Raw genomic sequence first — 115,343 nt, forward strand, 5'->3', positions numbered from 1 at the left:
TTATTTGCAGTAAAAGAAACATTAAAGCCAACAAAGGAACAAATGGTCAGATTCCTGTTTACTTCTGGTGCATTTGGTTTTGTTGTGGCGAATAACGCCAGCATTTCTGGTGCAGCAGGCGGCTGTCAGGCAGAGGTAGGTTCTGCATCAGGTATGGCAGCAGCAGCAATTGTCGAAATGGCAGGCGGTACACCGCAGCAATCTGCAGAAGCGATGGCGATTACACTGAAAAATATGCTTGGACTTGTTTGCGATCCAGTAGCAGGACTTGTCGAAGTGCCGTGCGTGAAACGAAATGCAATGGGTGCATCTAACGCTATGATCGCAGCAGACATGGCACTTGCCGGCATCACTAGCCGCATTCCTTGTGATGAAGTCATTGATGCGATGTACAAAATCGGTCAAACGATGCCAACAGCTCTTCGTGAAACAGCCCAAGGCGGACTCGCTGCGACACCGACAGCAAGAGAGCTTGAAAAGAAGATTTTCGGAGGTGTGACCTCATCTCGTGATACAGAAACTGCAAGATAATGTCTCTGTCCTGAAGGGGATTGGAGAGGAAACCGAAAAAACACTCAATGAACTTGGAATCTACACAGTAGCCGATTTACTCGGCTACTTTCCTTATCGATATGACGACTATGAGCTTCGTAACTTAGAAGAAGTAAGGCATGACGAACGTGTCACAGTTGAAGGGAAAGTACATAGTGAGCCCGTTCTCACCTATTATGGAAAAAAACGAAGCAGGCTGACATTCAGGCTGCTTGTCGGGCGTTTTCTCATTACAGCGATTTGTTTCAATCGTCCATATTTAAAACGAAGCCTTGTGTTAGGTGATACAGTTTCCGTCACAGGAAAATGGGATAAAAACCGCCAATCTATCATGGTACAGGAATTTAAAAAAGGGACGCACGAGCAAGATGGCAGTATAGAACCCGTTTATTCAGTAAAAGAAAATGTGACCGTGAAAATGATGAGACGCTTTGTGAAACAAACTTTGTCACTTTATGTAGACAAAGCTGAAGATCCATTGCCAAAGCAGCTTGTCTCTGCTTATAAGCTCATGTCCTATCAGGAAGCATTAAAAACCATTCATCTCCCAGAAACAAGAGACTCGCTCAAGCAAGCAAGACGACGTTTTGTGTACGAGGAATTTCTCATCTTTCAGCTGAAGATGCAGGCGATTAGAAAGAAAGAACGAGAGAGAACATCGGGCATCCAGCATCCGTTTTCCAAAGAAGCTGTTTTTGAGTTTGTTCACAGCCTGCCATTTCCACTGACAAAGGCACAATCAAGAGTGCTTGATGAAATCATGTCGGACATGGCGTCTCCATATCGAATGAACCGGCTGCTCCAAGGAGATGTAGGTTCAGGCAAAACAGCTGTTGCAGCCATTGCGCTTTATGCCGCTCATTTATCAGGTTTTCAAGGTGCATTAATGGTCCCAACAGAAATTTTGGCAGAGCAGCATGCCGATTCACTTTACCAGCTGTTTGAAAAATGGGGGCTGAATATTGCCCTTTTGACAAGCTCTGTGAAAGGAAAGCGACGCAGAGAATTGCTTGAACGTTTAAAAGAAGGCGAGATTGACATATTAGTCGGCACGCACGCACTCATTCAAGACGAAGTCGAATTTCAGCAGCTCGGTCTCGTCATCACAGATGAGCAGCACCGGTTTGGCGTCGAGCAGCGAAAAAAACTGCGAAGTAAAGGACAGGACCCAGATGTCTTGTTTATGACGGCCACACCTATTCCGCGAACACTTGCGATCACTGTCTTTGGAGAAATGGACGTATCCGTCATTGATGAATTGCCAGCTGGCAGAAAACAAATCGAAACGTATTGGGTGAAGCATGACATGCTTGAGAGAATTCTTGCTTTTGTGGATAAAGAGCTGAGAAAAGGCAGACAGGCATATATTATTTGTCCGCTCATTGAAGAATCAGACAAGCTGGATGTGCAAAATGCGCTTGATGTCCATAGCATGCTCACCGAGGCATACCGCGGCAAGTGGTCAATCGGCTTAATGCATGGGAAGCTGGCGAGTGATGAAAAAGATCAGGTCATGAGAGCCTTTACCGCAAATGAAGTACAAATTCTTGTTTCAACCACAGTCGTTGAAGTCGGGGTCAACGTGCCGAATGCAACCATCATGGTCATTTATGATGCAGACCGTTTCGGACTGTCTCAGCTTCATCAGCTAAGAGGCCGGGTCGGACGAGGAGAGCATCAATCATTTTGTATTTTAATGGCTGATCCGAAGTCAGAAACGGGGAAAGAGCGGATGCGGATCATGTCCGAAACAACCGATGGCTTTGAGCTGTCTGAAAAGGACTTAGAACTAAGAGGACCCGGCGATTTCTTCGGTAAAAAACAAAGCGGGATGCCAGAATTTAAGGTAGCAGATATGGTTCACGACTATAGAGCGCTGGAAACGGCTAGAAAAGATGCAGCAGATCTTGTCCAATCGGACGCCTTTTGGACTGATCCCGAATACAAAGAACTTCGGCAAACGCTGATAGACAGCGGTGTGCTGGGAGGAGATAAATTAAGCTGATCAAACGCTGGAGAAATTTTCTTGTCTTTTTGAAACAAGGATTGATTTATCATCTATGAGATTATATACTACTATTAGTACCTAGTCATAAATGTACGGATGGTGTCTGCATATGAAACTAAATAAAAAAGAACGTCAAAAGCTTCTCCAGCAAACGATCAGCTCGACTCCATTCATTACTGATGAAGAATTGGCAAGTAAATTCGGTGTCAGCATACAAACGGTTCGTCTTGATCGTTTAGAGCTGTCGATCCCTGAATTACGCGAAAGAATTAAGCATGTGGCCGAAAAGACATTAGAGGATGAAGTAAAGTCACTTCCACTGGATGAAGTGATTGGAGAAATGATTGATGTAGAGCTTGATGACCAAGCCATTTCCATTTTAGAAGTGAGAAAAGAGCATGTATTCAGCCGAAACCAAATTGCCAGGGGACATCATCTCTTCGCCCAGGCAAATTCGCTGGCAGTTGCCGTCATTGACGATGAACTGGCTTTGACAGCAAAAGCGAATATCAGGTTTACAAGGCAGGTGAAACAAGGCGAAAGAGTCGTCTCTAAAGCCAAAGTAGCCTCACATGATAAAGAAAAAGGAAGAACCGTAGTTGAAGTAAACAGCTATGTTGGTGAGGAAGTTGTCTTCTCAGGTGACTTCGTCATGTATCGCTCAAAACAAAAGTAAAAGGTGGCACGTAATATGAGAATTGCAGTCGATGCAATGGGGGGAGATCATGCCCCTAAAGCCATTATTGACGGTGTGCAAAAAAGCTTAACAGCATTTTCAGATATCGAGATTACACTTGTCGGCGATGAAAACAAAATCAAACCATACATAACAAACAACGATCGCATCACGATTTTAGATGCAAAAGAAGTCATCGAACCGACGGATGAACCAGTGCGTGCAGTCAGACGTAAAAAGGATTCATCTATGGTGAAAATGGCGCAGGAAGTATCCGAGGGACGAGCAGATGCCTGCATCTCAGCAGGAAATACTGGCGCCCTCATGACAGCGGGACTGTTTATCGTAGGCAGAATTGACGGTATTGACAGACCAGCCCTTGCCCCAACTTTGCCAACACTGGATGGCAGCGGCTTCTTATTACTGGATGTTGGTGCCAACGTTGATGCTAAACCAGAGCATCTCGTGCAATATGCCATGATGGGATCAATCTACGCAGAGCGTGTTTTCCCAAAGAGCAATCCGCGTGTTGGACTGTTAAATGTAGGAACTGAAGATAAAAAAGGCAACGATTTAACGAAAAAAACCTTTGAATTATTAAAAGCTTCCGACTTGAATTTCGTAGGAAATGTAGAGTCCCGTGACTTATTAGAAGGTGTTGCTGACGTTGTTGTTACAGATGGTTTCACAGGAAATATTGCGCTTAAAACAATTGAAGGCACAGCCCTTTCTGTTTTTAAAATGCTGAAAGAAACTTTAACATCAAGCTTCACAGCAAAAATTGCAGCAGGCATGATGAAGCCGAAATTGATGCAGATGAAATCTAAAATGGATTACTCCGAATATGGCGGTGCCGCTTTATTTGGTTTAAAGGCACCTGTTATTAAAGCGCACGGCTCCTCTGATGAAAATGCCATTTTCCATGCAATTCGTCAGGCGCGTGATATCGTAGAAAAAGATGTTTCAGCTATCATTCATCAAGAAGTCCAAAAAGAAACGACGAAAGAGTCTTAATTGGAGGTAAAGCAGCATGACTAAAATTGCATTTTTATTCCCTGGCCAAGGCTCTCAAAAAATTGGCATGGGAAAAGATTTATTTGACCAAGAAGCAGTATCTAAAGCTGTTTTTGAAGAAGCAGACAATACCCTCGGGTTTGACTTATCTTCTATGATTTTTGAAGGGGATGCAGAAGAACTGACGCTCACCTTTAACGCGCAGCCAGCTCTTTTAACGACAAGTATCGCCATCTTAAAGAAATTTGAAGAGAGCGGAATCAAAGCAGATTATGCAGCAGGACACAGTCTTGGTGAATACACTGCCCTCGTTGCAGCAGGCGCACTTTCGTTTAAAGATGCTGTTTATGCAGTCAGAAAGCGCGGAGAATTAATGAATGAAGCTGTTCCAGCAGGAGAAGGCGCCATGGCAGCAATTCTTGGCTTAGACAAAGCGGCACTTGAAGAAGTGACAAAAGAAGTGACAGAGAGCGGTCACCTTGTAGAGCTCGCTAACTTAAACTGTCCTGGTCAAATCGTGATATCTGGTACAGCAAAAGGAGTAGAACTTGCTTCAGAGAAAGCGAAAGAAAAAGGCGCAAAACGTGCAATTGCCCTTGAAGTAAGCGGACCTTTCCATTCTGCATTAATGAAACCAGCCGCTGAAAAATTTACAGATGTTTTGTCAAAGCTGGACATTGCAGATGCGAAAACTCCGGTCATCTCAAACGTAACAGCAGACATCGTAACTTCTCGTGATGAAATTGAGACAAAGCTCATTGAACAACTGTATTCTCCAGTTCGTTTTGAAGAAAGTGTGGAACGCCTCATTGATTTAGGTGTGACAACATTTATTGAAATTGGTCCTGGCAAAGTGCTTTCAGGTCTTGTGAAAAAAGTGAATCGCCGTCTGACGACGATTTCCGTTTCAGATCAAGAAACAATTGAAGCAGCCATTCAAACACTCAAGGGGGATTCTTGATGCTTACAAATAAAACAGCCGTTGTAACAGGAGCATCACGCGGGATTGGTCGTTCCATCGCGATCGATCTAGCGAAAAGTGGTGCAAATGTTGTCGTGAACTATTCTGGAAACGAAGCAAAAGCAAATGAAGTCGTAGATGAAATCAAAGCACTCGGCCAGCAGGCATTTGCTGTGAAAGCTGATGTCTCAAATGCTGAAGAAGTACAATCCATGATGAAACAAGCAATTGATACCTTTGGTTCAATTGACATTCTTGTGAATAATGCAGGGATCACAAAGGACAACCTGCTCATGAGAATGAAAGAGAATGAATGGGATGATGTCATTAACATAAACTTAAAAGGTGTCTTTAACTGTACAAAAGCCGTGACACGTCAAATGATGAAGCAAAGAAGCGGAAGAATCATCAATTTGGCTTCAGTCGTTGGTGTGTGTGGAAACCCTGGACAAGCAAACTATGTTGCAGCAAAAGCTGGTGTCATCGGATTAACGAAAACAACAGCAAAAGAGCTGGCAACCCGTCATATTACTGTTAATGCAGTAGCACCAGGCTTTATTTCAACAGATATGACAGACAAGCTTGATGAAAATGTACAGACGGAAATGCTCAAGCAAATTCCGCTCGCACGCTTTGGTGCACCTGAAGATATTAGCAACGTCGTTGTCTTTTTAGCTTCAGAAGGAGCAGGTTATATTACAGGCCAAACCATCCAAGTAGATGGCGGAATGGTCATGTCCTAAGAAATATCAAAATTTCATTAGGTTTTCTCTAGTTTTTTAAAAACAATTCAACTATAATACTTTGAGGGGAGGTGAAAGGCAATGGCAGACGTATTAGAGCGTGTATCAAAAATTATTGTAGACCGCCTTGGCGTTGATGAGGCTGACGTGAAAATGGAAGCTTCATTTAAAGAAGATTTAGGCGCTGATTCCCTTGATGTAGTTGAGCTAGTTATGGAACTTGAAGATGAGTTCGATATGGAAATTTCTGACGAAGATGCTGAAAAAATTGCAACAGTCGGTGACGCTGTGAACTACATAAATAGCCAGCAATAAGCGTAACAAAGTCCCGTCTACTTTCGACGGGACTTTGAAAATTTATGTTAGTTTCAACACATTCAGCTGATCAATTGTCAGCCTTTTTCAGATGCTGGGAGCACTGTTTCCCTGCATGTAGAAAGAGAGACTCCATATAATCAGTATCCTTAAAGGCGATTACGCCTACCTGGAGGTTGCTATGCCAAAACAATATAAAGACAAACAGAAACAGAGCAAAAAACTAGAGCAATTTAGAGAATTCCAGCAGCGCATTTCTGTACACTTTAAAAATGAAAAGCTTCTATATCAAGCATTTACCCATTCCTCTTATGTGAATGAACACCGGAAAAAGCCATACGAGGACAATGAAAGACTTGAATTTTTAGGAGATGCTGTTTTAGAGTTGACCATCTCTCAATTCTTATTTGCGAAATATCCAGCGATGAGCGAGGGAGATTTAACGAAACTAAGAGCGGCGATCGTATGTGAACCGTCACTTGTATCACTAGCACACGAGCTGTCCTTCGGAGACCTTGTTCTTTTAGGAAAAGGCGAAGAAATGACAGGCGGCAGAAAACGCCCAGCACTCTTAGCGGACGTATTCGAGGCGTTTATCGGTGCACTTTATTTAGATCAAGGACTTGAGCCGGTTGAACGGTTCCTAGAAGCGTACGTTTATCCGAAAATTAACGATGGAGCATTCTCGCACGTCATGGACTTTAAAAGCCAGCTGCAAGAATTTGTACAGCGCGATGGAAAAGGTGTGCTTGAATACCGTATCCTGCATGAAAAAGGGCCAGCACATAACCGGGAATTTGAAGCAAATGTATCCCTTCGAGGTGAAGTGCTCGGAATTGGAAATGGACGCTCTAAAAAAGAAGCAGAACAGCACGCTGCACAGGAAGCACTTGCTAAATTGCAGAAACATCATATGAACCAATAAAATCCCCCTCGTTATTCAGGGGGATTTCACTCTGTTTTCCATCATCTTTTTTCACTTCATATGGTAAGATGATAGTACTTTAAATACATAAGGAGGATCACTCTCATGTTCCTCAAACGTTTAGACGTGATAGGATTCAAATCATTTGCACAGCGAGTGACCGTGGACTTTGTTAAAGGGGTCACAGCTGTTGTTGGACCAAACGGAAGCGGCAAAAGTAATATTACCGATGCCATCCGCTGGGTACTTGGAGAACAATCAGCGAAAAGCCTCCGCGGAGGAAAAATGGAAGATATCATTTTTGCAGGAAGTGACTCAAGAAAAAGAGTCAATCTAGCAGAGGTGACTTTAACGTTAGATAACGAAGATCACTTTTTACCGATCGATTTTCACGAAGTCAGTGTGACAAGAAGGGTTTATCGTTCAGGCGAAAGTGAATTTCTCATAAACAATCAATCTGTCCGCTTAAAGGATATTATTGATCTTTTCATGGATTCAGGTCTTGGAAAGGAAGCTTTTTCAATCATCAGTCAAGGAAAGGTAGAGGAAATTCTATCAAGCAAGGCAGAAGAGAGAAGAAGTATTTTTGAGGAAGCGGCTGGCGTTTTAAAATATAAAACAAGAAAGAAAAAAGCCGAAAATAAACTGTTTGAAACGCAGGACAACTTAAACCGAGTAGAAGATATTCTGCATGAACTAGAAGATCAAGTAGAACCATTAAGAATGCAAGCATCCATTGCAAAGGACTATTTGCAAAAAAAAGAAGAGCTTGAAAATGTCGAAATTGCCATCACTGTCCATGACATCGAAGCACTTCATGAAAAATGGACAACACTTGGTGAAGCAGTCGAGCGCTTCAAACAAGATGAAATGAAGCAGTCTACAGATATCCAAGCAAAAGAAGCCAAAATTGAAGAATCGAGAGACCGCATTCAAGCGCTTGACGAATCAATTAATGACCTGCAAGAAGTTCTTCTTTTCACAAGTGAAGAATTAGAAAAGCTTGAAGGAAAAAAAGAAGTGCTAAAAGAACGAAAAAAAAATGCGGCCGCAAACCAAGGACAGCTTGAAGAAACGCTCGTTCGTTTAACTGAAAAGCAGACGCTGTTAACCGAAAAGATTGAGCAGCAGAAAATCACGCGGGACAGCCTGCAAAAAGAAGTGCAGCAGCTAAAAGATGAAGTGAAAACAAAGCAGCATCAACTGTCGCTTCATAGTGAAGATGTGGAAGGTCAAATTGAACAGCTGAAAAGCGATTATTTTGATCTGCTCAATGAACAGGCTTCCATCCGTAATGAACGTAAATTACTAGAAGAACAGCAGCGCCAAGCGGCGATGCAGCTAGAGCGGCTGACGCAAAATAACCAAAAACATATCGAAGAACGAGTATCTGTCAAAGAAAAGAAAACAGAAGCTGAGCAGCAGCTTTCAGCACTGGAAGAAGACATTCTGGCTCAAGTCAAACGCTTTAGAGAAGCAGAACAAAAGCTTGAGCAAATAAAACGTCAATACGAGAAAAAAGAAACGGCTCTTTACCAAGCCTATCAATACGTACAGCAGGCAAAATCCAAAAAAGAAATGCTTGAATCCATGCAAGAAGACTTCTCAGGGTTTTTCCAAGGAGTGAAAGAGGTCTTAAAGGCAAAAGAACGGTTAGGCGGTATTCATGGTGCCATTGCAGAGCTGATTCAAACGGATCAGCAGTACGAGACAGCGATTGAAATTGCGCTGGGTGCAGCCACGCAGCACGTCGTTACAGAAAATGAAGCAGCTGCGAGACAAGCGATTGGTTACTTAAAGCAGCACTCCTTTGGACGTGCAACCTTCCTGCCAATGAACGTGATCAAAGAAAGAACCATTCAGCTCAGAGATGTTCAAACAGCAGAGCAGCATGCTGCATTTATCGGCGTAGCGAGTCACCTCGTTTCCTTTGACGAAAAGTATCAAAAGGTGATTCAGAATTTGCTTGGAACTGTGCTGATCGTTAGAGACTTAAAAGGCGCCAATGAACTGGCGAAAATGCTTGGACATCGTTACCGCATCGTGACCCTTGATGGAGATGTCGTAAACCCCGGCGGTTCAATGACTGGTGGCGGCGTAAAGAAAAAGAACAACTCTCTTCTTTCAAGAAACCGGGAGATCGAAACGTTAACAAAGCAGCTCGTTGAAATGGAAGAGAAAACAACGATCCTTGAAAAAGAAACAAAAGAAACAAAGCAATTGATCGGAGTAAACGAAAGCCAATTAAACGAACTGCGTCAGCGCGGCGAAACGCTTCGTGAAAAGCAGCAAGATCTCAAAGGGAAGCTATACGAACTGCAAGTTGCAGAAAAAAATATCAATGCTCATCTTGAACTCTATGATCAAGAAAAAGAAGAATTGCAGCAGCGTTCTACTGAACTTGCGGATAAGGACAAAAAGCAGGTCGCTCTAGAAGCCTCTATAGGTGAGAAACTGACGGCTCTTGATCAAGAAATCAATACATTAACAAAGCGTAAGCAGACGCAAAGCTCAACGAAGGAAACCATTTCTGCTGAATTAACTGAGCTGAAAATCTCGCTTGCCAAAAAAGAGCAGTCCTTAGCGAATGAACAAGAAAAGCTTTCGAGCTTAATGGCTGAATTAGAAGAAGCGGAACAGACGCTGATGGAAACAAAAGAAGATCTGTCACTCTTAACAAATGAAATGTCATCTAGTTCAAGCGGAGCCGAACAGCTGGAAGAAGCGGCGAAAGAGAAGCTGGAAAACAAAAACAAAACAACCGCACTCATTTCAGAGCGTCGTAAGCAGCGTCTCGCTCTTTCTGAAACATTAGAATTCGCTGAACGTGAGCTTAAAGAACAAAAACGTTTGTATAAGCAGCTCACCACAAGCTTAAAAGATGAAGAGATTAAGCTTGGCCGTATGGAAGTCGAGCTCGACAACCTGATCGCTTATTTGAACGAAGAATATGCCCTTTCGTTTGAAGGAGCAAAAGAGATGTATCAGTTGACGTTATCGCCAGATGAAGCAAGAAAACGAGTGAAGCTGATCAAACTAGCGATTGAAGAGCTTGGAACAGTGAACTTAGGCAGCATTGACGAGTATGAACGTGTGAATGAACGCTATCTCTTCTTAACAGAACAGCGAAATGATCTGACAGAAGCGAAAAATACATTATTCCAAGTCATCGAAGAAATGGATCAAGAGATGACAAAGCGTTTCTCTGAGACATTCTCTCAAATCCGCGGGCATTTTGAATCTGTTTTCCAAGCATTATTTGGCGGTGGGAGAGCAGATCTTAAGCTGACAGATCCAAATGATTTACTCAACTCTGGCGTTGATATTGTCGCGCAGCCGCCAGGGAAAAAACTGCAAAACTTAAGCCTTCTTTCAGGCGGAGAGAGAGCCTTAACAGCGATCGCTTTACTATTCTCTATTTTAAAAGTGAGACCTGTTCCATTCTGCGTGTTAGATGAGGTAGAAGCGGCACTTGATGAAGCAAATGTTTTCCGTTTTGCGCAATATTTAAAGAAATACAGCCAGGAAACACAGTTCATTGTCATTACGCACCGCAAGGGAACAATGGAAGAAGCCGATGTGCTCTACGGCGTGACCATGCAGGAATCAGGTGTTTCTAAGCTTGTATCTGTCAAACTAGAAGAAACGAAAGAGCTTGTCCAGTAATTAAAGGAGGTTTTTGAACCAATGAGCTTTTTTAAGAAATTAAAAGAAAAATTTACGCAGCAAACCGATTCAGTATCAGAAAAGTTTAAAGATGGACTCGAAAAAACGAGAAACTCCTTCCAAGGAAAAGTAAATGAACTGATTTCCCGCTATCGCAAGGTCGACGAAGACTTTTTTGAAGAGCTGGAAGAGGTTCTGATTGGAGCTGATGTCGGTTTCACAACTGTGATGGAACTGATTGATGAGCTGAAAAAAGAAGTGAAATTAAGAAACATTCAAGACCCAAGCGAAGTACAAGCGGTCATTTCTGAAAAACTGGTTGATATCTACAATAGCGGAGAGGAACAAATCTCTGCGCTGAACATTGAAGACGGGCGTTTGAATATCATTTTATTTGTAGGTGTCAACGGTGTTGGGAAAACAACGACGATCGGCAAGCTTGCAAACAAGCTGAAAAATGAAGGGAAATCCGTCATTTTAGCAGCAGGTGATACGTTCCGTGCCGGTGCCATCGAGCAGCTTGAAGTGTGGGGAGAGCGTTCAGGTGTTCCTGTCGTCAAACAAACAGCAGGCTCTGATCCAGCAGCGGTGATCTATGATGCCGTTCAATCAGCAAAAGCGAAAAATGCGGATGTCCTCATCTGCGATACAGCAGGAAGACTTCAAAACAAAGTCAACTTGATGAAAGAGCTGGAGAAAGTCAAGAGAGTCATTGAGCGCGAGGTTCCAGATGCACCTCATGAAGTATTGCTCGCTCTTGATGCGACAACGGGTCAAAACGCCATGGCACAAGCCAAGGAATTTTCTAAAGCGACAAATGTGACAGGGATTGCTTTAACAAAGCTTGACGGTACTGCAAAAGGCGGGATCGTTCTTGCGATTCGAAATGAGCTGAACATTCCCGTGAAGCTTGTTGGTTTAGGTGAAAAGGTGGACGATCTGCAAGAGTTTGATGCAGAATCGTATGTGTATGGATTATTCTCAGACGTAATTGATCAACAAGACTAACAAAAAAATGCCGGCGAAACTGCTGGCATTTTTATTTATACGCCGCTTCATGAAGTGACAAGATAAAAACTTGACACTCAGAAGAGAACCGTGTAAACTTATTGATGTAAAGGGAATGAACTTAACAAAGGGGAGAGAGCCCATGACGCTTGAAAAAACAACGAGAATGAATTACTTGTTTGACTTCTATCAATCGTTGTTGACCGCAAAGCAAAAGAGCTACATGTCGCTTTACTACCTAGACGATTTTTCCCTCGGTGAAATTGCGGATGAATATGAAGTATCAAGGCAGGCTGTTTATGATAATATTAAACGGACTGAAGCGATGCTTGAACAATATGAAGAAAAGCTGCTCTTGTTTAAGAAATTTAAAGAGCGTAAAGAACTTCTCAAAAAAATGAGAGAGCTTGTAGCTGATTCTGCGCAAACAGAAGAAGCAGAAGCTTTAATTGAATCGCTTGAGAAATTAGATTAGGAGGCGGCACAGTATGGCATTTGAAGGATTAGCCGACCGACTGCAGCAGACGATTTCAAAAATCCGCGGCAAAGGAAAAGTGTCAGAGCAAGATGTAAAAGAAATGATGCGCGAGGTACGCCTTGCCCTTCTTGAAGCTGACGTCAATTTTAAAGTAGTCAAAGACTTTGTGAAAAAGGTAAGTGAGCGGGCAGTTGGACAAGAGGTCATGAAAAGCCTTACCCCTGGACAGCAGGTCATTAAAGTTGTAAAAGAAGAACTCACTGAATTAATGGGCGGAGAAGAGAGTAAGATCGCTGTAGCGAAAAAATCTCCGACCGTCATTATGATGGTTGGTCTTCAAGGGGCAGGTAAAACAACCACAACTGGGAAGCTTGCCAATTTACTTCGCAAAAAACATAATCGCAAGCCGATGATGGTGGCTGCTGATATTTACCGACCAGCAGCAATCCAGCAGCTTCAAACGCTCGGGAAACAGCTTGATATGCCGGTGTTTTCATTAGGTGATCAAGTCAGCCCTGTCGAAATTGCCAAACAGGCAATTGAAAAAGCGAAAGAAGAACACCATGATTATGTCATTTTAGATACAGCAGGACGTCTTCATATCGATGAAGAATTAATGGATGAACTTCAGAAAGTAAAAGAAGTAGCGAATCCAGAAGAAATTTTCCTAGTTGTTGACTCTATGACAGGTCAAGATGCTGTCAATGTCGCGAAAAGCTTTAATGAACAGCTTGGTTTAACGGGTGTCGTTCTAACAAAACTAGACGGTGATACAAGAGGCGGTGCAGCACTTTCTATTCGAGCTGTCACCAACACGCCGATTAAATTCGCTGCACTAGGAGAAAAGCTTGATGCGATTGAACCATTCCATCCGGAGCGGATGGCATCAAGAATTCTTGGCATGGGAGATGTGCTCACGCTGATTGAAAAAGCACAGGCAAACGTCGACCAAGATAAAGCGAAAGAGCTTGAGCAAAAAATGCGGACAATGAGCTTCACGCTCGATGATTTCCTCGAGCAGCTTGGCCAAGTTCGGAATATGGGTCCTCTTGATGAACTGATCCAAATGATGCCGGGAGCCGGTAAAATGAAAGGGCTCAAAAACGTCCAAGTAGACGAAAAGCAGCTCAATCACATCGAAGCGATCATTAAATCAATGACGACTCAGGAAAAAGAACAGCCAGAGGTCATCAATGCAAGCCGCAGAAAACGGATTGCAAAAGGAAGCGGAACATCTGTACAGGAAGTCAATCGCCTTTTAAAGCAATTTGATGAAATGAAAAAGATGATGAAGCAAATGACCAACATGTCCAAAGGAAAGAAAAAGGGCTTTAAATTACCATTTATGTAATTGGTTATACATGATAAAACCGTTGTTAAGAAAAAACACTTTACAAACCCTTTTATCATTGTTAATATACTATCTTGTTGAAATATTTTCGGAGGTGCTAGTAAAATGGCAGTAAAAATTCGTTTAAAACGTATGGGAGCAAAAAAATCTCCTTTCTATCGTATTGTTGTAGCAGATTCTCGTTCACCACGTGACGGTCGTTTCATCGAAACAGTTGGAACTTACAACCCAGTGGTATCACCAGCTGAGGTGAAAATCAACGAAGAATTAGCGCTTAAATGGCTTCAAAATGGTGCGAAACCATCTGATACAGTTCGCAACCTTTTCTCAAGCCAAGGAATTCTTGAAAAATTTCATAATGCGAAAAACAGCAAATAATGAATGAGCTGTCCTTGGAAGAATTGATTGTGTCCATCGTCGAGCCACTTGTTGATTTCCCTGAAGATATTCACGTATCTTCATTAGAAAAAGATGAGCAGGTGATTTACACACTGTCTGTCAATGCTGAAGATACCGGAAAAGTGATCGGAAAGCAGGGACGTACAGCAAAAGCGATACGAACAGTCATTTTTGCAGCAAGTGCAGAGTCTTCTAAGAAAGTTCAACTTGAGATTGCTGACTAAAAAGGGAGAGGGCTTAGGACCTCCCCTTTTTTTACACGTTTAAATCTATTTTTCGTTATACTGTAGAGGACAAATGCCTTCGGATAGGGGGACAAAAAGGAAGATGCAGATCATTCAACATGTCACCGTGATGCAAGTATTAACTGAAAGCAGTAAGGACAAACTGTTAACGACTTTTTTGGAGAAAAAAGAAAGACTAGAACGTGAATGCAATCAACTATATTTTCAACTAAAAAAACATGAAAAAGAACCACATCAGCAAGAAGCCATCCCTCAATTTCAAAAAGCGATCGATAAAAGGCAAGAGAAGATCCGGCAAATTGATTTTCAAGTAGAGCAGCTGCATATTTTGCCGCTTGGAAGTGAAATGAAAGAAACAGAAGTGGATGCATTGGTTGAAGTAAAAATAGGTGATAAATGGGATGACAAGATGCAAGACAATGTCATCGTCGTGAAAGACGGCACCATTGTGGAAATACGTCAGGGGTGATTGAGAACATGGAGCTAGAATGGTTGAATGTTGGAAAGATCGTCAATACACACGGAGTGCGCGGAGAAGTACGCGTCGTGTCAAAGACGGATTTCCCAGAAGAGCGCTACAAAAAGGGAAGCGTCCTCTATATTTTTAAGCAAGGTCAAAGCGAGCCGCTGAAAGTGACTGTCGCATCACATCGCCAGCACAAACAGTTTGATTTGCTCACATTTGAAGAAATCAGCTCATTAAATGAAGCAGAGCATTTGAAAGAATCAATCTTAAAGGTAGAAAAAGAACATCTTGGGTCATTAGACGAAGGAGAATTTTATTTCCACCAAATCATTGGCTGTGAAGTATACGATGAAGAGGACAAGCTGATCGGCCAAATCAAAGAAATCCTTACGCCAGGGGCAAATGATGTGTGGGTGGTTGGAAGAAAAGGCAAAAAAGATGTCCTCATTCCATATATACCATCTGTCGTCAAAAAGATCGATATCTCATCCAAAACCGTACACATTGAAGTGATGGAAGGACTTATTGACGAATGAAAATCGATTTCTTAACCCTTTTTCCTGAAATGTTCGAAGGTGTGCTTCACTCATCGATCTTAAAAAAAGCACAGGAGAAAGAAGCTGTCTCATTTCAAGTCGTCAATTTTAGAGAGTATTCGGATCATAAGCATAAAACAGTGGATGACTATCCGTATGGCGGCGGTGCTGGTATGGTACTGAAAGCGCAGCCCGTATTTGATGCGGTAGAAGATTTAACGAAAAAAGCAAGCACGAAACCCCGAATCATTCTTGTCTGTCCTCAAGGGGAAAGATATACACAAAAGAAAGCAGAAGAACTTGCAAAAGAAGAGCATCTTATGTTCATTTGCGGCCACTATGAAGGCTACGATGAGCGCATCAGGGAGCATCTTGTCACAGATGAGATCTCAATCGGAGATTTCGTCCTCACAGGCGGAGAGCTGCCAGCGATGATGATTGCAGACAGTGTGGTCAGGCTTTTGCCTCATGTGCTTGGAAAAGAAGCGTCTCACATCGAAGATTCATTCAGTACAGGTCTGCTTGAGCACCCGCACTATACAAGGCCAGCTGATTATAAAGGACTAAAAGTGCCGGACGTGCTTCTCTCTGGAAATCATGCCAAAATTGAAGAGTGGCGGCGCAAAGAATCCTTGAAGCGAACCTATACAAGAAGACCAGATTTGATCGATTCTTGCAAAACATTAACGGATGAAGAAAAAAGATGGCTTTGGCAGCTTCATAATGACTAGATTGTATTGCACACGGCATAGAGGTATGGTATGATACTACTTGTGACTTGGACGGCTTGCCGATTCAAGTTTGAAAACGATGTTCCGCTGCAATGAAGAAAGAGGACATGAGCATCTGTTGGAAGGAGTTGAAAACGATGCAACAATTGATTGAAGAAATCACAAAAGAACAATTACGCACTGATCTTCCTGCGTTCCGTCCTGGTGACACTTTACGTGTACACGTTAAAGTTGTCGAGGGTACTCGTGAGCGTATCCAGATCTTTGAAGGTGTTGTAATTAAGCGTCGTGGTGGTGGAATCAGCGAAACTTTCACAGTTCGTAAGATCTCTTACGGTGTAGGCGTTGAGCGTACATTCCCTGTACACACACCAAAAATCGCTAAGATCGAAGTTGTACGTCACGGTAAGGTACGTCGTGCGAAACTTTACTATCTACGTGAACTTCGCGGTAAAGCGGCTCGTATCAAAGAAATCAGACGATAATGATATCAAAGGAAAGAGCTTGTTACCTGTAACAGGCTCTTTTTTTGTACAATGTATAAAGATAATGGTAAAAGAAAGAAGGTGCACATATGACGATTCAATGGTTTCCAGGCCATATGGCAAAAGCAAGACGTGAAGTCACAGAAAAATTAAAGCTCATCGACATCGTATTTGAATTAACCGATGCAAGAATTCCGATGTCCTCTAGAAACCCAATGATCGAAGAAATCCTTCAAAACAAACCCAAAATCATGCTCTTAAACAAAGCAGATAAAGCAGATCCTCGTATGACAAAGGAGTGGCAGGCGCATTTTGAGCAGCAAGGCGTTCGGTCACTTGCCATTAACTCTGTCGATGGACAAGGGTTAAATCAGATCATCACGACTTCAAAAGAAATTTTAAAAGAAAAATTCGACCGCATGAAAGCAAAAGGCGTCAAACCACGTGCCATTCGAGCACTGATTATCGGGATTCCCAACGTCGGCAAATCGACCTTAATCAATCGTTTAGCAAAAAAGAACATTGCCAAAACAGGAGACCGGCCTGGGATTACGACATCACAGCAATGGGTAAAGGTAGGGAAAGAACTAGAACTGCTCGATACCCCTGGAATCCTCTGGCCGAAGTTTGAAGATGAGCAAGTAGGACTCAGACTTGCGGTGACTGGAGCGATCAAAGATTCGATCATCAATTTACAGGATGTCGCTGTGTATGCCCTTCGTTTTCTAGAAGAGAACTACCCAGAGCGATTAAAAAAACGCTATGACCTAGCGGAGATACCTGAAGATACGGTTGAGCTGTTTGATGCAATTGGTACTAAGCGCGGCTGTCTAATGAGCGGGGGATTCATAAACTATGACAAAACCACCGAAATCATTATTCGGGATATTCGAACAGAAAAATTTGGTCCCCTCACTTTTGAGAAGCCTGAAAGCTAAAAGACACGCAGCTCATGCGGGTCTTTATTTTTTGCGAAAAACTGCCGATATAAAGAAGGAGGCTGCGAAAAAGCCTATGTACACGGTGAAACAAATAAAAGAACTTATAGAAAAGCATGCAGGCGACGAGGCCTACATTCGCGAGCTTGTGAAAGATGATACGAGAAAAAGTGTCCAAAAACTGATAGAAAAGTGGCACAAAGAGAGAGAAAAGCAGCAAGCACTTCGCGCGGCATGGGATGACATGCTGCAATTTGAAAACAAAGCAAAGGCGCAGGGATACACATGTATTGCTGGAATAGATGAAGCAGGAAGAGGACCGCTTGCCGGCCCAGTTGTGGCAGCAGCCGTTATATTAAAGGAAAATACAGTCCTGCTCGGTTTAAACGACTCAAAGCAATTATCTGAGAAAAAAAGATTGGCTTATTATGATTTAATTCAAAAAGAAGCACTTGATATCGGAATCGGCATTGTTGATGCGGCTACGATTGATGAAATCAATATTTATGAAGCATCAAGACTGGCGATGGTAAGAGCTGTAGAGCAGTTAACTCATACACCTGATTATCTACTCATAGATGCCATGACACTCCCGCTTTCTACTCACCAAGAGAAGATCATCAAAGGAGATGCAAAAAGTGCATCCATTGCAGCAGGTGCATGTATTGCGAAGGTGACAAGGGATCAGATGATGGAAGAGTACGGGCGTAAGTATCCTGAGTATCAATTTGAAAAACATAAAGGGTACGGAACGAAAGAGCACCTGGCTGCGATTCAAACACATGGTGCTACCCCCATCCACCGGTTATCGTTTGCGCCAGTGAAATCTGTTATATCATAAATTTTAATCTAAGGAGGCTGCCTGTGATGACAAGAGTTGAGGACATACATACAGCACTGAATAGCCGGCTGAATACGGCCGAATCGGTTCCATTAAACACCGAAGGGAAGGATAATGTTCATCGGCTGATTCTCGGTAAAGTACTAAAAATGCTTGGAGATGATACAGCCCTTGTTCAAATAGGTTCAACGAAAATAAAAGCACAGCTGGCGGCTCAGCTTAAAGCAGACGCATTTTATTGGTTCCAATTTGAACAAGAGGGTGGAGGCAGCCTCAATAAACTAAGACCCGTTCAGCAATTTGATCAAGATCCTAAGACATTAAAGGATGCAGCAGCCAAACTATTAGAAGGTCTCTCACTGAAAAATGGGCTTGAAAACATGCTGACAGCTACAGCTTTTTTAAAGGAAAAGTCCGTCATCAACGAAGGAGAGTTAAAAACGGCAGTGAAGTGGATCGAACAGCTTCAAGGAGCTGATGTGAAGAAAGGGCTCCAGTCACTTCTTTTTGCTTTAAAGAAAGATTTACCGATCCAGCAAGGGGTGCTTCAATCTATTTTAGCCGTAAAATCACCCTCTGCCCTTCATCAGGATATAACAGCGCTATTAAATCAATTAACACAGCTTCCGAAGCACACAGATGCCACACAGACCCTTATACAAGCCGTTCGGTCAGTTGTAGATGCAGAGACAGCCGTCCATTCAGAAAAGCTCTTATCGGTCCTTCTAGCAGCGAGAGAAGGCGAGGCGAAGCAAGGTGGCAATTCACCAGTAACGACTCAGCTCAATCCTTCTCAGCAAAAAGAAAATAGCCATGCCGCAATCGTTCAAGAGCGTCAGCCGTCCCAAGTTCCTCAGACAAACGTGCAGCAGTCAACAAGTCCAAAAGAAGAGCTGCAAATCCCGCCTCAGCAAATTGAGCGGATACTGGCAAGTTTGATGAAACAAGGTGCAGACGGGCAGCAAGAACCTAACTTAAAACAGCTCACAGCATTGCTGCACGGGCTCCAGCAGGCAGGATCTCAGCCTGACGCAAAAGCAGCTGTGCTTCAAAAAGAGTTTCCCTTCCTGTCAAAAGCAGAGGCAAAAGCTATGGCCCAGGTAGTGCAGCAGACAGAACCAACATTAAGTAATAAAACCGATGTCCTCGATTTACTTATGACGATGAAAAAGGCAATAGGTGTACGTGATGAAATTGGTATGCTGAAACTGCTTGAAAAAGGCAGCCAGGATGTCAAAAGTCAGGAGCTGCACCAATTAAAGCTTACCTTAAATGATGTGAGACAGGCTGATTTACCAGAGCCCATTAAAAAAGAAGTGGATCAATTATTTCATAGATTGAATGGGCAGTTATTTGTGCAGCAGGAGAACCAAACCGTCAGTCAAATGATGATTTCCTATCCGCTTTTCTCAAAACATAGTGTTCAAGATTTAACCTTTATTCTAAAAGGACATAAGAAAAAAGATGGCTCTATTGATATTTCTCAGTGCCGCCTCATGTTTTATTTAAACATGGAAAACCTTGAAGAAACCTTGATAGACTGTACGATTCAGCAAAAGGTCATGTCCATTACAGTCGAGACAGCCCATGAACTGCAAGGCACCATTAATCCAATGATTCCGGCTGTTCGAGAGAATTTAAATGCGCTAGGATACAGTTTAACGGGAATTACAGCAAAAAAGAGACAAGAGCCAGTAGATCCGTCTCAATTTCTAGATGAACACTTTCATAAAATCAGCGAGAAAGGGCTGGACTTACGAGTATGAAGGATTCAAAACCGCTTAGAAGAGCGGTCGCACTGCATTACGATGAAGAAAAACAAAAGGCGCCAAAAGTCGTTGCAACAGGCAGCGGCTATGTGGCAGATCATATTATTGAAGAAGCAAAAAAGTCGGGAGTCCCAATCCAGGAAGACCGTAATTTAGTCGAACTCATGCGCCACTTAACATTAGATGAGGAGATCCCTGAAGCGTTATACGATACTGTAGCAGAAATTTTTTCGTTTATCTACAGGTTAGATCAAAAAATGAAAAAATAAGGTAAAATAAGTGATTTGGCTGAAAAATTTATATTTTTAATAAAATAAAAGTTTGAATGTTTAGAAGGATTTTACGATTTTACATAGAACCCTAGACATTCTCTTTTTTATTCTTTAAAATGAAAGCGCAGTCTATTTTATAATTTTTGTTTCTACATATGTTGGGAGGATGGGAAATGAATATCCATGAGTACCAAGGAAAAGAAATCCTAAGAAAATATGGGGTTTCAGTTCCAAATGGTAAAGTAGCATTTACACCTGATGAAGCAGTGAAAGCATCAGAAGAGCTAGGGAGCTCTGTATATGTCGTAAAAGCACAGATTCATGCAGGCGGCCGTGGTAAAGCAGGCGGGGTAAAAATTGCAAAAACGAAAGATGAAGTGAAAGGGTTTGCAGAGGAATTGCTCGGCAAGACACTTGTCACACATCAAACAGGGCCTGAAGGGCGCGAAATAAAACGCTTACTTATTGAAGAAGGCTGCGATATTCAAAAGGAATACTATGTTGGACTAGTTTTGGACAGAGCGACATCAAGAATTGTATTGATGGCATCTGAAGAAGGCGGTACTGAAATTGAAGAAGTAGCAGAAAAAACGCCAGAAAAAATCGTCAAAGTGGTCATCGATCCAGCGATTGGTCTGCAAGGCTATCAGGCGAGAGAAGTGGCATTTAAAATTAATATTCCAACAAAATTAGTTGGCCAAGCTGTTAAGTTTATGACAAGCCTTTACAATGCGTTTATTGAAAAAGATTGTTCAATTGCTGAGATTAATCCACTTGTTGTAACAGGCGATGGAAAAGTCATGGCACTTGATGCAAAATTAAACTTTGATAGCAATGCCTTATATAGACAAAAAGATATATTAGAATACCGTGACCTTGATGAAGAGGATCCAAAAGAAATTGAAGCATCTAAATATGACTTAAGCTACATTTCTTTAGATGGAAATATTGGCTGTATGGTCAATGGAGCAGGTCTTGCGATGTCTACAATGGATATCATCAAGCATTACGGCGGGGACCCTGCAAACTTCCTAGATGTTGGCGGCGGTGCAACAGCTGAAAAAGTAACGGAAGCATTTAAAATCATTTTATCTGATCAAAATGTCAAAGGGATTTTCGTGAACATTTTTGGCGGCATCATGAAATGTGATGTCATTGCAGAAGGTGTTGTTGAAGCGACGAAACAAGTCGGCTTAACATTACCACTTGTTGTACGTCTTGAAGGAACAAACGTTGAATTAGGGAAGAAAATCCTGAGTGATTCAGGCTTAAATATCACTTCTGCTGAGTCTATGGCTGACGGGGCAGAAAAGATTGTATCTTTAGTCAAGTAGAGCAGAAAGGCAGGGAACCTAAATGAGTGTATTTATTAATAAAAATACGAGAGTAATTGTTCAGGGGATTACCGGTTCAACCGCATTGTTCCATACAAAACAAATGATTGAGTACGGAACAAATATTGTTGGTGGTGTCACACCTGGAAAAGGTGGAACTGAAGTAGAAGGAGTTCCTGTATTTAATACTGTATCTGAAGCAGTTCAGACTACTGGAGCGAACGCTTCTGTTATCTATGTACCAGCACCATTTGCGGCAGATGCCATTTTAGAGGCTGTTGACGCAGAAGTCGATCTCGTCATTTGTATCACAGAACATATTCCAGTGCTTGACATGGTCAAAGTGAAACGGTATATGGAAGGGAAAAAGACAAGACTAGTTGGACCAAACTGCCCAGGTGTCATCACACCTGAAGAATGTAAAATTGGTATCATGCCTGGCTACATTCATAAAAAAGGTCATGTGGGTGTTGTTTCTCGTTCTGGAACGCTTACATATGAAGCGGTACATCAGCTTTCAGAAGCTGGCGTTGGTCAATCGACAGCTGTAGGAATCGGGGGGGACCCGGTAAATGGGACAAACTTTATTGATGTGTTAAAAGCATTCAATGAAGACCCTGAAACACATGCTGTAATAATGATCGGTGAAATCGGCGGTACGGCTGAAGAAGAAGCAGCTGAATGGGTAAAAGCAAATATGACTAAACCAGTCGTTGGCTTTATTGGCGGTAAAACGGCGCCTCCAGGAAAACGTATGGGACATGCTGGTGCTATTATTTCTGGTGGTAAAGGAACAGCTGATGAAAAAGTAAAAACAATGCGTGAATGTGGAATTGAAGTGGCAGAAACACCATCTGTCATGGGAGAAACGTTGATTAAAGTATTAAAAGAGAAGAATCTCTTCGAAGCTTGTAAAACGCATTAATGACACAAGAAGACTTGTTCTTTGACAAGTCTTCTTCTTTCTATCTTAAACTGGAGGAATGGTATGTACAACGTGTCCGAAAGAATGATTTTTCACCGCTTAAAAGGCCTCATCTCACCCTCATTATTAACAAAATGGTGGAAAGTCGATCCTGAACTATATATAAATGAAGAAACACATCATTTTAAACAGGATCGAGCATTACAAACGATCGACTTTACCCGCTTAAAACAAGCTGAAGAAAATGAATTCCCCATTTTTCAACACATCGTTCAAGCCTATTTAAAGCAAAACATTCACATGATTCCCATCACATCACCCTTATATCCCAGCACATTAAAAAATATTTATGATCCTCCCCCTGTGTTATTCCTAAAAGGAAACGTATCATATTTAAATGAAGAAAAAAGTTTAGGTGTAGTCGGCACGCGAGCTCCATCGTCTTATGGAGAAGCATGTGTGAAGAAAATTGTTGGTGAGCTTGTCAAGGAAGAGTGGATGATTGTCAGTGGTTTAGCTAAAGGAATCGATGGACTGGCACATAAAGAGTGCATCAGGAAAAAAGGGAAAACAATCGGCATTATAGCAGGCGGCTTTCAGCATGTATACCCAAAAGAACATGCACAAATGGCTCAATACATGGGCGAACATCATTTGCTTTTGTCAGAGCACCCGCCTTATGTCAAACCAGAAAAGTGGCATTTTCCAATGAGAAATCGTTTAATTAGTGCATTGACGAAAGGGACCATCGTGATTCAGTGCAAAGAAAAGAGCGGTTCTCTTATTACAGCCTATCAAGCGCTTGAGCAAGGCAAAGAAGTATTTGCGGTTGCTGGATCCATCTTTGATTCTAATTCCACAGGTCCGGCAAGACTCATTCAGCAGGGGGCAAAGCTTGTTCATTCCACAAAGGATATTTTAGAGGAATTCTCCTTCCACAGCGTTCAATATACTGAACTCTCATAAAAATATCGTTTGACAAAAGACATCGGAATATTTAATAATAGTGAGGATTTAAGTTTACACTTTGTTTTTCGTGTTTATAATGATGTTCATCATAAAGAATTTTTAATGATTGCCTGTTAGATAGGTGCAATTAACATAAATATGAATTGTGAAATGTATAAAGAGAGAACACCTCTTAAGGGGGATTTTGAGTATGGCTGATTATTTAGTCATCGTTGAGTCGCCAGCAAAGGCGAAAACGATTGAGCGTTATTTAGGAAAAAAGTATAAAGTAAAAGCTTCAATGGGGCACGTAAGGGATTTACCGAAAAGTCAGCTCGGTGTTGACACTGAGCATGACTTTGAACCGAGATATATTACGATTCGCGGGAAAGGCCCAGTTTTAAAAGAATTAAAAACAGCAGCGAAAAAAGCAAAGAAAGTCTATCTCGCAGCTGACCCCGATAGAGAGGGAGAAGCGATTGCTTGGCATTTAGCACACAGCCTTGACCTTGACCTCTCTTCTGACTGCCGCGTTGTTTTTAACGAGATTACAAAGGATGCGATTAAAGATTCCTTTAAGCATCCACGTATGATCAATATGGACTTAGTTGATGCGCAGCAGGCAAGACGGATCTTAGATCGTCTCGTTGGGTATAAAATCAGTCCGATTTTATGGAAGAAAGTGAAAAAGGGCTTAAGTGCCGGACGTGTTCAATCAGTTGCACTCCGCCTGATTATTGATCGCGAGAATGAAATTAATGAATTTAAACCAGAAGAATACTGGACAATTGACGGTACATTCCTAAAAGGAAAAGAAAGCTTCGAAGCGAGTTTCTTTGGCCTCAATGGCAAAAAACATCCATTGAAAACAAAAGAAGATGTAAAAGAAATCCTTTCGAAATTAAAGGGAAGCAAATTCTCTGTAGAGAAAGTAACGAAAAAAGAGCGTAAACGTAATCCAGCTGTTCCGTTTACGACTTCTACTTTACAGCAGGAGGCTGCAAGAAAATTAAACTTCCGTGCGAAAAAGACAATGATGATTGCACAGCAATTATATGAAGGAATTGATCTTGGTAAAGAAGGTACAGTCGGTCTCATTACATATATGAGAACGGACTCAACACGTATTTCCAATACAGCGATTGAAGAAGTATCTGCCTTCATTGATCAGACGTACGGCAAGAATTTCTTAAACACAACAAAACGAACAGCTAAAAAGAATGAAAATGCACAAGATGCTCACGAAGCCATCCGTCCGACTTCGACGTTAAGAAAACCGGCAGATGTCAAGCACGTGCTAAGCCGCGATCAGCTTCGTCTGTACAAATTGATTTGGGAACGATTCGTGGCCAGCCAAATGGCGCCGGCTGTTCTTGATACAATGAGTGTGGACCTTGATCATAACGGTCTTACTTTCCGTGCGAATGGCAGTAAAGTAAAATTCCCTGGGTTTATGAAGGTTTATGTGGAAGGAAAGGACGACCAGCTAGAGGAAAAGGACAAAATGCTTCCTGATCTGAAAGAAGGGGACACAGTTCTTTCAAAAGACATCGAACCTGAACAGCACTTCACACAGCCGCCTCCGCGTTACACTGAGGCAAGATTGGTCAAAACACTTGAAGAGCTCGGTATAGGCCGTCCATCTACGTATGCACCAACATTAGATACAATTCAAAAGCGCGGCTATGTCGCACTTGATAATAAACGATTTACTCCGACAGAGCTTGGAGAGATTGTACTCAACTTAATCATTGAATTCTTCCCTGAAATCATTAACGTTGAATTTACAGCGAAAATGGAAAAGGAACTTGATAGTGTTGAAGAAGGTACGATCGAATGGGTTCGTATTATCGACAGCTTCTATCAAGACTTTGCAAAACGGGTAGAAAAAGCTGAAGCAGAGATGCAAGAAGTTGAGATTGAGCCGGAATACGCAGGTGTTGATTGTGAAGAGTGCGGACATCCGATGGTGTACAAAATGGGTAGATACGGCAAGTTCATGGCGTGCTCTAACTTTCCTGACTGCCGCAACACAAAGCCAATTGTCAAAGATATCGGGGTCAAATGCCCGTCATGTCATGAAGGAAACATTGTTGAACGAAAATCGAAAAAACGCCGCATTTTTTATGGCTGTGATCGTTTTCCAGAGTGTGAATTCGTCTCTTGGGACAAACCAATTGAAAGAAAGTGTCCAAAATGCGAAAATATGCTTGTAGAGAAAAAGCTGAAAAAAGGCGTTCAAGTTCAATGTGTCAACTGTGATTATAAAGAGGAACAACAAAAATAGCGGTGAGCAGCCTTGTTCACCTGCTTTTTTATGTCATCAAACAGACCTTACGAAATAGGAGAGTTGTACAATGAGTCAATTTGTAAATGTGATCGGAGCCGGTTTAGCTGGAAGTGAAGCTGCATGGCAAATCGCTAAACGAGGGATTAAAGTCAATTTATATGAAATGAGACCTGTGAAACAAACGCCGGCTCACCACACAGATAAATTTGCGGAGCTTGTATGCAGCAACTCACTGCGTGCGAATGCTTTAACGAATGCAGTAGGTGTATTAAAGGAAGAAATGCGTCATTTAGATTCAGCTATTATCGCAGCAGCAGATGAAAGCTCAGTTCCTGCTGGCGGCGCGCTTGCAGTAGACCGTCATGAATTTGCAGCAAACGTGACAGACCGCGTGAAAAATCATCCGAATGTTACTGTCTTTCAAGAAGAAGTGCAAAGCATACCAGAAGGTCCGACAATTATCGCGACTGGCCCGCTGACATCAGAAGCACTTTCAAAAGAATTAAAATCGTTAACAGGAGAAGAATATCTCTATTTCTACGATGCAGCGGCACCTATTCTAGAGAAAGACAGCATTGATATGGATAAGGTGTACTTGAAATCACGCTATGACAAAGGAGAAGCCGCTTATTTAAACTGTCCAATGACAGAAGAAGAATTCGATCGTTTTTATGAGGCACTCATTTCTGCTGAAACCGTGCCATTAAAAGAATTTGAAAAAGAAATCTTCTTTGAAGGCTGTATGCCAATTGAAGTCATGGCGAAAAGAGGAAAGAAAACGATGCTGTTTGGTCCGATGAAGCCAGTAGGACTGGAAGATCCGAAAACAGGAAAAAGACCTTACGCTGTTGTTCAATTAAGACAGGATGATGCAGCAGGTACTTTATATAACATCGTTGGCTTCCAGACACATCTGAAGTGGGGCGATCAAAAGGAAGTATTCCGTTTGATTCCAGGCCTTGAAGAAGCAGAAATTGTTCGTTACGGCGTGATGCACCGTAATACATTTATTAACTCGCCAAGCCTTTTAAGACCGACTTATCAGTTTAAAAATAGAGATGACCTATTCTTTGCCGGACAAATGACAGGCGTTGAAGGGTATGTCGAGTCCGCAGCGTCCGGACTTGTGGCTGGCATTAACGCCGCTCGTTTTGTCAAAGGAGAAGAGCTTGTGACACTTCCTGAGGAGACGGCGATTGGCAGTATGGCTCACTACATCACATCGACAAACAAGAAAAGCTTCCAGCCGATGAATGCGAATTTTGGTTTGCTGAAAGATCTAGGTGTTCGAATTAAGAACAAACAAGAACGTTATGCAGAGTACGCTAAGCGCGCAATCGAAACTATTCAAACTATTTCGAAATCTCTGTAGTAAAACATTGCACGGAAAGCAAGATATGTGATACCATTTAAAAGCCTTAAAGAGGTGTAAAAATGACGAATAAACAGCGTCTTGTCCACTTATTCATTGAATATCTGCAAATTGAAAAAAACTATTCAGCTTTAACGATCTCAGGATATACAGAAGCCATTGAAGAGTTTGTCAGATTTATGAACATTCAAGGAATAGACGGTTTTGAAGAGGTATCCTATCAAGATACGAGAATTTATTTAACAGAAGCTTATGAAAAAGGCCTGACAAGAAGAACGATTAGTAAGAAAGTCTCTGCGCTTCGCAGCTTTTATAAATTTTTATTAAGAGAACAGCTTGTGAAAGAAAATCCTTTTTTACTCGTTAGCTTACCAAAGCAGGATAAGCGGATTCCTTCATTTTTGTATGAAGAGGAACTAAAAGAGCTTTTTACAGTTTCTGATGTCAGCACACCGCTTGGGCAAAGAAATCAAGCCATTTTAGAACTTCTTTATGCAACAGGTATGAGGGTCAGTGAGTTATGTTCATTAAAAGAATCTGATCTTGATTTATCGATGGATACAGTGCTTGTTCATGGGAAAGGCAGCAAGCAGCGGTATGTTCCTTTCGGGTCATATGCTCATGAAGCGCTCATTACTTATTTAGAGGATGGAAGGCAGAAGCTGAAATCTAAAGGGAAAGACCGCGCTGATACTCATTTGTTTTTGAATCAGCGCGGGACGCCTCTTACAGACCGAGGTGTACGATTCATTCTCACTGAATTAATGAAAAAGGCGTCAGGTACATTACATATCCATCCTCACATGTTAAGGCACACCTTTGCCACGCATCTCTTAAACGAGGGGGCGGATTTGAGAAGTGTTCAAGAACTTCTCGGTCATTCAAATTTATCATCTACACAGGTGTACACGCATGTATCAAAAGATTCTTTAAGAAACACGTACATGTCTCATCACCCAAGGGCTTTTAAACGATCCTAAAAGGAGGTTTTTTCATGTCATCATTTCATGCAACAACCATCTTTGCCGTTCAGCATAAAGGAAAAAGTGCAATGGCTGGCGACGGTCAAGTCACTTTCGGGCAGGCTGTCGTGATGAAACACACAGCAAAAAAAGTGCGCCGTCTTTTCGGAGGCAAGGTGCTTGCAGGTTTTGCAGGTTCAGTAGCCGATGCTTTTACACTCTTTGAAAAGTTTGAAACAAAGCTTGAAGAATATGGTGGTAATTTAAAGCGGGCAGCCGTAGAACTAGCGAAGGAATGGCGAAGTGACAAGATGCTAAGGCAGCTTGAGGCCATGCTCATCGTCATGAACAAAGAAAGCATCCTGCTTGTCTCTGGAACAGGAGAGGTCATCGAACCAGATGATGGGATTTTGGCCATTGGCTCAGGCGGCAACTATGCGCTTAGCGCCGGGAGAGCACTCAAAACCCATGCAGGTGATCATCTCTCAGCGAGAGAAATTGCAAAGGCCGCTCTTGAAACGGCCGGAGAAATCTGTGTCTACACGAACGATCAAATCACTTTAGAAGAGCTTGAATAGAAAGGACATGAGACGTATGGAGAAAAAGCCGTTCACCCCAAGAGAGATAGTTGAAAAGCTTGATCAATACATCATTGGTCAGCTTGATGCGAAAAAAGCAGTGGCGGTGGCTTTAAGAAACCGTTACAGAAGAAGTCTTTTGCATGATAAGCTAAAGGATGAAGTCGTTCCTAAAAACATTTTAATGATCGGTCCAACAGGTGTGGGGAAAACAGAAATTGCCCGCAGAATTGCTCGAATTTCTGGTGCGCCTTTTATTAAAGTGGAAGCGACGAAATTTACTGAAGTGGGTTATGTCGGCCGTGACGTAGAGTCCATGGTGAGAGATTTAGTTGAAACAGCGATTAGACTCGTCAAAGAAGAAAAGATGAAAGATGTTCAAGAGGAAGCAGAAAAACAAGCAAATAAACGTCTTGTTCATTTACTTGTTCCTGGCAAGAAAAAAAGCCAGTCTGTGAAAAATCCGTTTGAGATGCTGTTTGGCGGTTCTGATGAAGATGACCGTGATCGAGATCATTCAAATGAAGAAGTGGAACTCGAATCGACAAGAAAGCGAATCGCTCATCAGCTGGCGATGGGAGAACTTGAAGATCATTACGTTACGATTGAAGTAGAAGAACAGCAGCCTTCCATGTTTGATATGCTTCAAGGCTCGGGTATGGAGCAAATGGGTATGAACATGCAGGATGCGCTCGGCAATCTCATGCCTAAAAAGAAAAAACGCAGAAAGCTGACTGTCAGAGAAGCAAGAAAGGCATTAACGGCTGAGGAAGCTTCAAAACTGATTGATATGGATGAAGTCAGTCAGGAAGCGGTCTACAAAGCAGAGCAGCAAGGAATTATTTTTATCGATGAAATCGACAAAATCGCCAAAAGCGGTGGTGCATCATCTGCAGATGTTTCTCGTGAAGGGGTTCAGCGTGATATTTTACCGATTGTAGAAGGTTCAACTGTGATGACGAAATATGGTGCCGTTAAAACTGATCATGTGCTGTTTGTTGCAGCAGGTGCATTTCATATGGCAAAGCCATCAGATTTGATTCCAGAGCTTCAGGGACGCTTCCCAATCCGTGTAGAATTAGATAAATTAAGTATAGAAGACTTTGTGAAAATCTTAACGGAACCAGATAATGCATTATTAAAGCAATATAAAGCTTTACTTGAAACAGAAGGTATATCTCTTGAATTTTCTGACGATGCTATTCATAAGATTGCCGAAGTGGCTTATCATGTCAATCAGGAGACAGATAACATCGGTGCAAGAAGGCTTCATACGATACTTGAGAAGCTGCTTGAAGAGCTTTCATTTGAGGCGCCTGATATTACGATGGAGACAGTGACCATTACACCTCAGTATGTCGAAGAGAAGCTAGGAAAGATTGCAAATAACAAAGATTTAAGTCAATTTATACTTTAACAAATGAATAAAGTAATCTAGGAGGATCATTATTATGGCGTTACTACAAAAAACAAGGATTATTAACTCAATGCTGCAAGATGCAGCGGGGAAACCAGTTAATTTCAAAGAAATGGCAGAAACACTGAGAGATGTCATTGATTCAAACATTTTCGTATTAAGCAGAAGGGGAAAGCTTCTTGGCTACTCCATTAATCAACAGATCGAAAATGCACGTATGAAAAAAATGCTTGAAGATCGTCAGTTCCCTGAAGAATATACAAAGAGTCTATTCAATGTCCCTGAAACGTCTTCAAACCTTGATATTAACAGTGAATATACAGCTTTCCCGATTGAAAACCGGGACTTATTCCAATCAGGTTTAACAACAATTGTTCCAATTATCGGCGGAGGAGATCGTTTAGGTACGTTAATCCTGTCCCGCTTACAAGATACATTCACAGATGATGATTTAATTCTTGCTGAATACGGGGCAACAGTTGTTGGAATGGAGATTCTTCGCGAGAAAGCAGAGGAAATCGAAGAAGAAGCAAGAAGCAAAGCGGTTGTTCAAATGGCGATTAGCTCTCTTTCATACAGTGAGCTTGAAGCGATTGAGCACATTTTTGAAGAGCTGGATGGAAACGAAGGTCTTCTCGTTGCAAGTAAAATTGCAGACCGTGTAGGGATCACGCGCTCAGTGATCGTAAACGCCTTACGTAAGTTAGAAAGTGCAGGCGTGATTGAATCTCGTTCTCTTGGAATGAAGGGAACGTACATCAAAGTGTTAAACAACAAATTTTTAATTGAACTCGAAAATTTAAAATCTCATTAATCAAAAACCCTTTTTGGCCGAAATAAATGCTGAAAAGGGTTTTTTTATGTGAAAAAATGAGGATTTGTCCGAAAAATGTCACTCTTTTTTCCAAGAAACCCCTTACAAATCTGTAGTGCTTTGAATCTAGGCCTTTATACCTATTCGTAAAATAGATATATATTACGAGTTTTTTTTACATATACATCATAGACTTTAATCCTATTATTTCTTACAATGAACATATGGTTTTACAAATCTCGACATGATTAAATGGAATGAAATACATATGATTGGAGGTATATGGTTTTGGATATATTTTCTGGAACGATAAGCAACCTTGAGAATGCCTTGGGCAGAGCGAATGTTAAGCAAAAAGTCATAAGCAATAATATCGCAAATATAGACACACCGAACTACAAGTCGAAAAACGTCGCATTCCATGACATGCTAAATGATGCGTCAATCAAATTAGATGCTAAAAAAACATACCAAGGTCACATTGATTTTTCAAAAACAGGGTCTAATTATTCAGTTGTTTCGAGCAACCGTACTTCTTATCAAGAAAACGGAAATAATGTCGATATTGATCAAGAGATGAGTGAACTCGCTAAAAACCAAATTCAGTATAATGCGCTGGTGGAAAGAATGAGCGGGAAATTCAATTCTCTTAAAACAGTTTTGACAGGAGGTAAGTGATGTCGATTTTTTCAGGAGTGAACGCTTCGGCCTCAGCATTAACGGCACAGAGGCTCAGAATGGACGTTGTATCCTCAAACCTTGCAAATATGGATACAACAAGAGCTAAACAGGTTGATGGCAACTGGGAGCCTTATAGACGTAAGCTTGTCACATTACAGCCGTCAGGTGAATCGTTTTCATCTATATTGAACTCAAGTATGAATTCGAGCGGCAAATTAGGAAACGGCGTCAAAGTAACAAAGATTACTGAAGACGAAACTCCATTCAACCTTCAATATGATCCTACAAATCCCGATGCCAATGAAAATGGATATGTTCAAACACCAAATGTCGATCCATTAAAAGAAATGGTCGACCTCATCAGCAGCTCAAGATCATATGAAGCAAACGTGACTGCTCTAAATGCGAATAAAAGCATGCTGATGAAAGCTTTAGAAATAGGAAAGTAAGGTGAAAATAATTGGTTAATGCAATATCTCCTTTCCAGCTTCAAACTGCTCAGCAAGCAAGTGAATTGACGAATGCAACGCCCGTTCAGGCGGCTGCACCTAAAAGTCAAACGAATTTCTCTGATGTGCTGAAGAATTCCATTGAGGCATTAAATCAATCACAGCTGAAATCAGACCAGTATACAAATGCGCTTGCACAAGGAAAAGATGTCAATCTCGATGAAGTCATGATTGCCTCGCAAAAAGCGAGTGTTACACTCACAGCTGCAACAGAGTTTCGAAATAAAGCAGTCGAAGCGTACCAAGAGATTATGAGAATGCAGATGTAGGAGGTGCTGGTGGACAAAAAAAGACTGAATGGAATGACCGGGGGTTAAGATGAATCGTACTTTAATGCAATTAAGAACAAAAACAGTTGAGTTTTGGCGAAATCGATCAAAATTACAAAAAATACTTATGATTGGCGGCGTTGCTGCCCTAGCAATCATTATTACGGTTGTTAGCATCTTTGCTTCTTCTGAAAAAATGGTTCCGCTCTTTAGAGACTTGTCTGAGGCAGAAGCTGGACAAATCAAACAGGAACTAGATGGCAAAAACGTTAAATCGGAACTTGCAAACAATGGAACAACGATTCTCGTTCCAGAAAAGCAAGCAGATTCTTTAAAAGTAACACTCGCATCTGAAGGGCTCCCTAAGACAGGCAACATTGATTATTCCTTCTTTGCAAACAATTCAGGCTTCGGTTTAACAGATAATGAATTTGATGTTCTGAAAGTAGACGCAACTCAGACAGAACTATCCAATCTGATCAACACGATTGATGGGATTAAAGATTCAAAAGTGATGATTAACCTGCCAAAAGATTCCGTTTTTGTTGGAGAAGAGCAAAGTAATGCATCAGCATCCATTGTGCTGCAAGTTGAGCCAGGCTACACGCTCACACCGCAGCAAGTAAAAGGCCTTTATCATCTTATTTCAAAAAGTGTGCCGAATTTAAAAACAGAAAACATTGTTATTATGGACCAAGATTCCAACTACTACGACTTAAACACCAGCTCCGATTCCTATGCAAGTGGAATGGATGCACAGCAGCAGAAAAAAGAGGAAATCGAAAAGAATCTTCAAAGAAAAATTCAACAGCTGCTCGGAACAATGATGGGTCAAGATAAAGTGGCTGTATCGGTCACAACAGACATTGATTTTACTGAAGAAAAAAGAAAAGAAGACCTTGTAGAACCTGTTGATAAAGAAAACATGCAGGGGATTGCTGTCAGCGCTGAAAAGATTGCTGAAACATATTCAGGCAATGGAGCAGCAGCTGGAGGCACCGCTGGAACAGGTGACGATGATGTCACAAATTATCAAGGTGCCGATGGAGCGAATGGAAGCGGAGATTACGAAAAGAGTGAAGATCGTATCAATTATGAAGTCAACCGCATTCATAAAGATATCAAAGAAAGCCCTTATAAAATTAGAGATGTTGGCATTCAAGCGTTGGTCGAACCACCAACTGCAAACGATGCAAACTCTTTAACAGCTGAAAGACAAGATGATATCAAAAAGATTCTTTCAACGATCATTAGCACATCGATTGATAAAGAATACACAAATGGTCAAGCGCTCACTCAAGCAGACTTAGATAACAAAATCGTTTTATCAGTATCAAAATTAGACGGTAAACAGCAAACTGCGGCAGATAACCCTTCAAACAATATTCCAATCTGGGTTTATATTGTAGGCGGTGTGCTCCTACTTGCAATTATCGCTCTTATCATTCTTCTTGTACGTAAGCGTAGAAGAGATGAGGAAGAAGAGTTTGAGTTTGATGAACGTACACCAATCGATGTTCCTGATATCGATACTGAACCAGAAACAGAAGAAATGGTGAGAAAAAATCAGCTTGAAAAAATGGCAAAAGAAAAACCAGAAGACTTTGCTAAATTGCTACGCAGCTGGCTGTCCGAGGATTAGGAGGAATACACATGTCGAGAAAAGATCCAAATCGACTAACAGGCAGACAAAAAGCAGCAATCCTAATGATTTCCTTAGGGCTAGACGTGTCAGCATCTGTATACAAACATCTGTCTGAAGACGAAATAGAAAAATTAACATTAGAAATTTCCAATGTACGAAGTGTAGATACTGCTAAAAAAGATGAAATCATCGAAGAGTTTCACAGCATTGCCATCGCGCAGGACTACATATCGCAGGGCGGTCTTTTGTACGCAAGACAAGTGCTTGAAAAAGCGCTTGGTGAGGACAAAGCGGACAGTATCTTAAACCGATTAACATCCTCTCTTCAAGTCAAACCATTTGATTTTGCTCGAAAGGCTGAACCAGAACAAATTTTAAACTTTATCCAGCATGAGCATCCACAAACGATTGCGCTCATCCTTTCCTACCTGGATCCAGTGCAGGCTGGGCAAATTTTATCTGAGTTAGGCGAGGAAGTACAAACTGAGGTTGCAAGACGTATTGCCTTAATGGACCGCACATCTCCAGAGATCATCAATGAGGTGGAACGCATTCTTGAACAAAAGCTGTCTTCAACCTTTACGCAAGACTACACGCAAACAGGCGGAGTCGAAGCGGTTGTGGAAGTGCTAAATGGTGTAGACCGTGCTACGGAGAAGACCATATTAGACACACTTGAAATTCAAGATCCTGAACTTGCTGATGAAATTAAGAAACGTATGTTTGTCTTTGAAGATATTGTCACTCTTGACAGCAGAGCGATTCAGCGCGTCATCAGAGATGTTGAAAATGATGACTTATTGCTCGCACTCAAAGTGGCAAGCGAAGAGGTCAAAGAAATTGTCTTCCGCAACATGTCACAGCGGATGGTCGAAACATTCAAAGAAGAAATGGAGTTTATGGGGCCTGTCCGGCTTAGAGATGTCGAGGAAGCACAAACCCGTATTGTCAGCATCGTAAGACGACTTGAGGAAGCTGGAGAAATCGTCATAGCTCGAGGCGGAGGAGACGATATCATTGTCTAGGATTATCAAACATGAAACATCTGTTATTCCTGAACAAGGACGGCAAACGATTCCTTTACAGCAAGTGGAGTTTAAAAGAGAACATCACGAAGAAGAGCTTGTCAATGAAACCGAAGCATCACAGCTTGTACTTAGTGATGCAGAAGATCAGGCGAGCCGCATATTAGAACAAGCAAACAGTGAGCTGGAAAAAACAATGGCTGAAATCAATCAGCGCAGAACTGATTTTGAAGAAGAAAGAATACAGCTCATTGAAGAAGCGAAACAAGCAGGTTATCAAGACGGCTTTCAAAAGGGCGAAGCAGATGCGAATTTGCAGTACCAAGCTATTCTTGATCAAGCAAATGACATCGTCGGTCTTGCAAGGCAGGACTACGAAGAAAAAATTGAAAGCTCTGCTGAGCAAATTGTGGAACTTGCTTTTGAACTCGCTAAACGCGTTTGGAATGCAGCTGAGGAGACGAAAGATCAATTTTTGGCTCTTGTGAAGCAGGTCATTTCAGAAGTGAAAGAATATAACGATATTTCCATCTATGTTGACCCTGAACATTACGAGCATGTGATGGAATATAAAGACGAATTGATTAGAATCCTTCAAAAGGATACACATCTTGCCATTTACTCGGATGAAAAAGCGCCAAAAGGAACTTGTTACGTAGAAACAAGTTTTGGAAAAGTGGAAGCGAGTGTTGATACCCAATTGAATCAGCTGAAAGAAAAATTATTAGAAGTCATTGATTCAGGTGATCACAAATGAAAATGGATGTGTTAAAAGAAACGATTGAAACCGCTGATCCTTATAAACGATTTGGAAAAGTCAACCGAGTGGTTGGGCTGATGATTGAATCTAAGGGGCCGGAGAGTTCGATCGGTGACGTGTGCCTCATTCATAAAAAAGGGAGCAAGCACCATCCGATAAAAGCAGAGGTCGTAGGGTTTAGAGATGAAAACATTCTGCTCATGCCTTATGTAGAAGCATCCAATATTTCACCAGGAAGTCTTGTGGAAGCGACGGGTGAGTCGCTGAAGGTCAAAGTAGGGACTGGATTAATTGGTGAAGTCGTTGATGCCTTCGGTGATCCGCTTGATGGCAGTATGCTTCCGAAAGGACTTGCACCTGTTTCGACAGATCAATCACCCCCAAATCCGATGGACAGACCGCCTATTCGAGAAAAGATGGGTGTCGGCGTTAGAGTCATTGATAGTCTGCTCACAGTTGGCACTGGTCAAAGGATCGGGATTTTTGCCGGAAGTGGTGTTGGAAAAAGTACCTTAATGGGGATGATTGCAAAGCAGACAGAAGCAGACCTCAATGTGATTGCCCTTGTTGGAGAGCGTGGCCGTGAAGTTCGTGAGTTTATTGAAAAGGATTTAGGTGCTGAAGGACTGAAGCGATCAATTGTTGTCGTCGCAACTTCTGACCAGCCTGCTCTGACGAGACTGAAAGCTGCCTATACTGCAACAGCCATTGCGGAATATTTCAGAGACAGAGGCAAAAATGTCATGTTCATGATGGATTCTGTTACGAGGGTTGCCATGGCGCAAAGGGAAATAGGTCTTGCAACTGGCGAACCGCCAACAACAAAAGGATATACACCATCAGTGTTCGCTATACTGCCAAAATTGCTCGAACGAACTGGGACAAATCAGCTTGGTTCCATCACAGCGTTTTACACAGTTCTTGTTGATGGGGACGATATGAATGAACCGATTGCTGATACGGTGAGGGGGATCCTGGACGGCCACATTGTCCTTGATCGTGCTTTAGCCAACAAAGGACAATTTCCCGCTGTTAATATTTTGAAAAGTATCAGCCGTGTCATGAGCAATATCGCAAGTCATGATCACAAGGAAGCGGCTAACCGGTTCCGCCAGCTTTTATCCACTTATCAAAACGCTGAAGACCTCATTAATATTGGAGCGTATAAAAAAGGCTCCTCCAATGATATTGATGAGGCCATGCAGGCTTACCCTCATCTGATTTCATTTTTGAAGCAGGATGTAGAAGAGGCTGTATCTATTGAAGACAGTGTGAGTTTATTGCTCAGTTTGATGAATAGAGAGGATTGACAAAAACAGTGAGATATCAATACAAATTTCAAAAGCTCTTAGAACTGAAAGAAAGTGAAAAAGACAAGTCACTTGCAGCGTACCAACAATCCGTTTCGGCATTTGAGCAAGTCGCTGAAAAACTCTATGAAAATATGAGTAAAAAAGAGCTAATGGAAAAAAGCAAAGAAGAAAAGCTGAGAAGTGGAATGAGTGTTCAAGAAATGCGTCATTACCAGCAATTTGTGACCAACTTAGATAACACCATTCAGCATTATCAGCAGCTTGTGATCATGAAACGTCATCAAATGAATGAAAAACAATCTGATTTAACTGAAAAAAACATTGAGTTTAAAAAGTTTGAAAAAATGAAAGAAAAGCAATTTGAAAAGTTCTCCCTTGAACATAAGGCAATTGAAATGAAAGAAATGGATGATATCTCTATCAGCCAATTCATGTTTCAAGGACATTAGGAGTCGAGATGAATGCCTAAGAAGGAAAAAACAAAGGAATCAGGCGGCGGAAAATTTCAATGGATCTTGTTTATTGTCATCATCCCATTGATTGTGCTTGTGATTGTCACTGGCACGATCCTTTATATGGCAGGTTTTGATCTAAAGAAACCGCTCCAAAACATTCCGGTGATCAGCAGCTTAGTTGGTTCAGATGACACCTCAAAAACGTCATCTTCACCTAATGATCAAAGCGATGCAGAGTTGAAAGAACTGAAAAAGACCATTAAAGAGCAAAAAAATGAACTCGAAATTGCACAAAAAGATTTGAAAACAAGTGATGAAGAGATTAAAAGACTGAATCAAAAAATCAATTCACTTGAAAAAACATCTGAAAATGATGCAAAGAATACGTCTGCCAATGACAGTTCATCGAATAACAGCTCATCAAATAACACGTCAGATAATAACTCAGCAGGGACCTCCCCTGATGCAGCGGCATCCTCTAATCAGCAGACAAAAGGAAAGGTCGCCAGCATTTATGAAAGCATGGACCCAGGGAAATCCGCCAAAATTTTATCAGAACTAAGTGATAAAGAGGCGTTAAAAATCCTTGAAGAGCTGAGCAAAAATAAACTGACAGACATATTAGCAAAACTGACACCTCAGAAGGCAGCAACGTTTACAAAAGAGCTTGCCAAAAAAGAAGAAAGTGAAAATGGGGGTGAACAATAAGTGAAGTTATTGGATATTGGAGCCTTACAGCAATCTTCTCAAGGTCTCTCAGGGCTAAAAGGAGACAGCGCTGCATCTGCACGAGGTTTGTTTAAACAATTGCTTAGCGGAGCAGGCGCTCAAAGCGGTCCTGTTCATGCTGAGACAGCCGCTGCTGCCTCTCTTTCTATCAATGATGCGATGCAAATTGTTGAAAAATGGATGCAATCACCTGAAGAAGGAATGAACGCAGACCTACTAAGTGCGCTTCAAACACTACAGGGTCAAACGCTTGAATCATCTGATCTCAAATCACTTGAAGAATTATTTCAAAAAATGGAATCTTCCATTTACGGTGATCAAGCTGAAAAGCCAGGTTCTGAACATAGTGAACAGCTCATACAAGTCCACTTCTTCATCTATCAATTGCTCAATCAACAGCCGCCAAGCTTTGATGCGAAACTTGTGCAGGATATTGAAGGAAAAGGTCAAGACTTTATCCACTTTCTTTCGAAAAACGGGGTAGATGAAAAACTCATTCAGCAAGTAAAAGAGCAGTTCTTCTCGCAGGGATCAGCGTCCAAACTGAATTCGATGACTCAAAGTGAGCTAAAGCACTTTAATCAGTTAATCGACCATATGATGGCGAATGCGAAAGGGTCTGACAAAGAGTGGAAAATTTCACTTGGCGAGTTGAAAGAACTAATCTCTCCAAAACAAGAATCTACACTCGCTTCTCCGGCAAAAGGGAATGCATCTCTTGAGTGGCTCATCAAAAAAGAAGTCGTTAAAGGACAAAGCGCTGCTGCACCAGCTTCTGAAAAAATAATGACCCATACACTTTTGCCAGGTCATAAGCAGTTTTTCCAACTGCAGTCAGCGGCTCCTGTTCAGCAGACACAAACGACTGATGAAAAGCCGGGAACAGTTGATCAGCAAATTCTAAACACGTGGAAGCAAATGAAATTCACGCCGTTTGGCAATTCAAGCGGACGTTTTACCGTTCGATTAAATCCAGAAAATCTTGGATTCATTACCATTCAGCTAACGAAGCAAAACGGTATGTATGCGAGTAAAATTACAGCCTCGACGCAAGCAGCGAAAGAACTGTTAGAGCATCATCTGCCGCAGCTCAAGCAGGCGCTTCCGAATATGTCGGTTCAAGTGGACCGTTTCCATATACCGCTTCAATCAAATGAGCAGCCGTTATTTGGACAGTTTAGTGAAGAAAACAAGCAGCAGCAGCCAAAAGGACAGAATTTCCAGCAGACTGATGAACAGGAAGCAGAATTCCAAGATGTACTGGACGCTCTTGTTGGGTCAGATGAAGAAGAGGAGGAGATCTAATGGCAACAGTTGATGCTACGAATAGAACAGCCGCACAAGCAGACACTTCTTCAAAAGCAGAAAAGAAAACAGATACGCTTGGCAAAGATCAATTCTTGAAAATTTTGCTCACGCAGCTTCAAAACCAAGATCCGACAAACCCGCTTGATGACCGTGAGTTTGTCACGCAGCTTGCGACATTTTCATCTTTAGAACAGCAAACCAATATGAACGATTCGATCACCAAGCTGAATCAGCTCATGTCTACATTTGTTGCACACCAAGATCCGTTTACGACATATGTAGGCTGGATTGGTAAAGAAGTATCGGGCAAATTGGATGATAAAGAGATATCGGGCACTGTGAAGTCTGTTAAAAACATAGACAATGAATACTTACTTGTTTTAGAAGATGGTACGAAAATCAGCCCTTGGGATGTTACAGCAGTTGGAGAAAAAACGAAGTAATTCGAGGAGGAAAATAAATGTTACGCTCACTTTACTCAGGAATTAGCGGAATGAAAAACTTCCAAACAAAATTAGATGTGGTAGCCAATAACGTAGCCAACGTCAATACACACGGATACAAAAAAAGCCGTATCACGTTTAAAGATATGGTCAGTCAAACCATTTCAAGCTCAGGTGGACCAACGAACAATTCTGGTTCAATTAACTCAAAACAAGTTGGTTTAGGATCATCTTTAGCTTCTATTGATAAAGTCATGTCACCGGGATCTTCTCAAAATACAGATGAACCTTACGACTTCTATATCAATGGAGATGGATTTTTCCGTATTGAAAGTCAAGGAGAAGTTCTTTATACAAGAACCGGGAACTTTAGACGTGATTCGGAGGGAAATTTAACGACTACTGACGGAAATTACCTTCTCGGAATGGATGGACAAAAAATAACGATCCCAGATGGCATTTCAAGTGTAAGTGTTGGTCCAGATGGAACAATTTCAGTTGTTGAAAACAACGTATCTAGAAATGTTGGACAGATTTCACTCGTATCTTTCAGTAACGCAGGAGGATTAGACAAAGTTGGTGACAACCTTTACCGCCAAACGTTAAGTTCAGGTGCACCAAGTAACCCTATCGTACCTGGTCAAGAAGGAACTGGCGTGATCCAAACAGGGAAACTTGAAATGTCAAACGTTGATTTAACAGACGAGTTTACCGAAATGATTATCGCGCAGCGCGGATTCCAATCGAATGCAAAGACGATCACAACATCTGATGAAATTCTGCAAGAGCTTGTGAATCTGAAACGATAGGAGGTAGGGGGAGCGGATGCTCGCTTCTCTGCTTAATATGATTGAAGTAACAAGATTAAATGGCAAAGGATTTATGCTGAACGCTCTCCATATCGAGCAAATCGAAAGTTTTCCAGACACGACCATTACTTTGGCCAATGGAAAGAAATTCGTTGTGAAAGAAGATGAAGAGCAGCTTCAAGAGAAAATCATTTCTTTCTACAGAAAAATCCAAGTCATTTCATTGAATCAAGGAATAGAGGAGTTTGAATGAAGAAGAAATTAGTCGTAGTAATGCTAATCATGATTATTGCCATCGTCGGAATTGGAGCAGGCATCTTTTTTCTGCTGAATGGGTCAGACGAAGCAAAAGCCGAAAAAGAGCCAACAGCAGATGAAGTTGTAAAAGCTTCTGTTGAAATTCCTGAGATTATCACCAATTTAAAATCTGAAGGAAATGCTGTCAAACTTGTCCTGAATATTGAAACGGACTCTGAAAAAGCAAAATCAGAGCTTGAGAAAAGAAGTTTCCAGGTAAAAGATGCTGTCATCGACATTTTATCAGACACGAATGCAGATGAACTTGATGGCAAAAAAGGCAGAGAACATTTTAAAACACAAGTCAAAAACAAAGTGAATAACTATTTGCAAGATGGCAAGGTGAGAGAAGTATATATAACCTCCTTTAATCTGCAATAGAGGCGATTAATTAACGCGATGGAGGTGAAGAAATGTCAGGAGAAGTGCTTTCCCAGAATGAGATCGACGCATTATTATCCGCCATCTCAACAGGCGAAATGGATGCAGAAGAGCTGAAAAAAGAGGAAACGACGAAAAAAGTGAAGGTGTATGACTTTAAACGTGCACTGCGCTTTTCAAAAGACCAGATTCGAAGTTTAACAAGGATTCATGATAACTTCGCTAGACTGCTCACCACGCATTTTTCAGCGCAGCTAAGATCATATATTCAAATTACTGTCAGCTCGGTTGACCAAGTACCTTACGAAGAATTTATTCGTTCGATTCCTAATATGACATTATTAAACTTATTTTATGTCAGCCCGCTTGAAGGAAGAATCATGCTTGAAGTAAACCCAACAATCGGCTATGCGATGATGGACAGGCTGATGGGCGGGATTGGCATTAGTCATAATAAGACAGAATCACTTACAGAAATTGAAACAAAGATTATCTCAAACATGTTTGAGGGAGCTTTGGAAAATTACAGAGAAGCGTGGCAGTCCATAACCGACATCGAGCCTGAAATGGCAGATTTCGAGGTAAATCCCCAGTTTGTTCAAATGGTGTCACCAAACGAAACAGTTGTCGTCATTTCTCTTAATACACAGATTGGCGAGGTAAGCGGGGTTATTAACCTATGTATTCCTCACGTTGTATTAGAGCCTATTATTCCGAAGCTGTCTGTACACTACTGGATGCAGTCTGAACGAAATGAACCAAAACAGCAAGAAACAAAGGCCATTGAAAAACGGATTATGAAGGCAAAAATACCGGTAGTCGCAGAGTTGGGACAATCGGAAATGACGGTGGAAGAGTTTTTGAATTTGGAAATTGGTGATTGTATTGCCTTGGACAAACCAGTAAATGCGCCTCTTACTGTTATGGTCGGAAATAAACCGAAATTCTTGGGACAGGCCGGCCGCGTGAATCGGAAACAGGCGATTCAAATTCTAGATCACGACATAAGAGGTGAAGAAGATGGAGAATAACGGAAGTAAATTATCACAAGACGAAATCGATGCGCTCCTTAAAGGAGGCAGCAATGACGATATAGAGCCTGATACAATCCTTTCTGCAATGGAGCAAGATGCCATTGGAGAAATCGGAAATATTTCATTTGGCAGCTCTGCAACAGCACTTTCAACCCTATTAAATCAAAAAGTGGAGATTACAACTCCAACTGTTACAGTGATTCAAAAAAGTATGCTGAATGAGGAATTTCCTCATCCGTATGTCGCTATTGAAGTGAATTATACGGAAGGTTTCAGCGCAAGTAACCTGCTTGTCGTCCAGCAAACAGATGCAGCAGTTATTGCGGACTTAATGATGGGCGGAGACGGGACAAATGCTGACCCTTCTTTAAGTGAGATTCACTTAAGTGCAGTACAAGAAGCAATGAACCAAATGATGGGTTCTGCTGCGACATCCATGTCGACTGTCTTTAATAAAAAGATTGATATTTCTCCGCCGCGCGTCGAATTACTTGATGTGAAAGAAGGAGAAGGGACAGACCGCATTCCAGCTGAAGAAATGCTTGTCAAAGTATCCTTCAGATTAAAAATAGGTGAACTCATCGATTCAAATATTATGCAGCTTTATCCTATTACATTTGCGAAGGATTTAATTGCAGAATTAACAGATCCTGCGCAAGAAGAAGCGCCGGTTCAAGAAGAAGTGAGTGCACCTGAACCTCAGCCGGCAGCACCGCAAACGCAGTCTGCCCCAGCGCAGCAAGCAGCACCGCCGAAAAGACAGGCGAAGCCAAAGCCGGCAGCACCTGTAAATGTGGCGCCAGTTGAATTTGAATCGTTCAGTGAGCCTCAGCATACAACAAGCCAGCTTGGAAACCTTGATATGCTGATGGACATTCCGCTTTCCATTACGGTGGAACTTGGAAGAACTCAGCGCAGTGTGAAAGAAGTTCTTGAGCTTTCAGCTGGAAGTATCATTGAACTGGACAAACTTGCTGGTGAGCCAGTAGACATTCTAGTGAACAAACGAATCGTCGCCAAAGGGGAAGTCGTTGTCATTGATGAGAACTTTGGTGTTCGTGTGACTGATATTTTAAGTCAGTCAGAAAGACTTTCTAATTTAAAATAAACAAACATATAGGGAGAGAATAAGTAAATGGCTACTAAGGTATTAATCGTAGATGATGCAGCATTCATGAGAATGATGATCAAGGATATTCTTGTAAAAAACGGATTTGATGTAGTAGGAGAAGCAGAAAACGGCGCACAAGCAGTTGAAAAATACAAAGAAACATCTCCTGATCTTGTCACAATGGATATCACCATGCCAGAAATGGACGGAATCACTGCACTAAAAGAAATTAAACAAATCGATGCTTCAGCAAAAATCATCATGTGTTCTGCTATGGGACAGCAGTCAATGGTTATTGACGCAATCCAAGCAGGTGCAAAAGACTTTATCGTGAAGCCATTCCAGGCAGACCGCGTACTTGAAGCAATTAATAAAACGTTAGGCTAAAAAAGGGTGTAAGATTTGTTGAAAAAACGTTTGATATGTATAGCAATGATCAGTTTTATGCTTTTCTTGACGATGCAGCCTGCCTCACTGTTTGCCGAAACGAAAGATCCTGAGAATGGCACAGTGAATGACTGGCTCAAAGGTGAGAAAGAAAGCAAAAAGGATACAGAGAAGAAAACCACTGACAATCAAACGAATCCGGCAGAAGAAGTTCCCTCTTCTTCTGTCTCCATTATGGATTTTGTCAAAATGATTGGTGCCTTACTTTTTGTCATCCTGCTTATTTATGGATTGGTGAGATTTGTTGGTAAGCAAAACCGCTTACTCAAACCATTTCGCTATGTTGAAAATATTGGCGGAACGACAGTCGGACAAAACCGTTCAGTCCAGCTGATCAAAGTGGGCAAAAGAGTATTAGTTGTCGGCGTAGCAGACTCAATCCAGCTGCTAAAAGAGATTGATGATGAACAAGAATGTGAAGCAATCGTGAAACAATATGAAGAAGCGATGGAAAGCAAAACCGATTTACCAAAAATGGTTCAAAAATTCACATCGCAGGTAAAGAAACATGATCAGCCGACCACTTCTTCTTTTTCAGCCAATTTAAAGGCGCAGCTAGCCGAATTGAAAAAGACCCAATCAGAAGTCAGAAAGAAAGGCCCGAAACAAAATGAATGAGTTTATCGATTTATTTAATTCCAGCGGTGCAGGAAATATCAGCACATCTGTCCGTCTTCTATTACTTTTAACTGTATTTTCGGTTGCACCGGGCATTCTCATTTTAATGACTTGTTTTACACGGATTGTGATTGTTCTTTCATTTGTCAGAACATCACTTGCAACCAACTCAATGCCGCCAAACCAAGTGCTTGTTGGACTTGCTTTGTTTCTCACATTTTTTATCATGGCACCCACGTTCTCACAGATTAATAAAGAGGCGCTGACGCCGCTTTTAAATGATGACATCACGTTAAATCAGGCGTATGAAAAAGCCGAAGTGCCTATTAAAGAGTTTATGAGTAAACATACAAGACAGAAAGATTTGGCTTTATTTCTTAGCTACGCAAAAATGGATACACCTGAATCGATTAAAGATATTCCATTAACGGCGATGGTTCCCGCTTTTGCCATTTCAGAATTAAAGACGGCATTTCAAATTGGTTTTATGATCTTTATTCCATTTTTAATTATTGACATGGTGGTCGCAAGTGTTCTGATGTCAATGGGGATGATGATGCTTCCGCCGGTTATGATATCGCTCCCTTTCAAAATATTGTTATTTGTTTTAGTCGATGGATGGTATTTGATAGTTAAATCTTTGCTGCAAAGCTTTTAGAGTAGGTGCTTAAAACATGAGTTCAGAATTTGTCATTACGATGGCTGAAAGATCAGTGTATGTAGTATTGCTTGTGAGTGGGCCGCTTCTAGCGCTCGCACTTATTGTGGGACTGATTGTCAGTGTGTTTCAGGCGACAACCCAAATTCAAGAACAGACGCTTGCGTTTATTCCTAAGATTGTTGCTGTACTCATTGGGCTTGTTGTGTTTGGTCCATGGATGCTTTCAACAATCGTGTCCTTTACGACAGAGCTGTTCTCGAATTTAGATCGATTTGCAGGTTAACAAGCGATGTCAATCATAGAATTATTCCCTGCTTTTCTTTTAGTTTTTATTCGGATCACCGCTTTTTTTGTGACAGTACCGCTTTTAGCGCATAGAACGATCCCAGCTGTACACAGAGTTGGATTCTCACTGTTTTTAGCTGTCATTAGTTTTAGCACCATAAAGGAACCGCCAGCACTTGACATAGACGGTCTTTATATGATGCTTGCGGTGAAAGAAGCAATGGTCGGTCTGCTGCTTGGGCTGATTGCATACATCATGGTGTCCGCTGTTCAGATTGCCGGCTCATTCATTGATTTTCAAATGGGTTTTGCGATTGCCAATATTATTGATCCGCAAACAGGGGCGCAGACGCCGCTGATGGGACAGTTTTTTTATACGGTCACATTGCTGTTGATGCTGGCAACAAACGCACATCACTTGCTGCTTGATGGAATCTATTACAGCTTTCAATACATTGCAGTTGATCAATACGCGCTGAATTTCGGCAGTGAATCCTTTGCTTACTTTATCGCAAAGAGCTTCAACCAAATGTTTATCATCGCCTTTCAAATCTCGGCACCTGTCGTGGCAAGTTTGTTTTTAGTCGATTTAGCGCTGGGGATTGTGGCACGTACAGTTCCGCAAATGAACGTATTTGTGGTCGGACTTCCTATTAAAATAGGTGTGAGTTTTATCATGATCATCATCTGTATGGGCGTCATCTTCGGTGTTGTCCAAAATACATTTGAAACGATTGTACTCACCATGAGGAATTTCTTAGCATTGGTCGGTGGTTCGTCATGATGACAAGGCTTAGACTAGACTTGCAATTTTTCGCAGGTGAAAAAACAGAAAAAGCAACGCCGAAAAAAAGGCGGGATTCACGTAAAAAAGGACAGGTTGCCAAAAGTACCGACGTCAATACAGCCATCTCATTTCTATTAATCTTTTTATCATTCTTTTTTATTGGGCCTTTTATGAAAGAGCGGATTATCGCGCTCATAGAACGTTTTTATTCAACAACCATGCTAATGAAGGTTAGCACATCTAATATTCATCAACTATTCTTGGAATTGCTTCAGGAAACAGGGCTCCTCCTCATGCCAATCCTTGGTGTTGGCATGCTGGCGGGGATTATCAGTAACTATTTACAAGTCGGCTTTCTCTTTTCAGCAGAAGTGATCAAACCGAAATTAGAAAAGCTTGACCCAATCAAAGGGTTTAAACGGATATACAGTATTCGAGCCCTCGTAGAGCTATTAAAATCCATTTTGAAAATTGGCTTTGTTGGCTTTGCGACATTTATTGCTCTTTGGATGCACTTTGATGAAATTCTGCGGCTTCCTTTATTAACAGCAGAGGAAACCCTTCATTTCGTCGCAAATATGACCTTGATTATGGGATTGTATGCTGCTGGTGCTCTTCTGATCTTGGCAGGGCTTGATTATATGTATCAGAAATTTGATTATGAAAAAAACTTGCGGATGTCTAAACAAGACATCAAAGATGAGTATAAAAAATCTGAGGGTGACCCGCTCATCAAATCGAAGATTAAACAGCGTCAGCGGGAAATGGCCATGAGACGGATGATGCAGGAAGTCCCAAAAGCGGACGTCATCATTACAAACCCAACCCACTATGCCATTGCTTTAAAGTATGACGAAGAAAAAATGGACGCGCCCTATGTTGTAGCAAAGGGAACGGATATTTTGGCTTTGAAAATTAGAACGATTGCGAAAGAACATGATGTCATGACTGTAGAGAACAGGCCGCTTGCCCGCGCGCTCTATGATCAGGTCGACATCGACCAAGCGGTGCCAGAAGAATACTTTAAGGCCATCGCAGAAATTTTAGCTTACGTCTATAAAACGAAACAAAAGATTTTATGAATTTTTGGTTTTAAAAGGAGAGAACAGGCATGTCAGCAAGAGATTTATCTGTTTTATTCAGTGTTATTTTAATTGTGGCGATGCTGGTCATACCGTTTCCGCCCGTTTTATTAAGTATTTTAATCATTATTAATATTTCTCTTGCGCTTATCGTGCTTCTCACCACAATGAACATGCAAGAACCACTGCAATTTTCAATTTTTCCATCATTGCTTTTGCTCTTAACGCTGTTTCGTTTAGGGCTTAACATCTCTACAACACGTTCTATTCTTTCAACAGGAGATGCTGGGAAAGTTGTTGAAACGTTCGGTTCATTTGTTGTTGGAGGAAATATCCTCGTTGGTCTTGTTGTTTTCCTTATCCTGATCATCATTCAGTTTATTGTTATCACAAAAGGGGCAGAGCGTGTATCAGAGGTTGCGGCAAGATTTACACTCGATGCGATGCCAGGTAAACAAATGAGTATTGACGCAGATTTAAATGCAGGAATGCTGACAGAAAGTGAAGCAAGAAATCGCCGTGAAAAAGTAGCGAGAGAAGCAGACTTTTATGGAGCGATGGATGGTGCCAGTAAGTTCGTAAAAGGGGACGCCATCGCAGGTATTATCATCGTCATCATCAATATTATATTTGGAATCATTATCGGGATGCTTCAGCAAGGCATGTCGATTCAAGAATCAGCTTCCCACTTTACCTTATTAACGGTAGGAGACGGAATCGTTTCGCAAATTCCGGCACTCCTCATTTCAACGGCGACAGGGATTGTTGTTACTAGAGCAGCTTCTAATGGAAACCTTGGGTCAGACATTACAGGTCAGCTCTTCGCATTCCCAGCCATGCTTTATGTGACAGCGGGCACGATCTTCCTTCTTGGGCTGTTTACACCTATCGGCATACTTTTAACAGGGCCTATCGCAGGTTTACTTGCACTTGGCGCATACATGATGTCGAAAAACAAACAAGACCAAGAAGAAATTGAAGAGGTACTGGAGGAACAGGCAGAGGTAGAAGAGATGAAAAGTCCAGAAAGCGTTATTCATCTTCTGCAAATGGATGCCATTGAATTTGAATTTGGCTACGGCCTCATCCCGCTCGCTGATGCAAACCAGGGCGGTGACCTGTTAGACCGAATTGTGATGATCCGAAGGCAGCTTGCCCTCGAACTGGGTCTTGTCATTCCAGTCGTCCGGATCCGGGACAATATTGCACTGAACCCAAATGAATACCGATTGAAAATTAAAGGGAACGAAGTAGCAAAAGGGGAGCTGCTGCTTGATCATTACTTAGCGATGTCCCCAACGCCTGATGATGATCCAATTGAAGGGATTGAAACAATCGAACCATCCTTTGGACTGCCGGCTAAATGGATATCCGAAGCAGAAAAAGATCAGGCTGAGATGCTAGGCTATACGGTTGTGGACCCAGCATCTGTCGTGTCTACTCACATCACAGAGAAGATTAGACAAAACACACACGAACTGCTCGGACGCCAAGAAACGAAGCAATTAATCGATCATCTGAAAGAAAGTTATCCTGTCTTAGTGGATGAGGTAACGCCAAATCCGCTGGCAGTCGGTGATATTCAAAAAGTACTGGCGAAGCTGCTGAAAGAAAAGGTCTCTATCCGAAACCTTGTCACCATTTTTGAGACGCTTGCAGACTACGGAAAATTAACGACTGATACAGATTTATTAACAGAGTATGTCAGACAGGCGCTGGCAAGACAGATTACCGCACAGTATGCAAGAGAAGATGAATCACTCAAAGTCGTGACATGTTCAGGCCGAGTAGAAAAGGTGATTGCAGACAGCGTTCAGCAGACAGAGCATGGCAACTACTTATCGTTAGATCCAGAATCCTCTGAAAGTGTGATTCAATCAGTGGCGAGAGAAATTGAACAGCTTTCGCTTCGTCAGGAAACGCCGGTTCTATTATGCTCACCTCCTATAAGAATGTACGTGAAGCAGTTGTTAGAAAGATATTTCCCAGATTTACCGGTACTATCTTATAACGAACTAGAAGCGAATGTGGAAGTACAGAGCATCGGAGTGGTGGATATCTAATGAAAATGAAAAAAATCACAGCAAATTCTATGCAAGAGGCAACGATTCAAATCAGGCAGCAGCTTGGGAAAGATGCCGTTATTTTAAATTCCAAAACCGTTGTTAAACGCAAACTGTTCGGTTTGAAGAAACAGCAAATGGTCGAAGTGATTGCAGTGCTGGATCAAGATTTCGAGGAAAGAGCTGGTAAAGGGTTAAACCCTGTGCCTCCTCTTCCAGTGTTACCAAAAAAGGAGCAAGTTCAAAAGCAGCCCGAAGAGCCATCCATTGCTCCCAAGGCGGCTAAACCAGCGCCTTCTCATACTCATCCTTTAGAATATGTGAGGAATGAACGGCATGCGGGTATTCTGCCTGAACCTCTCATAGCAATCGATCAAAAGCTAAAGGATCAAGGTCTTGATGATGCCATTCGAGACGAATGCCTGAAAGGTCTTTTAACAAAGGGCGCGGTTAAAGAAGATCACATAGAAAAAGAACTTGAACAACTGCTGACAGATATGCTGCCAGCTAAAACCTCTGATGAGCCGATGATTTCTTCAAAATACATTGTACTGTTCGGTTCAACTGGAGCTGGTAAAACGACAACAATTGCAAAGCTGGCTGCTAAAACGGCCATTCAGCAGCAAAAAAAGATCGCTTTTATTACAACCGATACGTACCGGATTGCAGCGATCGAACAGCTGAAAACATATGCTGAACTGCTGAATGCACCTCTTGAGGTTTGTTATTCGAGAGAGGATTTTGTAAAAGCTCAAGAGACCTTTAAAGAGTATGATCATATTTTCATCGATACAGCAGGCCGTAACTTTAAAGAAGAAGCGTATATCAAAGAGCTGACCGACATTATTCCATTTGATGAGAGCATTCAAAGTTTTCTCGTCATGAGTGCTACATCGAAGTATCAAGACATGAAAGCCATGGTCAAGCGCTTTGAACACGTTCCAATCGATCAATTCATTTTTACAAAAGTAGATGAAACGGACACGATGGGAACCATTTTTCAAATCATTGCTGACTCTCAAATCAAACTTGGTTTTTTAACAAATGGCCAAAATGTGCCTGAAGATATTCTTGAAGGTTCTCCTCGTGAACTTACAAGGATGGTTTTACAATCATGAAGCCCGACCAAGCAGAAGGGTTAAGAAAACTAGTTCAGCAGAGTCAAATGATCACACCGGCTCCTCTTAACGTCAGCGGCCAGGCAAAAACCATTGCTGTTATGAGCGGCAAAGGCGGGGTAGGTAAATCGAATTTGACACTGAATATGGCACTGTCTATCGCAAGCACAGGCAAAAGAGTGTTAGTAATCGATCTTGATTTTGGGATGGGGAATATTGATATTTTACTAGGGAAAACATCGGCTAGCTCTATATTAGATGTTCTCGTTAGAAAAAAATCCTTCCAAGCAGCTATGACAAAAGGAACGGATAACCTATATTACATTTCTGGTGGAAGTGGACTTGAACAGCTGTTTTCTTTAGATAAAGATCAATGGTCGTTCTTTTTGGAAGAGATGGAAAGAATGATGCAGGGCTTCGATTGTATTTTCTTTGATATGGGTGCCGGCCTGTCAAAAGATCAGCTGCCATTTGTCTTATCAGCAGGGGAAGTAGTCGTTGTGACTACGCCAGAGCCGACATCCATCATGGATGCCTACAGCGCGATTAAACACTTAGCCATTCATCAGTTTGAACGGTCTGTGCAAATCATTGTCAACCGGTGTAAAACTCCGTCAGAAGGGTCTGAAACCTACCGGAAATTAGCAGGAGTGGTCACATCTTTTCTTCACAGAAAACTTGTATTTGCTGGCGCTGTGCCTGATGATCCTGCGGTTCCTAAAGCAGTATCAGAACAAATTCCATTTTATATGAAGCAGCCTCATTCAAGGCTGAGTAAAACCATTAAGATGCTGGCAGAAACACTATATCATCAGCAGATAAGAGAGGCACGGAGAGAACAGCATACGTTTATAGATAAGTTGTCCTCTTTTTTTAAAAGGAGGAAGGTGGACTCATGATTAGAGTGCTAGTAGTAGATGACTCGGCCTTTATGAGAAAACTCATTAGTGATTTTCTAAGTGCTGAGCAAGAAATTGAAGTCGTCGGAACGGCGCGAAATGGGGAAGATGCCTTAAAACGGATCAAGGAACTGAATCCAGATGTTGTCACATTAGATGTGGAAATGCCTGTTTTAAATGGAACAGAAGCATTAAAACAAATTCTGGCTGAACACGACCTTGCCGTAATTATGGTGTCAAGCCAGACAAAGCAAGGAAAAGATTTAACTATCCATTGCTTAGAACTCGGTGCTTTCGACTTTGTGACAAAACCTTCGGGAAGTATTTCGCTCGATTTGCACAAAGTGAGGGGGCAAATTGTTGAGCGGGTACTTGCGGCAGGACTGTCAAGGAAACGCACTGAAGAGAAGATGTCTCCTAAACCGGTGATAAAGCCGCCAAGTCCAGTGGCTGCACCCCGTCTGCAAACAGTAAAAGGCGCCTCACTCCGAAAGATTATTTCTATTGGAACATCTACAGGAGGGCCAAGGGCACTTCAACGAGTCGTAACGAAGCTGCCTAAGGACATAGAGGCACCTATATTGATTGTGCAGCATATGCCGGCAGGATTTACGGCATCACTTGCTGCTAGGTTAGACCATTTATCACAAATTACGATTAAAGAAGCACAAGATGGAGACATCGCGAAAAATGGAGTGGCTTACATAGCTCCTGGTGGAATGAATATGTCACTTCATGACCAAGGGGGATCACTTGTTATCAGGCTGTCCCCTGAAGACACGGAAAGCCGGCACAAACCGTCTGTTAACTATTTATTTGAATCCATCAGCAGCATAAAGGGTTACGAGAAAATCGCTGTCATTATGACAGGAATGGGCAGTGACGGTACGGAAGGTGTCAAAAAAATGGTCGCAAGCGGTCATACGAAAGTCATTGCAGAAAAAGAAGAATCATGTGTTGTTTTTGGAATGCCTAAATCAGTCATTAAAGCAGGCCTTGCACATGAGACAAGGCATGTGGATGACATCGCACATGCAATTATAAGCTCCATGAAAAAAGAGAGGGCGTGAACACGTTGGATGTAAACCAATACTTAGATATCTTTTTAGATGAAAGCAGAGAACACTTACAAACTTGTAATGAAAAACTTCTTGATTTAGAAAAGAACCCAACCGACTTGCAGCTAGTGAATGATATATTCAGAGCAGCTCATACATTGAAAGGCATGAGTGCAACGATGGGCTTTGATGATATGGCTCACTTAACGCATCATTTAGAAAACATGTTTGATGCGATCCGTAATGAACAAATGATTGTCACTCCTGAGTCAATGGATACGATGTTCGAAGCACTCGATCATCTTGAAGCAATGGTTCAATCGATTGCAGAAGGAGGAGACGGGAAACGCGATGTCACAGAGATTAGTAAAAAGCTAGATGTGACAGGAAGCCATGCTGAGGCAGCTTCTAGCGTTGAAACAGCAGATGCATCAGCTGCTGCTAATGACTTAGATTATAACGAATTTGAACGAACGGTTCTTGATGAAGCGAGAGAGCAAGGCTTCAAATGCTATGAACTCAACGTGACATTAAGTGAAGCGTGCTTACTAAAAGCCGTTCGTGTCTATATGATTTTTGAAAGATTAAATGAAGCAGGCGAGGTTGTCAAAACCGTTCCAAATGCAGAACTGTTAGAATCAGAAGATTTTGAATCTGAATTCAGCATTTCTTATCTTTCTAAACAGCCGATGGACGAAGTACAGAAAATCGTTACGGCGATCTCAGAGGTTGAGAAGGTTGAGATCTCTGAAGTCTCCGCATTTGAAGAAGCAGCTCCAGCTGAAAAACAAGAGGCGCAGCCTGAACAGAAAAAAGAAGAAGTATCCGTTCCTGCTGCGAAAGCGCCAGCAAATGATGCGCCAAAAGCAAATGGCAATAACGGTGCAGCTGCCGGCGGAACGAAAACAATTCGTGTCAACATCGACCGTCTTGATTCTCTTATGAATCTATTTGAAGAACTTGTGATTGATAGAGGCCGATTAGAACAGATTGCGAAAGAACTAGAAAATAACGAACTCACAGACACAGTCGAAAGAATGACTCGTATTTCTGGAGACCTGCAATCAATCATCCTGAACATGAGAATGGTACCTGTGGAAACTGTCTTTAACAGATTCCCGCGTATGATTCGTCAATTGACGAAAGAGCTTAATAAGAAAATTGAGCTTATTATTGAGGGTGCTGAGACGGAGCTTGATCGAACAGTGATCGACGAGATTGGTGATCCGCTCTTGCATTTACTCAGAAACAGTCTAGATCACGGGATTGAATCACCAGAAGAACGTGTGAAAAAAGGCAAGCCGGAAAAAGGTACGGTTCTATTAAAAGCGTACCATAGCGGAAACCATGTCTTCATTGAAGTAGAAGATGATGGCGGCGGAATTAACCGTAAAAAGGTGCTTGAAAAAGCATTAGAGCGCGGGGTTATCACAGAAAGAGAAGCAGAAACACTTGAAGATCATCAAATTGATTCATTGATCTTTGCAGCAGGATTCTCTACAGCTGATACGATTTCTGACATCTCAGGCCGCGGTGTAGGTCTTGACGTTGTGAAAAACAAGCTGGAATCACTTGGCGGATCTGTAAGCATTAACTCAACAGAAGGACAGGGTTCACTATTTTCGATCCAGCTTCCGCTTACATTATCGATTATTTCCGTTCTTCTTGTAAAACTAGAAGAGGAAACATTTGCGATTCCGATTTCTTCTATTATTGAAACGGCTGTCATTAAGAAAAGTGACATCCTGCAAACGCATGATCGTGAAGTGATTGATTTCCGCGGATTTATCGTACCGGTCGTGTACTTGAAGAAACAATTCCACGTACCAAATGCGAATGAATTAGAGGAAGAACTGCACATCATTGTTGTTCGTAAAGGAGACAAGCTGACAGCATTTGTGGTCGATTCATTTATTGGTCAGCAAGAGGTTGTATTGAAATCACTAGGAGATTATCTGCCAAACGTATTTGCGATATCCGGCGCAACGATCCTAGGTGACGGTCAAGTTGCACTCATCGTTGACTGTAATGCACTGATCAAGTAAAAAACAATAGAGGAGCGGTCTGAAATGAGTACAGATATCAAAACTGGCGAAAAGATGATTGTGTTTATCGTAAACAAAAAAGAATACGCCATTTCAGTATCAGAAGTAAAGTCCATTGAAAAATGGCAGCAGCCGACAAGAGTTCCTGGCGTTGCCCCTTATATATGCGGTGTTATTAATTTACGCGGTGTCGTGACACCTGTCATTGACCTGAGAGTCAGACTTGGTTCTACTGACAACGAAATTACAGATGAAACAAGAATGATCATTGTACAAGTTGGTGACATTGAGGTCGGCTGGATTGTTGATGAAGCAAATGATGTCATAACCGTTCATCAGGAAGAAGTAGAATCTTCTCCTGAATCAGCTGAAAAAGAAGGACAGTCATGGGTGACAGGTATCATTAAGCATGATCAGCGTCTTTTCAATATCATTCATGCCGGTGCTGTCCTCGACAAGAGCGTTCAAGGTGCACCTGTTCATTAAGGGGGATGTGAAATGAGCATTTTCAACGAAATTAAAGATGAACAGCTAGATATTTTAGGAGAGGTTGGGAATATCGGGGCAGGCCACGCAGCGTCTGCTCTCGCCAACCTATTGGATCGCAAAATCGATATGGCTGTTCCTTTTGTCAAGGTTCTCTCGTTTGAAGATTTAATGGATTTCTTTGGCGGTGCAGACCTTCCTGTTGCAAGTATTTTCCTGCGAATGGAAGGGGATTTAACCGGCTCAATCTTTTTCATTATGCCGTTTGAGCAAGCAGAACAATTTGTAAGAGAGCTTGTCCAGGATCCGGCATTTGATATTGATACGATTCATGAACATGAGATGGGGACGTCAGCACTTCATGAACTTGGAAATATTTTAGCGGGCTCTTATTTATCAGCCCTTGCCGATTTAACCAAATTGCAGCTTTACCCAAGTGTTCCAGATGTCACGCTCGATATGTTCGGGGCTGTCATTAGTGAAGGGTTGATGCAATTCAGTCCTCTTGGGGATCAGGCGATTGTGATTGATACATCTATTTTTGATGATCAAAATAAGCAAGAGCTGAAAGGAAATATGTTTCTATTACCAGACTTTGAATCGTTCGAAAAACTATTCAAAGCATTAGGTAACCTATAATGAACGTGCAAATTCCGGCAGTTGTAAAGGTTGGTATTGCGGATGTTCAGCTTGTTAAATCACCGGACCGCATTCGGACATCCGGTCTTGGTTCCTGCGTAGGGCTTGTCTTGTTTGATCAAGACAAAAAGCTGGCAGGCCTTGTCCATGTTATGCTTCCAGATTCCTCTCTTTCAAAAGGGGCGGTGGAGAACTTGGCTAAATATGCAGATACAGGTGTCAAGCATACAATTGATTTGCTCTTAAAAGCAGGCGCACGCAAACATGCGCTAAAGGCAAAACTTGCTGGCGGAGCGGAAATGTTTAAGTTTAAGTCAACCAATGATCTAATGAGAATTGGACCTAGAAACGTTTCAGCTGTAAAAGAACATCTGTCTCTTCATCATATCCCGATTATTAGTGAGGATACAGGCGGAAACAGTGGCCGCACGATCGAATTCGATCCGCTTACGGCAGAGCTTGAGATCCGTACTGTGAAGCAAGGCATTATGAAGATATAACTAAGGAAGTATAGGGGGATAAAGATGCAATCCTTAAATTACGAAGATCAGGCGCTATGGGCTAGATGGAAAGAGTGGAAAGACCCAGCTGCTGGAGATGATCTTATGCGCCGCTATATGCCGCTCGTCACATATCATGTTGGAAGAATTTCCATCGGTCTCCCGAAGTCAGTGCATAAAGAAGACTTGATCAGTCTAGGGATGCTCGGTTTATATGATGCCCTTGAAAAATTTGATCCCGGAAGAGATCTGAAGTTTGATACATATGCATCCTTCAGAATCCGCGGGGCCATTATCGACGGTCTTCGTAAAGAGGACTGGCTGCCTCGTACATCAAGAGAAAAAACAAAAAAAGTAGAAGCGGCTATTGAAAAGCTTGAACAGCGTTATTTGCGTAATGTGACGCCGACAGAGGTGGCTGAGGAACTCGGCATGAGTGAACAGGATGTCGTCACAACGATGAATGAAGGATTCTTTGCAAATCTGCTCTCAATCGATGAGAAGCTGCATGATCAAGAAGACGGAGAGAACGTCCAAGTCATGATTCGCGACGAGAAGTCTGTGACTCCAGAAGAGAAAATGCTGAAAGATGAATTAATTGAACAGCTTTCTGAAAAAATCACAGAGCTTTCAGAAAAAGAAAAGCTTGTGATCAGTCTTTTCTATAAAGAAGAACTGACATTAACGGAAATCGGTCAAGTGCTCAATTTATCTACTTCGCGCATTTCGCAAATTCATTCAAAGGCCTTGTTCAAGCTTAAGCATCTGCTTGATAAAGCCATTCAATCTTAAAGAGTTAGTGAGTGAAAAAATATGTTATGGCTGATTAGCTTCATGCTTCATGCTGCACTTATTTATTTTGTGATTATTTTATATACGAGAATGAATTCGCTGAAGGCAACAGAACAAAAGCAGCGAGAACTTCTAGAAGAAACGGAAAATACCCTGGCTGCATTTTTGATGGAGGTCAAAGAAGAGAATGACAAACTATCAAAAGTGGCAGCCGCTTCCCCTGATTTTTCTGCTGAAGAGCTGAAATCGGATCTTCAGACACCAAAACAGCCACAACCACCAATTGAATCCCAGCAATCGGTCGAAAGTGAAGATCCCGTACCAGAGCACCTGTCGGCTCTCCTTAGCGAAGTTGAGGTGCAGGAAGAGAAGGTAAACGAACCCGTTCCACAACTTGAAACAGAGGCTTCTCTGCCTTCTAAAAGTGAAATAGAAGAAACATTCGAGGACCAAGTGAAGACCCTATATGATGAAGGGCGGTCACTAGAAGAAATAGCGAAAGAAATGAAAACTGGCAAGACAGAAATCGAGCTTTTATTAAAATTTAGCGGAAAGCTGTAAAGGATTCTTGATTGTCAGTCCATCATGTGTTATATTATTTCTTGGTGTTAAATACACACGCTTAATGATTCGTATAAAGGTGCTGCCGTGGCGCAGTTTTATGTGAACATGACTTAAGCGGAGGAAAAAAAACCATTATATTAGGAGGCAACAAAATGTCAGTTATTTCTATGAAACAATTGCTAGAAGCTGGTGTTCACTTCGGTCACCAAACTCGCCGTTGGAACCCAAAAATGAAGCGTTACATCTTTACAGAGCGTAACGGTATCTACATCATCGACCTTCAAAAAACGGTGAAAAAAGTAGAGGAAGCTTACAACTTCACGAAAAACCTTGCTGCTGACGGAGGAAAAATCCTTTTCGTTGGTACGAAAAAGCAAGCACAAGATTCAGTGAAAGAAGAAGCAATCCGTTCTGGTATGTTCTATGTGAACCAACGCTGGCTTGGTGGAACTTTAACAAACTTTGAAACAATCCAAAAACGTATTAAACGTTTAAAAGATATTGAAAAAATGCAAGAAAACGGTACATTCGAAGTTCTTCCTAAGAAAGAAGTCGTTCAACTGAAAAAAGAATTAGAGCGTCTTGAAAAATTCCTAGGCGGAATCAAAGACATGAAGAGTCTTCCGGATGCACTTTTCATTATCGACCCTCGTAAAGAGCGTATTGCAGTTGCAGAAGCTCGTAAATTGAATATCCCAATCATCGGTATCGTTGACACAAACTGTGATCCAGACGAAATTGATGTTGTGATCCCTGCAAACGATGATGCAATCCGTGCTGTAAAACTTCTAACTGCTAAAATGGCAGATGCGATTCTTGAGTCTAAACAAGGCGAAGAAGAAGCTGTTGTAGAAGAAACGACAGAAACTGAAACAACAACTGCGTAACCTATTCAAAAGGTGATAAGAGGGAAATGCCTTTTATCACCTTTTTTTCACCTAGTAATCCGTGTTTTAACATAGAAGGAGGAAATGTAAAATGGCAATTACTGCTCAATTAGTTAAAGAACTGCGTCAAAAAACTGGTGCAGGTATGATGGACTGTAAAAAAGCGTTAACAGAAACTGATGGTGACATCGAGAAAGCAATCGACCTTCTAAGAGAAAAAGGAATCGCAAAAGCTGCGAAAAAAGCAGACCGTATTGCGGCAGAAGGATTAACTCTTATCAAAACTGACGGTAACACAGGCGTGATCCTAGAAGTGAACTCTGAGACTGATTTCGTTGCGAAAAACGAAGGATTCCAAGCACTTCTTAACGAACTTGCTGATCATTTGCTTGCTGCTAAACCTGCAACACTTGAAGAAGCTCATGCTTCTAAAATGGAAAACGGTTCAACAGTTGAAGAGCATATCACATCTGCAATTGCGAAAATCGGAGAGAAAATCACTCTACGCCGTTTTTCTGTCATCACAAAAGAAGATAATGCTGCATTCGGTTCTTACCTGCACATGGGCGGACGTATCGGTGTGTTAGCTGTTCTTAACGGAACAACTGACGAAGAGCTTGCAAGAGACATCGCAATGCACGTTGCAGCTGTAAACCCTAAATACATTTCTCGTGACCAAGTGTCAGAAGAAGAAGCAAACCGTGAGCGTGAAGTATTAACACAGCAAGCGCTTCAAGAAGGAAAGCCTGAAAACATCGTAGCTAAAATGGTAGAAGGCCGTCTAAACAAATTCTTCGAAGAAATTTGCTTACTTGACCAAGCGTTCGTTAAAAACCCAGATGAAAAAGTGAAACAAGTTGTAGCTGCGAAAAACGCAACTGTTCAAACTTATGTTCGCTATGAAGTGGGCGAAGGTATCGAAAAACGTCAAGACAACTTTGCTGAAGAAGTTATGAGCCAAGTGAAAAAATAATGTTTGAAAAGCTCTCTGGGGCTTTTTTAGGGAGCACAAGCACTGTGTTCCCTATTTTTTAGAGGATATTGATTTACAAAAGGCAGTTTCTTACGCATAATAAGAGACGGTATAGTATACACTTGGAGGTTATCATGAGCAAACCGAAATATAATCGCATTGTACTGAAGCTAAGTGGCGAAGCACTAGCGGGTGATGCTGGAAATGGAATTAACCCAACTGTCATTCAATCAATTGCAAAGCAAGTAAAAGAAATTGCAGAGCTTGATGTTGAAGTTGCAGTCGTTGTAGGCGGAGGAAACCTTTGGCGCGGGAAGACAGGCAGTGATCTAGGAATGGACCGTGCAACAGCAGACTACATGGGGATGCTGGCAACAGTGATGAACTCACTGGCGTTACAGGACAGCCTAGAAACGCTTGGCATTCAGTCTAGAGTGCAAACCTCTATTGAAATGAGACAGGTTGCAGAACCATACATAAGAAGAAAAGCGATCCGTCATCTTGAGAAGAAACGTGTCGTCATTTTTGCTGCTGGAACAGGGAATCCTTATTTCTCTACAGATACTACAGCAGCACTTCGAGCAGCAGAAATTGAAGCAGATGTCATTTTAATGGCGAAAAATAATGTAGATGGTGTCTACAGTGCTGATCCTCGTACAGATGCGGATGCAGTAAAATATGATAAGCTTTCATATCTTGATGTACTTAAAGAAGGGCTTGCTGTAATGGATTCTACTGCGTCCTCATTATGTATGGACAATGACATTCCATTAATCGTCTTCTCCATTATGGAAGAAGGAAATATTAAACGTGCCGTAAACGGCGAATCAATCGGAACGATCGTGAGGGGGAAATAACGTGTCAAAAGAAGTATTGAACCAAACGAAAGAAAAAATGGAAAAAGCCGTACAAGCGTACGGACGTGAGCTTGCAACTGTTCGTGCAGGCCGTGCGAATGCTTCACTGCTTGATAAAGTGACAGTGGATTATTACGGTGCACAGACACCGCTTAACCAAATTGCGTCGATCACAGTGCCAGAAGCACGTATGCTGATTATCACACCTTACGATAAAACAGCAATCGGTGATATTGAAAAAGCGATTCAAAAGTCTGATCTTGGCATCACGCCAACAAGTGACGGAAATGTGATCCGTATTGCGATTCCTGCGCTGACAGAAGAAAGACGTAAAGAGCTTGTGAAAGTCGTAAAAAAATACTCAGAAGAAGCAAAAGTAGCTGTTCGTAACGTGCGTCGTGATGCAAACGATGATTTGAAAAAGCTTGAGAAAAATGGGGAGATCACTGAAGATGAATTAAGATCATCAACAGAAGATGTCCAAAAATTGACAGATGAATATGTCGCTAAAATTGATGACGTGACGAAAGATAAAGAAAAAGAAATCATGGAAGTTTAAGAAAAAACTATGTACAATAGATAATAGTGAAAAGACCCTCTTCATGTTTACAGGGGGTTTTTTTGTTAATACTGTTGATGACTATATTATTTAGCGGGAACGCAACCTTTTTGGGTGATGGAGGAATCTCATGCTCAATATACTCAAAAATTGGAAGAATCAGCAAACAGCAGCTTCCAACTTAGAAAGCCTGACAAAAGAAGACATATTAAATGGAGAAATTCCTGAACATATCGCCATTATCATGGATGGGAACGGAAGATGGGCGAAAAAACGTGCTCTTCCACGGGTAGCAGGTCATCATGAAGGAATGAAAGTCGTCAAGCGCATGACAAAGCTTGCAAATGAGCTGAATGTCAAAGTGCTGACTTTGTATGCTTTCTCTACGGAAAATTGGAAACGTCCAAAACTAGAAGTAGACTTTTTAATGAAACTTCCTGAAGAATTTTTAAACATCTACCTGCCTGAACTCATCGAGGAGAATGTCCGTGTGCGTTTAACAGGTGATCCAGACGGCCTCCCGCAGCATACGAAAAAAGCGGTAGAGAACGCAGTAAAGAGTACGGCGAATAACGACGGGCTCGTTTTGAACTTTGCGCTCAACTATGGAGGGCGCACAGAAATCGTCTCCGCATGCAGACAAATTTCTGAAAAGGTCAAAGAAGGTAAGCTTCGAGCAGAAGACATCACAGAAGAGATGTTTTCAGCTTATTTAATGACAGAATCTCTTCAAGATCCGGATTTGCTCATTCGCACGAGTGGAGAAATTAGATTAAGCAACTTTATGCTTTGGCAAATTGCGTACAGCGAGTTTGTCTTTACGGATGTGCTTTGGCCTGACTTTTCTGATGAGCACCTTATAGGCGCTATCGGAGAGTACCAGCGCCGCGGCCGGAGGTTCGGTGGAATTTAGAGGGTGGTGCAGATGAAACAAAGAATTTTGACGGGTGTTTTGGCAGCTGCAGTCTTTTTGCTTGCAGTTATATATGGACAGATGCCATTTACCCTGCTGATTTATTTAATGGGAAGTGTCGCTCTCTTTGAGCTTTTAAGAATGAAAAAGATCTCGATTTTCAGCTTTCCTGGTATTGTCAGCTTAATATTGCTTTGGCTTTTAATGGGCGGAGACAACAGCTTCTTCCCAAACGTGGACGCATCAAAAATGCAGATTGCTTTATTTGCAGTCTTAATACTTTTAACTTATACAGTTTTGAGCAAAAACTCTTTCACTTTCGATGAGGTTGCTTTTGTTGTATTAGCCACATTATATATTGGCGTTAGTTTCTATTATTTTATCCAAATTAGAGGCTTATATGGCATGAGTGCGATCTTCTTCGCAGCAGTGATTATTTGGTCTACTGACTCAGGAGCCTATTTTATTGGAAAATCTATGGGGAAACGAAAGCTTTGGCCAGAAATCAGCCCAAACAAAACAGTAGAAGGATTTATCGGCGGAATCGTCACAGCGGTCGTGTTGTCACTTGTGTTTCAGGCGGTTACAGGATTTTTGCCATCATATCTGCTTGTGATGTTTATTACTCTTTTACTCAGTATCTTTGGACAGCTTGGCGACCTTGTGGAATCTGCTTTAAAGCGTCATTATCACGTGAAGGATTCAGGGACAATTCTCCCTGGCCATGGCGGGATTTTGGACAGGTTTGACAGCTTTTTATTCGTTCTGCCGTTTTTATACTTACTGCTCGCAACGTTTGCCAGCTAACCTCATAGAAACTTATTGAACGAGAGAAGGAGTGGCAATTTGAAATATATTTCGCTATTAGGCGCAACAGGATCAATTGGAGAACAAACGTTAGATGTGATCAGTCAGCACCCGGACAAGTTTAAGCTGAAAGCCATGACATTTGGCAGAAATATAGCAAAGGCGATTCCGATCATTGAGCGCTTTCAGCCTGAATTCGTCGGCTGTGTAGACGAAGAAACCTATCACATGCTAAAAAATCATTCATTTGCATACGATGTGAAGCTGGCTGCTGGTGATGAAGCCAACATCGAGGCAGCGACCTATGATGCAGTGGACGTAGTGGTCAATGCACTTGTAGGAAGTGTTGGACTTGTTCCAACATTAAAGGCCATTGAACAAAAAAAGACGATTGCTCTCGCGAATAAGGAAACACTTGTGACAGCTGGTCATATAGTAAAAGAGTACGCTAAAACATATGATGTACCTTTACTTCCTGTCGATAGTGAGCATTCCGCTATTTTTCAATGCCTGCAAGGTGAACAAGCTAAAAATATTGAACGTTTAATCGTGACAGCTTCAGGTGGTAGTTTCCGAGATAAAAAACGAACTGAACTTGAAGGTGTTACGGTTGAAGAAGCGCTGAACCACCCGAACTGGTCGATGGGAGCGAAAATCACCATTGATTCAGCGACGATGATGAATAAAGGGCTCGAGGTGATCGAGGCACATTGGTTGTTTGATATCCCTTATGAACAAATTGATGTGCTGCTACATAAAGAGAGCATTATCCATTCGATGGTGGAATTTCACGACAAAAGCGTCATGGCTCAGTTAGGGACACCTGACATGAGAGTGCCTATTCAATATGCACTCACATACCCTGACAGGGCGCCGTTACAAGAAGCGAAATCATTGAACCTTTGGGAGATTGGACAATTGAATTTCCAAAAAGCGGATTTTGACAGGTATCGCTGCTTACATTTTGCTTATGAATCAGGTAAAATAGGAGGGACAATGCCTGCTGTACTTAATGCAGCAAATGAAATGGCAGTCGATGCATTTCTGAAAGGCAAAGTAACGTTCCTGCAAATTGAAGAATTGATTGAAAAGGCACTAATCAGACATCATGTGATTTCAACGCCTAGTTTGCAAGATATCCATGAAGTGGACAAAGATACACGAGACTTTGTTCAATCAATCCTCACATAAGGTGGTATGTTCGTGAATACAGTGATTGCGTTTATTATTATTTTTGGAACGCTCGTTTTTTTCCACGAGCTTGGCCATTTAATTATGGCGCAGCGCGCGGGGATTTTATGCCGCGAGTTCGCAATTGGTTTTGGGCCGAAGATTTTCTCCTTTAAACGAAAAGAAACCGTTTATACCATTAGACTTCTCCCTATTGGCGGATTTGTTAAAATGGCTGGAGAGGACCCTGAAGTTATCGAAATTAAACCAGGTCATACAGTGGGGCTCTTATTCAATGAGCAAAATGAAGTAGAAAAGATCATTTTAAATGATAAAGAAAAATATCCTGATGCACTTGTCATCGAAGTTGAGCAGATTGATTTAGATCATGCTATGAGAATCTCGGGATATGAAGCTGGAAATGAAGATATTCTGACTGGCTACAATGTCAGTCAAACAAGCTTCTATATTGCAGATGGTGAAGAAATTCAAATCGCACCATACAATCGTCAATTTGGTTCAAAAACAGTTTGGCAGCGAATTAAAGCCATCGCAGCTGGACCGATTATGAACTTTATCCTGGCGTATGTGATTTTGGTTGCTTTAGGTTTTATTCAAGGGGTAACCGTTGATGATCCTGTACTCGGTAAGCTGACGAAAGACGGCCGAGCGGCTGAGGCTGGACTCATGCAGGGAGATCACATCGTGTCCATTAACGGCGAGAAAATGAATTCTTGGACAGACGTCGTTCAAACAGTTCAAAAGAACCCTGAGAAAAAAATGAATGTCGTCATTGACCGAGATGGCAAAGAAAGCACTGTGCAGGTTGTACCAGAAGCTGTAAAAGCAGATGGGAAAAGCATTGGCCGTTTCGGATCATATCCACCAACGGAAAATGGATTTTTGAAAGTTATTTCATCTTCTGGAACAACTGTCATTTCAACGGCAGGTCTGATCTTAACGAACTTGCAAAAAATTGTCACAGGACAATTTTCACTAGACATGTTAGCAGGTCCTGTTGGAATTTATGACATGACAGGAGAAGTAGCCAAACAAGGTGTGTTAACATTAATGCAGTTTGCGGCGTTCCTCAGTATCAACCTAGGCATCGTGAATTTGTTACCGATTCCTGCATTAGACGGAGGACGTTTACTATTCTTATTTGTTGAAGCCATTCGCGGTAAACCAATTAATCGTGAGAAGGAAGCACTTGTTGTCTTTATCGGTGTTGCTTTCCTCATGCTGTTAATGTTAGTGGTAACGTGGAATGACATTCAGCGGTTATTTTTATAAAAACCATTCTCTCTTGTTTCTCATTCCGGGAAACAAGAGTTTTTGTGAGAAGTCCTATTTCATAAATGAGGTGTAACGACATGAGACAATCCCTGACTTTCATTCCAACTCTTCGAGAGGTGCCGGCAGATGCTGAGGCAAAAAGTCATCAACTCTTAGTAAGAGCTGGGTTTATTAGACAAAATACAAGTGGAATCTATCATTATCTGCCGCTTGCGCATAAAGTCATTCAGCATATTCAATCGATCGTCCGCAAGGAAATGGAAAAGGCAGGCGCAGCTGAGCTGTTAATGCCAGTGCTGCAGCAGGCAGAAATGTGGCAAGAGTCAGGAAGATGGTATACATACGGTCCAGAACTGATGCGTATGAAGGATCGCCATGGCCGCGAATTTGCGCTTGGCCCAACCCACGAAGAAGTGATCACATCACTAGTACGCAGCGAAGTGAAATCGTATAAGAAGCTTCCTTTAACTTTATATCAAATTCAATCAAAATTCCGTGATGAACAGAGACCACGCTTTGGACTGCTGCGCGGACGTGAATTTATCATGAAGGATGCATACTCATTCCATTCTTCACCAGAAAGCCTTGATGAGACATACAACAAAATGTTTACGGCTTACTCTAATGTGTTCTCAAAAGTGGGTCTCAATTTTAGACCAGTCATTGCAGATTCTGGGGCAATGGGAGGAAAAGATACGCATGAGTTCATGGCGCTCTCAGAAGTCGGAGAGGATACCATCGCTTATTCTGATACTTCCTCATATGCTGCAAACATTGAAATGGCTGAGGCTGTATATCACGGAGAAGAAGCAAATCCTGCGGACTTCAAAGAACTTGAAAAAGTCCATACGCCGCAAATGAAAACCATTCAAGATGTGGCTGGCTTTTTAGAAGTTGACCCTTCTGCTTGCATTAAATCTGTTTTGTTTAAAGCAGATGATGCGTATGTTCTCATTCTTACTAGAGGCGATCATGAAGTAAATGATGTGAAAGTGAAAAACTTGGTAGGAGCACAGCTTGTCGAGCTTGCTTCACGCGAAGAAGTGCTGAAAGTCATTGGAACTGAGCCTGGATTTGTTGGACCTGTTAAACTGGAAGCAGAAGTCGATATTTATGCGGACCTTGCTGTGAAGGGAATGACAAATGCAGTCGCTGGTGCAAACGAAGCGGATTATCATTATGTCAATGTCAATCCTGCACGTGACGTGTCAGTAAAAGAATTTACAGATCTTCGCTTGATTCAAGAAGGAGATGTTTCTCCAGATGGGGAAGGCACCATCCAGTTTGCAAAAGGGATTGAAGTAGGACAAGTCTTTAAACTCGGCACTCGTTATTCTGAGTCAATGGATGCAACTTACCTTGATGAGAATGGACGTGCGCAGCCAATGATTATGGGCTGCTATGGCATCGGTATCTCTAGAACGCTGTCAGCGATTGTTGAACAGCATCACGATGAGAAAGGAATCATTTGGCCGGAAACAGTGGCACCATATGACCTTCACCTCCTTGCATTAAATATGAAAAACGATGCGCAGAAAGAACTGGCTGAAACGTTGTACGAGCGATTAGAAGATGAAGGTTTCGACGTACTTTTCGATGACCGCCAGGAGCGTGCAGGAGTAAAATTTGCAGACAGTGATTTAATTGGACTGCCAATTCGTATTAGCTGCGGAAAACGTTCAGAAGAAGGTATAGTAGAAGTGAAGTTTAGAAAATCAGGTGAATCACATGAAGTATCTGTTGATGATCTGATTTCATTTATACGCCAAGCATAAAACGAACAAAAAAATGAAGGTACCTCCTGTAGAAAAGAGGTACCTTTCTGATTGACAAAAGGAGGGTCCTGTCTTGGATGAACAATTACCGATCACACGGCGGCAATTTCATATATTACTCAATCAGATTCAAATGACAGATGATGACCTCAGTCGTTACTTTGAAGAAGGAGAAATCGTCAAATTGACGGTGCATAAGGCGACGAAAACTTGGCATTTCCTTTTTAAATTTAAGGCGCTTTTGCCTTACAAAGTATACGCCATGTTTCTCAGCAGGCTGACAAATGCATTTTCACATATTGCACAAATCACTTGTACGATTGAAGTGAGTGATCCGCACATATCTGAAGAACTCGTGCAATCGTACTGGTCACATTGTGTGGAAGAACTTCAAGGAATTTCTCCCCCAATCATCAGCTTGCTTCAGCAGCAAAAACCATCGCTGTCAGGACATAAAATCATCATTAAAACGAAAAGCGAAACAGAGGCACTCGCTATTAAGAAGAAGTACAGCCCGATGCTCCAGGCCGCATTTAAACAAGTGGGCTTTCCAGAGCTGCAATTCGATACAGAAATTTTTGTATCAGATCAAGAGATTCAGAAGTTCAGAGAACAAAAGCTTGCTGAAGATCAAGAAAGAGCCATGCAAGCCCTCACTGAGATGGAGAAGAAAGAAAGTGAGGAGCAGAATGAAGCTCCGTCAGGCCCTCTGTTGATTGGCTATCAAATCAAAGACAATGAAGAAATTCGTACGCTTGACAGTATCATGGACGAGGAAAGAAGAATTACCGTTCAAGGCTACGTATTCGATGCAGAAACGCGTGAGCTGAAAAGCGGGAGAACGCTTTGTATCTTTAAGATCACAGATTATACAAACAGTATTTTGATCAAAATGTTTGCAAGAGAAAAAGAAGATGCTCAGCTGATGAAATCATTGAAAAAAGGCATGTGGGTGAAAGCAAGAGGAAGCATTCAAAATGATACGTTTGTCAGAGATCTTGTCATGATCGCTAATGATGTCAATGAAATGAAACCGCAGCTGAAAGAAGATACAGCACCTGAGGGTGAAAAGCGTGTGGAGCTTCATTTACATTCCCCTATGAGCCAAATGGATGCTGTCACTGGCATTGGCAGACTTGTTGAACAAGCAAAAAAATGGGGACATGAAGCAATTGCCCTGACAGATCATGCCGTTGTACAATCCTTCCCAGATGCGTATGCAGCAAGTAAAAAGCATGACATCAAAATGATGTACGGTGTGGAAATCAACTTAGTAGACGACGGGGTACCGATTGCATATAACCCAGATCACCGCTTGTTAGAGGATGCGACGTATGTCGTATTCGACGTCGAGACAACTGGACTTTCAGCTGTTTATGACACGATCATTGAGCTTGCAGCAGTGAAAATAAAAGGCGGGGAAATTATTGACCGCTTTGAGGCATTTGCAAATCCCCATCACCCGTTATCAGCGACCACCATTGAATTAACAGGTATCACCGATGATATGGTGAGAGATGCACCAGATGTCGTCGACGTCGTACGGGATTTCAAAGAATGGATTGGACAAGATATCCTTGTTGCGCACAATGCGAGCTTTGATATGGGCTTTTTAAATGCAGCGTATAAACGCCTGTTAAAAACAGATAAAGCGTCAAACCCTGTCATTGATACACTTGAACTTGGCCGGTTCCTTTACCCAGAATTTAAAAATCACCGGCTGAACACCCTTTGTAAAAAGTTCGATATTGAACTGACGCAGCATCACCGGGCGATTTATGATGCAGAGGCGACAGGCTATCTCATGCTGAAGATGCTAAAAGATGCGGCTGAAAAAGAAATTGCCTATCACGATCAATTGAATGAAAACATGGGGCAGTCGAATGCTTTCCAGCGCTCACGTCCTTACCATGCGACTTTGATTGCTCAAAATGAGACAGGTCTTAAGAATTTATTTAAGCTTGTTTCACTTTCTCATATTCATTATTTCTACCGGGTCCCGCGTATTCCGCGCTCTCAGCTTGAGAAATATCGAGAAGGTTTAATTGTTGGGTCTGCTTGTGATAAGGGTGAGGTATTTGAAGGAATGATGCAAAAGTCCCCTGATGAGGTGGAAGACATTGCAGCATTTTATGACTATTTAGAAGTACATCCGCCAGAAGTGTATCAGCACCTGCTGCAGCTTGAGCTTGTTCGAGATGAACGTGCGTTAAAAGAAATCATCACAAACATTGTCAAGCTTGGCGAAAAGCTGAATAAACCAGTTGTGGCGACTGGAAATGTACATTACCTGCATCCAGAGGACAAAATTTATCGTAAAATCTTAATTTCATCACAGGGTGGAGCGAATCCGCTGAACCGCCATGAACTGCCAAAAGTTCATTTTAGAACGACAGATGAAATGCTCGAAGCCTTCTCCTTCCTAGGAGACGAAAAAGCGAAAGAGATCGTCGTAACAAATACGCAAAAAGTATCTGAGATGGTCGAAAGCATTAAACCTATTAAAGATGATCTTTACACACCAAAAATTGAAGGTGCAGATGAAGAAATACGGGAAATGAGCTATCAAATGGCGCGCAGCATCTACGGAGATGATTTGCCGAAAATCGTAGAAGATCGCATTGAGAAAGAATTAAAAAGTATTATCGGTCATGGCTTCGCCGTTATTTACTTAATCTCTCATAAGCTCGTAAAAAAATCACTTGATGATGGATATCTCGTTGGTTCAAGGGGATCTGTCGGCTCATCTCTTGTTGCGACATTAACAGAGATTACTGAAGTGAATCCACTTGCACCTCATTATGTATGCCCAAGCTGTAAGCACTCTGAGTTCTTTAATGACGGATCTGTTGGTTCAGGCTTTGACCTTCCTGATAAGGACTGTCCTGAATGTGGAGCGCCGTATAAAAAAGATGGACATGATATTCCGTTTGAAACGTTCTTAGGTTTTAAAGGAGACAAAGTCCCTGATATTGACTTGAACTTCTCAGGCGAATATCAGCCGATCGCACATAACTATACGAAAGAGTTGTTCGGTGAAGATTATGTATACCGAGCAGGTACGATTGGTACCGTTGCAGAAAAAACAGCATATGGTTACGTAAAAGGCTATGCAGGGGATCATAACCTTCATATGAGAGGCGCTGAAATCGACCGGCTTGTACAAGGCTGTACAGGAGTAAAACGGACAACAGGCCAGCATCCAGGCGGGATTATCGTAGTGCCTGATTATATGGACATTTACGATTTCTCACCTATTCAATACCCAGCAGATGCGACAGGTTCCGATTGGAAGACAACACATTTTGATTTCCATTCGATCCACGATAACTTGTTGAAGCTGGATATTCTTGGGCACGATGATCCAACGGTCATTCGTATGCTTCAAGATTTAAGCGGAATTGATCCAAAAACGATTCCAACAGATGACCCTGAAGTCATGAAGATTTTCCAAGGGACAGAGCCACTAGGTGTCACAGAAGAGCAAATTGGCTGTAAAACAGGCACACTCGGTATCCCGGAATTTGGGACAAGATTTGTTCGGCAAATGCTAGAGGATACAAAACCAACGACTTTCTCAGAGCTTGTTCAGATTTCTGGACTATCACACGGTACGGATGTTTGGCTCGGAAATGCGCAAGAGCTCATTCACAATAAAACGTGTGAACTAAGTGAAGTAATTGGGTGCCGTGATGATATTATGGTCTATCTCATCTATCAAGGCTTAGAGCCGTCACTTGCCTTTAAAATCATGGAATCTGTTCGTAAAGGAAAAGGACTTCCTCCTGAATGGGAAGAAGAAATGAAGAATAATAATGTACCAAACTGGTATATTGATTCTTGTAAAAAAATCAAATACATGTTCCCTAAAGCCCACGCGGCTGCTTATGTGTTAATGGCTGTTCGTATTGCTTATTTCAAGGTGCATCATGCACTCCTGTACTATGCGGCTTACTTTACCGTTCGTGCGGATGACTTTGATATTGAAACGATGACAAAAGGATCGAATGCGATTCGAGCTGTTATGGACGATATTAATTCAAAAGGTTTAGATGCATCACCGAAAGAAAAGAACCTATTAACTGTACTAGAGCTTGCCCTTGAAATGTGTGAAAGAGGCTACCACTTCAAAAAAGTTGACCTTTACCGCTCAAGTGCAACAGAGTTTATCATTGATGGAGACGGATTAATACCGCCATTCAACTCCATCCCTGGACTCGGTACAAACGTTGCGTTAAATATTGTCCGCGCGCGGCAAGATGGGGAATTCCTCTCAAAAGAAGATTTACAAAAACGCGGAAAAGTGTCGAAGACCATCCTTGAATATTTAGATCGTCAAGGCTGTTTAGAAGCACTTCCTGATCAAAACCAGCTTTCTTTATTTTAATGTGATAAATAAGAGCGCCCTAAAAGGGCGTTCTTTTCTCTATATACAATAATTTTATTATGTTAACTAATAAAGATTTCCTGCTAATTGGAATTATTTTCTTATTCGTTCATATATCTTGATTTAGCGTGATGTTTTAAGAGAAGAGATTGTATGTCATTCTTTCTACCCAAATAGAGCTCAAAAGAGAATTTCGCCGTCTGAAATGTTCTCAAGCGACATATGATCATTCTGGGTACAGTCAGAAGGAGAATCAAGAGAAAACCTTCGATGAGCGTAAAGCTGATTGCTGTTTACTATGCTTATTTTTGAAACTTATTTGATTCTTTTCAAAACTGTACAGATCACGAAACAAAGGATAGAAAGGAGGCGGTTGCGTCTATTGATCAATGTTTCACTAAAAAGAAGGGGTGAGCAATAGAGAAATGGCATCTTACAACTATGTAGAGGTTTTACAAAAATCCATGCTGTTTTATGAAGCGCAGCGGTCAGGCCGGCTTCCGGAAAGTAATCGTCTTAACTGGCGGGGAGATTCTGGACTAGAGGACGGGAAGGATGTTGGGCATGACTTAACTGGCGGCTGGTATGATGCAGGAGATCATGTGAAATTTGGACTTCCGATGGCTTACTCAGCAGCCGTGCTTGCATGGACAGTATATGAATACCGAGAAGCTTATGAAGAAGCAGAATTGCTTGATGAGATCTTAGATCAAATCAAGTGGGCAACAGATTATTTTTTGAAAGCACATACAGGACCGAATGAATTTTGGGCGCAAGTAGGTGATGGAAACGCCGATCATGCTTGGTGGGGGCCAGCAGAAGTGATGCCGATGAACCGGCCAGCTTTTAAAATTGATGAACATTGTCCTGGCACAGAAGTAGCTGCACAAACTGCGGCGGCTTTAGCAGCAGGTTCTATCATTTTTAAAGAAACAGATGCGTCCTATGCAGCAAAGCTTTTGACGCACGCCAAACAGCTATATGCATTTGCTGACAAGTATCGCGGCAAATATACAGATTGTGTCACCAATGCGCAGCCATTTTACAACTCCTGGAGCGGCTATGTTGACGAACTTATTTGGGGTGGAATCTGGCTATACTTGGCGACAAATGAAGAAACCTATTTAAACAAAGCATTAAAAGCGGTAGAGGAATGGCCGAAGAATTGGGATTATACGTTTACCATGTCATGGGACAATACTTTTTTTGCTTCACAAATCTTACTAGCAAGAATCACGAAAGAAAACAGATTTATAGAATCGACAGAGCGCAATCTTGATTACTGGACCACAGGTCTTGTTCAAAATGGAAAAGTAGAAAGAATCACCTATACGCCTGGCGGATTGGCATGGCTGGATCAATGGGGTTCACTTCGTTATGCCGCCAATGCAGCATTTTTAGCCTTTGTCTATGCTGATTGGGTATCTGATCAAGAAAAGAAAAATCGATACCAATCGTTTGCGATTAAGCAAACTCACTATATGTTAGGTGATAATCCGCGGAATAGAAGCTACGTCGTTGGGTTTGGCCAGAATCCGCCGAAGCACCCGCACCACCGTACTGCACATGGCTCATGGTCTAACCAGCTGACAAATCCTCCATCTCACCGGCACACTCTTTATGGAGCGCTTGTAGGGGGTCCTAATGCACAGGATCAATATGATGATGACATCTCTGATTATATATCTAACGAGGTGGCGACCGATTATAATGCCGCCTTTACTGGAAATATCGCCAAAATGGTGCAGCTGTTTGGTCAAGGGCAATCAAAGCTGCCAAATTTCCCGCCTAAAGAACAAGTGGAGGATGAGTTTTTTGTAGAGGCAGCTGTGATGCATAACGATACAACATCTACTCAAGTGAAAGCAGTGCTGTACAACAGGTCCGGCTGGCCGGCAAGAAGCAGTCAAACACTATCTTTTAGATATTACGTCAATCTGAGCGAAGTTTTTGCAAAGGGATTCACTGAAAAGGATATTCAAGTGACAGCAGCCTACAATGAAGGCGCTTCCTTATCGCCTTTAAAAGTATATGACGCATCAAGCCGCGTCTATTTTGCAGAAATCGATTTTACGGGCGTAGCCATTTCTCCTACAGGAGAATCTGAGCATAAGAAGGAAATACAATTTCGATTATCTGCTCCAAATGGATCGAATATATGGGATGCCTCAAATGATTATTCCTATCAAGGATTAACATCCAATATGCAAAAAACAACAAAGATTCCTGTCTTTGACGATGGTGTTTTAGTATTTGGCACACTTCCAGACAAATAAAAATCAACGATTTTATTGAAAGGGTGAAGGACTTGTCAAACAAAGAACGGTTTTTAACGCTTTATCATCAAATTAAAAGCGATGCGAATGGATATTTTTCACCAGAAGGAATTCCGTATCATTCAATCGAGACACTCATTTGCGAAGCACCTGATTACGGGCATATGACAACTTCAGAAGCATATAGCTATTGGCTGTGGCTTGAGGTGCTGTACGGACATTACACAGGGGACTGGAGCAAATTAGAGGCAGCTTGGGACAATATGGAGAAGTACATCATCCCAGTCAATGAAGATGGAAATGATGAGCAGCCGCATATGAACGCTTATAATCCGTCCAGCCCAGCCACATACGCAGCAGAGAAACCATTTCCGGATCAATACCCAAGCCAGCTGACCGGTGCTCGTCCTGCTGGTCAGGATCCAATTGATAGTGAATTGAAATCAACCTATGGGACGAATGAAACGTATTTAATGCACTGGCTCCTTGACGTAGATAACTGGTATGGCTATGGCAACTTGCTCAACCCATCACATACAGCCGCCTATGTGAACACATTCCAGCGTGGTCCGCAAGAATCTGTGTGGGAGTCCATCCCTCATCCATCACAGGACGATAAATCTTTTGGTAAGCCGAATGAAGGCTTTATGAGTTTGTTCACAAAAGAAAATCAAGCTCCAGCTGCCCAGTGGCGCTATACGAATGCGACGGATGCTGATGCGCGCGCGATACAAGCGATGTATTGGGCAAAGGAGCTCGGCTATAATCGGTCAGCTTATCTTGATAAAGCGAAAAAAATGGGGGATTTCCTCCGTTACGGTATGTACGATAAATATTTTCAAACGATTGGAAGCGGGAAGCAGGGGAATCCGTATCCTGGAAACGGAAAGGGTGCCTGTCATTACTTAATGGCATGGTATACCTCTTGGGGCGGAGGACTTGGGGAGTATGCAAACTGGTCATGGCGTATCGGAGCGAGCCATTGTCATCAAGGATATCAAAATCCTGTCGCGGCTTATGCTTTATCCTCAGATAAAGGAGGCTTAAAGCCATCTTCAGCAACAGGGGCAAGCGATTGGGAAAAAACACTAAAGAGACAGCTTGAATTTTACGTATGGCTTCAATCGAAAGAAGGAGCCATAGCAGGAGGCGCAACCAATAGCTGGAATGGAGACTATAGCGCTTATCCAGCAGGAAGAAGTACTTTTTATGATATGGCATATGAAGATGCACCTGTTTACCTTGACCCGCCTTCAAATAACTGGTTTGGAATGCAGGCGTGGCCAATGGAGCGCGTAGCAGAGCTTTATTATATTTTTGTAAAAGATGGCGACAAAACATCTGAAAATGTCCAAATGGCCAAATCTGTCATAACAAAATGGGTCAGCTATGCTTTAGATTACATTTTTATTGGCAGCCGTCCTGTGTCAGATGAAGAGGGTTATTTCTTAGATGAACAAGGACAGAGAATTCTAGGAGGAACGAATGTTTCGGTTGCTACAACAAGTGCGCCTGGAGAGTTTTGGCTTCCTGGAAATATTGCTTGGAGCGGACAGCCTGATACTTGGAATGGGTTCCAGTCTGCAACAGGAAATCCAAATTTAACAGCTGTAACTAAAGATCCGACTCAGGATACGGGCGTATTAGGAAGTCTAGCCAAAGCTTTGATATTCTTTGCTGCAGCCACAAAGCAGGAAACAGGTGATTATACAGCGCTTGGTGCAAGAGCGAAAGATGCAGCCGCGCAGCTCCTAGAGGTTGCATGGAATTACAATGATGGCGTCGGCATAGTGACAGAGGAAGATAGAGAAGACTATGACCGTTTCTTTAGAAAAGAAGTGTATTTCCCAAATGGATGGAACGGGACATTTGGTCAAGGAAATCAGATTCCTGGAGCCAGCACCATTCCTTCTGACCCGCAACGAGGAGGGAATGGGGTCTATACGAGTTTTGCTGATCTTCGTCCGAAGATTAAACAAGATCCAGCATGGTCTTCACTCGAAAGTAAATATCAGTCTTCATTTAATGAAGCTACAGGCAAATGGGAGAATGGCGCACCAGTTTTCACTTATCACCGCTTCTGGTCTCAAGTGGATATGGCCACTGCCTATGCTGAATACCATCGTCTGATCAACTAAGAGGTTAAAAGCAAGCTGCCGGCTTCTAGCCGGCAGTTTGAATAGGTAATATGAATCCAATGAAGATAAGGGTGATTTCACATGGTCAAAGAAAGAAGCTTTCTTCATCATTCCTTCAATAGAGGCGAAAATGGGCAGGAAAATCTGATGTGGAAAAAAGAGGCGGATGATCGAATCTCAGAGCATAGACAAAGAGATCTTGTGATCAACGTGACAAACGGCGAAAAAAAGCCAATAGCAGGAATAGAGGTTGAAATAAAGCAAATCAGACATGAATTCGCCTTTGGTTCAGCGATGAATGATCAAGTGTTATTTAATCAACAATATGCTGATTTTTTCGTGAAGCATTTTAATTGGGCTGTTTTTGAAAATGAAGCAAAATGGTATGCGAATGAGCCAGAAAGAGGGAAAATCACCTACGAAAAAGCAGATGCGATGCTGAATTTTGCAGATCGACATCAGCTTCCAGTGAGGGGGCACGCTTTATTTTGGGAGGTAGAGGATGCGAATCCAAGCTGGCTGAGGTCACTGCCGAATCACGAAGTATACGAAGCCATGAAAAACCGGCTTGAGCATGCGGGCAATCACTTTAAGGGAAGGTTTCGTCATTGGGATGTAAACAATGAAATGATGCATGGTTCATTTTTTAAAGATCGCTTTGGGAAAAATATTTGGAAGTGGATGTATGAAGAAACGAAAAAAATTGATCCTCAAGCACTATTGTTTGTGAATGATTATAATGTGATCTCTTATGGTGAACACCATGCCTATAAAGCGCATATCAATGAACTGCGTCAGTTAGGCGCGCCTATTGAAGCGATTGGGGTTCAAGGCCATTTTGAAGAACGAGTTGATCCAGTCATTGTCAAAGAGAGGCTCGATGTCCTTGCTGAGCTTGGTCTTCCAATATGGGTCACAGAGTACGATTCTGTTCACCCTGACCCTAATAGAAGAGCGGATAACCTGGAAGCTTTATATCGCGTCGCATTTAGTCATCCAGCCGTAAAAGGAGTGCTGATGTGGGGATTTTGGGCAGGTGCCCATTGGAGAGGTGAACATGCAGCCATCGTGAATTATGATTGGTCTTTAAATGAAGCAGGACGACGTTATGAAAAGCTTCTAAATGAGTGGACGACCCAAAGAGTTGAAAAAACAGATGCTAATGGCAATGTGAAATGTCCAGCATTTCACGGAACATATGAGATTCGAATCGGTAAAGAAAGTAAAATGTTGAAACAGCAGACGATTGAACTTGATTCAAATGAACAAACACCTTTTCAACTAGACGTGATCCTGCCTCAAGAAGGATAGAGATAGATTGTGAGGAGAATGTAAATGAAAAAGTGGGATCAAAGAGTGTCTTGCTTCATACTTATAGCCGCTATATGGTCTGGCTGGTTTTCGCTTACGATGAAGGCCGCCGCTTATGTGCAGACGTCTGGTACACAATTTACGCTGAACAATCAACCATTTTACTTCGCCGGCACAAATAATTACTATTTCCATTACAAATCTAAAAAAATGGTAGATGCTGTGTTCGATGATATGAAAGCAATGAATTTAAAGGTCATACGGATTTGGGGCTTTCACGACGGGGCTCCTCAAGAAAACTCAGTCTTACAATCTAGTCCAGGCGTCTATGAAGAATCTGGTTTTCAAAAACTAGATTATGCGATTTATAAAGCAGGACAGGAAGGAATAAAGCTTGTGATCCCACTAGTGAACAATTGGGATGACTTTGGCGGTATGAATCAATATGTGAAGTGGTTCGGGGCAGGATCGCATGATGCCTTCTATACAGATCCTCGTATTCAAAAAGCTTACAAAAATTATGTGCGCTATGTATTAGAAAGAACCAATACGTTTACAGGTGTTCAATATAAAGACGATCCAGCTATTATGACTTGGGAATTAGCCAACGAGCCGCGGATGCAGTCAGATCCAACGGGAAATGTACTAGTCAAATGGGCAGATGAAATGAGTACATGGATCAAATCGCTGGATCGTCACCATCTTGTTGCAGTAGGAGATGAAGGATTCTTTCGCATACCAGGACATGAAGATTGGTTTTACGGAGGAGGAGAAGGCGTCGATTGGGACCGTTTAACATCTCTTCCTAATATCGATTATGGAACCTATCATCTGTACCCAGATCACTGGAGCAAGTCTGCTGCCTGGGGAGTGAAATGGATCGAAGACCATATCACCCGCGGGAAGTCAATCGGAAAGCCAGTTGTGCTAGAAGAGTTTGGCTATCAAAATCAATCAGCTCGTCCTGACGTATATCAGAGCTGGCTGTCAGCGGTAGAGCGGCTCGGAGGGGCTGGCAGTCAATTTTGGATTTTAACAAGCATTCAGGACGATGACTCGCTCTATCCGGATTATGACGGTTTCCGCATTATAAAAGGAAGCAGGGAGGCAGCACTTATTAGTGAACATGCGAAAAGAATGAATGAAAAGAAATGATGACGAATGCCTGCTGAATAAGGAACTGTTTATTTAGCTCACTCCAATTAGTAGTTCTTGCTTTCCAAATAGAAAATTTAAAATGCTTGTTTATCACTTTTTCTATATTTAAATTTCTTAAAATATGAAGCGGTTATGAGACCAATCATTGAATAAGGTTTTCAGAAACGATCAAGAAGCAGAAGGTATTTGGAGATTTGTTAGGAAGGAGGTGGTTATATCTATTTTTTATTTTAATTCATAAAAAAGGTATTTCCAATAACTTGACTAAATGGAAATTTCATTCTATACTCTGTAGTACAGAGTTCTTTGTGGAAGAGGAGTTTATTTATGTCTAATGAAAAATTCAATAATTCAGAAATATTAGAGAATTTATCTCATATCAAGACGATTACAAATTATAAAACAGAGTATTGTAAACAAACCAGTATTTATTTTATCATTTGGGGCCTCATTTGGATAATGGGATATTCAATACCTTTACTTTTTGCTCATTCAATAACTGCAGGTGTCTTTTGGCTTATTTTAGGCATTGCGGGCTGGGTTATCACTTTAACTACATATTTTAAACAAAAGAAAATGATACCAATGCCCTTGTTTTTAAGAACTCAATTACAATACACATGGCTTGGTATTGGAATTATTTTAGGTATCTTTATTTTTTTAATATGTGTTGGTTTATTACCATATACATTAAATAATTTACCCTTTTATGTTGTTTTATTGGTTTCTATCATGTATTTACTCTTAGGTATTGTTCTGGCTAAAGAGATCTTTATTATGGGGTTCTGGCTAAGTGTTTTAGGTGTAACTACATTTTTATTATTTCCTAGTTTAATGAACATTATCTTCGCTTTTATTGGTGGAGGAAGTTTGTTATTAACTGGTGTGATTTTAAAAAGAAAAGGACAAGGAAATGAGTAATGTCAATAGTTTAAATGATTTAATCCATCCAAAAGTTCGGTTAGGGATTATGAGTTTATTAATGATTTATGAAAAATGTGATTTTAGCTTCTTAAAAGCCTCTTTATCTGTAACAGACGGTAATTTGGGCTCGCATTTAAAAAAATTAGAGGATGCAGGCTATGTGCTAATTACAAAGACATTTGTGGATAAAAAACCAAAAACAATCGTTAGTATAACAGATTTAGGAGAGCACGCCTACAAAGAATATTTGAGTGTTATTGAAGCCATTTTAAAAAATAAATGACATGGAAGGAAAGGGTGCCGAATGTTGAAAATAGAAAGCGTCAGTAAAAAATACGGGACTACCCAAGCGTTAAAAAGTATTACATTAACGATTCCAGAAGGAGTTTGTTATGGATTAATAGGTCCAAATGGTTCTGGTAAATCAACCTTGATGAAAATTATATCTCACATCATTAAATCTTATGAAGGCAGAGTTGAGCATGTTGGTGAGTCTAAGAGTGCGCTCGGCTACATCCCGCAAGACATCAGCTTAGAGGAAAAATTAACAGCTAAAGTAAATATGGAGTTTTTTGGACAAATTTATGGTTTGAAAGGGAAAACATTAGAAGAAAGAGTAGAAAAAACACTAAAAGATGTAGGATTGTGGGAAAGAGCAAATGATATAGTTGAAAGCTTTTCAGGAGGAATGAAACGTCGTTTGAATATTGGCTGCGCTCTCATGCATGCTCCTAAGTTAATTCTTTTAGATGAACCGACAGTGGGGGTAGATCCTCAATCAAGACGTTATATTTTCGACATCATTAACAAATTGAAGGAAGAGGGAAGAACTATTATCTATGTTAGTCATTATATGGAGGAAATAGAGAGTTTATGTGATTATGTGGCTTTCATTGATAAAGGGAATATTGTTGAAGAAGGCAAAATAGATGAGCTTTTGAATCGTTACGCAGAAACATCTGTCTTTTTTGAATCTATGATTCCTAATAAAACATTAACTAGTCTCGGGTATGATTTTGTTACTCATCAAGGTGGAGTGTTAGTTAAAACTACAAAACCATTAGATACTTTAGAAGATTTGGCTAAACTGAGTAAAAAGGAATCATTGGTTCCCCAACAATTATCTTTGTACAGACCGAGACTTGAAGATGTCTTTTTTCAATTAACAGGAACAGATTTACGTGATCAATTACAATAAAATGTCTTTATGAATGAAAAGCACTCTCGTAAATCAAAATAACTTAAAAGAGTAACTAATGTAGAAAGAGCATAAATCTAACGAACAGAATTAATTTGTGTGTACCGTAGATTTAAAATCATACGTAATTAGTCAACATTATGTGACTAATTCTAATTCGTCACATCCACAAATGGTAAAATAAATAAAAAATGTGATTATTTAAGAGTTATATAGAAGGGAATCAAATGAATATAACGGGAGTGATGTTTATGTGGCCATTAGTCCGCATCGAATCTATAAAACAGGTGAAAGATCGATCATTGTTGTTCTGGACCATTTTATTACCAGTTGCTTCAATTATTCTTTTAATAGAATTATTTACATCAGGTAGTTCTCAAGCACAAAAAACATTAGTTGCTTCTCAATCAGTGACAGGGATGAGCGTGTTTTTCTCCACATTTGTCATTATTTCAATTGTCATTAGTTTTGTAAAAGATCGTGAGAAAGGAATTGTGGCAAGGCTAGCAAGTACTCCTTTACAGCCGCATCATTTTTTTCTTGGAAAGTGCGTTCCATTTTTTATCATTATCTTATTTCAAGTTTTGTTGTTAACCATTTTAGGGGTTTATTTATATGGTATTGAAATAACACAATACAGCTCGTATTTCTTAGTAGTTGTCCTATTATCAATGCAAGTGACTTCATGGGGAGTTGCCATCGCCGCATTTGCTAAAACTGAGAATACAGGCCTAGTGATGACAAACATGATTGCTTTAGGGACAGCAGTTGCTTGTGGTTTATGGACTCCATTTGATCAATTACCTAGTTATCTCAAAATAATTGGTATGCTCTTCCCGCAATATTGGGCACATCAAGGCTTAGTGCAATCAGTATCAACACTACCAGGGGGAGAGAATTTGATCTTAGTAACAGCAGTCCTTATAGGCTATACACTGTTAGGGTTTATTCTTTCGTTGGTTGGCTATAAAAAATATATAAAGCGAGCAAGAGGCTAGTCTCTAAAAATTTCAGCTAAATGTTATGCACCGCAAAATCAATGCATGTATGCTGTCTGAAAAAAGGAGTGAGTCAATGTTAAGTGAAGAGTTAGAACTGTATGTTGAAAGTTGTTTTCGGCCATATAAAAAAGACAAAACATATGAAGAAAAGAAAAAAGAATTATTAGAGCTGCTTGGAAATGTTAAATTAAAACTCGAAAATGATGGATTAAAAGATGCAGAGGTTCAGGATATGCTTATTGAAAAGCTTAAATCAGGCGAAATAAGCATTGATAATCATACATTAGTAATTGATGAACATAACCGCGTAGAGCATGTGAAAAAAATATTTGTTAATGCTGATTTAGATTGGTTAACGTTTATAAATGTTAAATATAAGTTATGCGATTTTAAGGGGCTATCGATTGTACAAAAAGTAATGAGCCATTTAGATTTTAATGGGTGCTATCTGAGAAAAGTTAATATTAGCCATTCTGAAATTTCCTCATCTACCTTTGAAAAGAGTGATTTGACTCAATCTCATTTTGAACATTGTGAGATAACGAATTCATCCTTATATGGCTGTCATTTACCCAACATTAGTATTGATGAATCATCTTTAATAAATGTTTTATTTGAAAATTGTTATTTTAAAAACATTTCTTTTGAGAATTCTAAATTAATCAATGTTAATTTTAAATCATGTACGATTAAAAAATTAAACTTTATTGGAGTGACAATGGATAAAATGACTTATCATATTTTAGAAGGAGAAGGGGCAGATTTAAGCGGTGTGGAAGTAATCGATATTTAATACAGTGGGGGCTATTGAGAAAAATCTCAATAGCCTTTTTTTGTTTTATTCACTATCTCTTGCTGTCCCATTAACATGATATGGATGCAAGGTTTTCGTTAAGCAAAATAAATGTGGAAACTTTATTTTCAAATAAAAAATGCCCACCCACCTAGCTAAGTCTGCTTCGCTAGGTGGGCGAGCGATCTTTTCAATGATATGTCGAAAAAACTAAAGTTGATTAGAAAGTTGAAGAACTTGAGATGATTGTTGTGCAAGTGCAGCGCGCAGCCATTGGTTCGAATAAATGTTGACCTTCCCCATGTACCTTAGCAGCCAAAGCAGTTGGGATTGTAATTTTAGTCATCTTTAGACCTCCTTAGTTAAAATTTATCAACATAGATATGTAGTTGATATATTACATATGATGGTTCATAAGTCTTTATTTGTCAATATCCGAGTGTGAAAGTTTTATATTTTCTGAAAAGTCCGTTGATACCACCGGAAAAATGTGGTTTAATATGACTATGGAAAATAATACTATATTTAAAATTTAATGTATTTTAAGGTTTTATATGGTCTTTATGTTATTTTTGGATTAAAGGTTGGTGTTAATTTGGATCAAATATTTTGGGTATTTAGATATTAAGTTAATTAAATGTATGAAAAAAGTTGAGGTTACTATGTTATGAAGAACTCAAATAGAAGATTACTATTTCTATTATAAGTTTGATTAATTTAGATTTTCACCATTCACTGATAATCAAGAAAGAGAAAAGAGGGAGGGGATCTTTATGAGTATTCATTATGTCGGGATTAGAGAACCAATAAAAGCCTATTTAGAGAAGATGAAAGTTGAGTATGAAGACTATCCTGTTCAAATAATTGATTTGGGCGGGGCTGTTAGTTATGACAAAGAATACTTTATAAATAATACTGATTTTCAAACGGAAACGATTATTTTATCTAATAGAAGGCATACTGTAGAGGATGAACTAGGTTCTCTTGAAAGTGAATTATTGAAAATCTATCAGAATAGCATACTTTATAGGACTTCACCGCTTGATATTAATATAGAACTTTATAGAGGATGGGCAGGTGCTACTGGTAAATTAATAACTGCATTTTCTCCCGAGGGAGTTAATTGGATCAATACAAAAGATGTTGTAAAGGCATGTTTGATCCCTAAACAGGATGTTAGGAATCGCGCTGGAAAGGCATATGATTTAACAGGACCAGAGTTAGTAAGTATGAGTAGGCTGAAGGATATATTTGAAGAGGATTTAAACATGAAAATTGAATTGTATTGTAAAAGTAAAGAAGAGGTCATATCAATTTTGTCCCAGAACAATATGCCTTTAGACGTATTAGAATGGTTAGCCGAATTTCAAGAAGCTTCTTCTTCAAAACATTTACAGCCATTTACGAACACGCTGGAACAAATAATTGGTCACCCCCCAAATCAGGCACAATTATCTAAAATACAAATTAATTATTCTTAAAGGAGGAATAATATATGTTTGTCAAAGATCAAGAAATGACGAGGTATAAATTAGCACCACACATTACGCTAGGTAAACTAGAAGACAGTTTGATTGGTTTAAAAGCGCAAACTGTCACCAAAATTGAAGGTGACGGAATTATTGAATTTATTCAAGAAATTTCTAATTATCTTACGGAAGATAATGGGGTTTCCATTAAAGAGCTGGAGGAGAATTTCGAAGTAGAGAGTGATCAATTAAAACATGTCCTCGAATTTTTAGTTGCGAACGGAATGTGTGTTAAGACGGATATGACCTTTGATTTAACTGCGCTTTTTTCTTATGAAAGAGCCGGTGGACAAGTATTGGTTGAAGATATACTAGATCGTTTAAAAACAGGGATTGTTGAAGTTATTACGCGAGATCATAACCCAGTTGCTGCTGAATTCATTCGTCATTTGCAAGCGGCAGGGCTACAAGTAGTGCTTAAAGGAGAATTAAATAAGCAGCCAGATATCAGGGTTGCTATTGGCAACTCTCATTTAGATCCGATTTTTGAAGAAATAAATGATCTGGCATTAGAAGACCATGTCCCTTGGTTAAGCATTGTGCCATATGATGGACAGACATCTTGGGTAGGTCCATTTTTCTTGCCACATCAATCAGCTTGTTTACATTGCTATAACCTTCGAAAATCAGCAAATTTTTCTGACGAAGTATTGCGATCAGACTTAATGAAAATAAAACCTATAAATCCTGAAAAGAAACCGGTTTATCATATGCCGATTAATTTAGTTCAAATCGGAATTGCAAGTAATTTAATTTTAGAATGGCTCACACTAAAAGATTACGCACCAAGTGCAACACCAGGTGGATTTACAACAATTAATTTAGATGATAAAGGTGTCTCATGTAATCATCATCGTGTTTATCGAGTTCCTAGATGCCCAAAGTGTTCCCCAGCTGCAGATACAGGTTTTCCTCAAGTTTGGTTTCATGGTGAGGTGAATAATTAATTATGGCTAATAAATGGACAACGTTAGAAGAGTCATGGGAAATACTCGACCAATTGGCAGATCCTTATGTTGGGATAGTCCGTAGAGAGTATAGAAAACTCAGAGACGTTGATGATATATGGGGTCATTCATATGGAGCGCATGGTACAGACAGCAATATTTTATTTGGAATACCATCTAATTCATATAATGGGGGAGGATCTGCTAATCCAGCTGCAGCCAGATTAGCAGCTATAGGTGAAACGGTGGAAAGATATAGTGCCGCTTATTTACCTTTAAACTCTGATGTTGTATGTTTTGGTACTCAAAAGGACTTAATCAATGAAGGCAAATCAGTAATTGGCTTTGATAAGTGGGAGATGTATGCTGTCACTCAATATGAAGACCCGAATTTTCCTCATGATAGGTGGAATGAAGATACAAAATTATGGTGGAGAAAAGGTCATATTGCTGAAAATAATGAAGAAGTTTGGACGCCTGCTCAATTAATTCATATTGCCAACTATACTGAGTGGCCAGGAGACCCCAATATTGGTCATGCAACTAGTAATGGACTAGCTTGTGGTATTACATATCAAGAAGCGGCAATCTCAGGTTTATTTGAAACAATTGAAAGAGATGCATTTATGCTTACTTGGTACAATAAGTTAAGTTTACCGCAGATCGATATTAATACCTCACCTAGATTAAAACACTTCTATGAAAGATATATTAAACCTACTTCTCTTGATTTGCATTTAGTAGACATGAGCTCTTTTTCTGGTGTTCCTACTATTTTGGCAGTGATAAGAAATCCTCATACAGATTTAGCTCCATTTGCTATTGGCGCGGCCTCTGCTCATTCAATTGAAAGAGCATGTGAGAAAGCTGCAATAGAGGGAATGTATACAAGAACTTGGGTAAAAACAGAACAACGATTAGGGAACGCCTTAGTGGATGTAGATTATCATCGAGATATTAACAGTTTTGAAGATCATATTAAACTCTATGCGGGAACAGCTATTGTGAAAGAAGCTGATTTTTTAACAGCGAGTGAGAAATTAGTGGACGTTAAAGACTATACACCGTTTGATGATCGTTCTCCAGACATTTTATGGACTAACCTTGTCAGTCATTTATCAAAACAAGGATATCATGTGGCAACTTTTGATTTAACCAGCCCTGATATAAAAGATGCTGGTGCCTATGTCGTAAAATCAATTATTCCTGGATATAAACCGATTGACGTTCTTTATAGAGGTAGAATGTTGGGCGGAGAACGAATTTTAAAACATTCTTATCATTTAGGTTTAGTAGATAAACCTTTTAAGTTAGAAGAACTGAATCCAATTCCACATCCATTTCCTTAATATCGTAGAAAGGTGATTAAATATATGAATAGTATTGAAAGACATGCTACTAATTTGGCTGATGTTGTGTATGGAAACGAAGCATTACGGTTTGATGATCCTTCTGAAAATTGGTTTGAGGCAACAAAAATCTATAGGGGTTCAATGGCATGGGACGCACCTGGTGTTGCAGGGCTGCTACGATCTCAAACTTTGCAAAAGATTGCTACACATGCAAGTAAAAGATTTGATGACCTACCTTTAATTTTACTGCCTAAACCATTAAATACAAATATAACTTTAGATGATGTCATTAAGGAACGAAGAAGTGCAGATTATTTTAGCGGGGGGAGTGTTTCATTAGAACAACTCTCAACAGTTTTACAGAAGAGTTATGGATTGGTAGAGCGTAAAGAAGGACCTAGACGCCCTATACCATCTGGCGGGGCACTTTATCCTCTAGATCTATTTATTGTAGCCAATAAAGTGGATTCTTTAGACAAAGGTATTTATCATTTCGATCCGTATAGAAAAGGATTGACTAAAATGGGTGATTACTCTGAAAAAGAATTTGAGAAAATAATGTTACAAGAAGAATCCGTTCAAGATTTTGCATTTGCTGTAGTCATTTCAGCTAATTTTTGGCGTTCTCGATTTAAGTATGGACATCGTTCTTATCGCTTCGTTTTTATGGAGGCAGGACATGTCATGCAAAATATGATTTTGCTATCTACTGCACAGAAGATTAATAGCCGACCATTCGGAGGGTTTATCGATGATGAGTTAATGGAACTGATCGGTGGATTTAATGGAGTAGATGATGCCCCAATTTATACATTGATTGCGGGTACTTAAATAGATGATTTCAATGGTAGCAGCTTTAGGGATCCTCATTCACTTTTTGGGTCCCTTAAGCTCTAAAATGGTGATCAAAATCAAGAGAGATAAACCAATATCCGATCGAAAGTTAATAACATATATCACTCCTCAGAGGAGCTATGATGGATTCACGATTATCGGAGCTTCTATATGCTGTGGAGCATTTTCTCAAGAGCTCTTAGTTGAAATTTCTAATAATAAAAATGTGTATGGTGTTTTATTCTTCTTTTTATTAGGTGTCCTATTACCGTCATTTCTATGGAAATTAAAAAACAAAGTTGTTGCATTTAGAGGCAGATATGTTGTCAATGTTGATTCAATCATTTTTCTTCCATTAACGGCTCTATCAGAAGAATTGATTTGGCGGTTCTTTCTTCCGTTATTATTACTAACAAATTCTGTGGAGTCTGTAGCGGTATCGATCTGTATCAGTTCAATAGGATTTATCTTACTGCATATACCAATAGGCGGTGTTAAGTCTATTGCTTATATGTCGCTTTTTACATTAATCACTGTTATTTCATACTTAACATTTGGTATTCTAGCAGCGATAGCATTTCATATTTCACATAATCTGTTCATTCATTTTTTTCAACCTCTCAAAATAAAGAACTTCAAAACGAAACCTCCCGTATTATCTGAAACTGATTGGTGAGACTTTTATAAAGGTGGTAAACCCTGTGACAATACAAGAAAAGATAAAAGAGCTTAAAGGAAAAAGAGCTCTGGCGCAGTCATGGTTTTTGGATCCAGAAAAAAGAAAAATAAGTTCAAATTATGATAATCGAGAAACGCCATTTACTCGATGTCTATCAGCTGAAACTTTTATTTCTTATTATCAACTAACATTCAAAAAAAACCCTGCCTCTATTTTAGATATAGGATGTGGACAAGGGCAGATGCTTGAGTATTTATCTAAGCAATTACCTCTAGCTGATTTGACTGGAATTGATTCATCTGAAGAAGCCATACACTGTGCAAATCAATTGAATATAAAAGCTCATTTTATTTGTACAGATATCAAAAATTTTTCATCACATGCGAAAAGTTATGATGCGATTTTAATACATCTGTGTTTTGGGCTATTTGAAGATCCTTTAGCATTATTAGAACAGTTACTTCCTTACTTATCAAATGAATCGATTATTTATATAGTTGATTTAAATCGAGATAGTATAGAAAGTGGATTGAGTTCAGTTCAGAACAAAGAAGAAGAACTGTATTTATATGATCAATATCACGCCTCATTGACATTATCTGAGTTCGAGCAGTTACTCACCTATATGACCAAAACTAGAAAAGATATGATGTATAAGATTGGTACTTCTATAATTGGAGGATTTAGCCCATTTAGTATGGAATTTTTATCGTTAATAGGAAATGAAAATTTACAACAAACGTTAAGGCAAGTTCCAGATGAATATAGCAATTCAGCACAGAAGACACCTTTACTTTTACATGCATGGCTGATTAAACAGTCTGGATAAATTCATTCCATATAAACATGGTTCTTTCTCTATGTATAATATGAAGGTTATCCGTTCAGTCTCCGCCTGTTCTTCGGGGAGTTCAATATGAATGATTTTTACATTGCTATTCCCTAAAAATTAGAACGCGGTTCTCTGAAGTGAGTGAGCAAAGGCAAAGTGCTTATTTCTTTAACGTTAAAGTACTTATCCATTAGGGGGTTTGAAAAATTTGAAAGTGATGGCTGTTTACTGAAACACTCTTTGCTTCTATATAAATAACCATACTGTGTCATACAAAATGTTTTTTGGAAACAGAGATTGCTTAGTGTAGATGTTACTTTCTTTCATAGGGGGCTCTGTTCTTCGCTCATTGCATTCAGGTGCATTATTACCAGCCCGTTTTGTTCAGAGTGGCTTTCCGTTTATATATAAAGGAAGAGAGAGGCATTAATGGTACTGAACATGCTGCAGTAATCGTTGAGCAAGTACCTATTATTATAAGGAGGAACTTCATTTGCATAAAAAAATTGGATATGGTATAGTTTTTATGGAAATGCTAACGATTACCGAGACAAGAGTGGGGAAACCCGCTCTTTTGTATTGAACAGGCAATTTTTGTCTCGACATTATTCATCCGTTTTCTGCTCCCCCTGCTCACATAAAGCAGGGTTTTTATGCAGAATGATTGATAAGAGCGTTTATCGAAAGCACAAGGAGGAAGAGAATGAGCAAAAAAGTAGTGGATGTCGTAAGCGAAATGGTGCAGCCAATTTTAGATGGCTTACAGCTTGAACTCGTTGATGTTGAATTTGTCAAAGAGGGTCAAAACTGGTTCCTTCGCGTGTTTATTGACTCTGATAAAGGTGTCGATATCGAAGAGTGTGCCAAAGTGAGCGAAGCCTTGAGCGAAAAGCTTGATGAGGCAGATCCGATTAGCCAAAACTACTTTCTTGAAGTGTCCTCTCCTGGAGCGGAGCGCCCATTAAAGAAAAAAGCTGATTTTGAAAAAGCACTTGGAAAAAATGTTTTCATGAAAACATATGAACCAATTGATGGTGAAAAAGCATTTGAAGGTGAGCTTACAAGCTTTGATGGTGAGATTGCAACAGTGACAGTGAAGATCAAGACAAGAAAGAAAGAGATCAATATTCCATACGAAAAAATAGCTAACGCAAGATTAGCAGTTTCGTTCAATTAACCTTTTCATTGATATAAGGGGGAACCATAAAAATGAGTAGTGAGTTGTTAGATGCCCTGACTGTTCTTGAGAAAGAGAAGGGTATTAGTAAAGAAATTATCATTGAAGCGATAGAAGCTGCACTCATTTCTGCATATAAGCGTAATTTTAATCAAGCACAAAATGTTCGTGTTGATTTAAACCGCGAAACGGGAACAATTCGTGTGTTCGCAAGAAAAGATGTTGTAGATGAAGTGTATGATTCTCGCCTTGAAATCTCTGTAGATGATGCAGCCAATATTAACCCGAATTACATGGTTGGTGACGTCGTTGAAATTGAAGTCACACCAAAAGACTTCGGACGCATTGCAGCTCAGACAGCGAAACAAGTTGTGACGCAGCGAGTGAGAGAAGCAGAGCGTGGTGTGATCTACACTGAGTTCATCGACCGCGAGGAAGACATTATGACGGGAATCGTTCAGCGGATTGACAGTAAATTTATTTACGTGTCACTTGGCAAAATCGAAGCCCTTCTTCCTGTCAATGAACAAATGCCAAATGAAGAATACAAACCACATGACCGCATTAAAGTGTTCATTACAAAAGTAGAAAAAACAACAAAAGGACCACAAATTTATGTGTCTAGAACACATCCAGGTCTTTTAAAGCGTTTATTTGAAATTGAAGTACCAGAAATTTATGATGGTACTGTAGAGCTTAAATCGGTTGCTAGAGAAGCTGGGGACCGTTCTAAAATATCTGTTCGTACAGATGATCCTGATGTTGATCCAGTTGGTTCCTGTGTTGGACCAAAAGGCCAGCGTGTACAAGCAATTGTCAATGAGCTAAAAGGCGAAAAAATTGACATTGTCCATTGGTCTAATGATCCGGTTGAATTTGTTGCCAATGCGCTCAGTCCATCAAAAGTACTTGATGTCATTGTGAATGAAGAAGACAAGGCGACAACAGTCATTGTCCCTGATTATCAGCTGTCATTAGCGATTGGTAAAAGAGGTCAAAATGCCCGCCTTGCAGCGAAGCTGACCAGCTGGAAAATCGACATTAAAAGCGAAACAGATGCAAGGGAACTCGGTATTTTCCCAAGAACTGAAGACTCTGAATCTCTTTTCTTAGAGGCTGAACCAGTAGCTGAGGAATCTGACGAATAAGAGGTGATATTAAAGGTGAAAAGCCGAAAAAAAATCCCGCTTAGAAAATGCGTCGTGACGGGAGAAATGAAACCAAAGAAAGAACTGATCCGTGTTGTTCGTTCTAAAGAAGGAGAAGTGTCTGTTGACGCTACTGGAAAAATGAACGGACGCGGAGCTTACCTTTCTCTCGATAAAGAAACCATTCTTGCGGCAAAGAACAAACGCAGTTTACAGCAGCAATTTCAGACACAGATTGACGAACACATATTTGAAGAATTACTAGAACTAGCTGAAAAGGTGAAAAAACCTAATGAATGAATCTGAATGGTATCCTTTGCTTGGTCTAGCAAATCGAGCTCGTAAAGTCGTGTCAGGAGAAGATCTGGTGATCAAAGAAATTAGACATGCGCGTGCTAAGCTGGTTCTTCTTGCAGCAGATGCCTCAACTAACACAGAGAAAAAGGTATCTGACAAATGCAAATTTTATAATGTTCCGGTTAGAAAAGTTGAAGACCGTTCCGTTCTCGGACGTTCTATTGGGAAAGAAGCTCGCGTAGTTGTCGCTGTCACTGACCAAGGCTTCGCTAAGAAGCTCATAAGCTTGCTCGATTAATTTATTTGGGGGTGAACGAATGGCTAAAGTGAGAGTATATGAATACGCAAAAGCCATAGATGTTTCAAGTAAAGATATTATAGCAGCGCTTAAGGATATGAACGTGGAAGTGAACAACCACATGGCGACGCTTGAAGACGACACTGTGAAAAAGCTAGACGCTATCTATAAAAAAGCCAAAGCAAAAGAGACAGCTAACGAGAAACCCGCAGAACAAAAAAAACAATCATCTAACAAAAACAATGATAGAAAGAAGAATGACGTGCAGAATAATCAATTTAATAAAAACAAAAAAAACAACAACCAAAATAAAAACAAAAATAAACGCGGTGGAAATAACAAACCGCAGCATCAGCAAGCTAGACCTGTGAAGCCTAAAAAAGAGCTTCCTGAAAAAATTGAATTTACAAATTCAATGACCGTCGGCCAGCTGGCTGATGAGCTTGGAAAAGAAACAGCTGAAATCATCAAAAAGCTGATGATGCTTGGTGTCATGGCAACGATCAACCAAGAACTTGATAAAGATACAGTTGAATTAATCGCTTCTGAATATGGTGTTCCAGTAGAGGAAGTCATTATTTTAGAAGAAACTGAACTTGAAAAGTATGAAGTTGAAGATAAAGAAGAAGATATGCAAGTACGCCCTCCAGTTGTAACGATCATGGGACACGTTGACCACGGGAAAACAACTCTTCTTGACAGCATTCGTAAGACAAAAGTCGTCGAAGGCGAAGCAGGTGGAATCACGCAGCATATCGGTGCATACCAAATTGAAGAAAACGGCAAAAAAATTACGTTCCTTGATACACCTGGACACGCAGCATTTACAACGATGCGTGCACGTGGTGCCGAAGTAACGGATACGACAATTCTAGTCGTTGCAGCAGATGATGGTGTCATGCCTCAAACAATTGAAGCGATTAACCATGCGAAAGCGGCAGAAGTGCCAATCATTGTCGCTGTTAACAAAATTGACAAACCAACAGCGAATCCTGACCGCGTGATGCAGGAATTAACTGAGCATGGTCTTGTACCAGAAGCTTGGGGCGGCGAAACCATTTTCGTTCCACTATCTGCGAAAACAGGTGAAGGCATTGACGAATTGATCGAAATGATCCTTCTTGTCAGCGAAGTAGCAGAACTGAAAGCCAACCCTAATCGTGCGGCAAAAGGGACTGTCATCGAGGCTGAGCTTGATAAAGGAAGAGGTTCTGTTGCAACCCTTCTTGTTCAAACAGGTACACTTCATGTAGGTGACCCAATCGTTGTCGGAAATACATTTGGCCGTGTACGTGCAATGGTCAATGACATCGGCCGCCGCGTGAAAACAGCAGGACCATCTACACCTGTTGAAATCACTGGTTTAAACGATGTACCGAATGCAGGGGATCAGTTCCTCGTATTCAAAGATGAAAAAACAGCTCGTCAAGTCGGTGAGGCGCGTGCTTCTAAACAGCTGGACGAACAGCGTTCAGATAAAGCAAAATTATCTCTAGACGACCTATTTGAGCAAATCAAACAAGGTGACGTAAAAGATATCAACTTGATCGTGAAAGCAGACGTACAAGGCTCTGCTGAAGCATTAACAGCAGCTCTTCAAAAAATTGAAGTCGAAGGCGTAAAAGTGAAAATCATCCATACGGGTGTTGGAGCGATTACAGAATCAGACATCATTTTAGCAAGTGCTTCTAATGCCATCGTGATTGGCTTTAACGTACGTCCTGATGGAAATGCGAAGAGCACAGCTGAGACTGAGAACGTTGATATCCGCTTGCACCGCATTATCTATAAAGTCATCGATGAAATTGAAGCTGCGATGAAAGGAATGCTTGACCCTGAATATGAAGAAAAAGTCATCGGTCAAGTTGAAGTTCGTCAAACGTTCAAAGTATCTAAAATCGGTACAATTGCTGGCGGCTATGTAACTGAAGGAACGATTACAAGAGATAGCGGAATCCGCTTAATCCGTGACGGCGTCGTTATTTTTGAAGGCGAAGTTGACGTGTTAAAACGATTTAAAGATGATGTGAAAGAAGTTTCACAAGGCTATGAATGTGGTATTACCATTAAGAAATACAATGATATCCGTGAAGGTGATGTCATGGAATCATTCGTTATGCAAGAAATCGAAAGAAAATGATCGGTTATACCGAATGTGAGTGCATGATCTATGATGCATCCTCACTGAAGGAAAAACGTGCGGTTCTTCAGCGAATATTGACAAGAACGCGTCATAAATTCAATGTAACCATTGCTGAAATGGATTACCAGGATACATGGCAGCGTACATCAATCGGGATCGCCGTGATTTCCTCATCTCGGGTTCAAGTGGAAAAGGAGCTTCAGCGTGTATTAAGCTTTATCGATTCTTTTCCTGAAATTGAACGAACGATCACGAAAACTGAGTGGTTTTAATTAGAGGTGATAAGATCATGAGTATGAGAGCAACCCGTGTGGGTGAGCAAATGAAAAAAGAATTGGGCGACATCTTAGGCAGAAAGCTAAAAGATCCAAGAATCGGCTTTTTGACTGTAACTGATGTCGAAGTATCCGGTGATTTGCAAATTGCAAAAGTCTACATTTCTGTTCTTGGCGACGAGAAGAAAAGAGAGGAAACCTTAAAAGGTCTTGCAAAGGCTAAAGGGTACATCCGCTCTGAAATTGGCAATCGAATCAGACTTCGCAAAACACCAGAACTGCATTTTGAATTCGACGAATCTGTAGATTACGGAAATCGAATTGAAAGCCTGATTGCTGAATTAAACACAAAAGATCACGAATAAGACGTTGAAATAAGGATAGGCGATGATCGTCTGTCCTTTTTCATCGTTTATGAAAGGAGAGAACGCAGATGATAAATGGTGTTCTTTTATTACATAAAGAAAGAGGCATGACCTCACACGACAGTGTGTTTAAAGTAAGAAAAATTTTGCACACAAAAAAAGTCGGCCATACAGGCACCCTCGACCCAGAGGTTTCAGGTGTTCTGCCTATTTGTATCGGAAGAGCAACGAAGATTGTAGAATACTTAACAGATAAATCGAAAACGTATGATGCGGAGATCACGATTGGCTTTTCTACAACAACAGAAGACCAAACAGGTGAGATCGTAGAAGAAAAAAAAGTGGAAAAACCGATCTCAGAAAAAGAAATTGATGAGGCGCTGAAGCAGTTTGAAGGAACCATTGAACAAATTCCTCCCATGTTTTCTGCTGTGAAAATTGACGGGAAAAAGCTCTATGAATATGCAAGAGAAGGCATTGAAATTGAGCGGCCGAGCCGAGAAATTACTATTCACCGTATCGAGCGGACTACACCTGTCACATATGAGGATGGTAGCGTGTCATTTAGGTTTACCGTTCTATGCTCAAAGGGAACGTATGTGAGGACCTTAGCGGTTGATATCGGGAAGAAACTAGGGTTTCCAGCCCACATGTCACATCTCATTCGTACAGGGTCTGGTGATTTTACACTTGATGAATGTATCACGCTGGATGAGCTGCGAGATATAAGCGAGGAAGGAACTGTAGATGAGCACCTTGTCCCGATCGAGCGTGCGCTCAATCATTTGCCGAAATGGGAGATAAATGATACATTAGCAAGTAAAGTGGAAAACGGTGCAGTCCTGCCAATGCCTGATGAATTTGCTCATTTCGCAGAGGCGGATCGTGTCGCTGTTTTTGCTCCTTCAGGCCGTTGTCTGGCGATATATATGAAGCACCCGACCAAACAGAACCTGATGAAGCCGGCGAAGATCTTATCTCAGGACAAGCAATCTTAAAGAAAAGGTGACATCTCGTGAAGACTATACATATTTCACACCCACATACATTGAATCAAAAGGATCAAGTTCCGTCTGTTATGGCTTTAGGGTACTTTGACGGTGTTCACCTCGGGCATCAAAAAGTCATTGACGAAGCGAAAAGCATTGCGGAAAAAGAAGGATTGGCCTTAGCAGTCATGACCTTTCATCCGCATCCATCACATGTTTTGCAAAAGGCACGGGAACCAAAAGACTTAATTACACCGCTTGAGGATAAAATTGATTTTATCGAACAGCTGGGTGCTGACTATTTATACATCGTACAATTCAGCGAGAGCTTTGCAGCTCTATCTCCTCAAGAATTTGTGGATCAATATTTGGATGAATTGAATGTGAAGCACGCAGTAGCGGGGTTTGATTTTACGTTTGGCCGTTTTGGTGCAGGCACAATGGAAACGTTCGACGAATACGGAAAAGGCCGTATCAATGCAACCATCGTACCTAAGCTGTCCAATCAAGACCGAAAAGTCAGCTCCACTCTCATCCGTTCCGCATTAAAAAATGGGGATGTTGAATATGTGAGCGAGCTTTTAGGAAAACCTTATCAGCTTCGCGGCATTGTCATCCATGGAGACAAACGCGGACGGACGATCGGGTTTCCGACAGCTAATGTCGGCTTATCTGCTGAATACATTATTCCGCCAACAGGGGTATATGCAGTAAGAGCAGAAGTAAAAGGTAAAGTATATGACGGTGTTTGTAATGTCGGCTATAAACCAACATTTTATGAAAAACGTCCTGATCAGCCTGCCATTGAAGTAAACCTCTTTGATTTTAACGAAGAAATATATGGCCAGCCGATTAAATTACAATGGTTCAAACGCATTCGCAGTGAACGAAAATTTAACGGAATCCAGGAGCTGACGGCTCAAATCAGTCAAGATAAAGAAGAAGCGATTCAGTTTTTTCAAGATCAGCATAAGCAAACAAAAAAATCATAGAAAAACTGCTCTACCATTTGCAAATTCAGCATATTTTTAGTATGATTATTCCTGTAGCTTTAAAACCACTTACTTGGCAGGCCGACTTCACCGACGGCTGCGAGGTAGATGGGGCTAACATGATTTGGAGGTGAAACAGGATGGCAATTACTCAAGAGCGTAAAACGCAATTAATTAATGAGTTCAAAACACACGAATCTGATACTGGATCTCCAGAAGTTCAGATCGCTGTCCTAACAGAATCAATTAACAACTTGAACGAGCATTTACGTACTCATAAGAAAGATCACCACTCACGTCGCGGTCTTTTGAAAATGGTAGGTAGACGTCGTAATCTTCTTACGTATCTACGTAATAAAGACGTAACTCGTTACCGTGAGTTAATTAACAAACTAGGCTTACGTCGATAATCGTAAAAAGCGGGAGGATTCCCGCTTTTTTATCGTATAATCACTAATATTTTATGGTTAAAATGTTGAAAGAATGGCAAAAACCCTTCTACATACAGCTTTCACATTGATATGTGAAAATCATTTTGTTCATAATAAGAACTAACTAAAATTTTTCGATAAGAGAGGAGTTTTTCTCAGAATGGGACAAGAGAAACATGTCTTCACCATAGACTGGGCTGGACGTCAACTGACAGTTGAAACTGGCCAGCTTGCAAAGCAAGCAAACGGAGCGGTCCTCGTACGCTACGGAGATACGGCTGTGCTTAGCTCAGCAACAGCTTCTAAAGAACCAAAACCACTTGATTTCTTCCCGCTCACTGTGAACTACGAAGAAAGACTATACGCAGTAGGTAAAATTCCTGGCGGCTTCATTAAAAGAGAAGGCCGTCCAAGTGAAAAGGCTATCCTTGCGAGCCGCTTAATTGACAGACCAATTCGTCCGCTGTTTGCAGATGGATTTAGAAACGAAGTACAAGTCATTAGTATCGTCATGAGTGTGGATCAAGATTGTTCATCTGAAATGGCTGCAATGTTTGGCTCATCTTTAGCTTTATGTGTGTCTGACATTCCATTTGAGGGACCAATCGCCGGCGTTACAGTAGGACGAGTGGATGGAAAGCTGATCATTAACCCAAATGTGGAGCAGCTTGAACAAAGTGACATCAATCTTGTGGTTGCCGGAACAAAAGATGCGATCAACATGGTAGAAGCTGGTGCTGATGAAGTACCGGAAGAGACAATGCTTGAAGCGATCATGTACGGTCACCAAGAGATCAAACGCTTAATCGAATTCCAAGAAGAAATTGTGAAGGCAGTCGGTAAAGAAAAAATCGATATTCCTTTATATGAAGTAGATCAAACGTTAGCAGACGAAGTAAAAGCACTTGCTGAAGCTGACCTGCTGAAAGCGATTCAAGTACATGAGAAGCATGCGCGTGAGGATGCGATCAGTGCTGTGAAAAAAGCTGTAGTTGAGAAGTTTGAAGCAGAAGAACGTGACGAAGCAACGATTAAACAAGCGAAAGATGTATTAAACAAGCTTGTCAAAAACGAAGTTCGCCGTCTGATCACTGAAGAGAAAGTACGTCCAGATGGACGCGGCGTAGATCAAATCCGTCCACTTTCTTCAGAAGTAGGACTTCTGCCAAGAACGCACGGTTCAGGCCTATTTACAAGAGGACAAACACAGGCGCTCAGTATTTGTACATTAGGTGCACTTGGCGATGTGCAAATTCTTGATGGTCTAGGTGTTGAAGAATCAAAACGCTTCATGCACCATTACAACTTCCCGCAATTCAGTGTTGGTGAGACAGGTCCAATGCGCGGTCCAGGCCGTCGTGAGATCGGACATGGTGCACTAGGTGAACGTGCACTAGAACCAGTCATTCCATCCGAAAAAGATTTCCCTTATACGGTTCGCCTCGTTTCAGAGGTATTAGAATCTAACGGATCTACTTCACAAGCAAGTATTTGCGCAAGCACACTTGCGATGATGGATGCGGGTGTTCCAATTAAAGCACCAGTTGCAGGGATTGCAATGGGACTTGTGAAATCTGGGGAATACTACACAGTGCTGACAGACATTCAAGGAATGGAAGATGCACTTGGAGATATGGACTTTAAAGTGGCAGGTACATCAAAAGGTGTCACAGCCCTTCAAATGGACATCAAAATCGATGGCTTGTCAAAAGACATCTTAGAAGAGGCTCTTCAACAAGCGAAAAAAGGAAGAATGGAAATCTTAGACAGCATGCTGTCAACGATTCCTGCTTCTAGAGGAGAATTGTCTCGTTATGCACCTAAAATCTTAACGATGACAATCAATCCGGATAAAATTCGCGATGTCATTGGACCAAGCGGTAAACAAATCAATAAAATCATTGAAGATACCGGTGTGAAAATCGATATTGAACAAGATGGTACAATCTTTATTTCTTCTACAGAAGAAGATATGAACCAAAAAGCGAAGAAAATCATTGAAGATCTTGTGAGAGAAGTTGAAGTAGGACAGCTTTACTTAGGTAAAGTCAAACGCATTGAAAAATTCGGTGCCTTCCTTGAAATCTTCAGCGGAAAAGATGGACTTGTTCATATTTCTGAGCTTGCGCTTGAGCGTGTGGGCAAAGTAGAAGATGTCGTGAAACTTGGCGATGAATTACTTGTCAAAGTCACTGAAATCGATAAACAAGGCCGTGTGAACCTTTCTCGGAAAGCTGTTTTACGTGAAGAAAAGGAAAAAGAAGAAAAGCAGTCTTAGATCAAATAAAATGTGTTAGAAGCCAGGTATCCGTGCCAGGCTTCTTTCTTTTCTTGCGCTAACAATAGTTCTAGCTTGTTTCTCCCCGTCATAATTTGTGGTAAAGGGGAGGGACAACCATTGAAAAAAACGTTACCATTCATTGTGTTTGTATTTTTACTGCTCGTGTCATATCAAACGATGAAGCAGCCGGCTGCTGTTACATATATTGAATCAATGAAAGAGCATGCCGAGGTTGCATCTGTTTCAAAAGATATTTTATTTCAGGAAATTGAATCGAAGTCTTCTGACTATGAAGTAAAGGCTCAAAATGCTAAGATTGATAAAGTGTGGAAAAAGATGCCTGGCTTAAATGGACAGACGGTTGATATCGATGCCTCTTATGAAAAAATGAAGAAACAGGGGTCATTCGATGAAAAGCTGCTTGTTTTTAATGAAACAAAACCATCTATTCATTTACATGAGCTTGGTCCAGAGCCCATTTATAAGGGACATCCAGATAAAAAAATGAATGCATTCCTCATCAACGTAGCTTGGGGTGACGAGCATTTAATCAACATGTTAAAGACGCTGGAAAAGCATCAAGTCAAGGCGACCTTTTTCTTAGAAGGCAAATGGGTGAAAAAAAGCACAGAGCTTGCTAAAAAAATCGTGGCAGATGGTCATGAAATTGGAAATCATTCATACAATCACCCAGATATGCGCACACTGACAAGAGAACGAGCATTAGAGCAGATAACGAAAACAAATCGCCAAATTGAAGAATCCCTTGGGAAGAAACCAAAATGGTTTGCGCCTCCAAGCGGCAGCTTTAAAGAAGAAACAGTCAAGCTTGCCAAACAAGAAGGCATGGAAACCATTATGTGGACAGTAGACACCATCGACTGGCAAAAACCATCCCCGGCTATTTTACAAAAGCGGGTGCTTGGGAAAATTCACAATGGGGCGATGATATTAATGCATCCAACAGATGCAACAGCGAAAAGTCTTGACGCACTTATCACTCAAATCAAGGAAAGAGGATATGAATTAGGGACGGTTTCTGACCTCCTAAGTGAAAAAAGACATCCGTGATGCGATCTGTTTGTTGAATAGGAGGAGCAAAACTTGGTCAAAACGTATACATGCCAAAACGGAGTAAGAATTGTACTCGAAAACAATCCCACTGTCAGGTCTGTCGCAATTGGCGTCTGGATTGGCACAGGCTCTAGACATGAGACACCTGAAATTAATGGGATCTCACACTTTTTAGAGCATATGTTCTTTAAAGGGACAAAGACAAGATCTGCACGTGATATCGCAGAATCCTTTGACCGCATTGGTGGTCAAGTGAATGCCTTTACATCAAAAGAATACACTTGCTACTATGCGAAGGTGCTTGATTCACATGCTGGCTACGCCCTCGATGTATTAAGCGACATGTTCTTTCACTCAGCTTTTGATGAAGAAGAGCTGAAAAAAGAAAAAAATGTGGTGTACGAAGAAATTAAAATGTATGAGGATACTCCTGATGACATCGTTCATGATTTATTAAGCAAAGCCATTTATGGGGATCATTCATTAGGATATCCGATTTTAGGAACAGAGGAAACACTCTCTACCTTTAACGGAGACTCACTTAGAAAATATATGGATGAATTCTATACGCCGGACCGCGTCGTGATCTCTGTTGCAGGGAACGTAGATGAGACCTTTATTCGTGAGGTTGAAAAGCTGTTCGGTTCTTATGAAGGAAAAGGGAAAAAGCAGCCTGTAGAAGCTCCAGCATTTCATTATGACAAGCTCACACGCAAAAAGGAAACGGAACAAGCGCACCTATGCCTGGGCTTTAATGGCCTTCCAGCTGGAGATAAGGGCATCTATGACTTAATCGTCTTAAATAATGTTCTTGGCGGAAGCATGAGCAGCCGATTATTCCAAGATGTAAGAGAGGACAAAGGACTTGCTTATTCCGTCTTCAGCTATCACAGTTCATTTGCAGATAATGGAATGCTGACGATTTACGGCGGAACTGGAGCCAAGCAGCTAAACCTGCTCTCTGAGACCATCTTACAAACATTAGACGTCTTAAAGCGTGAGGGAATCACGCAGAAAGAACTAGAGAACTCTAAGGAGCAAATGAAAGGCAACCTTATGCTCAGCCTTGAAAGCACAAACAGCAAAATGAGCCGAAACGGTAAAAATGAACTGCTCCTTGGCAAACATCGGACACTCGATGAAATTATTGATGAAATCAACAGCGTCACATTAGACGGCGTGAATAACTTATCTAAACGCATCTTTACAGAAGATTATGCGCTCTCGCTTATTAGTCCGACGGGTGATCAGCCATCATAACGTAAACAACACGGCAGACTCAAAAAAGTCTGCCGTTTTATTGTAGGTAAATAAGAAAGGGGTTCTGCTTTCATGGAACATGAAAAGCTGAAACAGCTCTCTCCACTTCTGACACAAGCTTCTTTCCAAGCCATGACATCTGGTTTTTCGGGAGATCGTACCTTTTTGGTTACAATATCATCTAGTGAAAAGCTGGTGCTTAAGTTATCAGACATTCAAACGTATTCGCGTTATAAAAGAAAAGCATCATTTCAGCGGAAGTTAAAAGATCGAGGGATTCTTTGTTCTGAAGTGATTGAGATTGGAATGAGTGCTGAACTAAACTGTACCTATCGTATTTTCTCCTTTATCGAAGGCGAGAATGCTAGAGACTCCATCCATCTACTTACAAATGAAGAGCAGTATGAAATCGGGAGGCGGGCAGCGAGAGAGCTAAGTTTGATGCATACATGCCGTGCACCTTCTCATGTTCGTCCGTGGGATGAGAAAGTCATAGCAAAACATGAACGGTATATACATGCCTATCAATCAAGTGGCGTGACGTTTTCCAATGATCAGTTTGTATTAGATTTTATCAAGTCGAATGTTGATGCGGTAAAAGAGAGGCCTAACCAGTTCCAGCATGATGATTTTCATTTAGGGAATATCATCATACAAGGTAATCAATATGCCGGTGTGATTGATTTCGATCAATCCGACTGGGGCGACCCGGTTCATGACTTTTATAAATTGTCCTTATTTAGTCGAGAAAGCAGCATTCCGTTCTCAGCTGGACAACTGGATCAATACGTGAGTACGCAGTCCACAAACGATTTTTGGCTTCTTTTTTCCATCTATACAGCAATGAGCTGCTTTTCATCTATCATCTGGACGCTTTCCTATGATCCGGGACATGTAAAAGACATGGTGAAACGAGTGGAGAGAATGCTAAAAGATCATAATTACTTTCATCAACTTAAGCCTGTTTGGTATACCAACTCACATCATACATAACTTGAAAAGAGCAGGACGGTCTATTTCTTCCTTTTGCTGCATATATGATACGGAAGGGAAGTGATGCGATTTTGAGGCTGAGTGAACTGTCAGGAAAAGAGATCGTCGATATTAAAAGAGCGGAGCGGCTTGGCGTGCTTGGACAAACCGACCTTGAAATCAATGAACAGGACGGTCAAATTACAGCACTCATTATACCTTCCGTGAAGTGGTTTGGCTTTCGAAAACAAGGAAATGACATCCGCGTCCCGTGGAATCACATTCAAAAAATAGGATCAGATATGATCATTCTCGATGTGCCTGAAGAACTTCAGCCGCACGGAGAAAAAGAGCACCCATAATAATGGGTGCTCTTTTTCTTTTCTCTCTCTGATTCGTTCACAGGCTGAATCCTCTCCTCATATGCTGAAAGGGAGATTCAGAAAATATTACAGACTTTTTTAAATAAAGAAGGTGAACGGTCAGTATGTTGAGCGGTTTAACGGTTGCGGTGATCGGGGGAGATGCAAGGCAGCTTGAAATTATTCGCAAGTTGTCACAGCAGCATGCCAAAGTATTTTTGGTTGGATTTGACCAGCTGGATCATGGATTTATCGGTGCTGAAAAGCTGAAAATGTCTGAACTTCCATTCGAACAAGTAGACAGTATGATCCTGCCAGTATCTGGGACAACGGATGAAGGTGCTGTTGCTACCGTTTTTTCAAACGAGCAGGTCTTGCTGGAAGCTAAATATTTAGAAAGAACCCCAGCCCATTGTATCTTGTACTCAGGTATTTCAAATACGTACTTAGACAATCTGGCAAAGCAGGTGAACCGGAAGCTTGTGAAGCTGTTTGAGCGAGATGATATTGCCATATATAACTCTATTCCAACAGTTGAAGGAATTATCATGATGGCCATTCAGCAAACGGACTATACGATTCACGGGTCTCATGTCGCTGTTCTCGGACTTGGAAGAACAGGACTCACCATTGCCCGCACATTTCGGGCACTAGGGGCAGACGTAAAAGTAGGGGCGGCAGACACAGCACATTTAGCGCGGGCATTTGAGATGGGGCTTAATCCATTTTCAATGGACCAGTTAAAAGAGGAAGTAACGGATGTTGATATTATCATCAATACCATTCCAAGTCTTGTATTAGATTCATCTGTCATCGTCAGCATGACACCAAAGACACTCATTTTGGATATCGCCTCACGCCCAGGCGGAACAGACTTTGACTTTGCACAAAAGCACGGAGTGAAGGCACTTCTTGCACCAGGACTCCCGGGGATTGTTGCACCAAAAACAGCAGGACAAATCATTGCAAAAGTGCTTTCCGGGCTTTTATGTAAACTTGCGGAGGAAAAAAGGGGGATGGAATCATGACAACATTAAAAGGGAAAAGAATCGGCTTTGGTTTAACAGGTTCCCACTGTACGTATGAAGCTGTTTTTCCGCAAATCGAAGCGCTTGTAAAAGAAGGGGCAGAGGTGCGTCCAGTGGTGTCGTACACGGTGCAGAGCACGAATACGAGATTTGGAGATGGAGCCGAGTGGATCGAGCGGATTGAGAAGCTGACTGGATTTCAAGCGATTGACTCAATCGTGAAAGCAGAGCCGCTTGGACCTAAGCTGCCGCTTGATTGTATGGTCATTGCTCCTTTAACTGGTAACTCGATGGCGAAATTTGCAAATGCCATGACAGACAGTCCTGTTTTAATGGCTGCTAAAGCAACCATACGGAATCATCGACCAGTCGTTTTAGGTATCTCAACAAATGATGCGTTAGGTTTAAATGGTACAAATCTGATGAGGCTGATGTCGACAAAGAATATTTTCTTTATTCCGTTTGGTCAGGATGATCCATTCAAAAAACCGACCTCTATGGTCGCGAACATGGATCTGCTATCTCAAACAGTAGAAGAGGCACTCCAGCATAGACAAATTCAACCAATTTTAATTGGACCAAACGAATAATAGATTCACTAGAAAATCATGAAAGATTCAAAAAAGATGCTTCAAGCCTTGCTTTTCTATGGTAAAATAAAATGTAAAAAGTCATAGGATGGCCATCCGAAAGAAAAGAATCATGGATGGGTCGGAAGGAGTTTTACTGATGGGAAGAGGATTGCATGTAGCTGTAGTTGGAGCGACTGGAGCTGTCGGTCAACAAATGTTAAAAACACTAGCTGACAGAGATTTTGAAATGGATACACTTACTCTACTATCCTCAAAACGTTCTGCTGGAACAAAAGTGACATTCAGAGGTCAAGAGTACACTGTTCAGGAAGCAACACCTGAAAGCTTTGAAGGAGTGAACATCGCATTATTCAGTGCTGGAGGAAATGTTTCTAAAGCGCTGGCTCCTGAAGCAGTCAAACGAGGTGCGATTGTTGTTGACAACACAAGTGCTTTTCGTATGGACGAAAACATCCCTCTTGTCGTACCAGAGGTAAACGAAAAAGATTTGCATGATCATCAAGGGATCATTGCAAACCCTAACTGTTCAACGATTCAAATGGTAGCGGCATTAGAACCGCTTCGTCAGGCATATGGAATGAAAAAAGTCATTGTCTCTACGTATCAAGCAGTATCAGGTGCGGGACATGAAGCCATTGACGAACTATACAGCCAATCACAAGCCATTTTAAATAAAGAGGATGTAACACCAGAAGTCATGCCTTATCAAATTGCATTTAATGCGATCCCGCAAATTGATAAATTCCAAGACAACGGTTATACATTCGAAGAAATGAAAATGATCAACGAAACGAAAAAAATCATGCATATGCCTGAGCTGGAAGTAGCGGCAACATGCGTAAGGCTTCCAATTGAAACAGGCCATTCAGAATCTGTCTACGTCGAACTAGAATCAAATGATGCAACAGTGGAAGACCTCAAATCAATTCTAAAAGATGCACCAGGAATTACGCTGCAAGATGATCCGTCTCAGCAAATTTATCCAATGCCTGCAGATGCTGTTGGGAAAAACGACGTATTTGTCGGCCGCATTCGGAAAGATTTGGACCGTCCAAACGGGTTCCATATGTGGATTGTATCTGATAACCTGCTTAAAGGCGCTGCATGGAACTCAGTTCAAATTGCAGAAAGCTTAAAAGCATTAAAATTAGTTTAACATTCAATGGATGATGAGGACGAACAGAAGAGAGTTAGGCATCTTTCGCCTGCTCTCTTCTGTTACGTCAGAATGAACTTGGAGTGAAAACAGTGAAAATAATTGTCCAAAAATTTGGCGGTACATCTGTCAAAGATGATCAAGGTAGAAAAAGGGCACTTGCACATATCTTATCTGCAAAAGAGAAAGGCTATAAGTCGGTTGTTGTCGTTTCTGCAATGGGACGAAAAGGTGATCCCTATGCGACAGATACGCTGCTTGGTCTGCTTTACGGCAGCGCGCAGAACATGACAAATCGAGAAAAAGACTTGCTTGTTTCCTGCGGAGAGAATATCTCAGCTGTTGTGTTTTCAAGTATGCTGAATGAAAATGGGCTAAAGGCTGTAGCGATGACTGGAGCTCAGGCGGGCTTTGTGACAGATAAGGAGCATACAAGTGCGAAAATTATTGACATGAAGTGCGAACGTCTTGAGGCAGCACTCTCTGAACATGATGTTGTCGTTGTCGCTGGGTTCCAGGGAGCTGCGAAAAATGGAGACGTGACAACAATCGGACGAGGTGGCAGTGATACGTCCGCTGCTGCTTTAGGCGCTGCATTGCAGGCGGACTTTATTGATATTTTTACAGATGTAGAAGGCGTTATGACAGCAGATCCCCGCATTGTTGAAAATGCAAAACCGCTGAGAGTCGTGACATATACGGAAATTTGCAATCTTGCATATCAAGGGGCAAAAGTCATTCACCCGCGAGCTGTCGAAATTGCGATGCAGGCAAAAGTACCAATGAGGGTCCGTTCAACATACTCTGATGATGAGGGCACACTCGTTACATCACACTACTCCGATAAAATGAGCCATGATGTGTATGACCGCCTCATTACGGGTATTGCACATGTCAATGATGTGACGCAAATCAAAGTCCCTGCAAAAGAAGGTCAGTACAGCGTACAAACAGAGGTCTTCAAAGCAATGGCAAACGCACAAATCAGTGTCGACTTCTTCAACATCACACCGAGTGAAATTGTGTATACAGTGACAGGTGCAATGACTGAAAAGGCAACATCGATCCTAAAAGATCTTGGCTATACACCAATTGTGACAACAAATTGTGCGAAAGTATCAGCTGTTGGCGCAGGCATTATGGGTGTACCAGGTGTCACATCTAAAATTGTAACAGCTCTATCCGAGCAAAACATTCCGATTTTACAATCGGCTGACAGTCATACGACCATTTGGGTGTTAGTGAACGAAGAAAACATGAGAGCGGCTGTCAATGCCCTGCATGAAGTGTTTGAACTTTCAAGATAAATGTGATTGAATCATGATGAGGTGAAAAAAATGAATTTCGGAAATATCGCAACAGCTATGATTACACCTTTTGATAAAAAGGGCAACATCGATTTCCAAAAGCTATCAATTCTCATTGATTACTTGTTAAAAAACGGCAGTGACTCCTTAGTCGTTGCAGGGACAACAGGCGAATCGCCAACTTTATCGAATGAAGAAAAAGTCGCTCTTTTTCAGCAATCGGTCAAATTAGCAAATGGTCGTTGTAAAATCATTGCAGGAACAGGCAGTAATAATACAAATGCGTCTATCAAACTAACGAAAAAAGCAGAAGAAGCGGGCGTTGATGCAGTGATGCTTGTCGTACCTTATTACAACAAGCCATCACAGGAAGGCATGTATGCACACTTTAAAGCCATTGCCGAGTCTACATCTCTTCCTGTCATGCTTTACAATGTACCAGGAAGAACGGCAGCTTCATTAGCACCAGAAACAACGATTAAGCTTGCGCAAATACCTAACATTGTTGCCATTAAAGAAGCAAGCGGCGATCTTGATGCTATGACAAAAATCATTGCAGAGACGCCAGAAGATTTCGACGTATATTCAGGGGACGACAGCTTAACACTTCCGGCTGTATCTGTTGGTGCAAAAGGAGTTGTCTCGGTTGCATCTCATATCGTAGGACTGGATATGCAGCAAATGCTGAAAAGCTATGCTTCAGGCCAAACAGCGAATGCAGCATTGATCCATCAAAAGCTGCTTCCAATCATGAAACAGCTTTTCTCAGCACCAAATCCAACGCCTGTCAAAACAGCCCTTCAGCTGAAAGGACTAGACGTCGGATCTGTTCGTCTTCCGCTTTTGCCTTTGTCAGAAGAAGAGAGACTGGATTTAAGCAGCGTTTTAAACAGCTGATCAAAACAAAAGATTTCGTAAGCGGTCATTCTCAGATGTCCCTGAGTATGACCGTTTTTTATACATAAACACTTTCTTAAAATGTGACTTCATCTTGTTTTCTAAAATTAGATTCAGTTATAATAGCATTAAGCGATGATGGACGGGCTTGAGACTAGGAGGATAAGAATTTTGAAAAAGAAAAATACAGAGAACGTAAGAATTATTGCACTCGGAGGCGTTGGAGAAATCGGAAAAAACCTATATGTCATTGAGATTGATTCGGACATATATGTAGTAGATGCAGGTTTAATGCATCCAGAAAATGAAATGCTGGGCATTGACGTCGTCATTCCTGATATCTCTTATTTAACAGAGCGTGCTGATCGGGTGAAAGCAATTTTTCTTACCCACGGACATGATGAAGCAATCGGAGGCGTATTCCATTGCTTAAGTAAATTGTCTGTACCAGTCTACGGAACGAAGCTGACCCTTGCGTTACTTCGAGAAAAATTAAAGCAGTATGGCTTCAATCAAAAAGCTGATTTGCGTGAGGTACATGCAAAATCAGTTATTACTTTTGAAACAACAAAAGTATCGTTCTTTAGAACGAATCACAGCATTCCTGATTCAGTTGGGATCAGCTTCAAAACCTCTCTTGGTTCAATCGTATGCACAGGTGATTTTAAATTTGATCAAACCCCAGCGCTTAACCAAGCCTGTGACATCGGAGAGATTGCGAAAATTGGAAACAACGGCGTTTTAGCACTACTTTCAGACAGTGCAAATGCTGAAAAACCAGGCTATACACCTTCTGAGGCGCTCGTCCAAGACGAAATCTCAAATGCGATGTACAATGCTGAAAATCGTGTGATCGTTGCTGTGTCTTCATCTAATATTAACCGCGTGCAGCAAATCATTAATGCAACAAATCAAAATGGCCGTAAGCTAGCCGTTGCAGGGAAAAATATGATGACAACCCTTCAGCTAGCAATCAAGCTTGGTTATGTTACAGCAGAAGAAGAATTATTTGTACCCGTTCAAGAAGTGAAGAAAATGGCGAAAAACGACGTGGTTATTCTGACCGCTGGAAGCCACGGAGAGCCGCTTGCTGCTTTAACAAAAATGGCGAAGCAAAATCACAAACAGCTTCATATTGAAAAAGATGATACAGTTGTGATTGCATCTACACCACTTCCTGGACAAGAACTCACATACTCTAAAACAGTGGATTTCCTCACAAGAAGCGGAGCACAAGTCATTTTTGCGCAAAAACGTGTTCATGTATCTGGACATGGCTGCCAAGAAGAGTTAAAGCTAATGCTGAACTTACTAAAACCGAAGTATTTAATTCCGGTGAATGGCGAATATCGTATGCAAAAAGCACATTCTCGTATTGCTGAAGAAGTAGGCATGAAACGCAGTGACATTTTCTTGATTGATAAAGGAGATGTTGTTGAGTTTAGAGGACAGAATGTCAAAATCGGTGAAAAAGTTCACCAAGGAAACATTTTGATCGATGGTCTTGGCGTTGGTGATATCGGAAACATCGTGTTACGCGATAGACGTCTATTGTCTCAAGACGGCATCTTGATTGTTGTCATTACGCTTGATAAACAAAAGAAACAATTAATTTCTGGACCTGAAATCATCACAAGAGGATTTGTCTATGTAAGAGAATCCGAAGAGCTGATTGTGAAAGCAACAGAAATGGTCAAAGGAATTGTCAAAGAGCAAACGGAAAACTCAATTGTTGAATGGTCAACATTGAAACAATCCATGCGCGATGTGCTAAATCAATTCCTATATGAAAAAACAAAACGTAAGCCGATGATCATTCCAATTATTATGGAAGTGTGATGAGAAAAGCCCAAAGAGTATAAGCTCTTTGGGCTTTTTTGATGTGGCATGAGGAATGCGGATGGAATATGCCCTATTTGTTCATAATAGGAGAAGAGTTTGAGGAAAGGATGGAGACAAATGGACGAAAAGAATGAACAGCAGCCTGAGCGAAAGCCAGAAGAAAAAGACAGTATTATGAGCAAAATACAGCAGCTTGGTGAAACAGCCATTCCGCAGCTGCCGCAAGATACAAATATCCATTGCCTCACCATTATTGGACAAATTGAAGGCCATATGCAGCTTCCGCCGCAAAATAAAACAACCAAATACGAACATGTCATTCCACAAATCGTAGCCGTTGAACAAAACCCTAAAATAGAAGGTCTTCTGATCATCTTAAATACAGTAGGGGGAGATGTTGAAGCGGGACTTGCGATTGCAGAAATGCTTGCTTCTTTATCAAAGCCAACTGTCTCGATTGTGCTTGGCGGCGGCCACTCGATAGGTGTCCCGATTGCTGTATCGTGTGACTATTCGTATATTGCAGAAACAGCTACGATGACCATTCATCCTGTGCGTTTAACAGGTCTTGTGATTGGTGTTCCGCAAACCTTTGAATACTTAGATAAAATGCAGGAAAGAGTCATTAACTTTGTCACAAGCCACTCCAACATTACAGAAGAGAAGTTTAAAGAGCTCATGTTCTCAAAAGGCAATTTGACGAGAGACATCGGAACAAATGTCGTTGGTCATGAGGCAGCAGAATACGGACTCATGAATGAAGTGGGCGGTGTAGGACAAGCGATTAAAAAGTTGAACGAACTTATCGGAGACAGGGCATCTCAAAACGAGGGGCTGATCCAATGATTTTATATACGCCTATGCCATATGAAGCCATTTACGCTGAGGAACAGGGAGAGCGCAGGCTCCAGCAGGTAAACATTCAAGGTGTGCCAGTGATGGTTGAAATGAAAGAAGATGAAGCAGAAATCGTTCAAGTCATGAGCACCAATCCTATGGATTTTCTCAATCAAGAGCTTGCACCAGGCAAGCGGTTGAAGTTACATTTAGGCACCAATCAAACCGACTCATATGAATGATTCTATGCTATAATAAAGGGAAAACTTACAACAAGATGCAGCCAAAACCAGGCTGCTTTCTTTCTGATCTTTCGGTAGGTTATATTTTCTTTCGTAGTAAGGTGATGAGTATGGCTAAAAAGAGAAAACGGAAAACGAGAAAAAAACAAAATAAACAGCTAAAACTGAAATATGAATTAAATGGGTTAGTCTGTATTGCCATAGCGATCATTGCCATTTTACAGCTGGGCGTTGTTGGACAAACCTTTGTACATCTATTCCGATTCTTTGCAGGTGAATGGTTCATTCTCTGTCTTATCGGATTATTTCTTTTTGGTGTGACGATTTTCTGGAAAAAACAAATCCCAGACATTTTAACAAGAAGAAAAGCAGGTCTCTACTGCATCATTGCGAGCATCTTGCTTTTGTCACATGTGAAGCTCTTTCAGCATCTTTCATCTGCTGGCGTCATTGGATCTCAAAGTGTGATTAGAAATACATTTGAGCTTTTCTTGATGGATATGAAAGGTGAAACAGGATCGCCTGATTTAGGGGGCGGCATGATCGGCGCCGTATTGTTTGCTGCTTCTTATTTCTTATTTGCGCAAGCAGGCTCGCAAATCATGGCGATTGTTCTGATGCTGATTGGAATTGTCCTGATTACAAACCGATCCCTTCAGGAAATGGTGAAAAAAGTGACGATTCCTGTATCACAATTTATGGTGAAGCAGTGGAAAGCGTTTGTTGAAGATATGAAAGGAATCAGGCAGGCGAAAAAGAGCGCGTCCTCTCAGAAAACAGGTGAAAAGAAAAAACGTTCACGCAATCAAGAAGAAGACGAGGATGATCTGATCTTGATCGAAGAGGAAACGCCGTCTTCTGATAATAGCCAGCCGATTATTTCAAGCTTTGCAGACAGAGATGACGTTATCACCCCGACGGTTCAAAAAAAGCAGGCGGCAAAAGAGACAGCGCCTCTTCAGGACTCTGTGCAAAGTGCACCAGTTCAATCAGATACAGCCGATGAACCAAAAGAGGCGCCTCCGATGACATTTACAGAACTTGAAAACAAAGATTATGAATTGCCGTCACTTGATATTTTGGCAGAGCCTCAGCATTCAGGTCAGCAAACAGATAAGAAAAATATTTATGAAAATGCCAGAAAGCTTGAAAAAACATTTCAAAGCTTTGGTGTGAAAGCAAAAGTCACACAGGTTCATTTAGGTCCAGCTGTGACCAAATATGAAGTATATCCAGATGTCGGCGTGAAGGTCAGCAAGATCGTCAATCTAAGTGATGATTTAGCCCTTGCCCTTGCAGCAAAGGACATTCGTATTGAGGCGCCGATTCCTGGTAAATCAGCCATCGGCATCGAAGTTCCGAATGCAGAAATTGCTATGGTTTCATTAAAAGAGGTATTAGAATCGAAGCAAAATGACCGTCCAAATGCTAAGCTCCTCATTGGACTCGGCCGTAATATCTCGGGTGAAGCTGTTCTTGCTGAAATGAACAAAATGCCGCATTTGCTTGTAGCAGGTTCGACTGGAAGCGGAAAAAGTGTGTGTATCAATGGTATTATCACAAGCATCCTCATGAGAGCGAAGCCTCATGAAGTGAAAATGATGATGATTGATCCGAAAATGGTTGAATTAAATGTGTATAATGGCATTCCGCATCTTTTGGCTCCTGTCGTAACAGACCCTAAGAAAGCATCGCAGGCCCTTAAAAAAGTAGTCAGCGAAATGGAACGCCGCTATGAATTGTTTTCGCATACGGGGACAAGAAATATTGAAGGATACAATGATTACATTAAACGGATGAATCAAACAGAAGATGCTAAACAGCCAGAGCTTCCTTATATTGTTGTCATTGTAGACGAGCTTGCAGATTTAATGATGGTCGCTTCCTCTGATGTGGAAGATTCCATTACAAGACTTTCTCAAATGGCTCGTGCTGCGGGAATTCATTTGATTATCGCCACACAAAGACCTTCTGTCGATGTCATTACAGGTGTCATTAAAGCCAACATCCCGTCCCGTATTGCCTTCAGCGTATCCTCACAAACCGATTCAAGGACGATCCTTGATATGGGAGGCGCAGAAAAGCTGCTGGGCAGAGGGGACATGCTGTTTTTACCTGTTGGTGCAAACAAGCCGGTTCGTGTACAAGGCGCCTTTTTATCAGATGAAGAAGTGGAACATGTTGTGGATCACGTGATCACACAGCAAAAAGCACAATACCAAGAGGAAATGATTCCGAGCGAAGAAACGCAGGATCAGCTTGCGGCTGTGGAAGATGATCTGTATGATGAAGCAGTAGAATTGATCATCGGTATGCAGACGGCTTCTGTTTCTATGCTGCAAAGAAGATTCCGCATCGGTTATACCCGGGCGGCACGTCTCATTGACGCAATGGAAGAGCGGGGCGTTGTAGGCCCATATGAAGGAAGTAAACCGAGAGAAGTTCTTCTCTCAAAAGAACAATATGACGAGCTCTCTTCATAAATTGAAGAGAGCTTTCCTGAAAAACAGTAAACGATAGTATGATTATGTTAACTGGATGTCAGACTATTTATTTATTTGCAAAAACATGATATAGTTATGTTCAACTTATCTCGGAATAGAGATTTCTCATCTTATCATTTGCATTGATTAGACGGAGGGAAAACATGTCGACCAAAACAGACAATCGCCATTTATATTTGAAAGTGATTGACCGTATTAAAGAAGATATTCAAACAGGTGTATATGCTGAAAAAGAAAAACTGCCTTCTGAGTTTGAGCTCTCAAAACTTTTAGGTGTGAGCAGAGCGACACTGCGTGAGGCCCTTCGTATATTAGAAGAAGAGAAGTATTTAATTAGAAGGCATGGGGTAGGGACTTTCGTCAATTCAAGACCGCTTTTTTCAACAGGCATAGAACAGCTGACAAGTGTCACGAAAATGATTGAGCAGGTCAATATGACGCCTGGCACCATTTTTTTATCCTCGCAAGAAGGGGAGCCGACAGAGAATGATGTCATTCGTTTTCAGTGTGATAAATCTGATGGGATTTTTTCAATGGAACGCGTTCGAACGGCAGATGGGCAGCCAGTTGTTTATTGTTTAGATAAAATTCCGGTCAAACATCTTCCCGCTTCTTTTACACATGAAGAAGAGTCTCTTTTTGAGCTGTTTGGAAGAGAACCGCACAGCGGGATTAAATATGCAGTTGCTGACATTGAACCAATTGGCTACCACGATCAGGTCTCACCGATTCTAGATTGTGACCCTGAAACGGCGTTATTATTACTGAAACAAATGCACTATGATCAGGATGATCAGCCGGTCTTATACTCCCTCAATTATTTTCGAGCGGATAAATTCAGCTTTCATGTCATACGCAAACGATTTTAATAAGCAGTCGCTTCCATAGGCGGCTGCTTTTTGTTTGCCCATACATAATACTCGTCAAACTTGCCACACTAATACGTAACAGTATATAGAATTGGGTGAATGATGTTGGGCGAGAAAACAGTCAGTAAAAAGAATATCATTGCATTATCATCAGTGCCTCTAATCATGACACTAGGGAACTCGATGTTAATACCAGTATTGCCAGAGATAGAAAAGAAACTCTCGATTACTTCCTTTCAAGTCTCTCTCATTATTACGGTATATTCGGTTGTAGCCATCTTATGTATTCCAATCGCCGGTTACTTATCAGACCGGATTGGGCGGAAAAAGGTACTGCTGCCGTGTCTTTTAATCGCTGGACTTGGAGGAGCTGTGGCAGCAGTCGCCTCAACGATCATGAAAGAACCTTATATGTGGATTCTGTTTGGCAGGGTCCTTCAAGGGATTGGTTCAGCTGGAGCCGCACCTGTCGTTATGCCGTTTATTGGAGATTTGTTTCATGATGATGAAGAGGTCAGTGCCGGACTTGGCGCCATTGAAACCTCCAATACAGCAGGTAAGGTACTAAGCCCTATTATTGGGGCACTTCTTGCTTCATGGTTTTGGTTTGTGCCGTTTTGGTTCATTCCGTTCTTTTCGATCATCAGCTTTCTCATGGTACTGTTCATGGTAGAGTCGGCGAAAAAAGAGGAGGATCCGCCTACATTTAAAGAATTTTTAAAATCAACAAAGACCATTTTTAAGCATGAAGGACGCTGGCTTTATGCCATTTTTGCTATTGGCGGTTTTATTATGTTTCTTCTTTTTGGTGTGCTTTTTTACTTATCCGATAACCTCGAGGCAGCTTATCAAATAAAAGGCGTTAAAAAAGGACTCCTGCTGAGTATTCCGCTCCTTTTTCTATCAATCAGTTCCTACATTGCTGGAAAAACGATTGGAAAAGAAAAAGGAAAAATGAGAATCTTTATAATCGTAGGGATGGCTTTGTTATCACTTTCTTATATTTTTTTATGGTGGAATCACAGCTTTTTCGTATTGTTTATCTGTTTAAGCATTGGCGGAGTGGGCATCGGTATTGTGCTGCCTGCACTTGATGCGCTGATTACAGAAGGAATTGAAAAAGAGCAGTGCGGTACCATTACGTCATTTTATAGCAGTATGCGTTTTATCGGTGTTGCTTTAGGACCTCCGATTTTTGCCTATCTAATGGATAAAGGGGACTCCATTGTTTTTATTCTCTCGACCATTTGCAGTCTCATTTCACTATTTTTGGTCCTCTTTTTCATCCAGCCAGATGAAGAGGATGAGAGTGAACAATTAAAAACGGTTTAAATATAGAAAAAAGATGGTATTTTGCCATCTTTTTTCTTTTTTATAAATTGACATGTAAAATTTTGATAGTTAAACTAATGTATAGTAATATCTTTTAAATTATCCCAAATTGGAGGTGTTCAAAAACATTCAATTTCTGTCTTTCTTTAGACAGAAATTGAGCTCGCGTGCTGATGATGGAGATATGCTTCTTCAACACGAAAGGATAATTGAATAGGTCATCCTGCCATTTGAAGGAGACGCA

The 115,343-nt window shown here is 41.1% G+C and carries 115 protein-coding genes (1 of these 115 only partly in view); 114 read left to right on the forward strand and 1 reads right to left on the reverse strand.

The features are described 5' to 3' along the window. From sdaAA to MHI08_RS08005, 82 genes are all read left to right on the forward strand, one after another. Window positions 1-531, forward strand: partial view of an L-serine ammonia-lyase, iron-sulfur-dependent, subunit alpha gene (gene sdaAA, locus MHI08_RS07600; protein WP_024424200.1) — the 3' portion only. It extends 372 nt beyond the left edge of the window; only the last 531 of its 903 coding nucleotides appear in the window; its start codon lies off the left edge, out of view; its stop codon occupies window positions 529-531. After that, window positions 509-2,557: an ATP-dependent DNA helicase RecG gene (gene recG, locus MHI08_RS07605; RefSeq protein ID WP_342500131.1), complete on the forward strand. Its 2,049-nt coding sequence runs from the start codon at window positions 509-511 to the stop codon at window positions 2,555-2,557. The genes sdaAA and recG overlap by 23 nt, the downstream gene beginning before the upstream one ends. Before the next feature lie 112 nt (window positions 2,558-2,669). After that, window positions 2,670-3,236 (forward strand): transcription factor FapR, encoded by a 567-nt coding sequence (gene fapR / locus MHI08_RS07610; RefSeq protein ID WP_024424199.1) that lies wholly within the window; start codon window positions 2,670-2,672, stop codon window positions 3,234-3,236. A gap of 15 nt (window positions 3,237-3,251) precedes the next feature. Next, window positions 3,252-4,250 carry a phosphate acyltransferase PlsX gene (gene plsX / locus MHI08_RS07615; protein WP_024426965.1) on the forward strand — a complete coding sequence of 333 codons (999 nt, stop codon included), beginning with the start codon at window positions 3,252-3,254 and terminating at the stop codon, window positions 4,248-4,250. Between the two features lie 16 nt (window positions 4,251-4,266). Then, the gene (gene fabD / locus MHI08_RS07620; protein WP_024424197.1) at window positions 4,267-5,211 is read left to right on the forward strand and encodes an ACP S-malonyltransferase; all 945 of its coding nucleotides are present in this window, start codon (window positions 4,267-4,269) and stop codon (window positions 5,209-5,211) included. Continuing rightward, the gene (fabG, locus tag MHI08_RS07625; RefSeq protein ID WP_025092570.1) at window positions 5,211-5,954 is read left to right on the forward strand and encodes a 3-oxoacyl-[acyl-carrier-protein] reductase; all 744 of its coding nucleotides are present in this window, start codon (window positions 5,211-5,213) and stop codon (window positions 5,952-5,954) included. Before fabD ends, fabG begins: the two co-directional genes overlap by 1 nt. A gap of 81 nt (window positions 5,955-6,035) precedes the next feature. After that, the gene (gene acpP, locus MHI08_RS07630) at window positions 6,036-6,269 is read left to right on the forward strand and encodes an acyl carrier protein (RefSeq protein ID WP_003212028.1); all 234 of its coding nucleotides are present in this window, start codon (window positions 6,036-6,038) and stop codon (window positions 6,267-6,269) included. Between the two features lie 181 nt (window positions 6,270-6,450). Further along, entirely contained in the window at window positions 6,451-7,194 is a 744-nt protein-coding gene (rnc, locus tag MHI08_RS07635) for a ribonuclease III (RefSeq protein WP_008344850.1), read from the forward strand. A 105-nt stretch (window positions 7,195-7,299) separates the two neighbouring features. Continuing rightward, complete coding sequence (smc, locus tag MHI08_RS07640) at window positions 7,300-10,860, forward strand: chromosome segregation protein SMC (RefSeq protein WP_342500132.1); 3,561 nt, start codon at window positions 7,300-7,302, stop codon at window positions 10,858-10,860. Between the two features lie 21 nt (window positions 10,861-10,881). After that, window positions 10,882-11,868, forward strand: coding sequence for a signal recognition particle-docking protein FtsY (gene ftsY, locus MHI08_RS07645; protein WP_024424194.1), 987 nt, complete (start codon window positions 10,882-10,884; stop codon window positions 11,866-11,868). 142 nt (window positions 11,869-12,010) lie between these two features. After that, entirely contained in the window at window positions 12,011-12,343 is a 333-nt protein-coding gene (locus tag MHI08_RS07650; protein ID WP_012009935.1) for a putative DNA-binding protein, read from the forward strand. 13 nt (window positions 12,344-12,356) lie between these two features. After that, window positions 12,357-13,697 (forward strand): signal recognition particle protein, encoded by a 1,341-nt coding sequence (gene ffh, locus MHI08_RS07655; RefSeq protein ID WP_024426967.1) that lies wholly within the window; start codon window positions 12,357-12,359, stop codon window positions 13,695-13,697. A 105-nt stretch (window positions 13,698-13,802) separates the two neighbouring features. Further along, window positions 13,803-14,075 carry a 30S ribosomal protein S16 gene (gene rpsP, locus MHI08_RS07660; protein WP_008344841.1) on the forward strand — a complete coding sequence of 91 codons (273 nt, stop codon included), beginning with the start codon at window positions 13,803-13,805 and terminating at the stop codon, window positions 14,073-14,075. Next, window positions 14,075-14,320: a KH domain-containing protein gene (locus MHI08_RS07665; protein ID WP_024424192.1), complete on the forward strand. Its 246-nt coding sequence runs from the start codon at window positions 14,075-14,077 to the stop codon at window positions 14,318-14,320. Before rpsP ends, MHI08_RS07665 begins: the two co-directional genes overlap by 1 nt. A gap of 103 nt (window positions 14,321-14,423) precedes the next feature. Beyond that, window positions 14,424-14,810 carry a YlqD family protein gene (locus MHI08_RS07670; RefSeq protein ID WP_024424191.1) on the forward strand — a complete coding sequence of 129 codons (387 nt, stop codon included), beginning with the start codon at window positions 14,424-14,426 and terminating at the stop codon, window positions 14,808-14,810. Between the two features lie 8 nt (window positions 14,811-14,818). Next, entirely contained in the window at window positions 14,819-15,343 is a 525-nt protein-coding gene (gene rimM, locus MHI08_RS07675; protein WP_268416259.1) for a ribosome maturation factor RimM, read from the forward strand. Beyond that, window positions 15,340-16,074: a tRNA (guanosine(37)-N1)-methyltransferase TrmD gene (trmD, locus tag MHI08_RS07680; RefSeq protein ID WP_024424189.1), complete on the forward strand. Its 735-nt coding sequence runs from the start codon at window positions 15,340-15,342 to the stop codon at window positions 16,072-16,074. The genes rimM and trmD overlap by 4 nt, the downstream gene beginning before the upstream one ends. Window positions 16,075-16,211: 137 nt before the next feature. Then, complete coding sequence (gene rplS / locus MHI08_RS07685) at window positions 16,212-16,559, forward strand: 50S ribosomal protein L19 (RefSeq protein ID WP_008344834.1); 348 nt, start codon at window positions 16,212-16,214, stop codon at window positions 16,557-16,559. An 89-nt stretch (window positions 16,560-16,648) separates the two neighbouring features. Continuing rightward, a complete protein-coding gene (ylqF, locus tag MHI08_RS07690) occupies window positions 16,649-17,497 on the forward strand; it encodes a ribosome biogenesis GTPase YlqF (RefSeq protein WP_024424188.1) in 849 nt (282 codons plus the stop codon). Window positions 17,498-17,573: 76 nt separating this feature from the next. Beyond that, on the forward strand, window positions 17,574-18,338 hold the full coding sequence (locus MHI08_RS07695) for a ribonuclease HII (RefSeq protein WP_342500133.1): 765 nt from the start codon (window positions 17,574-17,576) through the stop codon (window positions 18,336-18,338). 26 nt (window positions 18,339-18,364) lie between these two features. After that, window positions 18,365-20,104, forward strand: a complete 1,740-nt coding sequence (locus MHI08_RS07700) for a glycosyltransferase (protein ID WP_339241395.1) — start codon at window positions 18,365-18,367, stop codon at window positions 20,102-20,104. Next, window positions 20,101-20,376 (forward strand): FlhB-like flagellar biosynthesis protein, encoded by a 276-nt coding sequence (locus MHI08_RS07705; RefSeq protein ID WP_003211418.1) that lies wholly within the window; start codon window positions 20,101-20,103, stop codon window positions 20,374-20,376. Before MHI08_RS07700 ends, MHI08_RS07705 begins: the two co-directional genes overlap by 4 nt. A 176-nt stretch (window positions 20,377-20,552) precedes the next feature. Further along, complete coding sequence (gene sucC, locus MHI08_RS07710; protein ID WP_024426972.1) at window positions 20,553-21,713, forward strand: ADP-forming succinate--CoA ligase subunit beta; 1,161 nt, start codon at window positions 20,553-20,555, stop codon at window positions 21,711-21,713. Between the two features lie 22 nt (window positions 21,714-21,735). Beyond that, window positions 21,736-22,638, forward strand: a complete 903-nt coding sequence (gene sucD, locus MHI08_RS07715; RefSeq protein ID WP_007499624.1) for a succinate--CoA ligase subunit alpha — start codon at window positions 21,736-21,738, stop codon at window positions 22,636-22,638. Window positions 22,639-22,701: 63 nt separating this feature from the next. Then, complete coding sequence (gene dprA / locus MHI08_RS07720; RefSeq protein ID WP_224426534.1) at window positions 22,702-23,604, forward strand: DNA-processing protein DprA; 903 nt, start codon at window positions 22,702-22,704, stop codon at window positions 23,602-23,604. Window positions 23,605-23,797: 193 nt separating this feature from the next. After that, on the forward strand, window positions 23,798-25,873 hold the full coding sequence (gene topA / locus MHI08_RS07725) for a type I DNA topoisomerase (protein ID WP_024424184.1): 2,076 nt from the start codon (window positions 23,798-23,800) through the stop codon (window positions 25,871-25,873). Between the two features lie 70 nt (window positions 25,874-25,943). Continuing rightward, window positions 25,944-27,248: an FADH(2)-oxidizing methylenetetrahydrofolate--tRNA-(uracil(54)-C(5))-methyltransferase TrmFO gene (gene trmFO, locus MHI08_RS07730; RefSeq protein WP_024424183.1), complete on the forward strand. Its 1,305-nt coding sequence runs from the start codon at window positions 25,944-25,946 to the stop codon at window positions 27,246-27,248. A gap of 62 nt (window positions 27,249-27,310) precedes the next feature. After that, window positions 27,311-28,228: a tyrosine recombinase XerC gene (gene xerC, locus MHI08_RS07735; protein WP_342500134.1), complete on the forward strand. Its 918-nt coding sequence runs from the start codon at window positions 27,311-27,313 to the stop codon at window positions 28,226-28,228. A gap of 14 nt (window positions 28,229-28,242) precedes the next feature. Further along, window positions 28,243-28,788 (forward strand): ATP-dependent protease subunit HslV, encoded by a 546-nt coding sequence (gene hslV, locus MHI08_RS07740; RefSeq protein WP_024424181.1) that lies wholly within the window; start codon window positions 28,243-28,245, stop codon window positions 28,786-28,788. A gap of 16 nt (window positions 28,789-28,804) precedes the next feature. After that, window positions 28,805-30,205 carry an HslU--HslV peptidase ATPase subunit gene (hslU, locus tag MHI08_RS07745; protein ID WP_024424180.1) on the forward strand — a complete coding sequence of 467 codons (1,401 nt, stop codon included), beginning with the start codon at window positions 28,805-28,807 and terminating at the stop codon, window positions 30,203-30,205. 34 nt (window positions 30,206-30,239) lie between these two features. After that, a complete protein-coding gene (gene codY, locus MHI08_RS07750; protein WP_007499612.1) occupies window positions 30,240-31,019 on the forward strand; it encodes a GTP-sensing pleiotropic transcriptional regulator CodY in 780 nt (259 codons plus the stop codon). 288 nt (window positions 31,020-31,307) lie between these two features. Further along, window positions 31,308-31,697 (forward strand): flagellar basal body rod protein FlgB, encoded by a 390-nt coding sequence (gene flgB, locus MHI08_RS07755; RefSeq protein WP_012009952.1) that lies wholly within the window; start codon window positions 31,308-31,310, stop codon window positions 31,695-31,697. After that, window positions 31,697-32,149 carry a flagellar basal body rod protein FlgC gene (gene flgC / locus MHI08_RS07760; RefSeq protein WP_024424179.1) on the forward strand — a complete coding sequence of 151 codons (453 nt, stop codon included), beginning with the start codon at window positions 31,697-31,699 and terminating at the stop codon, window positions 32,147-32,149. The genes flgB and flgC overlap by 1 nt, the downstream gene beginning before the upstream one ends. Before the next feature lie 11 nt (window positions 32,150-32,160). Next, on the forward strand, window positions 32,161-32,478 hold the full coding sequence (gene fliE, locus MHI08_RS07765) for a flagellar hook-basal body complex protein FliE (protein WP_024424178.1): 318 nt from the start codon (window positions 32,161-32,163) through the stop codon (window positions 32,476-32,478). A 49-nt stretch (window positions 32,479-32,527) separates the two neighbouring features. Beyond that, window positions 32,528-34,120 (forward strand): flagellar basal-body MS-ring/collar protein FliF, encoded by a 1,593-nt coding sequence (fliF, locus tag MHI08_RS07770; protein WP_039178517.1) that lies wholly within the window; start codon window positions 32,528-32,530, stop codon window positions 34,118-34,120. 11 nt (window positions 34,121-34,131) lie between these two features. Beyond that, window positions 34,132-35,148 carry a flagellar motor switch protein FliG gene (fliG, locus tag MHI08_RS07775; protein ID WP_058837706.1) on the forward strand — a complete coding sequence of 339 codons (1,017 nt, stop codon included), beginning with the start codon at window positions 34,132-34,134 and terminating at the stop codon, window positions 35,146-35,148. Further along, window positions 35,141-35,905 carry a flagellar assembly protein FliH gene (gene fliH, locus MHI08_RS07780; protein ID WP_047202159.1) on the forward strand — a complete coding sequence of 255 codons (765 nt, stop codon included), beginning with the start codon at window positions 35,141-35,143 and terminating at the stop codon, window positions 35,903-35,905. The genes fliG and fliH overlap by 8 nt, the downstream gene beginning before the upstream one ends. Then, window positions 35,902-37,218 (forward strand): flagellar protein export ATPase FliI, encoded by a 1,317-nt coding sequence (gene fliI, locus MHI08_RS07785; protein ID WP_286099104.1) that lies wholly within the window; start codon window positions 35,902-35,904, stop codon window positions 37,216-37,218. Before fliH ends, fliI begins: the two co-directional genes overlap by 4 nt. 8 nt (window positions 37,219-37,226) lie before the next feature. Beyond that, a complete protein-coding gene (gene fliJ, locus MHI08_RS07790; RefSeq protein ID WP_024424173.1) occupies window positions 37,227-37,670 on the forward strand; it encodes a flagellar export protein FliJ in 444 nt (147 codons plus the stop codon). Window positions 37,671-37,682: 12 nt separating this feature from the next. After that, window positions 37,683-38,384 (forward strand): MotE family protein, encoded by a 702-nt coding sequence (locus MHI08_RS07795; protein WP_169510835.1) that lies wholly within the window; start codon window positions 37,683-37,685, stop codon window positions 38,382-38,384. Continuing rightward, window positions 38,385-39,710 (forward strand): flagellar hook-length control protein FliK, encoded by a 1,326-nt coding sequence (locus MHI08_RS07800; protein WP_286099105.1) that lies wholly within the window; start codon window positions 38,385-38,387, stop codon window positions 39,708-39,710. Further along, entirely contained in the window at window positions 39,710-40,156 is a 447-nt protein-coding gene (gene flgD / locus MHI08_RS07805) for a flagellar hook assembly protein FlgD (protein WP_024426978.1), read from the forward strand. Before MHI08_RS07800 ends, flgD begins: the two co-directional genes overlap by 1 nt. Window positions 40,157-40,173: 17 nt before the next feature. Next, entirely contained in the window at window positions 40,174-40,965 is a 792-nt protein-coding gene (gene flgG, locus MHI08_RS07810; protein WP_024424169.1) for a flagellar basal body rod protein FlgG, read from the forward strand. A gap of 37 nt (window positions 40,966-41,002) precedes the next feature. After that, on the forward strand, window positions 41,003-41,218 hold the full coding sequence (locus MHI08_RS07815; RefSeq protein WP_008344794.1) for a flagellar FlbD family protein: 216 nt from the start codon (window positions 41,003-41,005) through the stop codon (window positions 41,216-41,218). Then, window positions 41,215-41,643 carry a flagellar basal body-associated protein FliL gene (gene fliL / locus MHI08_RS07820; protein WP_342500135.1) on the forward strand — a complete coding sequence of 143 codons (429 nt, stop codon included), beginning with the start codon at window positions 41,215-41,217 and terminating at the stop codon, window positions 41,641-41,643. The genes MHI08_RS07815 and fliL overlap by 4 nt, the downstream gene beginning before the upstream one ends. A gap of 32 nt (window positions 41,644-41,675) precedes the next feature. After that, window positions 41,676-42,674, forward strand: coding sequence for a flagellar motor switch protein FliM (gene fliM, locus MHI08_RS07825; RefSeq protein WP_024424167.1), 999 nt, complete (start codon window positions 41,676-41,678; stop codon window positions 42,672-42,674). Then, a complete protein-coding gene (gene fliY, locus MHI08_RS07830) occupies window positions 42,664-43,785 on the forward strand; it encodes a flagellar motor switch phosphatase FliY (RefSeq protein ID WP_025092583.1) in 1,122 nt (373 codons plus the stop codon). Before fliM ends, fliY begins: the two co-directional genes overlap by 11 nt. A 27-nt stretch (window positions 43,786-43,812) precedes the next feature. Next, window positions 43,813-44,175, forward strand: coding sequence for a response regulator (locus tag MHI08_RS07835; protein WP_007499584.1), 363 nt, complete (start codon window positions 43,813-43,815; stop codon window positions 44,173-44,175). Between the two features lie 57 nt (window positions 44,176-44,232). Then, window positions 44,233-44,853 (forward strand): flagella biosynthesis regulatory protein FliZ, encoded by a 621-nt coding sequence (gene fliZ / locus MHI08_RS07840; RefSeq protein ID WP_231506887.1) that lies wholly within the window; start codon window positions 44,233-44,235, stop codon window positions 44,851-44,853. Then, window positions 44,846-45,511: a flagellar type III secretion system pore protein FliP gene (gene fliP, locus MHI08_RS07845; protein ID WP_008354479.1), complete on the forward strand. Its 666-nt coding sequence runs from the start codon at window positions 44,846-44,848 to the stop codon at window positions 45,509-45,511. The genes fliZ and fliP overlap by 8 nt, the downstream gene beginning before the upstream one ends. Window positions 45,512-45,527: 16 nt before the next feature. After that, entirely contained in the window at window positions 45,528-45,797 is a 270-nt protein-coding gene (fliQ, locus tag MHI08_RS07850) for a flagellar biosynthesis protein FliQ (RefSeq protein WP_003211206.1), read from the forward strand. Between the two features lie 6 nt (window positions 45,798-45,803). Next, window positions 45,804-46,583, forward strand: coding sequence for a flagellar biosynthetic protein FliR (gene fliR / locus MHI08_RS07855; RefSeq protein ID WP_025092585.1), 780 nt, complete (start codon window positions 45,804-45,806; stop codon window positions 46,581-46,583). After that, window positions 46,580-47,668: a flagellar biosynthesis protein FlhB gene (gene flhB, locus MHI08_RS07860; protein ID WP_034623630.1), complete on the forward strand. Its 1,089-nt coding sequence runs from the start codon at window positions 46,580-46,582 to the stop codon at window positions 47,666-47,668. Before fliR ends, flhB begins: the two co-directional genes overlap by 4 nt. 29 nt (window positions 47,669-47,697) lie before the next feature. Beyond that, complete coding sequence (flhA, locus tag MHI08_RS07865; protein WP_039178556.1) at window positions 47,698-49,731, forward strand: flagellar biosynthesis protein FlhA; 2,034 nt, start codon at window positions 47,698-47,700, stop codon at window positions 49,729-49,731. After that, window positions 49,731-50,849 (forward strand): flagellar biosynthesis protein FlhF, encoded by a 1,119-nt coding sequence (gene flhF, locus MHI08_RS07870; RefSeq protein ID WP_342500136.1) that lies wholly within the window; start codon window positions 49,731-49,733, stop codon window positions 50,847-50,849. The genes flhA and flhF overlap by 1 nt, the downstream gene beginning before the upstream one ends. Next, entirely contained in the window at window positions 50,843-51,748 is a 906-nt protein-coding gene (locus MHI08_RS07875; protein ID WP_342500190.1) for a MinD/ParA family protein, read from the forward strand. The genes flhF and MHI08_RS07875 overlap by 7 nt, the downstream gene beginning before the upstream one ends. Continuing rightward, window positions 51,745-52,818, forward strand: coding sequence for a chemotaxis response regulator protein-glutamate methylesterase (locus MHI08_RS07880; protein WP_107163666.1), 1,074 nt, complete (start codon window positions 51,745-51,747; stop codon window positions 52,816-52,818). The genes MHI08_RS07875 and MHI08_RS07880 overlap by 4 nt, the downstream gene beginning before the upstream one ends. A 5-nt stretch (window positions 52,819-52,823) precedes the next feature. Beyond that, the gene (locus MHI08_RS07885; protein ID WP_024424158.1) at window positions 52,824-54,851 is read left to right on the forward strand and encodes a chemotaxis protein CheA; all 2,028 of its coding nucleotides are present in this window, start codon (window positions 52,824-52,826) and stop codon (window positions 54,849-54,851) included. Window positions 54,852-54,875: 24 nt separating this feature from the next. Beyond that, the gene (locus MHI08_RS07890; RefSeq protein ID WP_024424157.1) at window positions 54,876-55,337 is read left to right on the forward strand and encodes a chemotaxis protein CheW; all 462 of its coding nucleotides are present in this window, start codon (window positions 54,876-54,878) and stop codon (window positions 55,335-55,337) included. Between the two features lie 12 nt (window positions 55,338-55,349). Then, the gene (locus MHI08_RS07895; protein WP_024424156.1) at window positions 55,350-55,976 is read left to right on the forward strand and encodes a chemotaxis protein CheC; all 627 of its coding nucleotides are present in this window, start codon (window positions 55,350-55,352) and stop codon (window positions 55,974-55,976) included. After that, entirely contained in the window at window positions 55,976-56,476 is a 501-nt protein-coding gene (locus MHI08_RS07900; protein WP_024424155.1) for a chemotaxis protein CheD, read from the forward strand. Before MHI08_RS07895 ends, MHI08_RS07900 begins: the two co-directional genes overlap by 1 nt. Before the next feature lie 24 nt (window positions 56,477-56,500). Beyond that, on the forward strand, window positions 56,501-57,268 hold the full coding sequence (locus tag MHI08_RS07905; protein ID WP_024424154.1) for a FliA/WhiG family RNA polymerase sigma factor: 768 nt from the start codon (window positions 56,501-56,503) through the stop codon (window positions 57,266-57,268). 21 nt (window positions 57,269-57,289) lie between these two features. Then, a complete protein-coding gene (locus tag MHI08_RS07910) occupies window positions 57,290-57,829 on the forward strand; it encodes a hypothetical protein (protein WP_024424153.1) in 540 nt (179 codons plus the stop codon). 155 nt (window positions 57,830-57,984) lie between these two features. Then, window positions 57,985-58,719, forward strand: coding sequence for a 30S ribosomal protein S2 (gene rpsB, locus MHI08_RS07915; protein WP_024426991.1), 735 nt, complete (start codon window positions 57,985-57,987; stop codon window positions 58,717-58,719). A gap of 91 nt (window positions 58,720-58,810) precedes the next feature. After that, window positions 58,811-59,692 carry a translation elongation factor Ts gene (gene tsf, locus MHI08_RS07920; protein ID WP_024424151.1) on the forward strand — a complete coding sequence of 294 codons (882 nt, stop codon included), beginning with the start codon at window positions 58,811-58,813 and terminating at the stop codon, window positions 59,690-59,692. Window positions 59,693-59,826: 134 nt separating this feature from the next. After that, window positions 59,827-60,549, forward strand: coding sequence for a UMP kinase (pyrH, locus tag MHI08_RS07925; protein WP_008344767.1), 723 nt, complete (start codon window positions 59,827-59,829; stop codon window positions 60,547-60,549). A 1-nt stretch (window position 60,550) separates the two neighbouring features. Beyond that, the gene (gene frr / locus MHI08_RS07930) at window positions 60,551-61,108 is read left to right on the forward strand and encodes a ribosome recycling factor (protein WP_024424150.1); all 558 of its coding nucleotides are present in this window, start codon (window positions 60,551-60,553) and stop codon (window positions 61,106-61,108) included. 130 nt (window positions 61,109-61,238) lie between these two features. Further along, window positions 61,239-62,021 carry an isoprenyl transferase gene (locus MHI08_RS07935; protein ID WP_024424149.1) on the forward strand — a complete coding sequence of 261 codons (783 nt, stop codon included), beginning with the start codon at window positions 61,239-61,241 and terminating at the stop codon, window positions 62,019-62,021. A gap of 12 nt (window positions 62,022-62,033) precedes the next feature. Beyond that, window positions 62,034-62,828 carry a phosphatidate cytidylyltransferase gene (locus MHI08_RS07940; RefSeq protein WP_024424148.1) on the forward strand — a complete coding sequence of 265 codons (795 nt, stop codon included), beginning with the start codon at window positions 62,034-62,036 and terminating at the stop codon, window positions 62,826-62,828. Between the two features lie 39 nt (window positions 62,829-62,867). Next, on the forward strand, window positions 62,868-64,019 hold the full coding sequence (gene dxr, locus MHI08_RS07945) for a 1-deoxy-D-xylulose-5-phosphate reductoisomerase (protein WP_024424147.1): 1,152 nt from the start codon (window positions 62,868-62,870) through the stop codon (window positions 64,017-64,019). A gap of 6 nt (window positions 64,020-64,025) precedes the next feature. Continuing rightward, complete coding sequence (rseP, locus tag MHI08_RS07950) at window positions 64,026-65,291, forward strand: RIP metalloprotease RseP (protein WP_087975441.1); 1,266 nt, start codon at window positions 64,026-64,028, stop codon at window positions 65,289-65,291. 80 nt (window positions 65,292-65,371) lie between these two features. Next, a complete protein-coding gene (locus tag MHI08_RS07955; RefSeq protein ID WP_286099107.1) occupies window positions 65,372-67,069 on the forward strand; it encodes a proline--tRNA ligase in 1,698 nt (565 codons plus the stop codon). A gap of 133 nt (window positions 67,070-67,202) precedes the next feature. Then, a complete protein-coding gene (locus tag MHI08_RS07960; RefSeq protein WP_342500191.1) occupies window positions 67,203-71,456 on the forward strand; it encodes a PolC-type DNA polymerase III in 4,254 nt (1,417 codons plus the stop codon). A 425-nt stretch (window positions 71,457-71,881) separates the two neighbouring features. Beyond that, window positions 71,882-73,732 carry a glycoside hydrolase family 9 protein gene (locus tag MHI08_RS07965; RefSeq protein WP_286099108.1) on the forward strand — a complete coding sequence of 617 codons (1,851 nt, stop codon included), beginning with the start codon at window positions 71,882-71,884 and terminating at the stop codon, window positions 73,730-73,732. Window positions 73,733-73,764: 32 nt separating this feature from the next. Then, the gene (locus tag MHI08_RS07970) at window positions 73,765-75,870 is read left to right on the forward strand and encodes a glycoside hydrolase family 48 protein (RefSeq protein ID WP_073205200.1); all 2,106 of its coding nucleotides are present in this window, start codon (window positions 73,765-73,767) and stop codon (window positions 75,868-75,870) included. Between the two features lie 81 nt (window positions 75,871-75,951). Beyond that, window positions 75,952-77,181, forward strand: a complete 1,230-nt coding sequence (locus MHI08_RS07975; protein WP_087975438.1) for an endo-1,4-beta-xylanase — start codon at window positions 75,952-75,954, stop codon at window positions 77,179-77,181. Between the two features lie 24 nt (window positions 77,182-77,205). Beyond that, window positions 77,206-78,336 (forward strand): cellulase family glycosylhydrolase, encoded by a 1,131-nt coding sequence (locus MHI08_RS07980; RefSeq protein ID WP_342500137.1) that lies wholly within the window; start codon window positions 77,206-77,208, stop codon window positions 78,334-78,336. 330 nt (window positions 78,337-78,666) lie between these two features. Further along, window positions 78,667-79,260, forward strand: coding sequence for a hypothetical protein (locus MHI08_RS07985; protein ID WP_024426999.1), 594 nt, complete (start codon window positions 78,667-78,669; stop codon window positions 79,258-79,260). Continuing rightward, the gene (locus MHI08_RS07990; protein ID WP_056766457.1) at window positions 79,253-79,546 is read left to right on the forward strand and encodes a transcriptional regulator; all 294 of its coding nucleotides are present in this window, start codon (window positions 79,253-79,255) and stop codon (window positions 79,544-79,546) included. The genes MHI08_RS07985 and MHI08_RS07990 overlap by 8 nt, the downstream gene beginning before the upstream one ends. A 21-nt stretch (window positions 79,547-79,567) precedes the next feature. Then, window positions 79,568-80,461 (forward strand): ABC transporter ATP-binding protein, encoded by an 894-nt coding sequence (locus MHI08_RS07995; protein WP_198456709.1) that lies wholly within the window; start codon window positions 79,568-79,570, stop codon window positions 80,459-80,461. A 251-nt stretch (window positions 80,462-80,712) separates the two neighbouring features. Further along, complete coding sequence (locus tag MHI08_RS08000; RefSeq protein ID WP_024427002.1) at window positions 80,713-81,459, forward strand: ABC transporter permease; 747 nt, start codon at window positions 80,713-80,715, stop codon at window positions 81,457-81,459. A gap of 76 nt (window positions 81,460-81,535) precedes the next feature. Beyond that, window positions 81,536-82,255 (forward strand): pentapeptide repeat-containing protein, encoded by a 720-nt coding sequence (locus MHI08_RS08005; RefSeq protein ID WP_342500138.1) that lies wholly within the window; start codon window positions 81,536-81,538, stop codon window positions 82,253-82,255. Window positions 82,256-82,475: 220 nt separating this feature from the next. Here the strand turns inward: MHI08_RS08005 and MHI08_RS08010 are convergent, their stop codons facing one another. Further along, complete coding sequence (locus MHI08_RS08010) at window positions 82,476-82,601, reverse strand: plantazolicin family TOMM peptide (RefSeq protein ID WP_080701195.1); 126 nt, start codon at window positions 82,599-82,601, stop codon at window positions 82,476-82,478. Window positions 82,602-83,028: 427 nt separating this feature from the next. On the opposite strand from MHI08_RS08010, the gene MHI08_RS08015 reads away from it, so the two are divergent. The 32 genes from MHI08_RS08015 (at window position 83,029) to MHI08_RS08170 (ending at window position 115,099) form a co-directional block, all read left to right on the forward strand. Beyond that, on the forward strand, window positions 83,029-83,736 hold the full coding sequence (locus MHI08_RS08015) for a hypothetical protein (RefSeq protein ID WP_234107809.1): 708 nt from the start codon (window positions 83,029-83,031) through the stop codon (window positions 83,734-83,736). Window positions 83,737-83,750: 14 nt separating this feature from the next. After that, entirely contained in the window at window positions 83,751-84,731 is a 981-nt protein-coding gene (locus MHI08_RS08020; RefSeq protein ID WP_342500139.1) for a TOMM precursor leader peptide-binding protein, read from the forward strand. Between the two features lie 2 nt (window positions 84,732-84,733). Further along, window positions 84,734-86,080, forward strand: a complete 1,347-nt coding sequence (locus MHI08_RS08025) for a YcaO-like family protein (protein WP_342500140.1) — start codon at window positions 84,734-84,736, stop codon at window positions 86,078-86,080. Between the two features lie 24 nt (window positions 86,081-86,104). After that, entirely contained in the window at window positions 86,105-86,914 is an 810-nt protein-coding gene (locus MHI08_RS08030) for a SagB/ThcOx family dehydrogenase (protein ID WP_111927386.1), read from the forward strand. Between the two features lie 13 nt (window positions 86,915-86,927). Continuing rightward, the gene (locus tag MHI08_RS08035) at window positions 86,928-87,593 is read left to right on the forward strand and encodes a CPBP family intramembrane glutamic endopeptidase (RefSeq protein WP_342500141.1); all 666 of its coding nucleotides are present in this window, start codon (window positions 86,928-86,930) and stop codon (window positions 87,591-87,593) included. A gap of 25 nt (window positions 87,594-87,618) precedes the next feature. After that, complete coding sequence (locus MHI08_RS08040; RefSeq protein ID WP_342500142.1) at window positions 87,619-88,425, forward strand: class I SAM-dependent methyltransferase; 807 nt, start codon at window positions 87,619-87,621, stop codon at window positions 88,423-88,425. Window positions 88,426-89,131: 706 nt separating this feature from the next. Continuing rightward, window positions 89,132-89,605 (forward strand): ribosome maturation factor RimP, encoded by a 474-nt coding sequence (gene rimP / locus MHI08_RS08045; protein WP_003211398.1) that lies wholly within the window; start codon window positions 89,132-89,134, stop codon window positions 89,603-89,605. A gap of 32 nt (window positions 89,606-89,637) precedes the next feature. Then, window positions 89,638-90,753 carry a transcription termination factor NusA gene (gene nusA / locus MHI08_RS08050; RefSeq protein ID WP_024424140.1) on the forward strand — a complete coding sequence of 372 codons (1,116 nt, stop codon included), beginning with the start codon at window positions 89,638-89,640 and terminating at the stop codon, window positions 90,751-90,753. A 15-nt stretch (window positions 90,754-90,768) separates the two neighbouring features. Next, window positions 90,769-91,053, forward strand: a complete 285-nt coding sequence (locus MHI08_RS08055) for a YlxR family protein (protein WP_024424139.1) — start codon at window positions 90,769-90,771, stop codon at window positions 91,051-91,053. After that, a complete protein-coding gene (locus MHI08_RS08060) occupies window positions 91,046-91,348 on the forward strand; it encodes a YlxQ family RNA-binding protein (protein ID WP_342500143.1) in 303 nt (100 codons plus the stop codon). The genes MHI08_RS08055 and MHI08_RS08060 overlap by 8 nt, the downstream gene beginning before the upstream one ends. A gap of 19 nt (window positions 91,349-91,367) precedes the next feature. Continuing rightward, window positions 91,368-93,488 (forward strand): translation initiation factor IF-2, encoded by a 2,121-nt coding sequence (gene infB / locus MHI08_RS08065; protein ID WP_025092597.1) that lies wholly within the window; start codon window positions 91,368-91,370, stop codon window positions 93,486-93,488. Next, the gene (locus tag MHI08_RS08070) at window positions 93,485-93,763 is read left to right on the forward strand and encodes a DUF503 domain-containing protein (protein ID WP_024424137.1); all 279 of its coding nucleotides are present in this window, start codon (window positions 93,485-93,487) and stop codon (window positions 93,761-93,763) included. Before infB ends, MHI08_RS08070 begins: the two co-directional genes overlap by 4 nt. Window positions 93,764-93,780: 17 nt before the next feature. Next, complete coding sequence (rbfA, locus tag MHI08_RS08075; RefSeq protein ID WP_007499525.1) at window positions 93,781-94,131, forward strand: 30S ribosome-binding factor RbfA; 351 nt, start codon at window positions 93,781-93,783, stop codon at window positions 94,129-94,131. A 68-nt stretch (window positions 94,132-94,199) separates the two neighbouring features. After that, window positions 94,200-95,129, forward strand: coding sequence for a tRNA pseudouridine(55) synthase TruB (truB, locus tag MHI08_RS08080; RefSeq protein ID WP_342500144.1), 930 nt, complete (start codon window positions 94,200-94,202; stop codon window positions 95,127-95,129). 17 nt (window positions 95,130-95,146) lie between these two features. After that, on the forward strand, window positions 95,147-96,112 hold the full coding sequence (ribF, locus tag MHI08_RS08085) for a bifunctional riboflavin kinase/FAD synthetase (RefSeq protein WP_034623584.1): 966 nt from the start codon (window positions 95,147-95,149) through the stop codon (window positions 96,110-96,112). Window positions 96,113-96,252: 140 nt separating this feature from the next. Further along, window positions 96,253-96,522: a 30S ribosomal protein S15 gene (rpsO, locus tag MHI08_RS08090; RefSeq protein ID WP_008354438.1), complete on the forward strand. Its 270-nt coding sequence runs from the start codon at window positions 96,253-96,255 to the stop codon at window positions 96,520-96,522. 181 nt (window positions 96,523-96,703) lie between these two features. Beyond that, the gene (gene pnp, locus MHI08_RS08095; protein ID WP_024424134.1) at window positions 96,704-98,821 is read left to right on the forward strand and encodes a polyribonucleotide nucleotidyltransferase; all 2,118 of its coding nucleotides are present in this window, start codon (window positions 96,704-96,706) and stop codon (window positions 98,819-98,821) included. A 120-nt stretch (window positions 98,822-98,941) separates the two neighbouring features. After that, window positions 98,942-99,895 carry a polysaccharide deacetylase family protein gene (locus tag MHI08_RS08100; protein ID WP_024424133.1) on the forward strand — a complete coding sequence of 318 codons (954 nt, stop codon included), beginning with the start codon at window positions 98,942-98,944 and terminating at the stop codon, window positions 99,893-99,895. 33 nt (window positions 99,896-99,928) lie between these two features. Further along, entirely contained in the window at window positions 99,929-101,158 is a 1,230-nt protein-coding gene (locus MHI08_RS08105; protein WP_025092599.1) for a pitrilysin family protein, read from the forward strand. A 72-nt stretch (window positions 101,159-101,230) separates the two neighbouring features. After that, window positions 101,231-102,151, forward strand: coding sequence for an aminoglycoside phosphotransferase family protein (locus MHI08_RS08110; RefSeq protein WP_342500145.1), 921 nt, complete (start codon window positions 101,231-101,233; stop codon window positions 102,149-102,151). A 71-nt stretch (window positions 102,152-102,222) separates the two neighbouring features. Next, window positions 102,223-102,492, forward strand: coding sequence for a YlmC/YmxH family sporulation protein (locus MHI08_RS08115; protein WP_073205208.1), 270 nt, complete (start codon window positions 102,223-102,225; stop codon window positions 102,490-102,492). A gap of 125 nt (window positions 102,493-102,617) precedes the next feature. After that, the gene (gene dpaA / locus MHI08_RS08120) at window positions 102,618-103,520 is read left to right on the forward strand and encodes a dipicolinic acid synthetase subunit A (protein WP_149126651.1); all 903 of its coding nucleotides are present in this window, start codon (window positions 102,618-102,620) and stop codon (window positions 103,518-103,520) included. Then, a complete protein-coding gene (gene dpaB, locus MHI08_RS08125) occupies window positions 103,517-104,110 on the forward strand; it encodes a dipicolinate synthase subunit B (protein ID WP_024427009.1) in 594 nt (197 codons plus the stop codon). The genes dpaA and dpaB overlap by 4 nt, the downstream gene beginning before the upstream one ends. 139 nt (window positions 104,111-104,249) lie before the next feature. Further along, window positions 104,250-105,269 (forward strand): aspartate-semialdehyde dehydrogenase, encoded by a 1,020-nt coding sequence (gene asd / locus MHI08_RS08130; protein WP_024427010.1) that lies wholly within the window; start codon window positions 104,250-104,252, stop codon window positions 105,267-105,269. A 92-nt stretch (window positions 105,270-105,361) separates the two neighbouring features. Beyond that, window positions 105,362-106,576 carry an aspartate kinase gene (dapG, locus tag MHI08_RS08135; RefSeq protein WP_024424126.1) on the forward strand — a complete coding sequence of 405 codons (1,215 nt, stop codon included), beginning with the start codon at window positions 105,362-105,364 and terminating at the stop codon, window positions 106,574-106,576. Window positions 106,577-106,606: 30 nt separating this feature from the next. After that, on the forward strand, window positions 106,607-107,473 hold the full coding sequence (gene dapA / locus MHI08_RS08140) for a 4-hydroxy-tetrahydrodipicolinate synthase (RefSeq protein ID WP_024427012.1): 867 nt from the start codon (window positions 106,607-106,609) through the stop codon (window positions 107,471-107,473). Between the two features lie 171 nt (window positions 107,474-107,644). After that, window positions 107,645-109,312, forward strand: coding sequence for a ribonuclease J2 (rnjB, locus tag MHI08_RS08145; RefSeq protein ID WP_197172841.1), 1,668 nt, complete (start codon window positions 107,645-107,647; stop codon window positions 109,310-109,312). Between the two features lie 120 nt (window positions 109,313-109,432). Beyond that, the gene (locus MHI08_RS08150; protein WP_034662249.1) at window positions 109,433-110,161 is read left to right on the forward strand and encodes a ClpP family protease; all 729 of its coding nucleotides are present in this window, start codon (window positions 109,433-109,435) and stop codon (window positions 110,159-110,161) included. Then, complete coding sequence (locus MHI08_RS08155) at window positions 110,158-110,394, forward strand: YlzJ-like family protein (RefSeq protein WP_197172842.1); 237 nt, start codon at window positions 110,158-110,160, stop codon at window positions 110,392-110,394. The genes MHI08_RS08150 and MHI08_RS08155 overlap by 4 nt, the downstream gene beginning before the upstream one ends. Before the next feature lie 110 nt (window positions 110,395-110,504). Then, the gene (locus tag MHI08_RS08160; RefSeq protein ID WP_197172843.1) at window positions 110,505-112,877 is read left to right on the forward strand and encodes a DNA translocase FtsK; all 2,373 of its coding nucleotides are present in this window, start codon (window positions 110,505-110,507) and stop codon (window positions 112,875-112,877) included. Between the two features lie 164 nt (window positions 112,878-113,041). Further along, a complete protein-coding gene (locus MHI08_RS08165) occupies window positions 113,042-113,767 on the forward strand; it encodes a GntR family transcriptional regulator (RefSeq protein WP_024424122.1) in 726 nt (241 codons plus the stop codon). A 99-nt stretch (window positions 113,768-113,866) separates the two neighbouring features. Next, entirely contained in the window at window positions 113,867-115,099 is a 1,233-nt protein-coding gene (locus MHI08_RS08170; protein WP_181950609.1) for an MFS transporter, read from the forward strand. Window positions 115,100-115,343 lie beyond the last annotated feature (244 nt).

Origin of the sequence: Bacillus sp. FSL M7-0791 (genome assembly GCF_038627085.1) — a bacterium.
Lineage (GTDB): Bacteria > Bacillota > Bacilli > Bacillales > Bacillaceae > Bacillus > Bacillus safensis.

Bases quoted from the DNA above. Each gene is read 5' to 3' on its own strand.
- fapR (WP_024424199.1), top strand. From the start codon at position 2,670: ATGAAACTAAATAAAAAAGAACGTCAAAAGCTTCTCCAGCAAACGATC.
- plsX (WP_024426965.1), top strand. From the start codon at position 3,252: ATGAGAATTGCAGTCGATGCAATGGGGGGAGATCATGCCCCTAAAGCC.
- fabD (WP_024424197.1), top strand. From the start codon at position 4,267: ATGACTAAAATTGCATTTTTATTCCCTGGCCAAGGCTCTCAAAAAATT.
- fabG (WP_025092570.1), top strand. From the start codon at position 5,211: ATGCTTACAAATAAAACAGCCGTTGTAACAGGAGCATCACGCGGGATT.
- acpP (WP_003212028.1), top strand. From the start codon at position 6,036: ATGGCAGACGTATTAGAGCGTGTATCAAAAATTATTGTAGACCGCCTT.
- rnc (WP_008344850.1), top strand. From the start codon at position 6,451: ATGCCAAAACAATATAAAGACAAACAGAAACAGAGCAAAAAACTAGAG.
- smc (WP_342500132.1), top strand. From the start codon at position 7,300: ATGTTCCTCAAACGTTTAGACGTGATAGGATTCAAATCATTTGCACAG.
- ftsY (WP_024424194.1), top strand. From the start codon at position 10,882: ATGAGCTTTTTTAAGAAATTAAAAGAAAAATTTACGCAGCAAACCGAT.
- MHI08_RS07650 (WP_012009935.1), top strand. From the start codon at position 12,011: ATGACGCTTGAAAAAACAACGAGAATGAATTACTTGTTTGACTTCTAT.
- ffh (WP_024426967.1), top strand. From the start codon at position 12,357: ATGGCATTTGAAGGATTAGCCGACCGACTGCAGCAGACGATTTCAAAA.
- rpsP (WP_008344841.1), top strand. From the start codon at position 13,803: ATGGCAGTAAAAATTCGTTTAAAACGTATGGGAGCAAAAAAATCTCCT.
- MHI08_RS07665 (WP_024424192.1), top strand. From the start codon at position 14,075: ATGAATGAGCTGTCCTTGGAAGAATTGATTGTGTCCATCGTCGAGCCA.
- MHI08_RS07670 (WP_024424191.1), top strand. From the start codon at position 14,424: ATGCAGATCATTCAACATGTCACCGTGATGCAAGTATTAACTGAAAGC.
- rimM (WP_268416259.1), top strand. From the start codon at position 14,819: ATGGAGCTAGAATGGTTGAATGTTGGAAAGATCGTCAATACACACGGA.
- trmD (WP_024424189.1), top strand. From the start codon at position 15,340: ATGAAAATCGATTTCTTAACCCTTTTTCCTGAAATGTTCGAAGGTGTG.
- rplS (WP_008344834.1), top strand. From the start codon at position 16,212: ATGCAACAATTGATTGAAGAAATCACAAAAGAACAATTACGCACTGAT.
- ylqF (WP_024424188.1), top strand. From the start codon at position 16,649: ATGACGATTCAATGGTTTCCAGGCCATATGGCAAAAGCAAGACGTGAA.
- MHI08_RS07695 (WP_342500133.1), top strand. From the start codon at position 17,574: ATGTACACGGTGAAACAAATAAAAGAACTTATAGAAAAGCATGCAGGC.
- MHI08_RS07700 (WP_339241395.1), top strand. From the start codon at position 18,365: ATGACAAGAGTTGAGGACATACATACAGCACTGAATAGCCGGCTGAAT.
- MHI08_RS07705 (WP_003211418.1), top strand. From the start codon at position 20,101: ATGAAGGATTCAAAACCGCTTAGAAGAGCGGTCGCACTGCATTACGAT.
- sucC (WP_024426972.1), top strand. From the start codon at position 20,553: ATGAATATCCATGAGTACCAAGGAAAAGAAATCCTAAGAAAATATGGG.
- sucD (WP_007499624.1), top strand. From the start codon at position 21,736: ATGAGTGTATTTATTAATAAAAATACGAGAGTAATTGTTCAGGGGATT.
- dprA (WP_224426534.1), top strand. From the start codon at position 22,702: ATGTACAACGTGTCCGAAAGAATGATTTTTCACCGCTTAAAAGGCCTC.
- topA (WP_024424184.1), top strand. From the start codon at position 23,798: ATGGCTGATTATTTAGTCATCGTTGAGTCGCCAGCAAAGGCGAAAACG.
- trmFO (WP_024424183.1), top strand. From the start codon at position 25,944: ATGAGTCAATTTGTAAATGTGATCGGAGCCGGTTTAGCTGGAAGTGAA.
- xerC (WP_342500134.1), top strand. From the start codon at position 27,311: ATGACGAATAAACAGCGTCTTGTCCACTTATTCATTGAATATCTGCAA.
- hslV (WP_024424181.1), top strand. From the start codon at position 28,243: ATGTCATCATTTCATGCAACAACCATCTTTGCCGTTCAGCATAAAGGA.
- hslU (WP_024424180.1), top strand. From the start codon at position 28,805: ATGGAGAAAAAGCCGTTCACCCCAAGAGAGATAGTTGAAAAGCTTGAT.
- codY (WP_007499612.1), top strand. From the start codon at position 30,240: ATGGCGTTACTACAAAAAACAAGGATTATTAACTCAATGCTGCAAGAT.
- flgC (WP_024424179.1), top strand. From the start codon at position 31,697: ATGTCGATTTTTTCAGGAGTGAACGCTTCGGCCTCAGCATTAACGGCA.
- fliF (WP_039178517.1), top strand. From the start codon at position 32,528: ATGAATCGTACTTTAATGCAATTAAGAACAAAAACAGTTGAGTTTTGG.
- fliG (WP_058837706.1), top strand. From the start codon at position 34,132: ATGTCGAGAAAAGATCCAAATCGACTAACAGGCAGACAAAAAGCAGCA.
- fliI (WP_286099104.1), top strand. From the start codon at position 35,902: ATGAAAATGGATGTGTTAAAAGAAACGATTGAAACCGCTGATCCTTAT.
- MHI08_RS07795 (WP_169510835.1), top strand. From the start codon at position 37,683: ATGCCTAAGAAGGAAAAAACAAAGGAATCAGGCGGCGGAAAATTTCAA.
- flgD (WP_024426978.1), top strand. From the start codon at position 39,710: ATGGCAACAGTTGATGCTACGAATAGAACAGCCGCACAAGCAGACACT.
- flgG (WP_024424169.1), top strand. From the start codon at position 40,174: ATGTTACGCTCACTTTACTCAGGAATTAGCGGAATGAAAAACTTCCAA.
- MHI08_RS07815 (WP_008344794.1), top strand. From the start codon at position 41,003: ATGATTGAAGTAACAAGATTAAATGGCAAAGGATTTATGCTGAACGCT.
- fliL (WP_342500135.1), top strand. From the start codon at position 41,215: ATGAAGAAGAAATTAGTCGTAGTAATGCTAATCATGATTATTGCCATC.
- fliM (WP_024424167.1), top strand. From the start codon at position 41,676: ATGTCAGGAGAAGTGCTTTCCCAGAATGAGATCGACGCATTATTATCC.
- fliY (WP_025092583.1), top strand. From the start codon at position 42,664: ATGGAGAATAACGGAAGTAAATTATCACAAGACGAAATCGATGCGCTC.
- MHI08_RS07835 (WP_007499584.1), top strand. From the start codon at position 43,813: ATGGCTACTAAGGTATTAATCGTAGATGATGCAGCATTCATGAGAATG.
- fliZ (WP_231506887.1), top strand. From the start codon at position 44,233: ATGCTTTTCTTGACGATGCAGCCTGCCTCACTGTTTGCCGAAACGAAA.
- fliP (WP_008354479.1), top strand. From the start codon at position 44,846: ATGAATGAGTTTATCGATTTATTTAATTCCAGCGGTGCAGGAAATATC.
- fliQ (WP_003211206.1), top strand. From the start codon at position 45,528: ATGAGTTCAGAATTTGTCATTACGATGGCTGAAAGATCAGTGTATGTA.
- fliR (WP_025092585.1), top strand. From the start codon at position 45,804: ATGTCAATCATAGAATTATTCCCTGCTTTTCTTTTAGTTTTTATTCGG.
- flhB (WP_034623630.1), top strand. From the start codon at position 46,580: ATGATGACAAGGCTTAGACTAGACTTGCAATTTTTCGCAGGTGAAAAA.
- flhA (WP_039178556.1), top strand. From the start codon at position 47,698: ATGTCAGCAAGAGATTTATCTGTTTTATTCAGTGTTATTTTAATTGTG.
- flhF (WP_342500136.1), top strand. From the start codon at position 49,731: ATGAAAATGAAAAAAATCACAGCAAATTCTATGCAAGAGGCAACGATT.
- MHI08_RS07880 (WP_107163666.1), top strand. From the start codon at position 51,745: ATGATTAGAGTGCTAGTAGTAGATGACTCGGCCTTTATGAGAAAACTC.
- MHI08_RS07890 (WP_024424157.1), top strand. From the start codon at position 54,876: ATGAGTACAGATATCAAAACTGGCGAAAAGATGATTGTGTTTATCGTA.
- MHI08_RS07895 (WP_024424156.1), top strand. From the start codon at position 55,350: ATGAGCATTTTCAACGAAATTAAAGATGAACAGCTAGATATTTTAGGA.
- MHI08_RS07900 (WP_024424155.1), top strand. From the start codon at position 55,976: ATGAACGTGCAAATTCCGGCAGTTGTAAAGGTTGGTATTGCGGATGTT.
- MHI08_RS07905 (WP_024424154.1), top strand. From the start codon at position 56,501: ATGCAATCCTTAAATTACGAAGATCAGGCGCTATGGGCTAGATGGAAA.
- MHI08_RS07910 (WP_024424153.1), top strand. From the start codon at position 57,290: ATGTTATGGCTGATTAGCTTCATGCTTCATGCTGCACTTATTTATTTT.
- rpsB (WP_024426991.1), top strand. From the start codon at position 57,985: ATGTCAGTTATTTCTATGAAACAATTGCTAGAAGCTGGTGTTCACTTC.
- tsf (WP_024424151.1), top strand. From the start codon at position 58,811: ATGGCAATTACTGCTCAATTAGTTAAAGAACTGCGTCAAAAAACTGGT.
- pyrH (WP_008344767.1), top strand. From the start codon at position 59,827: ATGAGCAAACCGAAATATAATCGCATTGTACTGAAGCTAAGTGGCGAA.
- MHI08_RS07935 (WP_024424149.1), top strand. From the start codon at position 61,239: ATGCTCAATATACTCAAAAATTGGAAGAATCAGCAAACAGCAGCTTCC.
- MHI08_RS07940 (WP_024424148.1), top strand. From the start codon at position 62,034: ATGAAACAAAGAATTTTGACGGGTGTTTTGGCAGCTGCAGTCTTTTTG.
- rseP (WP_087975441.1), top strand. From the start codon at position 64,026: ATGTTCGTGAATACAGTGATTGCGTTTATTATTATTTTTGGAACGCTC.
- MHI08_RS07955 (WP_286099107.1), top strand. From the start codon at position 65,372: ATGAGACAATCCCTGACTTTCATTCCAACTCTTCGAGAGGTGCCGGCA.
- MHI08_RS07960 (WP_342500191.1), top strand. From the start codon at position 67,203: ATGACAGATGATGACCTCAGTCGTTACTTTGAAGAAGGAGAAATCGTC.
- MHI08_RS07965 (WP_286099108.1), top strand. From the start codon at position 71,882: ATGGCATCTTACAACTATGTAGAGGTTTTACAAAAATCCATGCTGTTT.
- MHI08_RS07975 (WP_087975438.1), top strand. From the start codon at position 75,952: ATGGTCAAAGAAAGAAGCTTTCTTCATCATTCCTTCAATAGAGGCGAA.
- MHI08_RS07980 (WP_342500137.1), top strand. From the start codon at position 77,206: ATGAAAAAGTGGGATCAAAGAGTGTCTTGCTTCATACTTATAGCCGCT.
- MHI08_RS07985 (WP_024426999.1), top strand. From the start codon at position 78,667: ATGTCTAATGAAAAATTCAATAATTCAGAAATATTAGAGAATTTATCT.
- MHI08_RS07990 (WP_056766457.1), top strand. From the start codon at position 79,253: ATGAGTAATGTCAATAGTTTAAATGATTTAATCCATCCAAAAGTTCGG.
- MHI08_RS07995 (WP_198456709.1), top strand. From the start codon at position 79,568: ATGTTGAAAATAGAAAGCGTCAGTAAAAAATACGGGACTACCCAAGCG.
- MHI08_RS08000 (WP_024427002.1), top strand. From the start codon at position 80,713: ATGTGGCCATTAGTCCGCATCGAATCTATAAAACAGGTGAAAGATCGA.
- MHI08_RS08005 (WP_342500138.1), top strand. From the start codon at position 81,536: ATGTTAAGTGAAGAGTTAGAACTGTATGTTGAAAGTTGTTTTCGGCCA.
- MHI08_RS08010 (WP_080701195.1), bottom strand. From the start codon at position 82,601: ATGACTAAAATTACAATCCCAACTGCTTTGGCTGCTAAGGTACATGGG.
- MHI08_RS08015 (WP_234107809.1), top strand. From the start codon at position 83,029: ATGAGTATTCATTATGTCGGGATTAGAGAACCAATAAAAGCCTATTTA.
- MHI08_RS08020 (WP_342500139.1), top strand. From the start codon at position 83,751: ATGTTTGTCAAAGATCAAGAAATGACGAGGTATAAATTAGCACCACAC.
- MHI08_RS08025 (WP_342500140.1), top strand. From the start codon at position 84,734: ATGGCTAATAAATGGACAACGTTAGAAGAGTCATGGGAAATACTCGAC.
- MHI08_RS08030 (WP_111927386.1), top strand. From the start codon at position 86,105: ATGAATAGTATTGAAAGACATGCTACTAATTTGGCTGATGTTGTGTAT.
- MHI08_RS08035 (WP_342500141.1), top strand. From the start codon at position 86,928: ATGGTAGCAGCTTTAGGGATCCTCATTCACTTTTTGGGTCCCTTAAGC.
- rimP (WP_003211398.1), top strand. From the start codon at position 89,132: ATGAGCAAAAAAGTAGTGGATGTCGTAAGCGAAATGGTGCAGCCAATT.
- nusA (WP_024424140.1), top strand. From the start codon at position 89,638: ATGAGTAGTGAGTTGTTAGATGCCCTGACTGTTCTTGAGAAAGAGAAG.
- MHI08_RS08060 (WP_342500143.1), top strand. From the start codon at position 91,046: ATGAATGAATCTGAATGGTATCCTTTGCTTGGTCTAGCAAATCGAGCT.
- infB (WP_025092597.1), top strand. From the start codon at position 91,368: ATGGCTAAAGTGAGAGTATATGAATACGCAAAAGCCATAGATGTTTCA.
- MHI08_RS08070 (WP_024424137.1), top strand. From the start codon at position 93,485: ATGATCGGTTATACCGAATGTGAGTGCATGATCTATGATGCATCCTCA.
- rbfA (WP_007499525.1), top strand. From the start codon at position 93,781: ATGAGTATGAGAGCAACCCGTGTGGGTGAGCAAATGAAAAAAGAATTG.
- truB (WP_342500144.1), top strand. From the start codon at position 94,200: ATGATAAATGGTGTTCTTTTATTACATAAAGAAAGAGGCATGACCTCA.
- rpsO (WP_008354438.1), top strand. From the start codon at position 96,253: ATGGCAATTACTCAAGAGCGTAAAACGCAATTAATTAATGAGTTCAAA.
- pnp (WP_024424134.1), top strand. From the start codon at position 96,704: ATGGGACAAGAGAAACATGTCTTCACCATAGACTGGGCTGGACGTCAA.
- MHI08_RS08110 (WP_342500145.1), top strand. From the start codon at position 101,231: ATGGAACATGAAAAGCTGAAACAGCTCTCTCCACTTCTGACACAAGCT.
- dpaA (WP_149126651.1), top strand. From the start codon at position 102,618: ATGTTGAGCGGTTTAACGGTTGCGGTGATCGGGGGAGATGCAAGGCAG.
- dpaB (WP_024427009.1), top strand. From the start codon at position 103,517: ATGACAACATTAAAAGGGAAAAGAATCGGCTTTGGTTTAACAGGTTCC.
- asd (WP_024427010.1), top strand. From the start codon at position 104,250: ATGGGAAGAGGATTGCATGTAGCTGTAGTTGGAGCGACTGGAGCTGTC.
- dapA (WP_024427012.1), top strand. From the start codon at position 106,607: ATGAATTTCGGAAATATCGCAACAGCTATGATTACACCTTTTGATAAA.
- MHI08_RS08150 (WP_034662249.1), top strand. From the start codon at position 109,433: ATGGACGAAAAGAATGAACAGCAGCCTGAGCGAAAGCCAGAAGAAAAA.
- MHI08_RS08155 (WP_197172842.1), top strand. From the start codon at position 110,158: ATGATTTTATATACGCCTATGCCATATGAAGCCATTTACGCTGAGGAA.
- MHI08_RS08160 (WP_197172843.1), top strand. From the start codon at position 110,505: ATGGCTAAAAAGAGAAAACGGAAAACGAGAAAAAAACAAAATAAACAG.
- MHI08_RS08165 (WP_024424122.1), top strand. From the start codon at position 113,042: ATGTCGACCAAAACAGACAATCGCCATTTATATTTGAAAGTGATTGAC.
- MHI08_RS08170 (WP_181950609.1), top strand. From the start codon at position 113,867: ATGATGTTGGGCGAGAAAACAGTCAGTAAAAAGAATATCATTGCATTA.